This window comes from Xanthomonas sacchari, from assembly GCF_040529065.1.
Taxonomy (GTDB): Bacteria; Pseudomonadota; Gammaproteobacteria; order Xanthomonadales; family Xanthomonadaceae; genus Xanthomonas_A; species Xanthomonas_A sacchari.
The window spans coordinates 2,509,251-2,622,741 of the sequence record NZ_CP132343.1 but is presented as its reverse complement, the minus strand read 5'-3'; the positions used below and the strand labels follow the sequence as shown (position 1 = coordinate 2,622,741).

General features: G+C 69.6%; 109 protein-coding genes and 1 riboswitch (2 of these 110 only partly in view). Of the genes, 80 read left to right on the top strand and 29 right to left on the bottom strand.

Annotated elements, in window-relative coordinates:
* The 14 genes from RAB71_RS11140 to RAB71_RS11075 form a co-directional block, all read right to left on the bottom strand.
* Positions 1-888 carry the 5' portion of a glycosyltransferase family 4 protein gene (locus tag RAB71_RS11140; protein WP_010341679.1) on the bottom strand. 261 nt of this gene lie to the left of the window's left edge, so the window shows 888 of its 1,149 coding nt (coding positions 1-888); its start codon is at positions 886-888; its stop codon lies beyond the left edge, outside the window.
* A gap of 2 nt (positions 889-890) precedes the next feature.
* Complete coding sequence (locus tag RAB71_RS11135) at positions 891-2,402, bottom strand: B12-binding domain-containing radical SAM protein (RefSeq protein ID WP_029561917.1); 1,512 nt, start codon at positions 2,400-2,402, stop codon at positions 891-893.
* Between the two features lie 23 nt (positions 2,403-2,425).
* Positions 2,426-3,121, bottom strand: coding sequence for a class I SAM-dependent methyltransferase (locus tag RAB71_RS11130; protein WP_010341682.1), 696 nt, complete (start codon positions 3,119-3,121; stop codon positions 2,426-2,428).
* Positions 3,118-4,350 carry an amidohydrolase family protein gene (locus RAB71_RS11125; protein ID WP_010341683.1) on the bottom strand — a complete coding sequence of 411 codons (1,233 nt, stop codon included), beginning with the start codon at positions 4,348-4,350 and terminating at the stop codon, positions 3,118-3,120. The genes RAB71_RS11130 and RAB71_RS11125 overlap by 4 nt, the downstream gene beginning before the upstream one ends.
* Positions 4,351-4,352: 2 nt before the next feature.
* Positions 4,353-5,201, bottom strand: coding sequence for a class I SAM-dependent methyltransferase (locus RAB71_RS11120; RefSeq protein ID WP_041500185.1), 849 nt, complete (start codon positions 5,199-5,201; stop codon positions 4,353-4,355).
* A gap of 106 nt (positions 5,202-5,307) precedes the next feature.
* The gene (locus RAB71_RS11115) at positions 5,308-6,153 is read right to left on the bottom strand and encodes a Wzz/FepE/Etk N-terminal domain-containing protein (RefSeq protein WP_029561918.1); all 846 of its coding nucleotides are present in this window, start codon (positions 6,151-6,153) and stop codon (positions 5,308-5,310) included.
* An 11-nt stretch (positions 6,154-6,164) separates the two neighbouring features.
* A complete protein-coding gene (locus RAB71_RS11110) occupies positions 6,165-7,331 on the bottom strand; it encodes a hypothetical protein (protein WP_010341687.1) in 1,167 nt (388 codons plus the stop codon).
* Positions 7,328-8,269, bottom strand: a complete 942-nt coding sequence (locus RAB71_RS11105; RefSeq protein WP_010341688.1) for a glycosyltransferase — start codon at positions 8,267-8,269, stop codon at positions 7,328-7,330. The genes RAB71_RS11110 and RAB71_RS11105 overlap by 4 nt, the downstream gene beginning before the upstream one ends.
* Positions 8,269-9,522 carry an O-antigen translocase gene (locus tag RAB71_RS11100; protein ID WP_010341689.1) on the bottom strand — a complete coding sequence of 418 codons (1,254 nt, stop codon included), beginning with the start codon at positions 9,520-9,522 and terminating at the stop codon, positions 8,269-8,271. Before RAB71_RS11100 ends, RAB71_RS11105 begins: the two co-directional genes overlap by 1 nt.
* Complete coding sequence (locus tag RAB71_RS11095; protein ID WP_010341690.1) at positions 9,519-10,649, bottom strand: DegT/DnrJ/EryC1/StrS aminotransferase family protein; 1,131 nt, start codon at positions 10,647-10,649, stop codon at positions 9,519-9,521. The genes RAB71_RS11100 and RAB71_RS11095 overlap by 4 nt, the downstream gene beginning before the upstream one ends.
* Positions 10,646-11,581, bottom strand: a complete 936-nt coding sequence (locus RAB71_RS11090; RefSeq protein ID WP_029561919.1) for a GNAT family N-acetyltransferase — start codon at positions 11,579-11,581, stop codon at positions 10,646-10,648. The genes RAB71_RS11095 and RAB71_RS11090 overlap by 4 nt, the downstream gene beginning before the upstream one ends.
* On the bottom strand, positions 11,568-12,527 hold the full coding sequence (locus RAB71_RS11085) for a hypothetical protein (protein WP_010341692.1): 960 nt from the start codon (positions 12,525-12,527) through the stop codon (positions 11,568-11,570). Before RAB71_RS11085 ends, RAB71_RS11090 begins: the two co-directional genes overlap by 14 nt.
* A 5-nt stretch (positions 12,528-12,532) precedes the next feature.
* The gene (locus RAB71_RS11080) at positions 12,533-13,198 is read right to left on the bottom strand and encodes an acetyltransferase (protein WP_010341693.1); all 666 of its coding nucleotides are present in this window, start codon (positions 13,196-13,198) and stop codon (positions 12,533-12,535) included.
* A gap of 3 nt (positions 13,199-13,201) precedes the next feature.
* Entirely contained in the window at positions 13,202-13,618 is a 417-nt protein-coding gene (locus RAB71_RS11075) for an FdtA/QdtA family cupin domain-containing protein (RefSeq protein ID WP_010341694.1), read from the bottom strand.
* 199 nt (positions 13,619-13,817) lie between these two features.
* Here RAB71_RS11075 and RAB71_RS11070 point away from each other — a divergent pair, with 199 nt between their 5' ends.
* From RAB71_RS11070 to RAB71_RS11005, 14 genes are all read left to right on the top strand, one after another.
* Positions 13,818-14,405: a cytochrome b gene (locus tag RAB71_RS11070; protein WP_316685609.1), complete on the top strand. Its 588-nt coding sequence runs from the start codon at positions 13,818-13,820 to the stop codon at positions 14,403-14,405.
* A 65-nt stretch (positions 14,406-14,470) separates the two neighbouring features.
* Positions 14,471-15,835, top strand: coding sequence for a hypothetical protein (locus RAB71_RS11065; protein ID WP_010341696.1), 1,365 nt, complete (start codon positions 14,471-14,473; stop codon positions 15,833-15,835).
* 25 nt (positions 15,836-15,860) lie between these two features.
* Positions 15,861-16,256 (top strand): cytochrome c family protein, encoded by a 396-nt coding sequence (locus tag RAB71_RS11060; RefSeq protein WP_010341697.1) that lies wholly within the window; start codon positions 15,861-15,863, stop codon positions 16,254-16,256.
* A gap of 216 nt (positions 16,257-16,472) precedes the next feature.
* Positions 16,473-17,156, top strand: coding sequence for a hypothetical protein (locus RAB71_RS11055; protein WP_010341698.1), 684 nt, complete (start codon positions 16,473-16,475; stop codon positions 17,154-17,156).
* Between the two features lie 63 nt (positions 17,157-17,219).
* On the top strand, positions 17,220-17,801 hold the full coding sequence (locus tag RAB71_RS11050) for an RNA polymerase sigma factor (protein WP_010341699.1): 582 nt from the start codon (positions 17,220-17,222) through the stop codon (positions 17,799-17,801).
* A complete protein-coding gene (locus tag RAB71_RS11045; RefSeq protein WP_010341700.1) occupies positions 17,801-18,442 on the top strand; it encodes a hypothetical protein in 642 nt (213 codons plus the stop codon). The genes RAB71_RS11050 and RAB71_RS11045 overlap by 1 nt, the downstream gene beginning before the upstream one ends.
* Positions 18,439-19,761, top strand: coding sequence for a S8 family serine peptidase (locus RAB71_RS11040; RefSeq protein ID WP_010341701.1), 1,323 nt, complete (start codon positions 18,439-18,441; stop codon positions 19,759-19,761). The genes RAB71_RS11045 and RAB71_RS11040 overlap by 4 nt, the downstream gene beginning before the upstream one ends.
* A 10-nt stretch (positions 19,762-19,771) precedes the next feature.
* Positions 19,772-20,578, top strand: a complete 807-nt coding sequence (locus tag RAB71_RS11035; RefSeq protein WP_010341702.1) for a heme ABC transporter permease — start codon at positions 19,772-19,774, stop codon at positions 20,576-20,578.
* Complete coding sequence (gene ccmD, locus RAB71_RS11030) at positions 20,575-20,787, top strand: heme exporter protein CcmD (protein WP_010341703.1); 213 nt, start codon at positions 20,575-20,577, stop codon at positions 20,785-20,787. Before RAB71_RS11035 ends, ccmD begins: the two co-directional genes overlap by 4 nt.
* Positions 20,771-21,253 (top strand): cytochrome c maturation protein CcmE, encoded by a 483-nt coding sequence (gene ccmE / locus RAB71_RS11025; RefSeq protein ID WP_010341704.1) that lies wholly within the window; start codon positions 20,771-20,773, stop codon positions 21,251-21,253. Before ccmD ends, ccmE begins: the two co-directional genes overlap by 17 nt.
* A 37-nt stretch (positions 21,254-21,290) precedes the next feature.
* On the top strand, positions 21,291-23,258 hold the full coding sequence (locus RAB71_RS11020) for a heme lyase CcmF/NrfE family subunit (protein WP_104609515.1): 1,968 nt from the start codon (positions 21,291-21,293) through the stop codon (positions 23,256-23,258).
* The gene (locus RAB71_RS11015) at positions 23,255-23,797 is read left to right on the top strand and encodes a DsbE family thiol:disulfide interchange protein (RefSeq protein WP_010341708.1); all 543 of its coding nucleotides are present in this window, start codon (positions 23,255-23,257) and stop codon (positions 23,795-23,797) included. Before RAB71_RS11020 ends, RAB71_RS11015 begins: the two co-directional genes overlap by 4 nt.
* Before the next feature lie 29 nt (positions 23,798-23,826).
* A complete protein-coding gene (locus RAB71_RS11010; protein ID WP_234006654.1) occupies positions 23,827-24,270 on the top strand; it encodes a cytochrome c-type biogenesis protein in 444 nt (147 codons plus the stop codon).
* Complete coding sequence (locus RAB71_RS11005; RefSeq protein WP_010341710.1) at positions 24,270-24,914, top strand: tetratricopeptide repeat protein; 645 nt, start codon at positions 24,270-24,272, stop codon at positions 24,912-24,914. Before RAB71_RS11010 ends, RAB71_RS11005 begins: the two co-directional genes overlap by 1 nt.
* 214 nt (positions 24,915-25,128) lie before the next feature.
* Here RAB71_RS11005 and RAB71_RS11000 read toward each other — a convergent pair whose 3' ends face one another.
* A complete protein-coding gene (locus tag RAB71_RS11000; RefSeq protein WP_353940047.1) occupies positions 25,129-25,959 on the bottom strand; it encodes a hypothetical protein in 831 nt (276 codons plus the stop codon).
* Between the two features lie 466 nt (positions 25,960-26,425).
* Between RAB71_RS11000 and RAB71_RS10995 the strand changes: the two genes are divergently transcribed.
* The 3 genes from RAB71_RS10995 to RAB71_RS10985 are packed head-to-tail and all read left to right on the top strand — an operon-like array spanning position 26,426 to position 28,706.
* Positions 26,426-26,764, top strand: a complete 339-nt coding sequence (locus tag RAB71_RS10995; RefSeq protein ID WP_010341712.1) for a DUF3649 domain-containing protein — start codon at positions 26,426-26,428, stop codon at positions 26,762-26,764.
* Positions 26,761-28,377 carry a PepSY domain-containing protein gene (locus tag RAB71_RS10990; protein WP_041500180.1) on the top strand — a complete coding sequence of 539 codons (1,617 nt, stop codon included), beginning with the start codon at positions 26,761-26,763 and terminating at the stop codon, positions 28,375-28,377. The genes RAB71_RS10995 and RAB71_RS10990 overlap by 4 nt, the downstream gene beginning before the upstream one ends.
* The gene (locus RAB71_RS10985) at positions 28,374-28,706 is read left to right on the top strand and encodes a DUF3325 domain-containing protein (protein WP_010341714.1); all 333 of its coding nucleotides are present in this window, start codon (positions 28,374-28,376) and stop codon (positions 28,704-28,706) included. The genes RAB71_RS10990 and RAB71_RS10985 overlap by 4 nt, the downstream gene beginning before the upstream one ends.
* Positions 28,707-28,737: 31 nt before the next feature.
* Here the strand turns inward: RAB71_RS10985 and crcB are convergent, their stop codons facing one another.
* Both crcB and RAB71_RS10975 read right to left on the bottom strand, forming a co-directional pair.
* Positions 28,738-29,157 carry a fluoride efflux transporter CrcB gene (crcB, locus tag RAB71_RS10980; protein ID WP_010341715.1) on the bottom strand — a complete coding sequence of 140 codons (420 nt, stop codon included), beginning with the start codon at positions 29,155-29,157 and terminating at the stop codon, positions 28,738-28,740.
* Positions 29,158-29,267: 110 nt separating this feature from the next.
* Positions 29,268-29,337, bottom strand: a riboswitch (Fluoride riboswitch).
* Position 29,338: 1 nt separating this feature from the next.
* Positions 29,339-30,712, bottom strand: a complete 1,374-nt coding sequence (locus tag RAB71_RS10975) for a replication-associated recombination protein A (protein WP_010341716.1) — start codon at positions 30,710-30,712, stop codon at positions 29,339-29,341.
* Between the two features lie 104 nt (positions 30,713-30,816).
* Here RAB71_RS10975 and dmeF point away from each other — a divergent pair, with 104 nt between their 5' ends.
* A complete protein-coding gene (dmeF, locus tag RAB71_RS10970) occupies positions 30,817-31,926 on the top strand; it encodes a CDF family Co(II)/Ni(II) efflux transporter DmeF (RefSeq protein WP_010341717.1) in 1,110 nt (369 codons plus the stop codon).
* 46 nt (positions 31,927-31,972) lie between these two features.
* Here dmeF and lolA read toward each other — a convergent pair whose 3' ends face one another.
* From lolA to RAB71_RS10955, 3 genes are all read right to left on the bottom strand, one after another.
* The gene (lolA, locus tag RAB71_RS10965; protein ID WP_010341718.1) at positions 31,973-32,599 is read right to left on the bottom strand and encodes an outer membrane lipoprotein chaperone LolA; all 627 of its coding nucleotides are present in this window, start codon (positions 32,597-32,599) and stop codon (positions 31,973-31,975) included.
* An 84-nt stretch (positions 32,600-32,683) separates the two neighbouring features.
* Positions 32,684-34,636, bottom strand: coding sequence for a DUF3857 and transglutaminase domain-containing protein (locus RAB71_RS10960; protein ID WP_244170794.1), 1,953 nt, complete (start codon positions 34,634-34,636; stop codon positions 32,684-32,686).
* A gap of 47 nt (positions 34,637-34,683) precedes the next feature.
* Entirely contained in the window at positions 34,684-37,041 is a 2,358-nt protein-coding gene (locus tag RAB71_RS10955; protein ID WP_010341721.1) for a DNA translocase FtsK, read from the bottom strand.
* Between the two features lie 287 nt (positions 37,042-37,328).
* On the opposite strand from RAB71_RS10955, the gene trxB reads away from it, so the two are divergent.
* From trxB to infA, 4 genes are all read left to right on the top strand, one after another.
* On the top strand, positions 37,329-38,297 hold the full coding sequence (gene trxB, locus RAB71_RS10950; protein WP_010341722.1) for a thioredoxin-disulfide reductase: 969 nt from the start codon (positions 37,329-37,331) through the stop codon (positions 38,295-38,297).
* Between the two features lie 102 nt (positions 38,298-38,399).
* A complete protein-coding gene (locus tag RAB71_RS10945; protein WP_010341723.1) occupies positions 38,400-39,524 on the top strand; it encodes a GNAT family N-acetyltransferase in 1,125 nt (374 codons plus the stop codon).
* A 22-nt stretch (positions 39,525-39,546) separates the two neighbouring features.
* Positions 39,547-40,284: a leucyl/phenylalanyl-tRNA--protein transferase gene (aat, locus tag RAB71_RS10940; RefSeq protein WP_010341724.1), complete on the top strand. Its 738-nt coding sequence runs from the start codon at positions 39,547-39,549 to the stop codon at positions 40,282-40,284.
* A 92-nt stretch (positions 40,285-40,376) separates the two neighbouring features.
* A complete protein-coding gene (gene infA / locus RAB71_RS10935; protein ID WP_004425677.1) occupies positions 40,377-40,595 on the top strand; it encodes a translation initiation factor IF-1 in 219 nt (72 codons plus the stop codon).
* 130 nt (positions 40,596-40,725) lie between these two features.
* Here infA and clpA read toward each other — a convergent pair whose 3' ends face one another.
* Both clpA and clpS read right to left on the bottom strand, forming a co-directional pair.
* Positions 40,726-43,008, bottom strand: coding sequence for an ATP-dependent Clp protease ATP-binding subunit ClpA (gene clpA / locus RAB71_RS10930; protein ID WP_010341727.1), 2,283 nt, complete (start codon positions 43,006-43,008; stop codon positions 40,726-40,728).
* A gap of 123 nt (positions 43,009-43,131) precedes the next feature.
* Positions 43,132-43,452: an ATP-dependent Clp protease adapter ClpS gene (gene clpS / locus RAB71_RS10925; RefSeq protein ID WP_010341728.1), complete on the bottom strand. Its 321-nt coding sequence runs from the start codon at positions 43,450-43,452 to the stop codon at positions 43,132-43,134.
* 76 nt (positions 43,453-43,528) lie between these two features.
* On the opposite strand from clpS, the gene RAB71_RS10920 reads away from it, so the two are divergent.
* The 6 genes from RAB71_RS10920 (at position 43,529) to RAB71_RS10895 (ending at position 48,010) form a co-directional block, all read left to right on the top strand.
* Positions 43,529-44,032 (top strand): hypothetical protein, encoded by a 504-nt coding sequence (locus tag RAB71_RS10920; RefSeq protein WP_010341729.1) that lies wholly within the window; start codon positions 43,529-43,531, stop codon positions 44,030-44,032.
* A complete protein-coding gene (locus RAB71_RS10915; RefSeq protein WP_010341730.1) occupies positions 44,032-44,490 on the top strand; it encodes an NUDIX hydrolase in 459 nt (152 codons plus the stop codon). Before RAB71_RS10920 ends, RAB71_RS10915 begins: the two co-directional genes overlap by 1 nt.
* Positions 44,487-45,629: a tRNA 2-thiouridine(34) synthase MnmA gene (gene mnmA / locus RAB71_RS10910; protein WP_010341731.1), complete on the top strand. Its 1,143-nt coding sequence runs from the start codon at positions 44,487-44,489 to the stop codon at positions 45,627-45,629. The genes RAB71_RS10915 and mnmA overlap by 4 nt, the downstream gene beginning before the upstream one ends.
* The gene (gene hflD, locus RAB71_RS10905) at positions 45,626-46,240 is read left to right on the top strand and encodes a high frequency lysogenization protein HflD (protein ID WP_010341733.1); all 615 of its coding nucleotides are present in this window, start codon (positions 45,626-45,628) and stop codon (positions 46,238-46,240) included. The genes mnmA and hflD overlap by 4 nt, the downstream gene beginning before the upstream one ends.
* A 149-nt stretch (positions 46,241-46,389) precedes the next feature.
* Positions 46,390-47,580 carry a methyl-accepting chemotaxis protein gene (locus tag RAB71_RS10900; RefSeq protein ID WP_010341735.1) on the top strand — a complete coding sequence of 397 codons (1,191 nt, stop codon included), beginning with the start codon at positions 46,390-46,392 and terminating at the stop codon, positions 47,578-47,580.
* A 130-nt stretch (positions 47,581-47,710) separates the two neighbouring features.
* Complete coding sequence (locus tag RAB71_RS10895) at positions 47,711-48,010, top strand: hypothetical protein (RefSeq protein WP_010341737.1); 300 nt, start codon at positions 47,711-47,713, stop codon at positions 48,008-48,010.
* Positions 48,011-48,706: 696 nt separating this feature from the next.
* Here RAB71_RS10895 and RAB71_RS10890 read toward each other — a convergent pair.
* The 3 genes from RAB71_RS10890 to RAB71_RS10880 all read right to left on the bottom strand — a co-directional run bounded on the left by RAB71_RS10890 (position 48,707) and on the right by RAB71_RS10880 (position 55,115).
* On the bottom strand, positions 48,707-50,026 hold the full coding sequence (locus RAB71_RS10890) for an AAA-associated domain-containing protein (protein ID WP_010341738.1): 1,320 nt from the start codon (positions 50,024-50,026) through the stop codon (positions 48,707-48,709).
* 16 nt (positions 50,027-50,042) lie between these two features.
* The gene (locus tag RAB71_RS10885) at positions 50,043-51,800 is read right to left on the bottom strand and encodes an ABC transporter permease subunit (RefSeq protein ID WP_010341739.1); all 1,758 of its coding nucleotides are present in this window, start codon (positions 51,798-51,800) and stop codon (positions 50,043-50,045) included.
* 525 nt (positions 51,801-52,325) lie between these two features.
* A complete protein-coding gene (locus RAB71_RS10880) occupies positions 52,326-55,115 on the bottom strand; it encodes a bifunctional diguanylate cyclase/phosphodiesterase (protein ID WP_010341740.1) in 2,790 nt (929 codons plus the stop codon).
* Between the two features lie 163 nt (positions 55,116-55,278).
* Between RAB71_RS10880 and RAB71_RS10875 the strand changes: the two genes are divergently transcribed.
* Complete coding sequence (locus RAB71_RS10875; RefSeq protein ID WP_234006568.1) at positions 55,279-57,381, top strand: PAS domain S-box protein; 2,103 nt, start codon at positions 55,279-55,281, stop codon at positions 57,379-57,381.
* Between the two features lie 4 nt (positions 57,382-57,385).
* Entirely contained in the window at positions 57,386-59,110 is a 1,725-nt protein-coding gene (locus RAB71_RS10870) for an EAL domain-containing protein (protein ID WP_010341742.1), read from the top strand.
* Between the two features lie 136 nt (positions 59,111-59,246).
* Here RAB71_RS10870 and RAB71_RS10865 read toward each other — a convergent pair whose 3' ends face one another.
* From RAB71_RS10865 to flgA, 4 genes are all read right to left on the bottom strand, one after another.
* On the bottom strand, positions 59,247-60,467 hold the full coding sequence (locus RAB71_RS10865) for an ATP-binding protein (protein ID WP_010341744.1): 1,221 nt from the start codon (positions 60,465-60,467) through the stop codon (positions 59,247-59,249).
* 84 nt (positions 60,468-60,551) lie between these two features.
* A complete protein-coding gene (locus RAB71_RS10860; protein WP_010341745.1) occupies positions 60,552-60,896 on the bottom strand; it encodes a flagellar protein FlgN in 345 nt (114 codons plus the stop codon).
* The gene (gene flgM / locus RAB71_RS10855) at positions 60,893-61,210 is read right to left on the bottom strand and encodes a flagellar biosynthesis anti-sigma factor FlgM (RefSeq protein ID WP_010341747.1); all 318 of its coding nucleotides are present in this window, start codon (positions 61,208-61,210) and stop codon (positions 60,893-60,895) included. The genes RAB71_RS10860 and flgM overlap by 4 nt, the downstream gene beginning before the upstream one ends.
* 66 nt (positions 61,211-61,276) lie before the next feature.
* Positions 61,277-61,921 (bottom strand): flagellar basal body P-ring formation chaperone FlgA, encoded by a 645-nt coding sequence (gene flgA / locus RAB71_RS10850; RefSeq protein ID WP_010341748.1) that lies wholly within the window; start codon positions 61,919-61,921, stop codon positions 61,277-61,279.
* A gap of 113 nt (positions 61,922-62,034) precedes the next feature.
* Between flgA and RAB71_RS10845 the strand changes: the two genes are divergently transcribed.
* From RAB71_RS10845 to flhB, 50 genes are all read left to right on the top strand, one after another.
* A complete protein-coding gene (locus RAB71_RS10845; protein ID WP_010341750.1) occupies positions 62,035-62,982 on the top strand; it encodes a chemotaxis protein in 948 nt (315 codons plus the stop codon).
* 153 nt (positions 62,983-63,135) lie between these two features.
* On the top strand, positions 63,136-63,534 hold the full coding sequence (gene flgB / locus RAB71_RS10840) for a flagellar basal body rod protein FlgB (protein ID WP_019800421.1): 399 nt from the start codon (positions 63,136-63,138) through the stop codon (positions 63,532-63,534).
* Between the two features lie 2 nt (positions 63,535-63,536).
* Positions 63,537-63,944: a flagellar basal body rod protein FlgC gene (gene flgC / locus RAB71_RS10835; RefSeq protein ID WP_010341754.1), complete on the top strand. Its 408-nt coding sequence runs from the start codon at positions 63,537-63,539 to the stop codon at positions 63,942-63,944.
* A 41-nt stretch (positions 63,945-63,985) separates the two neighbouring features.
* Positions 63,986-64,663: a flagellar hook capping FlgD N-terminal domain-containing protein gene (locus RAB71_RS10830; RefSeq protein ID WP_010341755.1), complete on the top strand. Its 678-nt coding sequence runs from the start codon at positions 63,986-63,988 to the stop codon at positions 64,661-64,663.
* Between the two features lie 30 nt (positions 64,664-64,693).
* A complete protein-coding gene (flgE, locus tag RAB71_RS10825) occupies positions 64,694-65,917 on the top strand; it encodes a flagellar hook protein FlgE (protein ID WP_010341756.1) in 1,224 nt (407 codons plus the stop codon).
* 149 nt (positions 65,918-66,066) lie between these two features.
* Entirely contained in the window at positions 66,067-66,822 is a 756-nt protein-coding gene (locus RAB71_RS10820) for a flagellar basal body rod protein FlgF (protein WP_010341757.1), read from the top strand.
* A gap of 102 nt (positions 66,823-66,924) precedes the next feature.
* Positions 66,925-67,710 (top strand): flagellar basal-body rod protein FlgG, encoded by a 786-nt coding sequence (gene flgG, locus RAB71_RS10815; RefSeq protein ID WP_010341758.1) that lies wholly within the window; start codon positions 66,925-66,927, stop codon positions 67,708-67,710.
* Between the two features lie 23 nt (positions 67,711-67,733).
* Entirely contained in the window at positions 67,734-68,435 is a 702-nt protein-coding gene (gene flgH / locus RAB71_RS10810) for a flagellar basal body L-ring protein FlgH (RefSeq protein ID WP_010341760.1), read from the top strand.
* Positions 68,436-68,443: 8 nt separating this feature from the next.
* Positions 68,444-69,562 carry a flagellar basal body P-ring protein FlgI gene (locus tag RAB71_RS10805; protein ID WP_010341762.1) on the top strand — a complete coding sequence of 373 codons (1,119 nt, stop codon included), beginning with the start codon at positions 68,444-68,446 and terminating at the stop codon, positions 69,560-69,562.
* Position 69,563: 1 nt separating this feature from the next.
* Positions 69,564-70,772: a flagellar assembly peptidoglycan hydrolase FlgJ gene (gene flgJ / locus RAB71_RS10800; protein WP_010341763.1), complete on the top strand. Its 1,209-nt coding sequence runs from the start codon at positions 69,564-69,566 to the stop codon at positions 70,770-70,772.
* 11 nt (positions 70,773-70,783) lie between these two features.
* The gene (gene flgK, locus RAB71_RS10795; protein WP_010341764.1) at positions 70,784-72,658 is read left to right on the top strand and encodes a flagellar hook-associated protein FlgK; all 1,875 of its coding nucleotides are present in this window, start codon (positions 70,784-70,786) and stop codon (positions 72,656-72,658) included.
* The gene (gene flgL / locus RAB71_RS10790) at positions 72,655-73,860 is read left to right on the top strand and encodes a flagellar hook-associated protein FlgL (protein WP_010341765.1); all 1,206 of its coding nucleotides are present in this window, start codon (positions 72,655-72,657) and stop codon (positions 73,858-73,860) included. Before flgK ends, flgL begins: the two co-directional genes overlap by 4 nt.
* Before the next feature lie 334 nt (positions 73,861-74,194).
* Positions 74,195-75,382, top strand: coding sequence for a flagellin (locus RAB71_RS10785; RefSeq protein ID WP_209231536.1), 1,188 nt, complete (start codon positions 74,195-74,197; stop codon positions 75,380-75,382).
* An 821-nt stretch (positions 75,383-76,203) separates the two neighbouring features.
* Entirely contained in the window at positions 76,204-77,391 is a 1,188-nt protein-coding gene (locus RAB71_RS10780; protein ID WP_254458035.1) for a flagellin, read from the top strand.
* A gap of 95 nt (positions 77,392-77,486) precedes the next feature.
* Positions 77,487-78,674 (top strand): flagellin, encoded by a 1,188-nt coding sequence (locus tag RAB71_RS10775; protein WP_209231186.1) that lies wholly within the window; start codon positions 77,487-77,489, stop codon positions 78,672-78,674.
* 197 nt (positions 78,675-78,871) lie between these two features.
* Positions 78,872-80,194: a flagellar filament capping protein FliD gene (gene fliD, locus RAB71_RS10770; RefSeq protein WP_010341675.1), complete on the top strand. Its 1,323-nt coding sequence runs from the start codon at positions 78,872-78,874 to the stop codon at positions 80,192-80,194.
* 150 nt (positions 80,195-80,344) lie between these two features.
* Complete coding sequence (gene fliS, locus RAB71_RS10765) at positions 80,345-80,764, top strand: flagellar export chaperone FliS (protein ID WP_010341674.1); 420 nt, start codon at positions 80,345-80,347, stop codon at positions 80,762-80,764.
* A complete protein-coding gene (locus tag RAB71_RS10760) occupies positions 80,761-81,060 on the top strand; it encodes a hypothetical protein (RefSeq protein ID WP_010341673.1) in 300 nt (99 codons plus the stop codon). Before fliS ends, RAB71_RS10760 begins: the two co-directional genes overlap by 4 nt.
* On the top strand, positions 81,057-81,635 hold the full coding sequence (locus tag RAB71_RS10755) for a PilZ domain-containing protein (RefSeq protein WP_010341672.1): 579 nt from the start codon (positions 81,057-81,059) through the stop codon (positions 81,633-81,635). The genes RAB71_RS10760 and RAB71_RS10755 overlap by 4 nt, the downstream gene beginning before the upstream one ends.
* A 90-nt stretch (positions 81,636-81,725) precedes the next feature.
* Positions 81,726-82,358, top strand: a complete 633-nt coding sequence (locus RAB71_RS10750) for a response regulator transcription factor (protein WP_010341671.1) — start codon at positions 81,726-81,728, stop codon at positions 82,356-82,358.
* A 267-nt stretch (positions 82,359-82,625) separates the two neighbouring features.
* On the top strand, positions 82,626-84,029 hold the full coding sequence (rpoN, locus tag RAB71_RS10745; RefSeq protein WP_010341670.1) for an RNA polymerase factor sigma-54: 1,404 nt from the start codon (positions 82,626-82,628) through the stop codon (positions 84,027-84,029).
* A 15-nt stretch (positions 84,030-84,044) separates the two neighbouring features.
* On the top strand, positions 84,045-84,428 hold the full coding sequence (locus tag RAB71_RS10740) for a response regulator transcription factor (protein WP_010341669.1): 384 nt from the start codon (positions 84,045-84,047) through the stop codon (positions 84,426-84,428).
* The gene (locus tag RAB71_RS10735) at positions 84,425-85,912 is read left to right on the top strand and encodes a sigma-54 dependent transcriptional regulator (protein WP_010341668.1); all 1,488 of its coding nucleotides are present in this window, start codon (positions 84,425-84,427) and stop codon (positions 85,910-85,912) included. Before RAB71_RS10740 ends, RAB71_RS10735 begins: the two co-directional genes overlap by 4 nt.
* A 275-nt stretch (positions 85,913-86,187) precedes the next feature.
* Positions 86,188-87,366 (top strand): DegT/DnrJ/EryC1/StrS aminotransferase family protein, encoded by a 1,179-nt coding sequence (locus tag RAB71_RS10730; protein ID WP_010341667.1) that lies wholly within the window; start codon positions 86,188-86,190, stop codon positions 87,364-87,366.
* A complete protein-coding gene (locus RAB71_RS10725; protein WP_010341666.1) occupies positions 87,363-87,587 on the top strand; it encodes an acyl carrier protein in 225 nt (74 codons plus the stop codon). Before RAB71_RS10730 ends, RAB71_RS10725 begins: the two co-directional genes overlap by 4 nt.
* Position 87,588: 1 nt before the next feature.
* Positions 87,589-88,629, top strand: coding sequence for a ketoacyl-ACP synthase III (locus tag RAB71_RS10720; RefSeq protein ID WP_010341665.1), 1,041 nt, complete (start codon positions 87,589-87,591; stop codon positions 88,627-88,629).
* A gap of 2 nt (positions 88,630-88,631) precedes the next feature.
* On the top strand, positions 88,632-89,393 hold the full coding sequence (locus RAB71_RS10715) for an SDR family NAD(P)-dependent oxidoreductase (protein WP_010341664.1): 762 nt from the start codon (positions 88,632-88,634) through the stop codon (positions 89,391-89,393).
* Positions 89,394-89,407: 14 nt separating this feature from the next.
* Positions 89,408-90,169, top strand: a complete 762-nt coding sequence (locus RAB71_RS10710; RefSeq protein ID WP_040901300.1) for an SDR family NAD(P)-dependent oxidoreductase — start codon at positions 89,408-89,410, stop codon at positions 90,167-90,169.
* Positions 90,166-90,813, top strand: a complete 648-nt coding sequence (locus RAB71_RS10705) for an acetyltransferase (RefSeq protein ID WP_010341662.1) — start codon at positions 90,166-90,168, stop codon at positions 90,811-90,813. Before RAB71_RS10710 ends, RAB71_RS10705 begins: the two co-directional genes overlap by 4 nt.
* Positions 90,814-90,838: 25 nt before the next feature.
* Entirely contained in the window at positions 90,839-91,978 is a 1,140-nt protein-coding gene (locus RAB71_RS10700; protein WP_010341661.1) for an aromatic ring-hydroxylating dioxygenase subunit alpha, read from the top strand.
* Complete coding sequence (locus RAB71_RS10695; RefSeq protein ID WP_010341660.1) at positions 91,975-92,592, top strand: acetyltransferase; 618 nt, start codon at positions 91,975-91,977, stop codon at positions 92,590-92,592. Before RAB71_RS10700 ends, RAB71_RS10695 begins: the two co-directional genes overlap by 4 nt.
* 143 nt (positions 92,593-92,735) lie before the next feature.
* Positions 92,736-94,022 carry an FkbM family methyltransferase gene (locus RAB71_RS10690; protein ID WP_234006567.1) on the top strand — a complete coding sequence of 429 codons (1,287 nt, stop codon included), beginning with the start codon at positions 92,736-92,738 and terminating at the stop codon, positions 94,020-94,022.
* Positions 94,023-94,224: 202 nt separating this feature from the next.
* The gene (locus RAB71_RS10685; protein WP_244170797.1) at positions 94,225-97,719 is read left to right on the top strand and encodes a glycosyltransferase; all 3,495 of its coding nucleotides are present in this window, start codon (positions 94,225-94,227) and stop codon (positions 97,717-97,719) included.
* Positions 97,720-97,977: 258 nt separating this feature from the next.
* The gene (gene fliE, locus RAB71_RS10680; protein WP_010341655.1) at positions 97,978-98,340 is read left to right on the top strand and encodes a flagellar hook-basal body complex protein FliE; all 363 of its coding nucleotides are present in this window, start codon (positions 97,978-97,980) and stop codon (positions 98,338-98,340) included.
* Positions 98,341-98,352: 12 nt separating this feature from the next.
* Positions 98,353-100,074: a flagellar basal-body MS-ring/collar protein FliF gene (gene fliF, locus RAB71_RS10675; protein ID WP_104609518.1), complete on the top strand. Its 1,722-nt coding sequence runs from the start codon at positions 98,353-98,355 to the stop codon at positions 100,072-100,074.
* 10 nt (positions 100,075-100,084) lie between these two features.
* Positions 100,085-101,074 carry a flagellar motor switch protein FliG gene (fliG, locus tag RAB71_RS10670; protein ID WP_010341652.1) on the top strand — a complete coding sequence of 330 codons (990 nt, stop codon included), beginning with the start codon at positions 100,085-100,087 and terminating at the stop codon, positions 101,072-101,074.
* Positions 101,071-101,694, top strand: coding sequence for a FliH/SctL family protein (locus RAB71_RS10665; protein WP_010341651.1), 624 nt, complete (start codon positions 101,071-101,073; stop codon positions 101,692-101,694). Before fliG ends, RAB71_RS10665 begins: the two co-directional genes overlap by 4 nt.
* Positions 101,691-103,067, top strand: a complete 1,377-nt coding sequence (locus tag RAB71_RS10660; RefSeq protein ID WP_010341650.1) for a FliI/YscN family ATPase — start codon at positions 101,691-101,693, stop codon at positions 103,065-103,067. Before RAB71_RS10665 ends, RAB71_RS10660 begins: the two co-directional genes overlap by 4 nt.
* 3 nt (positions 103,068-103,070) lie before the next feature.
* Complete coding sequence (gene fliJ / locus RAB71_RS10655) at positions 103,071-103,532, top strand: flagellar export protein FliJ (RefSeq protein WP_010341649.1); 462 nt, start codon at positions 103,071-103,073, stop codon at positions 103,530-103,532.
* Positions 103,529-104,845, top strand: coding sequence for a flagellar hook-length control protein FliK (locus RAB71_RS10650; RefSeq protein ID WP_104609519.1), 1,317 nt, complete (start codon positions 103,529-103,531; stop codon positions 104,843-104,845). The genes fliJ and RAB71_RS10650 overlap by 4 nt, the downstream gene beginning before the upstream one ends.
* Positions 104,846-105,094: 249 nt before the next feature.
* The gene (locus RAB71_RS10645; RefSeq protein ID WP_010343863.1) at positions 105,095-105,613 is read left to right on the top strand and encodes a flagellar basal body-associated protein FliL; all 519 of its coding nucleotides are present in this window, start codon (positions 105,095-105,097) and stop codon (positions 105,611-105,613) included.
* A gap of 12 nt (positions 105,614-105,625) precedes the next feature.
* Positions 105,626-106,633, top strand: a complete 1,008-nt coding sequence (gene fliM, locus RAB71_RS10640) for a flagellar motor switch protein FliM (RefSeq protein ID WP_010343864.1) — start codon at positions 105,626-105,628, stop codon at positions 106,631-106,633.
* 59 nt (positions 106,634-106,692) lie between these two features.
* On the top strand, positions 106,693-106,968 hold the full coding sequence (gene fliN / locus RAB71_RS10635) for a flagellar motor switch protein FliN (protein WP_223875781.1): 276 nt from the start codon (positions 106,693-106,695) through the stop codon (positions 106,966-106,968).
* Positions 106,965-107,381: a flagellar biosynthetic protein FliO gene (gene fliO, locus RAB71_RS10630; protein WP_010343867.1), complete on the top strand. Its 417-nt coding sequence runs from the start codon at positions 106,965-106,967 to the stop codon at positions 107,379-107,381. Before fliN ends, fliO begins: the two co-directional genes overlap by 4 nt.
* 2 nt (positions 107,382-107,383) lie before the next feature.
* Positions 107,384-108,214, top strand: coding sequence for a flagellar type III secretion system pore protein FliP (gene fliP / locus RAB71_RS10625; RefSeq protein WP_029562219.1), 831 nt, complete (start codon positions 107,384-107,386; stop codon positions 108,212-108,214).
* Positions 108,215-108,217: 3 nt separating this feature from the next.
* Positions 108,218-108,487: a flagellar biosynthetic protein FliQ gene (locus tag RAB71_RS10620; protein WP_010343869.1), complete on the top strand. Its 270-nt coding sequence runs from the start codon at positions 108,218-108,220 to the stop codon at positions 108,485-108,487.
* A gap of 404 nt (positions 108,488-108,891) precedes the next feature.
* On the top strand, positions 108,892-109,074 hold the full coding sequence (locus RAB71_RS10615) for a hypothetical protein (RefSeq protein WP_138985767.1): 183 nt from the start codon (positions 108,892-108,894) through the stop codon (positions 109,072-109,074).
* Positions 109,075-109,110: 36 nt separating this feature from the next.
* On the top strand, positions 109,111-109,902 hold the full coding sequence (fliR, locus tag RAB71_RS10610; RefSeq protein WP_010343870.1) for a flagellar biosynthetic protein FliR: 792 nt from the start codon (positions 109,111-109,113) through the stop codon (positions 109,900-109,902).
* 310 nt (positions 109,903-110,212) lie between these two features.
* Positions 110,213-113,053 (top strand): ligand-binding sensor domain-containing diguanylate cyclase, encoded by a 2,841-nt coding sequence (locus RAB71_RS10605; protein WP_244170795.1) that lies wholly within the window; start codon positions 110,213-110,215, stop codon positions 113,051-113,053.
* A gap of 100 nt (positions 113,054-113,153) precedes the next feature.
* Positions 113,154-113,491: the 5' end (the start) of a flagellar biosynthesis protein FlhB gene (gene flhB / locus RAB71_RS10600; protein ID WP_010343872.1), read on the top strand. Its footprint extends 793 nt past the window's final position; the window shows 338 of its 1,131 coding nt (coding positions 1-338); the start codon lies at positions 113,154-113,156; the stop codon falls past the right edge of the window.

Here is a 113,491-nt window from a genome sequence, read left to right as displayed (position 1 = left end):
GGCCTCCAGCGCGGCGTAGCCGCAGCTCTCGGCCAGGCTGGCGGACACGAACAGGTCGGCTGCACGCATCAGGGTCTGGATCTGCGCGTGCTCCACCCGGCCCAGCAGGTGCACGCGGCCGGCCAGCCGCGGATCGGCCTGGATGCGCTGTTGCACCACCGGCAGCAGCGGTGCATCGCCGAACGCGCAGAACAACTGCAGCCCTGGCAACGTCGCGCTAGCGATGGCCACGCCATCGAGCACGGTGAGCGGATCCTTGCCCTCGCTCAGATGGCCGACCCACAGCACGCAGGGCGCGCCGTGCAGTCCGCTGTCGCGGCGCGCCTGAGTGCGCTCGCCGGGACTGAAGCGACAACTGGATTCGGGAATGGCGAACAGGCGCGTGGACCCGGCGAACAGCCCGGCGCCGACGAAGCCACGCGCCAGGTCCAGCGAGGTGAAGGCGATGCCGCTGGCGGCCGCGTACCAGCGCCGCCACTGCGGTCGCCGCCACCAGCGCGGCGGGCGGTTGGCGTGGTCCTGCAGCAGGATCGGCCGCGACGGTCGCCAGCGCGCCAGCATCGCCGCCTCGCGCGCGAACTGCAGGCCGTGCACGTGCACCACATCGACGTCGAGCTCGGCCAGCAAGGCGGCGATGCGGCGCAGATGGCGCCGGCGCCCGGCGTCGGCACGGCGCACGAAGTGATAGTCGACCCCGTTGCGCTGCAGCTGCGCATCGACCGCGGCGGCCTGGATCACCGACACGCGGGTGCCGGCGCTGGCTACCGCCTCGGCGATGTCGGCCAGCGATGGCCACAGCGCGAACGCCTGCTCCGGCGTCACCCCGTCCGGCAGTGGCACGAAGTTGAGCTGCACGGCATGCACGGCGCGGGCGACGTTGCCGGCCATGCTCAGATCCCGGACACCTGCGGCCGGTGCAGACGCACCAGCCGGTTGGCCAGGTTCAGCTCCCACGGCAGGTCGTAGCGCCGATAGCGGTAGCGCCAGGCGGCCAGCGCGCTGAGCCCGCGCTTGGCCCAGCCCGGCGAGCGCTGATCCTGCGCGGTGGGATAGCGGCAGCCGAGCACGGTAACGAAATCGCGGATGCGCTGGCGTAGCGCATCGCTGAGCCAGGGCGCATCGGCGTGGCAGGCGTAGTCCACCCACTGCGGCTGCGCCCACTCCTCCGGCGTGCGCGGGAACTGCACCGGCACGCCGTCGCGATCGAGCAAGGGCGTGCCGGCGCGGCGGCCGCGGTCCTTCTCGTGGCGGCTGCTCTCCGGCAGCGGGGTGTACACGTAGACGATGATTTCCGACTGCGGGTTGATCCGCTTCAGCTCGCGGATGAACTCGAAGGTCTGCTCGGTCTCGCGTTCGCTGTCCTGCGGCGGCGCGACCATGAACGACAGTTCCGGGATCACCCCGTTGCGCCGGCACAGCTCGGCCACTTCCAGCGTCTGGTCCGGCCGCGTGCCCTTGCGGATCTCCTTGAGCATCGCCCCGCTCGGCGACTCGGCGCCGATGTAGGCCATGCGCAGGCGGCTCTTGCGCACCAGCTTCCAGGTGCTCTCGGACAGGTTGAGCAGCGCGTCGGCGCGGGCGTAGCACCACCACGGCAGTTCCAGCTTCGCCATCACCTCCAGCAGCGGGATCATGTCGGCTTCGCGATCGAAAAAATTGTGGTCGAAGAACTGGATCGAATCGGCGCCCAGGCCGTATTTCAGATAGCCCAGCTCGCGCTCCAGGCGCGCCGCGGTGGGCAAGGCGGTGGCGCCGCCGAACATCGCCGCCACCCCGCAAAACGTGCAGCGGAAGCGGCAACCCAGCGCGGCTTGGTGCGAGGCGGTGCGCTGGCCGAGGAAGGTGCGGCCGAGGTAGCGGCGCGGCTCGCCGAGCTTCTCGTAGGGGAGCGACGGCAGCGCATCGCCGCGCTGGAAGGCGCGATTGCGGTTGTGCACCACCATCCCGTCCTGCTTCCAGGACAGCCCGTCGATCTGCGCCAGCGTCGGCCCTTCGCCGCGCAACGCGGCCAGCAGTTCCGGCAGGGTGTCCTCGCCCTGCGCGCGGATCGCATAGTCCACGTACGGTGCCGCCAGCGCGGTGTCCGGGTACAGCGTGGGGAAATAGCCGCCCCAGATGATCGGCAGTGCCGGGAAGCGCCCGCGGATGGCCTGCGACAGCGCGATCGACGGCGCCAGCTGCGGCCCGCCCATCACGCTGATGCCGACCGCATCGTAGCGTTGCTCCTGCAGCGCCTGCAGGCTGCGCTCGATGAAGTCGCGATCGACGTTGCCGTCGATGATGCGGCTGTCTCCGTGACGGTCCAGCGCCGCCGCCAGGTTCAGCAGCGACAGCGGGAAGCGGGCGCTGGACGGCTTGGTGATGGTGGGATTGACCAGCAGCGTGTTGGGTGTGGAGGACATGCCGGGCGAACGCAGGGCGGAGGTCACGGCAGGCGCCGCAGGCGCAGCACCAGGGCCACCGGCACCTGCAATGCGACGGGATCGAAATGGGCGCCGGCGGGAATGTCCGCCGGGTCGAGCAGCGGTTCGCTGACCGCATCGATGGCCAGCCCGAGCGCGGCGCAGGCGGCGTGCCAGTGGCTGTACAGGTGCTGGGTGTGGCGCACCGCGTAGCGCTGGCCACCGGCCTTGAAATCGCGGCGCCAGCCCAGCGCCGGGCCGATCGGATGCACGTCGCTGCACAGCACCCAGCCGCCGGGCCGGGTGACCCGGCGCAATTCTGCCAGGGCCGGCCCGAGCTGCGGCAGATGCCCCAGCGCCAGCGCGCACAGGCTCAGGTCGACGCTGGCGTCGGCCAGCGGCAAGGCCTCCAGGCTGCCCTCGCGTAGCGTGCAGCGGCCGGCCTCGACATCGGCCAGTTCCTGCGCGGCACGCGCCAGCATCTGCGGCGACAGGTCCACGCCGGTGACATGCTCGGCGCCGCGCTGCAGCGCATGCAGCAGGTAGCGGCCGCTTCCGCAGCCGGCATCGAGCACGTGCTGGCCGCGCAACGACGGCGGCAGCAAGGCCAGCATGGCGCGCTGTTCGGCCTGCATTACCGGGTTGTGCGCCTGCGCCGGGTAGCTTTCCGCCCACAGCGCGTAGGCGGCGAGCGGATCGAGAGTCGGAACGGCGCTCATGCGGGGCATTCCTGCGACAGGTGTGTCGTGTGTGAACGCGGTGGCGCAACGCGAAGTTCCAAGCCGGGCTCGAGCGCGAGCAGCGCTGGCTCGGCCAGCTCCGCGGCCAGTAGCTTAGGCGCGCCGTCCAGCGTCACCGGCACCGTGTCCACGCCGGCGGCAGCGAACCACGCGGCGAAATCGGGATCGGCGATCCGCGGCCGCCCGTCGCGCACGACCGCGCGCAATGCGCTGCGCGGCAGCCCGACCAGGCTGTTGGCAGGCGCGCCGCCACGGTCGGCGACGATCAGCAGATCGGCGTGTGCGCCCGGCGCCAGATGCCCGCGATCCGGCAAGCGCAGGATGTCGGCCGCGGCGGTGGTGGCCAGGGCCAGTGCCTGGCTCGCATCCAGGCCGTGGGTGGCGGCCAGGCGCAGGTCGTCCAGCAGGTCGCGGCCGCCGCTGACTCGCGCGTCGCTGCCCAGTGCCAGGCGTCCGGCCGCATTCAGGCGCTGCGGGTCCAGGGTGCGCCCGAGCAAAGTCAGGTTGCTGCTCGGGCACCAGACCACCGCTGCGCCGCGGGCGAGCACGCGGGCGACGTCGTTCGCACTGAGGCCCACACCGTGGATCAGCACCGTGTTGTCGGCCAGATAGCCGCGCCGCTCCAGTTCGGCGAGTTCGCCGGCGGCCACCGCGTCTGTGCCTTCGGCCAGATGGATCATCCACGGCCAGCCGGCGGCGGCTGCCGCGGTGAAGCTCTGGAGTAGCGGCGGCCCGTAGTCGGGGCCGTGCAAGGTGTAGCTCCAACCGAAGTCGCGCAGCAACGCCACCGGGAAGTCGGCCGCATCCAGCGCGGCATGCCAGGGATCGTGGTGCGCCACGCAGGTCACCCCGGCCAGCAGGTTCTTCAACCCGCCATGACGCAGCCGCAGCTGCTTGGGCAGGGCCAATGCGGCCGCCACCGCCGGCGTGCGGAAATGTGCGGCGAACGCGTCGATCCAGGCGTAGCTGTTGGCGAATGGTGCGGTCTGCGGCAACGGCGGCACCGCATTGACGTGCAGATGCTCGTGGGCGTTGATCAAGCCGGGCAGCACCAGGTGGCCCGGCAGATCGAGATGCAGCGCTGCCGACGTGACCGCCGCGGCGATACGGCCGGCACGCAGCGCCAGCGGGGCGCGCACGGCGCCGCTGGCGTGCGCGACACGCGCACCATCCAGGCAGACGTCGACGGGGGCGGCGGGCACGGCCATGCTCAGCGCTTGCGCAGCACGATCAGGAAGTGATCGCCCATGTCGCGCAGCAACGGCCAGCCGCCGATGCGGTCGTCGAGGCGGCCCAGCGCCTCACCCAGGCGCGGGTGGCGCTGGTAATGGTCGACCAGGTACGGCGGCGGCAGGCACAGGCTGAGCGCGCGATACGATTCAAGGTCGAAATGCGGCGCGAACGCGCGGTAGAACTCGCGTGGGAAGTAGTACCAGGTCCAGATCGTGTGCCCGTTCATGCCCACCGCGGTGGCGCCACGCGCGGCGCGGACCGCAGCACGGCGCAGGCGGCCGCGCAGCAGGTAGTGGCCCAACTCCCACGGGCACAGCCGGCCGATCACCGAGAACACCAGGCGGCCGTCGCGGCGCAGCAGTCGTGCGCACTGGCTGGCAACCTGCGGCAGGTCCGGCGCGCAGTTGAGCGGGCCGAAGTTGGAGTACATGCCGTCGAACTCGCCATCGAGCAGGTCCAGCTGCTGAATGCCGACGTGCGCCACGCTGAGGCGGCCGTGCAGACTGGGATCCTGGGCGCGGGCACGGGTACGCTCCACCATCTGCGGCGACCAGTCGGTGGCCAGCACGCGGTAACCACGCTGGGCGAAGGCATGTGCGTCCAGGCCGGTGCCACAGCCCAGGTCGACCAGGCGCGAGCCGGCCGGCAACTGCGTCGCCACCGTGTCCCACAGCGTGGTGCGCATGCGCTGGATCAGCGCGTTGTTGCCGCGCGGGCCATCGTAGTCGGCGGCCACGCTGTCGAAGGCGCGCTGCGTGTCCAGCAACCGCACCGGATCGAGAGTCGTCGTGTGCGCCGCGGCGCCCGCCTTGCCATTCGCTGTCACCTGTACCTCTCCGCTGCCCTGCCCGTCCGAATCCGCGCGAACCGATCGCGCGGGACTGCAGGTAGGTGCGGCGGCAGCGGCGTTTGGTTGAATCGGCGAGCTGCCTTCAGGCGATGGCGTGCGCCCGTACCGGACGCGCCTGGCGCCGACGCAGCGCGTTGCGTGCCACCGCCGCCAGCACGCCGCCACCGAGCCCGGCCAGCAGCGCCGCCGCCAGTACCAGCACCGGGTTGGGGAACGCCGCGCGTTGCGGCACGTAGGTGTCCCAGGGCGCCGAGGTGTCGTAGGTATAGCGCGTACCGAGCCGGCCGAGCAGGTCCTCGCGCTCGGCCTTGAGGCCGCGCAGCGTGCTGGTCTTCTCCGACAGCAGCATGTTGCCGAGCAATTGCTGCTCGACGCTGCCGCGGCCTTCGCGCTGCTGCTGCAGCAGGCGCTCGCGCTCGGCCTGGGTGGCGGCAATGTCCGCGGCCAACTCCTGCAGTCGCGTACTGGCCTGCTGCAATGGCCTGGCCTGGATGCGCCGGTGCAGCGCCTGCAGTTGCGCGATGGTGGCCGTGGCCAGTTGCCGCGCCTGCTGCGGCGATTGCGCGCGCAGGGTCAGCTGGATCAGGTTGGCGTACGGGTCCGGATCCAGCTTCAGGCTGTCGCGGTACAGCGCGGCCTGGCGGCTGTCCGAGGCCACGCCGACGCTGTGCAGCACCTGCTCCTGGAATTGCCGGGTCTTGATCCGGTCGATGACCCGCTGGAACGGCTCCAGCTTGGGGTCGCGCCCGGCCGGGGTCGGGCCGAACTCGCCGACCTGCACCCAGGCGGTGGCCTGCCACTGGCGGGTTGCGCCGTGCAGGAACAGCGCCGCCAGCGCCAATGCCAGCAGCAGCGGCAGCAGGCACCAGCGCCATTCGCGCCGCAGGATCCGCCACAGGTCGATCAGGTAGATTTCGTCTTGGGGCATGGCGGTATCGGTCATGGCAGCGGGGATCTCGGGGCAACGAAAGGCAGGGCCGTGGACGGCGCGGGATCGCGGCGGTTCGGCAGCAACGCGCTGCACGCGTGCAGCAGCAGGCACAGCGCGACGAAACCGGCATTGGTCCAGGTGAAGGCCTGCGGCGCGAACGGCGACATCACGCAGGCGTAGGCGATGCGCAGGAACACCAGCAGGTTGAACAGCGCCACGCCGCGGCCGAGCAGGCGCATGCTCCACAGCAGCGCCGCATACAGTGCCAGTATCGCTGCCAGCGCCGCGCCGGGGCCGCCGGCCAGCAGGAACGGCAGGAACTCGGTGCCGACATTGATGTTCGGCGCATCCAGCGGGATGCCGGTTCCGGCGGTGGCAATGGAACCGCTCAGCGGCACCAGCTGGTTGATCAGGAAACTGGTGTTGGCGTAGCCCTTGCTCAGCAGCGCGCCGAAGTTGTACGGGCCGGCGCCGATGTACAGCAACAGCCATTTGATGCCCTGCGGCGAGGCCCGGTACAGCGCGCCGAACGGCAGCGCCACCGAGTCCAGCGAGCCGGAGCGCAGCGTGCCCAGCAGCGAGAACGCGCCGGCGCCAGCGCCCAGCAGCGCCAGCACCCGCTTCCACGGCAGCGGCCGCGCCGGGTCGCGGCGCAGCAACAGCAACAGGCCGACGCTGAACACTGCCGCGAACAGGCGGTTGCGGTCGATCACCAGCACCGGGAACGCGAAGCCGGCCAGCAGCAGCGCGTTGCGCACGCTGCGCTCACGCACGCACAGCAGGCCGATCGGCGGCAGGATCCAGCACATGTTCGACACATGCCGCACATGCGATTGCAGTGGGCTCAGGTCGGCGTAGGCGGAGGGGTTGTGCAACAAGGGGATCGGGAACAGCAGCAGGTCCAGCAGGCAGAACAGCCCCACCGCGGCGGCCAGGCTGAGCGCGACGAAGGCCTCGCGGGTGCCGGCGTACTCGCGCGACCGGAATGCCGCCAGCGGTGGCAGGCGGATGCCGAGCAGTGCATCCAGGCCCAGCGTCGCCAGTGCCACGGCGGCCAGCAGTGCGATGCCGGCCAGATAGCCCGGCGGCAGGTCGAAGGTGAGCAAGGTCAGCGCGCAGCTCAGCAGCAGCGGCAGACCGAAATACGCCGACGGCAGGCGCAGCAGCCGGCTCATGCGCGCTCTGCCAGCGCAGGCTGGCTACCCTGGCGCAGCCGCGCCAACAGCGACAGCCACGCATGCGCCAGCAGGTGCCCGCCCAGCGCCAGCGGGCTGCGCCGCAGGAACGCGATCTTCGCGGCGATGTAGTGCGCCTGCGCGTGCAGCAAGGTGCGGCAGGCCGGATCGAACAAGCGCGCGCGGCGCAACGCCACCTGCCGCGACTCGGCCAGGTTGGCCAGGCGGCTGGGCAGATGCCGGGTGCGGCTGGCGTTGTGGTCGTGCACGCGGTAGGCGCAGACCGCCACATCCAGGAAACCCAGGGCGTCGCGCGCGACCAGGCGCAGGAAGAAATCCCAGTCCTCGATGCGCAGGCCCTCATCCCATTCGGCGCCCGGCTGCAGCGCGCTGCGCCTCACCAGCGCCACCGCCCCGCTCACCGCCCAGTGGCGGATCACCGCGCGGCGGATGCCGGCCTCGCTCAGGTACAGGCGTTTGTCCACGCCGTGCAGGTCGCGCATGCTGCTCTGGTGCACGGTGCGGCCCTGCGTGTCGACCACGATGGCGTCGCCGATCACCGCGGCCTTGTGCGGATGCGCGCCCAGGTACGCCACCTGCACACCCAGCCCGCCGGGCAACAGGTAATCGTCGCTCGCCCCCAGGCGCAGGAACTCGCCGCGGGCCATCGCCACCAGGTGGTTGAGCGTGGCGGCGATGCCGAGGTTTTCGCGTGGCCAGAAGCGCACGTGCAGTCTGTCGCCGTGCTGCGCGATCCACGCGGCGATGTACTCGGTGGTGCCGTCGCGGGAGCCGTCGTCGACGATCACCAGCTCCTTGTTCGGGTACGGATCCTCCAGCACGCTGTCCAGGCAGCGCTGCACGAAGCGCACGTGGTTGTAGGCCGGGATCAGGATCGAGACCAGCGGGAGCGTCGATGGCGTGTGCATTGCGTCCATCAGCCCAGTCCTCGCAGGTAGCGGCGCACGACCAGCACGTTGAACGCCAGGTACAGCGCGTAGTTGCAGGCGAACGCGTAGGCCGCGCCGATCAGCCCCATGCGCGCGGTGAACAGCACCACCAGGCCCAGGTAGCTGGCGGCGAACAGGCATTCGGAGAGCACGAACAGCCGCGTCATCGCCTTGGCCAGCATCAGGTAAGACAGCACAAAGGAGGCGATCTTGAGCACGTCGCCGAGCAACTGCGGCGCGTACAGCGGCAACGCGGCGGCGAAATCGGCGGAGAACAGCAGCCGGGTGATCCAGTCGCGGCACAGGTAGACCGAGGCCGCCGCCAGGATCACCGCCGGCAGCACATAGCGGTAGGCGCCGCGCAGTTCCTGCCACAGCGCGGCGCGCGTGTGCAGCGCCGCGAGCTTCGGCAGGTAGTAGACGTTGATGGCGGTGGTGAAGAACAGGAGGTAGGCATCGGACACGCGGCTCACCGCCTGCCAGTAGCCGACCTGTTGCCAGCCGAACTGGCCGGCCAGGTGGTCGCGCACGCCGATGTTGACCAGCAACGGCAGCAGCGCCGAGGCCAGGGTCATCGCCGAGAAGGCCGCCAGCCGCCGCACCATTGCCCGGTCGAAGCAAATGCGCAGCATCTCGCGGCGGAAGTACGGGCTGCGGTGCAGCGCCGGCACGCCCGCGCAGAGCCAGGCCACCTGCCCCAGCACCAGGCCCAGCAACGCGCCGTACAGGCCCATGCGATGTGCCAGCGCGGCCACCAGCAGCACGCTCAGCACCGCGCCGGCGACCTGTATCAAGGCCAGCCGGCGCACGTCCATGAAGCCGTTGACCACCGCCAGGATGTAGTTGGCCAGGGCGATGCCGAGCTGCGCCACCGCCAGCACGCAAATCAGTGGCTGGTACTGCGCGTCGCCGAGCAGACGCTCGGCGATCAGGTGGCTGCACAGCAGCGCGGCCACGCCCATCGCGCAGGCAGCGACGCAAGCGTAGCCCAGTGCACTGCCGAGCAATCGGTTCAGCGCAGCCGCATCGTCGCGGTACTCGGCCACGTACTTGACCACGCCGGCGCCGATGCCACCCCCGGCCAGGACCGCCAGCAGCGACATCAGGCTGGTGAACTGGCCGAGCCGGGCGACCCCGGCCGGGCCGGCGTACACCGCCACCAGCTTGAGCACCAGCAACGCGGCCAGCAGCTTGGCCGCCGTGGCCACGCCGCTGTACACGCCGCTGCGCAGCACGTTCATGCCGCCACACCGGCAAAACGCTGGCAGGCGTCGATCACCTGCGCCACCGCCGCGTCGTCCAGGGTCGGGCCGATCGGCAGGCTGAGTACCTCTTCTCCCAGCCGCTCGCACAACGGCAACTGCAGCGCCACCAATTCCGGATAGGCCGGTTGCCGATGCGGCGGCGTTGGATAGTGCACCAGGCACTGCACGCCGTGAGCCTGCAAATGCTGCTGCAGTGCATCGCGCTGGGCGCAGCGCACCACGAACAGGTGCCAGGCATGTGCGGCCGGGTCTTCCACCTGCGGCAAGGCGATCTGCGGATGCGTGATGCCGTGCAGGTAGCGCTCGGCGATCGCGCGGCGCGCGGCGATGTCGGCATCCAGGTAGCGCAGCTTGACCCGCAACAGTGCCGCCTGCAGTTCGTCCAGGCGCGAGTTCACGCCCTGCAGCAGATGCCGGTACTTGATGTCCGAGCCGTAGTTGCGCAGCACCCGGATCTGCGCCGCCAGCGCGGCGTCGTCGGTGGTCACCGCGCCGCCATCGCCCAGCGCGCCCAGGTTCTTGCCGGGGAAGAAGCTGAAGCCGGCGGCATCGCCGAAGCTGCCGGCGTGGCGGCCGCCGCGGCGCGCGCCATGCGCCTGCGCCGCATCCTCGAGCAGCAGCACCCCACGGCGCTCGGCGATGTCGCGCAACGCCGCCATGTCGGCGAGCTGGCCGTACAGGTGCACCGCCAGGATCGCCTTGGTGCGCGCGCCGATCGCCCGTTCCAGCTGTGCGGGGTCCAGGTTGAAGCTGGCCGCCTCCGGCTCCAGCGGCACCGGCCGCAACCGGTTCTCGCTGATTGCCAGGAAGCTGGCGATGAAGGTATTGCCCGGCACCAGCACCTCGTCGCCGTCGCGCAGCCGGCCCAGCGCACGGTAGCCGCGTAGGATCAGCGTCAGCGCATCCATGCCGTTGCCGACGCCGATGGCGTGGGCGGTACCGCAGTAGGCGGCGAACTCCCGCTCGAAGGCCTCCAGTTCCTCGCCGAGCACGTACCAACCGGAATCGATCACCCGCGCCGCCGCGGCCTTCAGCTCGTCGGCATAGCGCGCATTGCTGGCGCGCAGGTCGAGGAACGGCACGCTGGCCGTCGGCAGACTCATTGCAACTCCCAACCGTAGAAATCGTGGACGATGGCGCGCGCGCCGAAGCGCTCCTTCTGCTCGACCAGGCCGGCATTGAGCACCTCGCCGTGCTGCTCGGTGGAAATGCCCAGGCTGAGGAACTCGCGCTGCGCGTAGATCTGCTCGATCAGCTCGGTCAGCAGCAGGCTCAGCGCATCGGCACGGCGGCCCGGCTCGGAGCAAGCCAGGTACTGGGTATGGACGACGTGGCCGAAGTCGTACACCAGCGTGGCGGCCAGCAGCTCGGCGCCGTCGCGCACTTCGTAGGGCACGATCTGCGTGGGGAAACGCGCGCACAGCAGGCGCAGTTCCTCCAGGCTGTGGGTCGGACGCGCACCGTGGCGTTGCAGCACTTCGCCCAACAGCGCATGCAGCGGCGCCGGGTCGTCCACGCGCTGCACCTGCAGCCCGGCGCGGCGTGCCTTGGCCACCGAACGCTTGCGTGCGGCGGCGAAGCGCCGCGGCGCGCGTAGCGGCACTGCGGAAGACAGGTCGCGGCGGTAGAGACGCGCCCCCAGCCGATGCAGCGCGTACAGGTCCTCCTCTGCCGGACTACGGTGGAACAGATGCGGCACGGCCTTGTACAGCAGCGTGCGCACGCCGGCACCGCGGTAATGCGCCGCGATACGCTCGAACGCCTCCAACGTCGCCGTCGCGCGCAGCGCGTGGGTCGACAGCAGCCCGGCATAGCTGAGCCCGGCATGGCTGGTCACCGCGTCGCCGTCGCGGTTGGCCGGCAACACCGCCACCGGCGTGCCGGCGTCCTCGACCAGCAAGGAGGCATCGACGAAGCGCGCCGCGTGATAGTCCATATAGCCGCGCCGGTGCAACAGATTGCCGTTGCGCGAAGCGTCCACCACGGAGTCCCACAGCGGCGCGTCGGCGGCGGTGTAGGCCCTAACCGACAGCATCGGCATCCTCCCAGACGGTGCCGGCGGGCAGCACCGCCTCGGCCACGCCGAAGCCGTCGTGGCCCATGTCGTTGCCGTTGTAGAACAGCAGCAGCCGCTCGCCGTGGCGGATCAGCGCCGGGTAGCACAGCGTGCGTGCATCCCAGCCGTCGGCCGACAGCGGCAGGCCCAGCGCCGCGTCGCATCGCTGCCAGTGGCGGCCGTCGTCGCTGACCGCCATGCCGGGCAGATAGGCGCCGCCGCGGCTGCCGTGGGTGAACAGCATCAGGTAGCGGCCATCGCATCGATACACCCGCGGGCGGCCGATGCGGTACTCGTCGCCCTGCGGCTGCAGGCACACCGTATCCTGCCGCGGGACCGCCTGCAGGTCGTCGGCCTCGACGTAGCGGATGTGGTAGCGCGGATACGGCGTGTCGCCGATCCATTCCCAGTCGTCGCCCACCGCGTACCACAGCCGCCAGCGGCCATGCGCGTAGTGCGCCGAGTGCACCGCGGCGATGGTGCTGCGACCCGGCGCACGGTCCAGCAGCGGCGTGTCCTGGGGGCGCTGGAAGGTATCGCCGCCGTCGGTGGACACGGCCAGGCCGGTGAAGGCCAGGAACTTGGCCCGCGCCACCTGTTGGAAGCCGACATAGAACATGTAGAGACCGTCCGGCCCCTGCACCACGTCGCCGAGGATCATGCCGTTGTCGTCGAAACAGCCGGCGCGGCCGAGGTCCAGCACTGGCGCTGCACTGACGCCCAGTATCCGGGTCGGATCGTCGGCACACACGTCGACGTAACCGATGCGGCTGAGCCCGGCGTCGTCGCGGAAGCCGGCGTAGATACGCAGGCGCTCGGCATCCAGCCGCAACGGCGTGGGCGTCAGCGCCGAATGCAGCATCCAGCCGCCGACGCCGTCAAGCGCGGTGTCGAACACCAGTCCGCGTTTGTGCCAGGCGAACATGCGCCTCACAGCGCCACGTCGAAGCTGGACTTGCCAGCCACCGCCCGCGCCGGCGCACCGACGTAGATGCGTCCGGGCTCGGTGTCGCGGGTCAGCAGTGCGCCGGCGCCGATCACGTTGTCGGCGGCCACCTTGACCCGGTCGCTGAGCGTGGCATTGACCCCGACGAAGCTGCTGGCGCCGATCTCGCAGTAGCCGGAAATCACCGCATGCGAGGCCAGGAACACATGGTCGTGGAGGACCGTGCGGTGACCGATATGGTTGCCGCTCCACAGGATGCAGTTGGCGCCGATGCGGGTGAACGGCTGCAGCACGTTGTGCTCGAACACGAAGCAATGCTCGCCCAGCTCCACGTTGCGCCAGACGAAGGCCTGCGAGCTGACGTAGCTGGCCATGCGGTAGCCGCGGCGTTTGGCGTCCAGGTAGAAGCGCGTGCGCAACCGGTTGAGGCCGCTGGCCGGGATCGCCACGAACACCTCCACTTGCGAGGGCGGATAGTGCTGCTCGAGATCCTCATAGGCCACCACCGGCAGACCGGCCAGCGTCGGCGTGGACAGGTAGTCGCGCTCCACGCTGAAGGCCAGCACGGCATAGTCGCTGTCGTGGGTGAAGTACTCGCAGGCGATCTGCGCCAGCTCGCCGGCGCCGACGATGACCAGGGCACGTGCCATCGCCTAGGCCTCCTGCCGGCGCACGCCCGCGGCTTCGCGCAGGAATTCGTCGTAGTCGAAGATGTAGTCGGTGGGGTCGTAGGTCTGGTCGGCGAGCACCATCAGCACGCAGTCCTCGCTGAAGTCGTACAGATCGCGCCAGACCATGCTGCCCAGCAGCAGGCCCTGCCGCGGATCGTCCAGCACCACCTGCACCGGCCCGCTGCCGTCGTCGAGCAGGAACGACACCGACCCGTGTAGCGCCACCGCCAATTGGTTGAGATGGCGGTGCGCATGCTGGCCGCGATGCACGCCGTTGCGGGTGGCGAACAGGTAGTACACGCGGCGGATGTCGAAGGGCACATCGCGCTGCTGCTCCAGCGCCACGAGCTGGCCGCGCGCGTCGCCGTGCGTCCGCAACTGGATTCGTTCGATTGCCATCAGAGTGCCCGACCGGGCTCCGCATCGGAGCGTCCAGGCTGAGTGCCGCCGGTCCGCGGAAAGGTTGCGCGAGGCCGACACGCAGCGCGACGCAACCTTTCGCCACAGCGCCGGCACCCATCGACGCAACAGCTGCAGCGATGCCCCCGGCATGGCGCGGCGCCCCACCTCGTCGCCTCCAAGGACACCGCGTACCGCCATGACCTCGCCCACGCCGGCCGTTCCAACACCACCCACTTCCACATCCGCCGCATCGGCCGCGTTGCCACGGCCGATGGTGTGGCTGCACTGGCTGACCGTGCTGTGCCTGGTGCTGGCGGCGGGGTTGATCCTGCTGCGCGAAGAAGTCGAAGGCCGCATGTGGCGGCAGTGGCTGCTGGAAGGCCACCGCCACTTCGGCCTGTTCGTGCTGGGCTTGTTCTGCGTGCGCGTCGTGTTGCGCATGCGCCTGGGCAAGCGCGCCGACCCGGAGGCGGGCTCGGCGCTGATGCGCGTGCTGGCCGGTGCCACTCACGTGGTGATGTACACGCTGCTGCTGACCTTGCCGGTGCTCGGCTGGGCGCTGAGCCAGTCGATGGGCAAGCCGGTGCATCTGTTCGGCGCCACCCTGCCCGAGCTGGTCGCCGCCGATCCCGATCTCGCCGACCGCCTCGGTGCCTGGCACGTGGATGCCGCCTGGCTGCTGCTGGCCCTGATCCTGCTGCACATCGGCGCAGCGCTCTGGCATCACTTCGTCCGCCGCGATGGCGTGCTGCGCCGGATGCTGCCGTTCCTGCGCCAACGCTGAGCCGCCCTTCCCTTCCTCGTTCGCGTCCGTCGCCGCACCCACCCGCCTGCCAAAGGACTTCCCGCATGCACCAGTCCCCGTCGTCCCCCTCCACCTCCTCCCGCAGCGACAGGACGCGCGGCGCCGAGCAGGCGCTGCTGTGGTCGGCGCTGGGCTCGCTGCTGCTGGTGCTGAGCCCGCGCGCCGCCGCTGTGCCGGCGTTTGCGCGGCAGACCGGCTCGTCCTGCGCCGACTGTCACATCGGCGCCTACGGCCCGGCGCTGACCCCGTACGGCATGCGCTTCAAGCTCGGCGGCTATACCGACAGCGACGGCAACGGCACCAAGATCCCGGCCTCCGCCCAGCTCACCGCCACCCGCAGCGTGCCGGCGCGTGGCGAAAGCCGCACCCGCTTCAGCGAGGCCGACCTGTACCTGGCCGGGCGCATCACCGACAACGTCGGCGGCTACGTCAAGGTCGCCACCAGCAACAACGGCAAGAACGACTACACCACGCGCCTGGACAACGTCGACCTGCGCGCGGTGCTCAAGAGCTTCCAGCTCGGCGGCAAGGACACCCTGCTCGGCGTCAGCGTCAACAACAATCCCGGCAGCCAGGACCCGATCGGCATGCTGCCCAACGCCTCCGGCCTGGGCCCGGCCTCGGCCTATGCCAGCTCGACCACCCTGCTCAACCAGTCGTCGTTGTCCAACCGGGTGATCGGCACCAGCGTCTACGGCCTGTACGACCGCAACTGGTACGGCGAACTCGGCACCTATACCGCGCTCCCGGTGTCGACCCAGGACGACCTGGGCTACGCCATCGGCGGCGACCCCGGCAAGCTCAGCGACACCGGCTACCTGCGCCTGAGCTACATGAAGGACCTCAAGCGGCAGTTCTTCTCCGCCGGCGTGGTCGCGCTGACCACGCGGCGGCAGCTGCCGCGTAGCACCGGCCCGCGCGACGACTTCACCGATCTCGGCTACGACCTCAACTACCAGTTCCTGGGCACCCGCGAGCACATCCTCAAGCTCGGCTACCTCAACATCTACGAGCGCCGCCGCTACGGCAGCGCGCTGATCGATCCCATCGATCCAACCGTGGCCGGCCCGCGCCGGGCCAGCGTGCGCGACCAGTCGTTCAGCCTCAACTACACCTACAAGCAGAGTTACAGCCTGCTGCTGGCGCACTTCATCAACACAGGCTCGGACGATCCGTTCCGCTACCGCCCGTACGGCGCACCGGACACCACCAGCAACCTGATCAGCGCCTCGTGGGCGCCGTTCGGCAAGGACGACAGCTACTCGTCGATCTCCAACCTGCGCCTGTCCGCCACCTGGTTCCGTTTCAGCAAGTTCAACGGCACGACGGGGAACGTGTTCGGGGCCACCCCGGTCACCCGCCCGCGCGACCTCAACCAGTTCTCGCTGGGCCTGAGCCTGGCGTTCTGATTCCCCCGCACGGAGCTTTCCCCCCATGAAACGCATCACTGTCTTCCCCTTGTGCTCGCTGCTGGCCGGCCTGCTGCCGCTGGTGGTCGCGGTGGCGCCGCCCGCGCATGCCGCCGGCGGCATGCCCGGCGCCGGCGTGTTCGCCAGCGAATGCGCCGAATGCCATAGCGCCGCGCCGGCCAAGAACAAGAAGGGCCCGACCCTGTTCGGCGTGGTCGGGCGCCGCGCCGGCAGCGTGCCGGACTACGCCTACTCCGACGCGATGAAGCAGAGCCAGTGGACCTGGAGCGACGACAAACTGCGCAGCTACCTGTCGCAGCCGGCGTCCAAGGCGCTGCCCGGCGGCAAGATGAAGTACGACGGACTGGACGACGCCAAGCAGTTGCAGGACCTGATCGCCTACCTGCACAGCCTGCATTGAACTGGCTGGCCGATCCGGTCATATTCGGCGCCCGACGGGCCGGCCATCGCGCCGCGCCCGTGCCCGATTCCTGACCTGCGAGCATCGAGCCACCGTGCGTTTGCCCCCAGCCGTCCGCGGCGCCTTGTCGCCGCTTTCCGTCGCACCCCGGCGCCGCAGGGCGGACCGCGCATGCTGAGCGCACGCGCGTCCGTGCGTCCAGGCGCCGGCGCAGCATTGGCAGCAGGCCTGGCACTCGCCGCCCTGCACGCACCTGCCGCGACGGCCGGCGACATCGGCGGCGCCGCCGGGATCAGCTCGCAACTGGTCGACCGCGGCATCGCCGTGACCCGCAGCACCCCGACCTTGCAGGGCGCGCTGTTCTGGCTGCCCGCGCCGGGCTGGTCGCTGAGCGGTTCGGCCAGCGTGGCGCTGGACGCGCCGGGCACTGTGCTGATGAGCAGCTTCGGCCTGTCGCGCAGCTGGACCCTGTCCGACAGCTGGCAACTGCAGGCCGAAGCGCTGCTGTACCGCTACCCCGGCGGGCGTGCCAACCGCCTGTTCAACCGCGACGAAGTCAGCCTCGGCTGGAGCTACCGCGACCGCCTGAGCCTGTCGCTGGCCGCCTTCCGCATGCCCGACAGCGGCCTGCGGCAGCGCTGGTACGGGGCGCTGGACCTGACCGCGCACCAGCCGCTGACCGGCCCGCTGTCGCTGTCGGTGGGCGCCGGCGTCAGCCAGGCGCCCCCGGCGCTGTACGGACTGGAGTACACGGCGCACTATCGCTACGGCCACGCCGGGCTGATCTGGAACGCCGGGCGCTGGAGCCTGGAGGTGGACCGTGTGTTCAGCAACGCCCGCACCGGCTATGCCGACCGCGGCCTGTGGCCCTGGGTGGCCAGCGTCTCCCGCAGCTTCTGAGGCGAGCGCAACCTTTCCGTGCCGCCCCGGCACATACCGGTGCCCGTTGCCACACCTGCTCCCATGAACGACACCGACCTGCTCGGCGATGCCACCGACCGCATGCTGCTCCGGCGCATGGCGGCCAGCGACCGCGAGGCGCTCGCCCGCCTGTACCGCGCCTACCACGGCCGCCTGTGCCGGTTCCTGTCGCGGCTGACCCGGCGCCCGGACATCATCGAGGAAGCGATCAACGACTGCTTCTGGATCGTCTGGCAGAAGGCCGGCGACTTCCGCGGCGACTCGCAGGTCTCGACCTGGATCATGGGCATCGCCTACCGCTGCGGGCTCAAGGCGATCCGCCACCACAGCGACGACGCCATCGACGACGGCGCGATGGCCGAGGACCACGCCGCGGCGGCCGACCCGGACGAGGACCGCGAGCTGCGCGACTGGCTGGGCAAGGGTCTCGACCGCCTGTCGGCTGACCAGCGCCTGGTGGTGGAACTGGTCTACGGCCTCGGCCACAAGCTGGAAGAGGTCGCCACGATCATGCAGTGCCCGGTGGGCACCATCAAGGCCCGGCTGTTCCATGCCCGGGTCAAGCTTCGCAACGTGTTGCCGGGATTGGCCGGCGATGCGTCCACGCTGACGGAGAGCGCGTGATGAAAACGGGCTTCAACGAGCCGGGCAACGAGTGCGCGCATGCCTGGGAACTGATGCCGTGGGTGCTGCAGGACAGCGCCACGGAACAAGAGAACGCGTGGCTGGTGGCGCACCTGGCCAAGTGCCGGCACTGCAGCGCCGAGTTCGCCCAGCAGAGCCGCCTGCGCATGGCCATGACCCTGCCCAGCGACGTGCCGGTGGACGCCGAGGCCGGCCTGCAGCGCCTGCTGCAGCGCCTGGACGCGCCGGTCCCACAGCCGCGGCCGCAGCGCAGCCGCGCCAGTTGGACCACGCGGGCGCTGGTTGCCGCCGCCCTGCTGCAGGCAGTGGGCCTGGGCGTGCTGGGCCTGCGCCTGTCCGCCGAACACGAGCGCAGCACCGCCTACCGCACGCTCAGCGATGCCGCGCAGCCGCTGGCGGCCGATGCGATCCGGGTGGTCCCGGACGCGCGCATGACCCTGGCCGACTGGGACGCGCTGCTGCGCAAGCTGCAACTGCGGGTGATCGGCGGCCCCAATGCCGCCGGCGCCTACACTGTGGTGCCGACCCAGGCCGGGTCGCCGGCGCAGCCGCAGCGCAGCGTGCAGCAGTTGCGCGCCACCGCCGGCATCCGCCTGGCGGAGCCGATCGCCGCGCCATGAAGCTGCGTCTTGCCTGCCTGCTCGTCGCCTGCCTGGGCCTGGGCGCCTGCGCCCATGCCGCGCCGGCGGCGATCGCCGATCCTGCGCCAGCGGCCAAGGCGCCGAGCCTGGATCCGTCGCCGGCGCTGGACAGCCAGCGCCAGATCGTCCTCGCCGTGGCCAACCCGATGGCCGCGCCGAGCCGCCACGCCGGCTCCAACCTGCTCGGCTACGCCTCGGCCCGCTACTACGGCGCCGGCACCCAGGCGGTGGCCACCCTGGACGCGCTGAACAAGCGCTACGGCCTGCGCGAGGTCGCCGGCTGGCCAATCAAGGCGCTGGGGCTGTACTGCGTGGTGCTGGAGCCGGCACCGGGCAGCGACCGCGCCGCGCTGCTGGCGCAACTGGCCAAGGACGACCGCGTGGCGCTGTCGCAGCCGCTGCAGGACTTCGGCACGTACTCCGCGGACAGCCAGGCCGCAGCGACGCCGACGCAGCCGCTGCGCTACAACGATCCCTACGTGGACATGCAGCGCGGCTTCGCCGCCACCAACGCGGCCACCGCGCAGGCGCTGAGCCAGGGCCAGGGCGTGGACGTGGCGATCGTCGACACCGGCGTGGACACCGCGCACCCGGACCTGCGCGGGCGCCTGCGCAACACCCGCGACCTGGTCGCCGCCGACCCGGGCGCGTTCAACCGCGACCACCACGGCACCGAGGTCGCCGGCATCATCGCCGCCGGCAGCAACAACCACCTGGGCATCGTCGGCATCGCGCCGAAGGCGATGCTCGACGTGTACAAGGCCTGCTGGTATCCGCAGCGCCCCGGCGCCGGCGCCGGCTGCAACTCCTTCACCCTGGCCAAGGCGCTGGCGGCGATCGGCGACACCCGCACCCGCATCATCAACCTCAGCCTCGGCGGTCCGGCCGACCCGCTGCTGCGCAAGCTGCTGGAACAGTTGCTGCGCGAGGGCCGCATCGTGGTCGCAGCGATGCCGCCCAACGGCCGCCTGGACGGATTTCCCGACGGCATTCCCGGGGTGATCGTGGTGCGCAGCAGCACCGCCACACCGGCGCCGGCGGGCGTGCTCAGCGCGCCGGGCGAGGACATCCTCACCACCCAGCCCAACGGCGGTTACGACTTCACTTCCGGATCGTCGATGGCCACCGCCCACGTCAGCGGCGTGGTCGCGCTGTTGCTGGCGCTGGCGCCGCAACTGGATGCGCGCAGCGTGCACGACCTGCTGCTGCGCACCAGCCGCACACGCGACGGGCTGCTGCAGGTGGACGCCGCCGCCGCGGTGCAGGCGTTGCCGCGCAGCGCGCCCCTCGCCCGCTGAGGTCATCGCCATGCGTTCCTGGATCCCGCTCTGGTTGCACCGGCTCGGCGCGCCGCCGACGGCCTATCGCGTGGCCGGCGCGGTGCGTCCGTGGAGCCTGGCCGCGGCCATGCTGCTCGGCGCCGTGGCCGCCTACGGCGGGCTGGTGCTGGCGCCACCGGATTACCAGCAGCACGATGCCTACCGCATCATCTTCGTGCACGTGCCCTGCGCGTGGATGAGCCTATTCGTCTACGCGGCGATGGGCATGGCCGGCCTGGTCGCGCTGGTGTGGCGGATCAAACTGGCGGAAATCGTCTGCATGGCCTCGGCGCCGATCGGCGCGGCCTTCACCTTCGTCACCCTGTGCACCGGCTCGCTGTGGGGCCGGCCGATGTGGGGCACGTGGTGGACCTGGGATGCGCGGCTGACCTCGGAACTGGTGCTGCTGTTCCTGTACCTGGGCGTGATCGGCCTGCACCGCGCCATCGACGATCCGCGCCAGGGCGCGCGCGCCGCCGCGCTGCTGGCGCTGGTCGGGCTGATCAACCTGCCGATCGTGCATTACTCGGTGGTGTGGTGGAACACCCTGCACCAGGGCTCCACGGTGCGCGTGCTCGGCCCGTCGACGATGCCGCTGTCGATGCTGTGGCCGCTGCTGACCGGCGTGGTCGCCAGCAAGTGCTATTACGTCGCCAGCCTGTGCGGGCGCCTGCGCACCGACCTGTTGGCGCTGGAGCGCGGCAAGGCCTGGGTGCGGGCGATCGCCATGCAGTCCTCGCCGGTGCCGGCGTCGCCAGCGGACACCATGCCGCTGCCAGCGGAACACGCGGCATGAGCGGGTTCTGGGCGATGGGCGGCTACGCCGTCTACGTGTGGAGCGCGTACGCGCTGGCCCTGGTGGTGCTGCTCCTGGACAGCGTGCTGCCGCGCCGCCGCCAGCGTCGCCTGCTCGCCGACATCCGTGCGCAAGTGACGCGCGAACGGGCCCGGCGCGTCCGCGACAACGCCGCCGCTGTTGGAGTTCGCGATGCATCCCACCCGTAAGCGCCGCCTGCTGCTGGTGCTGCTGTTGCTCGGCGCCGCAGCGCTGGCCACCGGCCTGTTCGTGCTGGCCCTGCAGCACAACATCAGCTACCTGTTCACCCCCAGCCAGGTGCAGGCCGGCGCGGCCCGGGACTACCGGGTGTTCCGGCTCGGCGGCATGGTCAAGGCCGGCTCGATCGCACGCAGCGCCGATTCGCTGCAGGTGCAGTTCACCGTGATCGACAAGGCCGGTGCCACCGCCGTGGCCTACACCGGCATCCTGCCCGACTTGTTCCGCGACAACCAGGCGGTGATCGCCACCGGCTCAATGCAGGGTGCGCGCTTCGTCGCCACCGAGGTGCTGGCCAAGCACGACGAGACCTACATGCCGCAGGAACTGAAGGACGCGATGGCGCAGGCGCATGCCGATCGCGCCAAGACCGCTCGCACCGCCGCGGCGGCGGCTGCGATCACGGCGCGGCCATGAGTCCGGTTACGTCCCGCCGCATCGGGAGCGCCGCGCCATGAGCGCCGAACTCGGCCAGTGCGCGCTGATCCTGGCCTTGCTGCTGGCGCTGGTGCAGGGCGTACTGCCGCTGCTCGGCGCCTGGCGCGGCCAGCGCGCCTGGATGGCGGTGGCGCGGCCGGCCGCCTACGCCCAGGCCGGCTTCGCCTGGCTGGCTTTCGGCCTGCTCGGCTACGTGTTGCTGCAGCTGGATTTCTCGGTGCGCTACGTCGCCGCCAACGCCAACCTTGCGCAGCCCTGGTACTACCGGCTGGCCGCGGTGTGGGGCGCGCATGAAGGCTCGCTGCTGCTGTGGATCGCCATCCTCAACCTGTGGACGGTGGCGCTGGCGCGCAGCGGCCGGCACCTGCCGGAAGCGTTCGCCGCGCGCGTGCTCGGCGTGCTCGGGCTGATCTCCAGCGGCTTCCTGGCCTTCGTCCTGTTCACCTCCAACCCGTTCGTACGGCTGTCGCCGATGCCGCGCGACGGCAGCGAACTCAACCCGGTGCTGCAGGACCCGGGCATGGTGCTGCACCCGCCGGTGCTGTACACCGGCTACGTCGGTTTCTCGGTGGCCTTCGCCTTCGCCATCGCCGCCCTGCTCGGCGGCGAGCAGCAGCAGGCCTGGGTACGCTGGGCGCGGCCGTGGACCAACGTCGCCTGGGGCTTCCTCAGCGCCGGCATCGTCGCCGGCAGCTGGTGGGCCTATGCCGAGCTGGGCTGGGGCGGCTGGTGGTTCTGGGACCCGGTGGAGAACGCCAGCTTCATGCCGTGGCTGGTGGGCGCGGCGCTGATCCACACCCAGGCGGTCACCGAGAAGCGCGGCGCGCTCGGCGCATGGACCCTGCTGCTGTCGATCCTGGCGTTCTCGCTGTCGTTGCTGGGCACCTTCCTGGTGCGCTCGGGGGTGCTGACCTCGGTGCATGCCTTCGCCGCCGACCCGCGTCGCGGCCTGTACATTCTCGGCTTCCTGGTGCTGGTGGTCGGCGGCTCGTTGCTGCTGTACGCACTGCGCGCGCCACGCCTGGCCGCGGGCAAGCCGTTCGCCGCGCTGTCGCGGGAGACCGCGATCCTGGTCGGCAACCTGATGCTCAGCGTGGCCGCGGCGATGGTGCTGCTGGGCACGCTGTTCCCGCTGCTCGGCGATGCGCTGCGGCTGGGCAAGATTTCGGTCGGGCCGCCCTACTTCGGCCTGCTGTTCCCGTTGCTGATGTTGCCGGTGGTCTTGCTGTTGCCGTTCGGCCCCTACCTGCGCTGGGGCCGCACCGAACCCGGCGCACTGCGCGCGGTCGCCGCCCGCGCCGGGCTGGCCGCGCTCGGCTGCGCGCTGCTGGCATGGCTGTTGAGCGCGGGCACGCTGCGTGCGGTGGCCGGCGTCGCCGCCGCGGCCTGGGTCGGCGTCGGCACCGCCCTGTATGCGCTGACCCGCTGGCGCGCGCCGCGTGGCCGCCGCTTCCCCGCCGAACTGGCCGGCATGCTGCTCGCGCATGCCGGGGTCGCGGTGTTCGTGGCCGGCGTGCTGCTGTCGGAAAGCCTGTCGGTGGAACGCGACGTGCGCCTGGATCCCGGCCAGAGCGCGCAGATCGGCGCGCACAGCTTCCGCTTCGATGGCGTGCAGTTGATCGATGGCCCCAACTGGAAAGCCGAACAAGGCACGGTGAGCCTGCTGCGCGAAGGCGCCGTCGTGGCGGTGCTGCACCCGCAGAAGCGCCTGTACAGCAGCGAGCGGATCCAGACCGAGGCGGCGATCGACGCCGGCGTGCTGCGCGACCTGTATGTCGCGCTCGGCGAGCCGGTCGACGACCAGCACATCGAATACGGCTGGACCCTACGCCTGTACGACAAGCCCTTCATCCGCTGGATCTGGGCCGGTGGCCTGCTGATGATGCTCGGCGGTTTCGTCAGCGCCGGCGCGCGCCGCCTGCGTGCGCAGCCGGCTGCGACAAGCGCTACCGCGCCGGCCGCGCTCGCCGGAGCTGCGCCATGAGCCGGCTGCTGCCGCTGGCCGCGTTCGTGCTGCTGGCCGCGCTGTTCGGATTCGGCCTGTGGTGGAGCCGCAGCCACGATCCGCGCGAGGTGCCCTCGCCGCTGCTGGGCAAACCGGTGCCGGCGTTTGCGCTGCCGCGCCTGGATCGCCCGGACCTGCGCAGCGGCAGCGAGGCGCTGCGTGGCCATCCGTATCTGCTCAACGTGTTCGGCAGCTGGTGCATGGCCTGCAGCGAGGAGCATCCGCTGCTGATGGCGCAGGCGCGGCACCTGGGCGTGACCCTGGTCGGCTACGCCTATCGCGACGATCCGCAGGACACCGCCGCCTGGCTGGCGCAGCGCGGCAATCCGTATGCGCTGGTGCTGGTAGACGCCGACGGCCAGCGCGCCATCGACCTGGGCGTGTACGGCGCCCCGGAAACCTTCCTGATCGATGCCGAGGGCGTGGTCCGCTACAAGCACGTCGGCGTGCTGACGCCGCAGGTGCTGGCCGACGAAGTGCGCCCAGCGGTTGCCGCGCTCGGCGGAGCGCGGCGATGAGCGTCCTCGTCGCACGGACGCCCCGGCGCATGCGGTGGTGGCGGTTGCTGGTGCTGCTTTGGGTGATAGGCGGCGCAGTGCCGGCCTTCGCCCAGGCGGTCGACCCGTTACCCTTCAAGGACCATGCGCAGGAGCAGCGCTTCCAGCAATTGACCGCGCAATTGCGCTGCCTGGTCTGCCAGAACGAGAACCTGGCCGATTCCGACGCCACCCTTGCGCGCGACCTGCGCCACCAAGTGTTCGCGCAACTGCAGGCCGGGCGCAGCGATGCGCAGATCAAGCAGTACATGGTCGATCGCTACTCCGCCTTCGTGCTGTACGACCCGCCGCTGGCGCCGGGCACCTGGCTGCTGTGGTTCGGGCCGGCACTGTTGCTGCTGGGCGGCGCCGGCGTGATCGTGGCGACGCTGCGCCAGCGCCGTCGCGCCATCGGCACCGCGACGGCGGAACCGGACGCAGAGGACGCCTGGTGATGCCCGGCTTTGTCCTGGCCGCCGCCGCGATGCTGAGCATCGCCCTGTTCGCGGTGCTGCGCCCGTTGCTCATGCACCACACCGGCGCACGCGCGGAGCGTGGTGTGGCGCTGCTGCTGGCGCTGCTCCTGCCCTTGCTCGGCGCCGGCCTCTACTGGCACGTCGGCACCCCGACGGCCCTGGCCGGTGTGCCGCTGCAGCCGCCGCCGTCCGCAGTGGATCCGAACGACCGAGCGCTGCAGGACGTGTTGCAGCAGGCCTGGGACGCCCAGCAGGCGAGGCGACCGCAGGACGCGCAGCGCGCCTACGCGCAGGCCCTGCGCCTGGACCCGGACAACGTCGAGGCACTGCTCGGTTGGGCGGAGACCGACATGGCACAACACGCGGATCTGGCCGTCGGCCACGCCGCCCGCGCCATGCTCGACCGGGTCCTGGCGCAGCAACCCGACAACCAGCGGGCGCTGTGGATGCGCGGCATCGCCGCCTTCCAGCAGCAGCGCTACGCCGATGCGGCCGGCGACTGGCGCCACCTGTCGACCCTGCTGCCCGCCGCGTCGCCGCTGCGCGAGGCGGTGGCGCAGAAGATCGCCGCTGCCGAGACCATGCTGACCGCACCAACAGCAGCGACGACCACGCCGCGCTGAAGCCAACGCGCCGCAGTACCGCGTACGCCATGTCGCTCTGAACGTGTTCGCGGCGGATGTTCCCGGGCATTCGAAGAAAAACCACGCGGCTGCACGCAGCCACGTGGTTCCTTCGATAGGTGCAGTCCGTCGCGAAGCGGCGCCGGTGCCGATCGACGAGACCGACAATTCCGAAGCACCGGCCGCGGCGCACGTTCGGATGCGCCCCCTCCGGTTACGGACAGGTCATGACGACCGTATTGCTCCACAAGGTACCGGTCACGTCGCTGCTGGAACTGCGCCCGTCGTTGGCGGAAATCGCCACCGGACCTGGGTAGACGCAGATCGCGCCGGTGTTGAAATCGAAGCTGCCGGCGGCGTTGGCGCTGCCCTGACCGAAGACGTTCTTGAGGTTGTTGTCGACATAGCGGAAGTACACCGCATGGTTCGGCAGGAAGCAGCTGCCGTGCACGATGAAGCCCTTGTTCGCCGCCACGGCCGAGATGGTCGGCGTGCACGCTGGCGGCGCCGTCGAGCAGGAGAGCGTGCCGTCGTTGTTCACGGCCGAGAGGCATTGCGTCTGCAGGAACAGCGCATTGGTGCGGTAGCCGCCGCTCTTCTTGCGGCACATCGCGTACAGCACGCCCTTGTCGCGAAACACATCGTCGCAGGTCTTGTTGGCCGACGCGGGCAGGCTCGAGGTGTAGATGCCGCGATTGCACTTCAGCCGGCCATGGTCGTTGCTCAGATCGCCCGAACACAGATCGGTGCGCTGGATGATGGTGTATCGCCAGCCGTTACCGCCGCCGAACAGGCTGATGGTTCCGGTCTTGCAGTCGGCGCCGAGCTGGGTGCCGCTCATGCTCGCGTTCTTGCACGATTTCTGCCACGAACCGCCCGGCACAGGCGCGGCGTGGCCGTGGAACGACAACAACAGCAGCGAAAGGCACAGCAGCGCGGACGCGGTGCGGCGCGACAGACAGGACAGGCGGCCAAGCGCGTGAATCAACGAACTTTCCATGATGCGACTTCCTTGTGATCCGGATGCGATAGAGTGGGTGCGCAAACGAGACGCCGTGGAGCGCTTGCTTGCGCGTCGGCATCGAGTTCGCGGGGTGGTTGGACATGACCAGCGAAGCTCGATTTGTGAATTTCATCACACAATTTAAGGTTTGGCGCTCGCCAAACGCCGCGCCCGTTTGTCGGAAATTCCCTACCCATCCGCGACGCAAGTCCGCCTAGCCAGGTCTGCCCGCCGACGCGCCTTCCGCGCACCAGTGGTGAATCCCGCCCGGCATGGCTGTCGTCCTGAAGACGTCGCGGCTTCCGACCCATCGCCTCGGGGCACCGACATGAGACCCGCGCCGACCCGGATCGGGCAGGACGAGCGATGCGTCCGATGCCCATAAAAACGCCGGTTACGTTTGCACCGGAAAGATAGGAATGCGTATCATTAACTGATCCGGCATCTTTCGCCGCCCTCCGCTCCGCCTAGCCCTGTCGCCAAGCCGGTGCCTCTCCCGACGGGCCCCATGCACCCATTTCCGCCAGCGCCGCCGCGCCTCTCCACTCCGCCCACCGCCGCCTCGCGCGGGCTGCCGCCCTGGCTGGGCGTGCTGGCACGCACCGTGGCCGCCATCGTCGGCGGCTACGCGCTGGCCGCAGCCGCCGCAGTGCTGCTGCCGCTGCTGTGGCCGTCGCTGCGTGCGCAGGCGGTGCTGAGCGGCATGATGGTCGGCATCCTGGTCTGCGCCTGCACCGCACTGTGGGCGTTCGCCGCGCGCAGCGCCGGGCGCGCCTGGCTGGGCATCGCCGCGCTGCTGGCGCCGATGGCGCTGGCCATCGCCTGGCTGCAGCAGCACGCGCCATGAAGCAGGGATTCCGCCAATCGATGGCCTGGCTGCATACCTGGAGCGGGCTGCTGGTGTCGTGGGTGCTGCTGCTGATCTTCATGGCCGGCACCGCCAGCTATTTCCGCAACGAGATCAGCCAGTGGATGCGCCCGGAACTGCCGCGCACGCAGCCGAGCACCGACGTGGTCGCCGCACGCGCGGTGGCGCTGCTGCAGCGCGAGGCGCCGCAGTCGCCGCAGTGGTTCGTGTCGCTGGCCAACCCGCGCGCGCCGTTCACCGACCTGTTCTGGCGCAATCCGCCGCCGGCCGACGGCAGCCGCCCGAGCCGCAAGGAACTGTTCGGCAACGCCCTGCTCGACCCGGTCAGCGGCGAGGCCAGCCAGACCCGCGAGACCCGCGGCGGCGACTTCTTCTACCGCCTGCACTTCGACCTGCACTACATGCCGGCACTGTGGGCGCGCTACATCGTCGGCTTCTGCGCGATGTTCATGCTGGTGGCGATCATCAGCGGCGTGATCACCCACAAGAAGATCTTCAAGGACTTCTTCACCTTCCGCCCGGCCAAGGGCCAGCGTTCGTGGCTGGACTTCCACAACGCCAGCGCGGTGCTGGCCCTGCCCTACCACGCGATGATCACCTACACCGGGCTGGTCACGCTGATGCTGATGTATCTGCCGTGGGGCATCAAGACCGCCTACCCCGACGCCGAGCAGGCGTTCTACGCCGAAGCGTTCCAGGAGCCGCAGAACCTGCGCGAGGCCAGCGGCACGCCCGGACGCATGCTGCCGATCGCGCAACTGCTGGACGTGGCGCGCCGCGAATGGGGCGCGCAGGCGCCGATCGCCGGCTTCACCGTGTACAACGCCGGCGACGCCGCCGCGGCGATCCAGATCCGCCAGGGCGACGGCCAGCGCCTGAGCTACACCACGCCCTCGCTGCTGCTGGACGCGACCAGCGGGCAGATCCTGGGCCGCAGCGGCGAACTCGGCGCCGCCGCCGAGACCCGCAGCACCCTGTATGGCCTGCACCTGGCCCACTTCGCCGGCCCCTGGCTGCGCTGGCTGTTCTTCGGCTGCGGCCTGCTCGGCTGCCTGATGGTGGCCAGCGGCGCGATCCTGTGGGCAGTCAAGGAACGGCCCAAGCACGCCAAGGCCGGACGCATCGGCCTGGGCCTGCGCCTGGTCGACGCGCTCAACATCGGCACCGTGGCCGGGCTGCCGATCGCCTTCGCCGCGTATTTCTGGGGCAACCGGCTGCTGCCGCTGCACCTGGAATCGCGCCCGGAAAACGAAGCGGCGGTGTTCTTCCTGGCCTGGGCCGCGGCGCTGATCGCGGCCCAGGTGTGGCCGAAGCGTGCGATGTGGGCCTGGCAGCTGTATGCCGGCGCGGCGCTGTTCGGCCTGCTGCCGCTGCTCAACGCCCTCACCACCGAGGCCCACTTGGGCGTGAGCCTGCTGGCCGGCGACTGGGCACTGGCCGGGTTCGACCTGGTCTGCCTGTTCCTCGGCGTGGCCCTGGCGCTGGCCGCACGCCGCATGCAGCGCTGGCAACCGCCGCTGTCGGCGGCCGAACGCCGCGCCCGCGAACGCGGCGGATCGGCCAAGCCGGTGCTGGCCACGGAGGGCGCATGACCGTGCTCGGCCTGTGCCTGGCCTTCTCCGGGTTCGTCGCGCTGTGCCTGGGCATGGAGAAGCACCAGCTCGACCTGTACGGCGCGCGCCGCGCCGCCGCGCCGCGCCTGCGGCAACTGCAGGCCGCGGGCTGGCTGCTGCTGGGCGCGGCATTCGCCTGCTGCGTCGCCGCGCGCGGCTGGGGCATCGGCCCGGTGCTGTGGGTGGGCTCGCTCAGCGCCAGCGCGGCGCTGCTGACCCTGGGCCTGCTGCCGTACCGGCCGCGGCTGATCGTGCCGTTGGCGCTGCTGGCGCCGCCGCTGGGCGTGGGCGCCGCCCTGTTGGGCTAGGCGCCCCATTAGGCTAGGCGCCCCGCCTCGCTCAGCGATCGGCGGTCAGCGTCGGCGGCCGCAGTTCCGCGGCGGTGCGCGCGCCGGCGAACACCAGCACCAGCCCCGCTACCACGGTGATCGCCAGGTACAGCGGCACCATGCCGAGGCGGCCGTTGCGCACGAACACCATGCTTTCCATCATCAGCGAGGAGAACGTGGTCAACCCGCCGACCAGGCCGACGATCAGCAGCGCCCGCCAGTACGGCGCGCTGGCGCCGCGGCCTTCGATCCACACCAGCAGGAAGCCGCCGACGAAGGCGCCGGCCAGGTTCACCGCCAGCGTGCCCCACGGGAAGCCAGCGCCGTAGCGCTGCAGCAGCGCACTGCCGACGGCGAAGCGCAAACCGGAGCCGACCGCGCCGCCGGCCATCGCCAGCAGCAGTTGCTGCCACCACAGGGTCAGGTTCATGCGCGCCTCCGCGAAACGAACGCGGGAGCCGCAGCAGAAAAACGAGAAGGAACGGGCATCGGATTCTCCACAAGGACGATGCCGGGGCGCACGCCTGCCACCCCGGCGGGGGTTGGGCAGGCATCATCAGCGCGCAGTGCTGCGGGCGGTTCGAGGAGGAATGCCATCTCCTGTGCGCCGATTATGAAGCCGATCGCCCGGACTTGTCAGCCCGCGCCTGTTCGCGCGCGGCGCGCAGGCGGTCGAGCTTGTCCTTGAGCTTGATCTCCAGGCCGCGTTCCACCGGCCGGTAGTAGACCCGCTCGCCCATCGCATCGGGAAAGCCGGTCTGGTCCAGGGCGATGCCGCCCTCGGCATCGTGGTCGTACTGGTAGTCGGCGCCGTAGCCCAGGGTCTTCATCAACTTGGTCGGTGCGTTGCGCAGGTGCAGGGGCACTTCCTGGGTGCCGGTCTCGCGCACCTCGGCCTTGGCCTGGTTGAACGCGGCATAGCCGGCGTTGGACTTGGCGGTGCTGGCCAGGTACAGCACCAGTTGCGCGAAGGCCAGTTCGCCTTCGGGGCTGCCCAGGCGCTCGTAGATGTCCCAGGCTTCCAGCGCCATCGACTGCGCGCGCGGATCGGCCAGGCCGATGTCCTCGATCGCCATGCGGGTCAGCCGCCGCGCCAGGTAGGACGGATCGCAGCCGCCGTCGAGCATGCGCGTGAGCCAGTACAGCGCCGCGTCCGGATTGGAGCTGCGCACCGACTTGTGCAGCGCCGAGATCTGGTCGTAGAACTGCTCGCCGCCCTTGTCGAAGCGGCGGGTGCGGTCGGCCAGCACCTGCTGCAGGGTCTGCGCGGTGATCTCGCCGCCCTCGTCCTGGGCCAGTTCGGCGGCGATTTCCAGCAGGGTCAGCGCGCGCCGCACGTCGCCATCGGCGGCGCCGGCGATCTCCAGCAGCGCCGCATCGGATACCCGCAACGGCTCGGCGCCGAGCCCGCGTTCGGGATCGTGCAGCGCCCGCTGCAGTGCCTCGGCGATGTCCTGCGGCGACACCGCCTCCAGCACGTGCACGCGGCAGCGCGACAGCAGCGCCGAATTCAGCTCGAACGAGGGATTCTCGGTGGTGGCGCCGACGAACAGGATGGTGCCGCGCTCGATGTGCGGCAGGAACGCGTCCTGCTGCGCCTTGTTGAAGCGATGCACCTCGTCGACGAACAGCACCGTGCGGCGCCCGTCGGCGAAACGCTGCGCGGCCTCGGCCAGCACCCCCCGCACCTCCGGCAGGCCGGACAGCACCGCCGAGATCGCCTTGAACTCGGCCTCGGCGTACTGCGCCAGCAGCAGCGCCAGGGTGGTCTTGCCGCAGCCCGGCGGCCCCCACAGGATCATCGAGTGCACCCGGCCGGACGCCACCGCGCGGCGCAGCGCACTGGTCGGCGCCAGCAGGCGCTTCTGCCCGACCATCTCGTCCAGCGTGCGCGGACGCATGCGCTCGGCCAGCGGGCGCATGGCCTCGCGGTCCACGCTCAGCAGGTCGGGGGCATCGGAAGCGAAGGGTCTGCGTTTGGCCATGTGCCCATTCTATCGCCGCGGCCCGTGCACGCCGTGCCGCAGGCCTGCGCGACACCGACGCCAGCGCTAGAATCGCGGCGCCTCCCTGCCCGGCCGCCCCCGCCATGAGCCACCACGACACCCTGGACGCGTTCACCCATCAGCACGACTTCCTCGGCACGCGCCACGAGCGCAATGCGCGCCGCACCTGGTCGGTGGTGGCGCTGACCGCCGCGATGATGTTCGTGGAGATCGTCGCCGGCTGGTGGACCGGCTCGATGGCGCTGCTGGCCGATGGCCTGCATATGGCCACCCATGCCGGCGCGCTGTCGCTGGCCGGCTTTGCCTATTGGTTCGCGCGCCGGCACCGGCACAACCCGCGCTTCACCTTCGGCACCGGCAAGGTCGGCGACCTGGCGGGCTTTTCCAGTGCGCTGATCCTGGCGCTGATCGCCCTGGGCATCGGCGTGGAGTCGGCACTGCGCCTGGCGCAGCCGGTGCACATCGCTTACGACGAGGCCCTGTGGATCGCGGCGCTGGGCCTGCTGGTGAACCTGCTCAGCGCCTGGATGCTGGGCGCCGATCACCACCACGATCATGGGCATGGGCACGGCCATAGTCACGGCCATCACCACGAACACGGCCATGCCCATGCCAAGCATCGGCATGACGACCACGCGCACGCGCACCACGATGGACATGATCACGATCACGATCGCGCGCACAGTCACGGCCATCACCACCCGCACGATCACCATGGGCATGCGCACGCCCATGCCGCGCCCGCGCACAGCCACGATCGCCACGCGCACGCCGACCACAACCTGCGCTCGGCCTACATGCACGTGCTGGCCGACGCGCTGACCTCGGTGATGGCGATCGTCGCCCTGTTGCTGGCCAAGTACCTGGGCTGGACCTGGACCGATGCGTTGATGGGCATCGTCGGCGCCATCGTCATCGCACGCTGGTCGCTGGCGCTGCTGCGCGACACCGGCGCGGTGCTGCTCGACGCCTCGGCGCCGGCGGCGCTGCAGGCGCAGATCCGCGACCGTCTGGAGCAGGACGACGAGCGTATCGCCGACCTGCACGTGTGGCGGGTCGGCCCCGGCCAGCACGCGGCGATCGTATCGCTGGTGACGCACAAGCCGCGGCCGGCGGCGTTCTACCACGCGCGCCTGCAGGGCGTGGCCACGCTGGGCCACGTCAGCATCGAAGTGCAGACCTGCCCGGACTGACCGGGCAAACCGCCGCGCACCGACAACGTGCGCGGCGGCAACCGGCTCAGCGGTCGCCGACCACGTCCACGTCCTTGTCCGGGACGTAGCGGAAGGTGCCGGTGGCGAAGGCCGGATTGCGCTTCCAGTCGCTGAAGCTGATCTCGGTGCGCTGGCCGACCGGGTCGACCACTTCCATGCGCGCCAGGCCGTTGCGGTCGAAGCCGAGCTTGGCCATCTGGAAGCTGGCCTCGGTGTCCACCTTCGGGGTCATGGTCAGCCACTGCAGCCCGTCGCGGGCCACGGCCTCCTCGCTGACGTCGTACTGGCGGTCGAGCTTGCCCGGGTCGATCAGCGCGGTCAGCGGGCTGTTCTGCTCCTCGCTGCCCTGCGCGCGCACCGTGGCCTGCTTCAGGTCCGGGTCGTACACCCAGACCTTGCTGCCGTCGGCGACGATCAGCTGGGTATAGGGCTTGCGGTACTCCCAGCGGAACAGGCGCGGCGCCGACAGCGCGACGCGGCCGCTGGAGCTTTCCTTCAGCGTGCCCTTGCCGTCGTAGACCTTCTGCGCGAACTGGCCGTCCAGGCCCTTCAGCCCGCGGGTGAAGGCGGTGAGGTCCTCGCGGGCGCCGGCGAAGGCGGAGCCGGCCAGCAGCGCGGTGGCGAGGACGGTGTAGCGGAGTGTGCGAAGCATGCGGATGGATTTCCGGATGAAGTGTGGGAAGTGTGACGCGGCGCGCCTGAATAGGCGATCAGAAGGTGGCCGGCCGTGCCGCGGCTACGGCCCGGTCTGCATCCGGCGCAGGTCGCCGTACAGGATCTGCCCGCGGAAGCCGCGCCGCACCTGCTGGTACAGCTCGCGGAAGGCGGCGTAGTCCTGCGGTTGGCACAGCGCCGCCGGGCCGTGGATCGCGCGCCGGTGCAGCGTGTGCGTGGCGGTCACGGTCTGTCCGTCGCGCACCCAGGTGGCGGCGTACTCGCCGGCGGCGTTGCGGAAATGGGTGTCGGCCGGGATCGCGATGATCGGCACGCTGTCCGGGAAGGTCAGCCGGTAGGTCTCGCTGCGTGCGTTGTCGTTGCAGTAGAACGGGGTCAGATTGCGTTCGGCCGAGGCGGTGCTGTAGACACCGCGCACCGAGTCGGCGCCGGGCATCAGCGGCAGGCTCATGCCGCCGACCACGCCGAAGTCCACGTAGTCGTGCGCGCGGAAGCGGTAGGCGTAGCCGAACGGCCGGCTCAGGTCCTGCGGCGCCCCCTGCAGCAGCAGCTCGCCGCTGCCGTCGAAGCCGGAGGCGGCGACGATCGACTCCTCGATGCGGGTGCGGTTCTGCGCGTTGAGCTGCACGAACATCGTGCGCAGGCCGATCTCGCCGACGTCGCCGCTGTCCAGGCGGGTGATGCCGCTGACGCTGCCATCGGCGGCGAAACGGTAGTCGGTCTCGGCCAGGTAGCGGTTGACCTTGGCGTCGTCCGGCGGCGTGCGCGCCACGGTGCCGTCGGCGGTGTGCAGCACCGGCACGCCGAGGTCGCCGGCCGGCAACTGGCCGAAGCGCGCATAGGGGCTGGTCGAGTCCACGTACAGCTTGAACTCCGGCAGATAGGTGATGGCGTGGTTGAAGCGGCCCAGCACCGGCACCTCGGGCAGGGTCGGCCCGCCCTGCGCACCGAGCAGCACCGGCGTGCTGGCGATGCCCTTGGCCGCCAGCAGCGCTTCCAGCACCACGGTGTGGTCCTTGCAGTCGCCATAGTGGTTGTCGAGGATGCTGTCGGCGCTGTTCGGCTGCAGCCCGCCGTTGCCCAGGTACACCGCCACGTAGCGGATGTTGCGCGCCACCCACTCGTACAGCGCGGCGGCCTGCGCGCGGCGGTCGCCGATGCCGGCGGTGATCTGCTCGGCGCGGGCGCGCACCTTGGGCGTGACCTGCGCGGCGGCGGCGCTGCTGTGCTGGTAGGCCTGGGCCATCTGCGACCAGCGGCGGAAGCTGCTGGCCATGATGGTCGGGCTGAATTCCCAGGTGGCCGCCGACCAGTTCTGGCTCTTCATCGGTTCGCGGCGGCTGTAGCGCCATTCCCAGCGGGCCTGTTCGCCGTCGATCGTCGGCGTGTTGCTGCCCTGCACGCCGCGAGTGTACAGGTGCATCTGCAGGCGTCGCGGCGCCACCAGGGTCACCGTGGCGTCGTCGTACTGGGAGAACACGCTGAAGGTCTCCCACAGGCTGAAGTAACCGGGGAAGTACGGCACGTTCTGGGTGCGGCGCACCCGGTACACCAGGCGCGCGCCGGGCATCAGGTTGGGGAACACCACCACCTTGACCTTGCGGTCGGCGTACATCGCCGCCGTCGCGCTGGAATAGCTCTCCTGGGTGTAGATCTTGTCGGCGGGCACGTCGTGGCGCAGCCCGTCCGGGGTCAGCGTGTAGGCGGCCAGCACCTCCAGCGTCTCCAGCTTCTCGCTGTAGCCCAGCCGCACCTGGCTGAACTGGTCGACGCCGGCCTTGGTCTTGAGCAGCAGTTCGTACTCGTCGGTCTCCACGCTGGTGGCGTCCTCGCGCACCTCGTAGTCGGCGCGGTAGCGCACGTAGCTGTAGTTGTTGCTGACCACCGGTGCGGCCGCGGTGGCCGTGGCCTGGTCGTTGTCGCGGTGCGTGGCCGGTGCCGGCTGCGCGGCGGCGGCACCGGCCAGCGCCAGCAGCGCCGAGCCGAGCAGCCAGCGCGCGGCGCGCAGCGGCATAGGTCCTCGCAGGCGCCGGCCATGGCCGGCGAATGGCGCGGTGCGCCTCACTTCGGCGGCGGCGGCGCCAGCACGCTGCGGTCGCCGTTGTGTTCGGGCGGGCTGACCACGCCGGCGGCTTCCATCGCCTCGATCAGCCGCGCGGCGCGGTTGTAGCCGATCTTCAGCCGCCGCTGCACGCCGGAGATCGAGGCGCGGCGGGTCTCGGTGACGATGCGCAGGGCCTCGTCGTACAGCGGGTCGGATTCGTCGCCGCCACCGCCACCGGCTTCGGGCAGGCCGGTGGCGCCGATCACGGTGCCGTCGCCCATGGTCTGCACCTCGTCGAGCACGCCCTCGATGTAGTCGGCCGGGCCGCTGGCCTTGAGGTGCTCGACCACCCGGTGCACTTCCTCGTCGCTAACGAAGGCGCCGTGCACGCGGTCCGGCATCGCCGTGCCCGGCGGCAGGTACAGCATGTCGCCGTGGCCCAGCAGGGTCTCGGCGCCGGACTGGTCGAGGATGGTGCGCGAGTCGATCTTGGAGCTGACTTGGAACGCGATGCGGGTCGGGATATTGGCCTTGATCAGGCCGGTGATCACGTCCACCGACGGGCGCTGGGTGGCCAGGATCAGGTGGATGCCGGCGGCGCGGGCCTTCTGTGCCAGGCGCGCGATCAACTCTTCGACCTTCTTGCCGACGATCATCATCATGTCGGCGAATTCGTCGATGAAGATGACGATGAACGGCAGCGTGTCCAGCGGCCGCGGCGCCTCGGCCAGGTCCGGGTTGGGCTTGAACAGCGGGTCCATCAGCGGCTGCCCGGCGTCCTGCGCGTCCTTGACCTTCTTGTTGAAGCCGGCCAGGTTGCGCACGCCGACCGCGCTCATCAGCTTGTAGCGGCGCTCCATTTCCGCCACGCACCAGCGCAGGCCGTTGGCGGCCTCCTTCATGTCGGTCACCACCGGCGCCAGCAGATGCGGGATGCCCTGGTAGACGCTCAGTTCGAGCATCTTCGGGTCGATCATCAGCATCCGCAGGTCCTTGGCCGAGGCCTTGTACAGCAGGCTCAGCACCATCGCGTTGACCGCCACCGACTTGCCCGAGCCGGTGGTACCGGCGACCAGCAGGTGCGGCATGCGCGCCAGGTCGGCCACGGTCGGACGCCCGGCGATGTCCTTGCCCAGGGCCAGGGTCAGCGGACTGGCCGACTTGTCGTATTCCTTGGAGCGCAGCAGCTCGCTGAGATAGATCATCTCGCGGCTGACGTTGGGGATCTCCAGGCCGATCACCGACTTGCCCGGGATCACGTCGACCACGCGCACCGACTTCACCGACAGGCCGCGGGCGATGTCCTTGTCCAGCGAACTGATCTGGCTGACCTTGATGCCCGGCGCCGGCTCGATCTCGAAGCGGGTGATCACCGGGCCCGGATAGGCCCCGACCACCTGCGCCTCGATGCGGAAATCCTTGAGCTTGAACTCGATCTGCCGCGACAGGGTTTCCAGGGTCTCCTCGGAATAGCCCTTGGCCTGCGGCTTGGGGTCGTCCAGGAGCGCCAATGGCGGCACCCCGGACGGGTCGCTGCCGGTGCCGTGGAACAGCGGGATCTGCTGCTCGCGCTTGGCGCGCTCGCTCTTCTCCACCACCGGCGCTGGCGGCGGCTCGATCTTGACCGGCTCGCGCTTGGCGCGCTGCACCGCGTCGACCTTGCGTACTTCCTCGCGTTCCTCGCGCATGGCGCGGGTCTGCTGCCATTCGTTGGCCTGCTGGGTGCCGCGCCGGGCCAGCGCCGGCAGGGTCATCACCACCTTGCCGATGCGCTCCATCACCGCGAACCAGGACAGCCCGGTGGCCAGGGTCACCGACACCAGCAGCAGCACCAGCACGAACAGGTTGGCGCCGAGTGCGCCGAAGCCGGCGCCCAGCGAATTGCCGACCAGCTTGCCGAGGATGCCACCGGCCCCGGCCACGTCGCCGGCGAACAGGCGCAGGTGCAGCAGCCCGGTGGCGGCGATCAGGAAACCGACGATGCCGACCAGGCGCAGCGCCGGGCCGAGATCGGCCTCGCCATCGCCGTCCTGGTCCATGCCGAACAGCGCGATCCACGAGATCGCGCCGATCACCACCGGCAGCAGGAAGGCCACGTAGCCGAACAGTTGCAGCAGCACGTCGGCGATCCAGGCGCCGAACTTGCCGCCCATGTTGTGCACCGGCGCCACCACGCTGCCGGTATGCGACCAGCCCGGATCGGTCGCCGAATACGTGGCCAAGCTGGCCAGCAGGTACAGCAACAGCGGCGCGATCGCGATCAGCGCCAGATCGCGCCACAGCTTCTGCCGGCGTGGGTTGGGCGCGGCGCCCTGCTTGCGTGCCGCCGCATTGGCGCCCTGGGATTTGCCGCGTTCCGGAACCTGCTTCGCCACGCTATGACCAGACCTTAGAAATGCATCGTTAGTGATTGATAATAAACGAATCGCCCTTGCATTTCAGCAGGCGCCACCTGAATCGTCCGGTCTCGCGTCGCTGTGCCGCGGCGGCGCCTGCTGGCAGCATGCACTGGCGCGCCGCGGAGGCCGTCGGCCGCGACGGGCCGCAGCGTTTCCGCCACGCGGCTTGATTCGTTCCAGGCCGGCCGCCACTCTATGCGCCTTCGCCGGAACCCGCGCAATGCCGCGTTTCCGCCGCCATTTCACCCTGTTCGCGAGTATACATGAGCCCCTCTGCCGCCAATTCCGCCAAGCATTCCCGCCTGCTGATCCTGGGTTCCGGCCCGGCCGGCTGGACCGCCGCGGTCTACGCCGCGCGCGCCAACCTCAAGCCGGTGGTGATCACCGGCCTGCAGCAGGGCGGCCAGCTGATGACCACCACCGAGGTCGACAACTGGCCCGGCGACCCCCACGGCCTGATGGGCCCGGACCTGATGGCGCGCATGCAGGCGCATGCCGAGCGCTTCGAGACCGAGGTGATCTTCGACCACATCCACACCGCCGACCTGTCGCAGCGCCCGTTCCGGCTCAGCGGCGACAGCGGCGACTACACCTGCGACGCACTGATCATCGCCACCGGCGCCACCGCCAAGTACCTGGGCATTCCCTCGGAAGAGGCGTTCAAGGGCCGCGGCGTGTCCGCCTGCGCCACCTGCGACGGCTTCTTCTACAAGGACCAGGACGTGGTCGTGGTCGGCGGCGGCAACACCGCCGTGGAAGAGGCGCTGTACCTGTCCAACATCGCCCGCAAGGTCTACCTGGTGCACCGCCGCGACACCCTGCGCGCGGAAAAGATCATGCAGGACAAGCTGTTCGCCAAGGTCGCCGCCGGCAAGATCGAGACCGTCTGGCATCACCAGGTGGACGAGGTGCTGGGCAACGAGGCCGGCGTCACCGGCGTGCGGGTCAAGTCGGTGCAGGACGGCAGCACCCGCGACCTGGAGGCGCACGGCTTCTTCGTCGCCATCGGCCATCACCCGAACACCCAACTGTTCGACGGCCAGTTGGCCATGCACAACGGCTACCTGGAGATCCGCTCCGGCCTCGGCGGCGCCGCCACCGAGACCTCGGTGCCGGGCGTGTTCGCCGCCGGCGACGTCGCCGACCAGCACTACCGCCAGGCGATCACCTCGGCCGGCTTCGGCTGCATGGCCGCGCTGGACGCCGAGCGCTATCTGGACAAGGGTGCCTGAGTCCATTCTCGACCTGAGCTGCCGGCGCATGGCCGGCAGTCGGCGCGCGCCCGCCAACACAACCGGCCGTCGGGTCGCCTTTCTGCTGCGGCGGCCGGGGCGATGAGTCGGATCCGCTGGCTGCGCCAGCTCGACACGGTCGCCACCGCCGACTGGGACGCCCTGCACGACGGCCGCAATCCGTTCGTGGCCCACGCCTTTCTGGCCGGCCTGGAGCAGCACGGCTGTCTGCGCCCGGACTGGGGCTGGAGTCCGCTGCATCTCACCGTGTGGGACGGCGAGGCGCTGGTCGCGGCGGCGCCCGGCTACGTCAAAAGCAACTCGCACGGCGAATTCGTGTTCGACCACGCCTGGGCGCATGCCTACGCGCGCTATGGCCAGGACTATTTCCCCAAGTGGCTGTGTGCGGTGCCGTACTCGCCGGTGACCGGGCCGCGCCTGCTGGCGCGCGACCTGGCGGCGCAGCAGGAACTGCTCGCGGCCATGCAGGCGCTGACCGAGCGCACCGGCCTGTCCTCGGCCCACGTCAACTTCCACCGTGCCGACGAGGACGCCGCGTTCGGCGCCGAATGGCTGGAACGCAACGACGTGCAGTACCAGTGGCACAACGAGGCCGGCTGGACCGGGTTCGACGATTACCTGGGCGCGATGGACCACAAGCACCGCAAGAACATTCGCCAGGAGCGGGCCAAGGTGCAGCGCGCCGGGATCGGCTTTCGCGTGCTGCACGGCGACGAGGCCAGCGCCGCCGACCTGCAGGCGATGTACGGGTTCTACCTGCGCACCTTCGACGACTACGGTAATTCGCCAGCGTTGACCCTGGACTTCTTCTCGCACCTTGCACAAACAATGCCGCGCAACCTGTTGATCTTCCTCGCCATGCACGAGGGCGTGCCGGTGGCCGGGGCGTTCTGTCTGCGCGGCGGCGACACCCTGTACGGCCGCTACTGGGGCGGCGACGCCCTGCCCGGCCTGCACTTCGAGACCTGCTACTACCAGGGCATCGAGTACTGCCTGCGCGAGGGCCTGACCCGATTCGAGCCGGGCGCGCAGGGCCAGCACAAGATCGCCCGCGGCTTCCTGCCGCGGCTGGTGCGCAGCCGCCACTGGATCGCCGACCCCGGCTTCCGTGTGCCGCTGGCCGACTGGTGCGCGCAGGAGCGCGCCGAGGTGCGCCAGCACGCGGCGGCACTGCAGCGCCACTCGCCGTTCCGCCACGACGCCTGAGGCATCGGCTACGCTGCCGGCGATGCGTCGTCTCCCTGCCCTGCTCGCGGCCGATCCCGCCGCCCCGTTCCCACCGCCGTCCAGCGCCCTGCGCGAGCCGGACGGGCTGCTCGCGATCGGCGGCGACCTGTCGCCAACCCGCCTGCTCGCCGCCTATGCGCAGGGCATCTTCCCCTGGTACTCCGACGGCGAGCCGATCCTGTGGTGGAGCCCGGACCCGCGTACTGTGTTCCGCAGCGACGGCGTGCGCCTGTCCTCGCGCTTCCGCCGCAGCCTGCGGCGCTCGCCGTGGACGGTGCACGCCGACACCGCCTTCGCCGCCGTCATCGACGCCTGCGCGCAACTCCCGCGCCGCGGCCAGGACGGCACCTGGATCACCGCGCCGATGCGCGCCGCCTACCTGGCCCTGCACCAGGCCGGCCATGCGCATTCGGTGGAGGTGTTCAACGGCGACGAGTTGGTCGGCGGCATCTACGGGGTGGCGCGCGGGCGCATGTTCTTCGGCGAGAGCATGTTCAGCGCCCGCAGTGGCGGCTCCAAGGTGGCGCTGGCGGCGCTGGCGCGGCGCCTGCACGGCTGGGGCTGGCCGCTGATCGACGCGCAGGTGGAGAACGACCACCTGCTGAGCCTGGGCGCCGAGCGCTGGCCGCGCCCGCGCTTCCTGGAGGCCATCGGCCCGCTGGTGGCGGCACCGGCCGAGATCGGGCCGTGGACGTCGCAGTTCGGCACCCTGGCGGCCGCGGAACTGGCCCAGGGCTGAGCGGGATTAACGCAAACTTTGCATGGCGCGGCGCAGGCGGGTAAAATCCTCGCTCTTCAGGCCTTTGGCCGTTCCGAATCGCACAGGATTACATGTCGAAAGACGACTCCATCGAATTCGAAGGCACCGTCAGCGAGACGTTGCCCAATACCACGTTCCGGGTCAAGCTGGAAAACGGGCACGAAATCATCGCCCACATCTCCGGCCGCATGCGCAAGAACTACATCCGCATCCTGACCGGCGACCGGGTGAAGGTCGAAATGACCCCGTACGACCTGACCAAGGGTCGCATCACCTACCGCATGAAGTAATCCGCCACGGGCGGACATGAAGAAGGCGGCCACTGGCCGCCTTTCGCGTCTGCAACGGTGGAACGACGGTGACCTCGCCAGGCGGCTGCAGCCTCTGCAGCCGCCTTTCGTCGTGCCTGTCGGCCCGGCCTCAGTCCACCGTGGCCGGCAGCAGGCGCTCCGGCTCGGCCTGGGTCTCCACCACCAGTTCGCCGTCGCGCACGTCGATGGTGACGCGGCCGCCGTTGACCAGCTTGCCGAACAGCAGTTCGTCGGCCAACGGGCGCTTGACCTTGTCCTGGATCACCCGCGCCATCGGCCGCGCGCCCATCAGCGGGTCGAAGCCGTGCTGGGCCAGCCAGTCGCGCGCGGTCGGGGTCGCCGACAGCGACACGTGCTTCTCCTGCAGCAGCATCTCCAGCTCGATCACGAACTTGTCGACCACGCGCAGGATGTGGCTGAAGGCCAGCGGCTGGAACTGCACCACCGCGTCCAGGCGGTTGCGGAACTCCGGGGTGAAGCTGCGGCGGATGATCTCCATCGCATCGGTGGAGTGGTCCTGCTGGGTGAAACCGATCGAGCGCCGCGAGGCCTGGGTGGCACCGGCATTGGTGGTCATCACCAGGATCACGTTCTTGAAGTTCGCCTCGCGCCCGTTGGTGTCGGTGAGCACGCCGCGGTCCATGACCTGCAACAGGATGTTGAAGATGTCCGGATGCGCCTTCTCCACCTCGTCCAGCAGCAGCACGCAGTGCGGCGTCTTGACGATCTTCTCGGTCAACAGGCCGCCCTGGTCGAAGCCGACGTAGCCCGGGGGCGCACCGATCAGGCGACTGATCGAATGCGGCTCCATGTACTCGGACATGTCGAAGCGCACCAGTTCGATGCCCAGCTGCAGCGCCAGCTGCTTGGTGACCTCGGTCTTGCCCACGCCGGTGGGACCGGCGAACAGGAAGTTGCCGATCGGCTTCTCCGGATTGCCCAGGCCCGAGCGCGCCAGCTTGATCGACGAGGACAGCGTCTCGATCGCCGGATCCTGGCCGAAGATCACCATCTTCAGGTTGCGCTCCAGGTGCTGCAGCACGTCCTTGTCGGTGGCGCTGACCTGCTTGGCCGGGATCCGCGCCATCTTGGCGACGATGGTCTCGATCTCCTCGATGTCGATCAGTTCCTTGCGCTGGCCTTCCGGCAGCAGCCGCTGGCGCGCGCCGGCCTCGTCGATCACGTCGATCGCCTTGTCCGGCAGCAGCCGGTCGCCGATGTGCTTGACCGACAGGTCCACCGCCGCCTGCAGCGCGTCGTCGGCGTAGGTCACGCCGTGGTGCGCCTCGTACTTGGGCTTGAGGCCCTGCAGGATCTCGAAGGTCTCGCCCACGGTCGGCTCGACGATGTCGATCTTCTGGAAGCGCCGCGCCAGGGCGCGGTCCTTCTCGAAGATGCCGCGGTACTCCTGGAACGTGGTCGAGCCGATGCAGCGCAGCTCGCCCGAGGACAGCGCCGGCTTGATCAGGTTGGACGCGTCCATGGTGCCGCCGGAGGCGGAACCGGCGCCGATGATGGTGTGGATCTCGTCGATGAACAGCACCGCGTTGGGCACCTTCTTCAGCGAGGTCAGCACGCCCTTCAGGCGCTTCTCGAAGTCGCCGCGGTACTTGGTGCCGGCGACCAGTGCGCCCAGGTCGAGCGAGAAGATCACCGCGTCGGCCAGCACCTCGGGCACGCTGCCCTCGACGATGCGCTTGGCCAGGCCCTCGGCGATGGCGGTCTTGCCCACGCCGGCCTCGCCCACATACAGCGGGTTGTTCTTGCGGCGGCGGCACAGCACCTGGATGGTGCGCTCGATCTCGTCGGCGCGGCCCACCAGCGGGTCGATGCGGCCGTTGCGGGCCTGTTCGTTCAGGTTGGTGGCGTACTCGGCCAGGGCATCGCCCTTCGGTTCGCCCTCGCCCGCCTCGCCCTTGGGCTCGCCGTCGCTCGGCGCGGCCTGCTCGCCGTCCTCGCCCATCTTGGCGATGCCATGGGACAGGTAATTGACGATGTCCAGGCGGGTGATGTCCTGCTGATTCAGGAAATACACCGCATGCGAGTCCTTCTCGCCGAAGATCGCCACCAGCACGTTGGCGCCGCTGACCTCCTTCTTGCCGGAGGACTGCACGTGGTAGACCGCCCGCTGCAGCACCCGCTGGAAGCCCAGGGTGGGCTGGGTGTCGCGGCCGTCGTCCTCGGCCAACCGGGCCACCGAGGCTTCGATGGCCTGCTCCAGGTCGCTGCGCAGGCGGTCGACGTCGGCGCCGCAGGCCTTGAGCACGGCCTGGGCGGAGGGATTGTCGAGCAGCGCCAACAGCAGGTGCTCCACCGTCATGAACTCATGACGGGCTTCCCTGGCGCGCTTGTAGCACTGGCCGATGGTCTGCTCGAGATCTTTGCTGAACATGGTGTACTCCGACGTCTGTTGCCGACAATATGTGGCTTGAGTTGCGAATTTCCACAACCCTATCGGATCAGTGTGTTCACACCGCGTTAGTCCGGGCAAACCGGTGACCGACGCCTCCCACTATCAGGCTTTTTCCATCGTGCACAACAGGGGGTGCTGGTTCATCCGCGAGAACTCGTTCACCTGAGCCACCTTGGATTCAGCCACCTCGCGGGTATAGACCCCGCACACCCCGCGGCCGCGGGTATGCACGTGCAGCATCACCTGGGTGGCGCGCTCCAGGTCCAGGGAAAAGAACTGCTGCAACACGGTCACCACGAAGTCCATCGGGGTGTAGTCGTCGTTCAGCAGCAGCACCTGATACATGGGCGGGCGGGCGACCTCCGGCTTGCCGGTCTCCACCATGACGCCATGATCGTGCTCGGGGGAATTCTTGCGGGGCATCCGCCCATTATATACGGGGCCTGCCGGCCCGGATTGGACGATCGCTGGCCTTGCCCGCACAATTCCCCTCCTTTCGATGGCGCTGCGCATGCATTCGACGATGTTCCCCAAGGTTCCGCTGCTCGCCGTGCTGCTCGCCGCCGCCCTGCCGGCGGCCGCCGAGCCGCCGGATGCGGCGCTGGGCAAGCGGCTGCAGGCGCTGGGCTACGACGTGCAGGCCGACCAGGACGGCGACTACCAGGTGCTGTTCGGCCTGCGCGACCACGGCCAGGAGCGCAAGCAGCTCACCTACGTGCGCTCGCCGGTGGAGACCTTCGGCAGCTACCGCATCCGCGAGGTCTGGTCGCCGGCCTACCAGGCGCAGGGCGACAGCCTGCCCGCCAAGGTCGCCAACCGGCTGCTGGAAGACGCGCAGTCGGACATCCTCGGCGGCTGGGTGCGCCAGGGCGGTACCGCCGTCTTCGTGGTCAAGCTGCCCGCCGATGCCGACGATACGGCGCTGCGCGAGGCGCTGGAGGCCGCCGCGCGCGGCGCCGACGCGATGGACGCCGAACTCAACGGCGGCAAGGATCTGTTCTGATGACGGCGATCGCCGAGCCCTGGCAGCCGGATGTGACCGTGGCCACGGTGGTGGTGCGCGATGGGCGGCTGCTGCAGGTCGAGGAAGCGATCGCCGGTGCGCTGGTGCTGAACCAGCCGGCCGGTCACCTGGAACCGGACGAGAGCCTGATCGAGGCCGCGGTGCGCGAAACGCTGGAGGAAACCGGCTGGCAGGTGCAGCCGACCGCCTTCATCGGCGCCTACCAGTGGAAGGCCGACAACGGCCGCCACTACCTGCGCTTCGCCTTCGCCGCCGACCCGGTCGCGCACGATGCGCAGCGGCCGCTGGACACCGGCATCGTACGCGCGCTGTGGATGACCCCGGCCGAGCTGGAGGCCGCCGCGCCGCGCTGGCGCAGCCCGCTGGTGTGGCAGGTGGTGGCCGACTACCTGGCCGGGCGCCGCTACCCGCTGGACCTGTTGCGGCAGGTGGCATGAGCGGCGCAGCGGTCATGGTCGGGGTTTCCGGCGGCGTGGATTCGTCGGTGGCGGCCTGGCAACTGGTCCAGCAGGGCGCGGCGGTGTCCGGTCTGTTCATGCAGAACTGGGCCGACGACGGCAGCGGCGACTGCCGCGCCGACGACGACCGCCGCGATGCGGTGGCGGTGTGCGGGCGGCTCGGCATCCCGTTCCATTTCCGCGATTTCTCGCAGGAATACTGGCAAGGCGTGTTCGCGCACTTCCTGGCCGAGTACGCCGCCGGGCGCACGCCCAATCCGGACGTGCTGTGCAACCGCGAGGTCAAGTTCAAGCATTTCCTGGACGCGGCGCGGGAACTCGGCGCCGAGCGCATCGCCACCGGCCACTACGCGCGGGTGGACTGCGTCGGCGGCCGCTGGCGGCTGCTGCGCGGGCTGGACCGCAACAAGGACCAGAGCTATTTCCTGCACCAGCTGGGCCAGGCGCAACTGGCCGCGACCCTGTTCCCGGTCGGCGAACTGCCCAAGGAGCAGGTGCGCCGCATCGCCCGCGAGGCCGGCCTGCCGACCCACGCCAAGAAGGATTCCACCGGCATCTGCTTCATCGGCGAACGCGATTTCCGCGAGTTCCTGGGCCGCTACCTGCCGGCCCGGCGCGGCGAGATCCGCGACCCGCACGAGCAGATCGTGGCCGAGCACCCGGGGGTGTTCTACTTCACCCTCGGCCAGCGCGAGGGCCTGAACATCGGCGGGGTGCGCGGCCGCGCCGCGGCGCCGTGGTACGTGGTCGGCAAGGACGTCGCCCGCAATGTGCTGTACGTCGACCAGGACCGCGACAGCCCGTACCTGATGGCCAACTGGCTGCAGTCCGAAGCCGCCCACTGGATCGCCGGCGCACCACCGGCGCGACGGTTCGACTGCACCGCGCAGACCCGCTACCGCCAGGCCGACGAGCCCTGCACGGTCGAGGTCGGCGACGACGGCACCCTCTCGGTCCGCTTCGCGCGCCCGCAACGCGCCGTCACCCCCGGACAGTCGCTGGTGCTGTACCAGGGCGAGCAATGCCTGGGCGGCGCCGTGATCGCCACCACCGATGCCCCGCTGGAGCGCCGCCTGGCGCAGCAGGCCAACGCCGTACACGAGGACTCCATTCGATGACCGATTCCATGGACGCGCGCATGCTGGCGCTGGCGGGCCTGGCCCAGGCCCTGCAGCAGGTGCGGCGCATCGCCGAGACCGGCCAGTCGGAGGCGTCGCTGGTGCGCACCCTGCTCGACAGCGTGTTCCGCATCGACGCGCCCAGCCCCGAAGCGGTCTACGGCCGCCGTGCCGACCTGGCGCCGGGCCTGCGCCTGCTGCACAACTACTTCCGCAACCAGGGTCAGGACGAGGTGCTGCCGCGGCTGGCGATGGCGGTGATCCAGCTGGAGCGGCGCTTTGCCGGCGATGCGGAGACCGACGCCAAGGTCGATGCCGGCCTGGCCCGGATCGCACCGCTGCTGGAGCGCCATGGCGACAGCACCCATCCGGAGGTGATCACCGCACTGGGCCAGCTCTATGCCGACACCATCAGCCACCTGCGCCCACGGGTGATGGTGCAAGGCAATCCGCATTACCTGGGCCAGGCCGGGGTGGTGGCGGAGATTCGCGCCCTGCTGCTGGCGGCGGTCCGCGCGGCGGTGCTGTGGCGGCAGATGGGCGGCAGCCTGTGGGACTTCCTGCTGGCCAAGCGGCGCATGCGCGAGGCCGTGGACCGCGCGCTGCGCTGAGCCCGGAGGCGGGAGGGCGCGGGCCGCCGCGCCCGTTCTGCGACGCCGATCCTGCGAAAGGAGGCAGGTTTCGACGATCCGGCGATGACGCTGCTAAAGACCCGGGGGGGACGGCCGATACAGCAATCGTGAATCTGCCGAGAACTTCCATGTACTCACGCCTCCTGATCCGTCTGGCCGCCCCGCTCGCCCTGACGCTGCTGTTCCCCATCGCCGCCGGTTTCGACTGGCCGGCCCCGGTCCGTTGGGCCATCCTCACCACCATGACGCTGAGCTGGCTCGGCTTCGCCGGCTGGACCGCGTACAGCCAGAGCCGGCGCTCGCCCGAGCAGGCCAAGGTCATGCGCGAGCAGGACCACCTGCTGACCGAGCTGCGCAGCTTCGTCGGCAACGAGATCGAGGGCTCCCGCTCCGAGATCGAACGCGCCCGCGAACTGATCCGCCAGGCGGTCAGCGGCCTGGGTGGCAGCTTCGAGGCGATGAACCGCAAGTCGCGGCAGCAGAGCGTGGCGCTGGCCCGCATCGTCGACCGCGCCGGCGAAGACGGCGGCGCCGGGGTGGACGTGGCCCGCTTCGCCCAGCATGCCAGCCAGCGCATGGAGCAGCTGGTCGAGGCGCTGGAACAGGTCAGCGGCCAGAGCAGCACCACGGTGCACTACATCGACGACATGTCCCAGCACCTGGACGGCATCTTCGCCCTGCTGGAGGACGTCAAGTCGATCGCCGACCAGACCAACCTGCTGGCGCTGAACGCGGCGATCGAAGCGGCGCGCGCCGGTGAGGCGGGCCGCGGCTTCGCGGTGGTGGCCGACGAGGTGCGCAACCTGTCCGAGCGCTCGACCACCTTCAACGAGCAGATCCGCAAGCTGGCGCACAGCTCCAAGGACGCCATCGCCAAGGTTCGCGAGACGGTCTCGAACATGGCCTCGCGCGACATGGACCGCTCCCGCGAAGCGCGGGCCGAGGCCGCGGCGATGCTGGACAACGTGGCTGCGATCAACCACTCGCTGGGCGACGGCATGCGCGAGATCTCCGAGTGCGGCCGCGCCATCGACAGCAGCGTCGCCGAAGCCGTGCGCGCCCTGCAGTTCGAGGACATCGCGACCCAGGCCCTGGGCGGCGTGCACACCCACCTGGACCGCCTGACCGCGATCAACCGCGAGGCCGTGGCGCTGCAGGAACTGCTGCATCGCAATGGCGGCGTGTTCGACCACGAACTGCTCGACGCCCTGCAGCGGGTCGGCAACCGCCTGCGCGACATGCGCGTGGAGTGGGAGCGTCCGCCGCACAAGCCGGTGGCGCAGCAGAGCATGGGCGCCGGCACGGTCGAGTTGTTCTAAGTCCGTCTTGTCGCGCTCCACGCCATGAACCGACGAGTCCCCGGCCCCTGCCGGGGCTTGTCGTCTCTGCCCTTCCCGTCCGGCCCCGTCGATGTCGATGCATCTCCAGTCCCTGTCCCGAGTTGCGGCCATGTCCTGCGATGAAAGCAGCAGCGTGCACGTGCCTGCGTCCGAGCCGGTGGCCGATCCCGGCATCCGGCCGGCGGCCGCACCGCGCCAGCCCGGCCACGCCCTGCGACGGCTGGAGACGCTGGCCCAGGCCGAATTGCGGCAATTGCTGAGCGCGCGCGCGCCGGCACCGCAGGACGCGCGCATCGCCGACCCGGTCTGGGCCGGCCTGGCCTGGGACATGGGCCTGAACGGCAGCGCAGTCGCTGCCGCCGGGACGCCGGCGCCGCTGGTGCACTTCCCGCTCTACGACGGCGACTGAGTCGACGCGGCGGCGGCGCTGGCATCGCGCGGTGCCTGATGTGGCAGCGCGTTCGGGGCCCCGCGCTAGAGAGCGACCCGGGCCCATCTCTCGATTTCGCTTGGTGCAGGAGGCCGCGTGGGCCATGCACGTTGCACGTCTGTGGGAGCGGCTTCAGCCGCGACAGGCGGTATCGGGAATGCCCCCGTCGCGGCTGAAGCCGCTCCTACGCGAGCAAGAAGCGCCCAACAGGCCGCGGAAAAGCCGAGCCGTACGGCTTCTCAATCGCCACAAGCTAGCGACACGTTCCTGGCCGCCGCATGCAGTCGGGACTGAAGTCCCTCCCACAACGGCTCCGATCGGATCGCGACATCGTTGCTGGAAAGGCGCATTCGGCGGCGAGCTAAGACACATTGACCGATCGACGTCGCATCCAGGCGCGCGCCTGAACCCTTCTCCCGATCGCGAGCGCCCGGCCGTGGGAAAGCGTCACTGTGGGAGCGACTTCAGTCGCGACGCGCGATGCCGTCCGGCGCTTCGATGCGCCTGCAGTCGGGACTGAAGTCCCTCCCACAAACGACTCCGATCAGATCCCAACATCGTTGCTGCAAAGCGCATTGGGCGGCGAGCAAGCTCATGCCTGACGCCGTTCCTGCAATGTTGGCCGTCCGGTCGCGGCTGAAGCCGCTCCTACGCGAGGCTGTGCAGCTCGCTTGGTCAGCTCGGATTCTCCAGCGAGAACAGGTCCGCCTGCTTGTCGTAGGCGAAGTACTCGGCGTAGCGCGCCCAGCTGGTGACCGCCTGCACCGTCTCCGCCGCATAGGCCTCGGACATGTGGTCTTCCAGTTCGTCGCGGAAACGGCGCGCCGGTGCGTGATGCGCTGGGCGTTCGTCGAGCACGCGGCGGATGTGCGCGGCCAGCGGCACGTAGGTGGCCAGGTGCTGGGCGAACAGTTGCTTGCGCGCGTCGGTCCCAAGTTCGGCGAAGCGCTGCCCGGCTGGGGTCAGCTGCAGGTCGCCCTGTTCGAAGACGGCGAATCGCAGCAGTTGCAGGGTCTCGGCGATCGGGAACAGTTCGTCCACTTCCAGCTGCAGGCCGGCCGCCAGCGGCGGCAGGTCGGCGCGGCCGTGGTAGGGCTCGGCCGCCACCGCCTCGATCAGGCCGGCCAGCAGGTTGCTCGACACGCGCGGCAGGACCATGGCGATGCCGCTGCCCGGAAACACGCCCTCGCGGGTCTGCGGCCGCTGCGGGCTGGCGGTCATGCGCGCGTAGATGTCGTCGACCAGGGCGCGGAACGCCGGTGCCAGGCGGTTGCGCGGCTGCGGCAGGGTCACCTCGATCTCGCCGATCACCCGCCCCGGATTGGCGCCGAAGATGACGATGCGGTCGCACATCAGCACCGCCTCTTCGATGTTGTGGGTGACCATCAGGATCGATTCGATCGGCATGCGCCCTTCCGACCACAGGTCCAGCAGGTCGGTGCGCAGGGTCTCGGCGGTCAGCACATCCAGCGCCGAGAACGGCTCGTCCATCAGCAGCAGCTTCGGCCGCACCACCAGCGCCCGCGCCAGGCCCACGCGCTGGCGCATGCCGCCGGACAGTTCCTTCGGGTAGGCGCCCTCGTAACCGTCCAGGCCGATCAGGTCGATCGCCGCCAGCGCACGCCGGCGGCGTTCGTCGGCGGCTACGCCGCGCGCTTCCAGGCCCACTTCCACGTTCTGCAGCACGGTCAGCCACGGGAACAGGGCGAAGCTCTGGAACACCATGGCGATGTCGTCGGCGACCTGGCCGGGCGCGGCGTCGCGGAAGGCGATGCTGCCGGCGCTGGGCTGCAGCAACCCGGCGATGGCGCGCAGCAGGGTCGACTTGCCCGAGCCGGAACGGCCGAGCAGGCCGACGATCTGCCCCGAGTGCAGGGTCAGGTCGACATCCTCCAGCACCACCAGCGGCGTCGCCCCACCCTTGTCGTAGGTCTTGCGCACGCCCTGCACGCGGACCAGCGGGGCGCGTTCGGGCACGCTTGCGGAATAGCTCATGGTCGGTCTCCAGGAATCAGTCGAAACGCAGGCGGCGTTCGGCGAACACGTACAGGCGTCGCCAGACCGCGCGGTTGAAGAGGGTCACGAACAGCGACATCACCGCCACACCGAGCAGGACCCGCGGGCCGTCGCCGGCGGCGGTGGCGCGGGCGATGTAGGCGCCCAGGCCGTAGGCCTGCACCTGGGTGTGGCCCCAACTGGCCAGCTCGGCCACGATGCTGGCGTTCCAGGAGCCGCCCGACGCGGTCAGCGCGCCGGTGATGTAGTAGGGGAAGATGCCGGGCAGGATCACCCGCCGCCACCAGGTCCACGAACGCAGGTGGTAGATGGTCGCGGCCTCGCGCAGATCGGTGGGGAACGCGCTGGCGCCGGCGATCACGTTGAACAGGATGTACCACTGGGTGCCGAGGATCATCAGCGGCGACAGCCAGATGTTGGGATCGGCGCCGGTGCTGACGATGGCCAGCACCGCGAACGGGAACAGCACGTTGGCCGGGAACGCGGCCAGGAACTGCGCCAGCGGCTGCACCCGCTGCGCCACCTTCGGCCGCAGCCCGATCCACACGCCGATCGGCACCCACACCAGGCTGGCCAGGGCGATCAGCACCACCACCCGCAGCAGCGTGGCCAGGCCACCGCCGAAGGCCTCGGCCAGGTCGTGCAGGCCCAGGTGGCGGCGGCCGTAGTCGTAGGCAAACCAGGCCGCGGCCGCGCCGGCCAGCGCCAGCGCCGCGCTCCACAGCCGGTCGCCCCACACCCCGCTGCGGCCGGGTGCCTGCGGCGCGGCCTGCAGTTGCGGCTGGCGCCGCGGCGTCCAGCGCACCAGCATGGCGCGCTGCCAGACCCAGGCCAGCGGTGCGACCAGGCGCTTGGCCAGGCGCGTGCGCCGCAGCAGGTCGTACAGCCACGACTGCGGCTTGTCCTGCGAGGCGGTCAGCTCGGCGCGGAACTTGTCCGACCAGGCCACGATCGGGCGGAACAGCAACTGGTCGTACAGCGCGATCAGCACCGCCATCGCCACCACTGCCCAGCCGACCGCGGCGAAGTTGCGCTGGGCGATCGCCAGCGCCAGGTACGAGCCGATGCCGGGCAGTTCCAGGGTGTGGTCGCCGACGCTGATCGCCTCGGAGGCGACCACGAAGAACCAGCCGCCGGACATGGACATCATCATGTTCCAGATCAACGAGGGCGTGGCGTACGGCGCCTCCAGCCGCCAGAAGCGCTGCCAGGCGCTGAGCCCGAAACCGCGCGACACCTCGTCCAGGTCGCGCGGCACGTTGCGCAGCGACTGATAGAACGAGAACGCCATGTTCCAGGCCTGGCTGGTGAAGATGGCGAAGATCGAAGCCAGTTCGGCACCGATCTGCCGACCGGGGAACAGGCCCAGGAAGAAGGTGACGGTGAAGGTGAGAAAGCCCAGCACCGGCACCGACTGCAGGATGTCCAGCGCCGGCACGATCACCCGCTCGGCGCGGCGGCTCTTGGCGGCCAGGGTCGCCACCACGAAGGTGAACACCAGCGAGGCGGCCATCGCCGCGAACATGCGCAAGGTGGTGCGCAGGCCGTATTCGGGCAATTGCCACAGGTCCAGCGACACCGCATCGGTGCCGGCCGGCGGCAACGGCGCGCGCATGTCGGCAGCGCCGTGCAGCAGCAGCGCCCCCAGCCCCAGCAGCAGCGCGAACACCGCAAGGTCGTGCAGGTTGGGCAGCACGCCGGGGCGTGCGGCGAGCTGTCCGGGCGCGGTGCGGTCGCGAGCGAATGGCAGCATGGGAAGATCCGGCAGGAGCGGCAGCGGGCGCCGCAGGAAAAAGGACGCTGGCGCGGGTCGCGGAGCGGACCGCCCAGTGTGACCGGGGAAGATGTACGGCGTGCGTCAGCCGCTGCCGGCTGCGCGGGCGTCGCCAGGCGATGTGGCGCAGGCAGGACGTCGCCACCGTGCGCGGCTGGGCCGCGATGTCAGGTGGATCGGGAACGATGGCGATGGCAGGCGCATGGGCGGCTCCGACGACGGGCAACGCCAGGGGCTACGCTCGGAGTCCTCGCGGATCGGGCTTGCGCACTCTCGGAATCAAGGCCAGCGCCGCAAGGGGCTGGCGAACGATCCCGTCCTGAGCGGACGGGACCCATCTGGGACGACCCAGACCGTGGCGGTCCTGTCAGCTCTGTCGCTGCAGCGTCGGTCTAGGATGACTGTCCAAGGAAGGTGGCCTCTGGCCGGGAAACGATGGGCGCGCGCAGTATAGCCAGCTGCTGCGCCGCCGCAAGTCGGCACGGCGCACGCAGCGCCGCGCATTCACTGCGCAGCCAGCACCAGCCGTGGATGCGTGGCCGGCGCCACCTGCTGGCGCGCGCGCAACCAGGCGGCCAGCTCGCGCGGCGGCAGCGGCCGCGCGTGCAGGTAGCCCTGGATCTCGTCGCAGCCCTGCTCGCGCAGCAGCGCCTCTTCCTGCACCGTCTCCACGCCCTCGGCTACCACCTGCATGCCGAGCGCGTGGCCGAGCTGCACGATCGCCTGGGTGACCTTGGCGGTGCCGCTGTCGTGCAGCATGTCCTGCACGAAACTGCGGTCGATCTTCAGGCGCTGCACCGGGAAGCGGTTGAGGTAATGCAGGTTGGAGAAGCCGGTTCCGAAATCGTCGACCGCCAGCAGCACGCCTTCCTGTTCGAACAGTTCGAAGCAACGGCGCAGCGACTCGCTGTCGCGGATCAGCGCCGATTCGGTCAGTTCCAGTTCCAGCCGCTTCGGCGACCAGCCGTTGCGCTGGCACAGCTCGATCACCCGCTCGGCGAAGCCGCGGTCGCGCAACTGCATCGCCGAGACGTTCACCGAGACCCGGTCGAAGCTCAGCCCCGCCGCATCCCAGGCCGCGGCCTGGCGGCAGGCCTCGCCGATCACCCAGTCGCCCAGGCGCACGATCTCGCCGCATTCCTCGGCGATGGGAATGAACTCGGCCGGGTTGCAGTGGCCGTGGCCGGGGCGGTGCCAGCGCAGCAGCGCTTCAACCGCCGGCGCGCGCTCGCCCGCCGCATGCACCAGCGGCTGATACACCAGCGAGAACTCCTCGCGGTCCAGCGCGCCGTGCAGCGCATGCTCGATCTCCAGGCGCCGCTGCGCGCGCAGCAGCACGTCCTGGCTGTAGTAGTGGCAGGTGTTGCGCCCAGATTCCTTGGCCGCGTACATCGCCGCATCGGCCGCGCGCAGCAGGCCGTCGAAGTCCTGGCGCCCCTCCTCCATCAGCGCAATGCCGATGCTGGCGCCGATCTTGATCACGTTCTCGCCGCTGTGCAGCGGCTCGGCCAGCGCCGCGATCAGCTTGCGCGCCACGTGCCCGGCGTCGCCCGGCTCGGCCAGGTCGCGCAGCACCACCACGAACTCGTCGCCGCTGAAACGGCCGAACAGGTCGCTGGTGCGCAGTTGCTGATGCATGCGGGTGGCCGCCAGCTTCAGCAGCGCGTCGCCGGTGGCGTGGCCGAAGGAATCGTTGATGCTCTTGAAGCCGTCCAGGTCGACGAACAGCATCGCCAGCGTGGTGCCGCGCTCCACCGCCTCGTGCATCGCCTTCTCGGCCTGCTCGCGCAGCAGTTGCCGGTTCGGCAGGCCGGTCAGCAGGTCGTAGTGGGCCAGCAGCTCGATGCGCTCGCTGGCCTCGCGTTCGCGGGTGATGTCGCGGAACAGCACCACGAAGCGCGGCGGCAGGCCGTCGCGTTCGTCCAGCTCGACCAGCACCTGCACCCAGATGCGCTGCCCGGAGGGCCGGTGGAAGCACAGGTCCAGTTGCTCGGGCAGGCCGCCCTCGGCGATGCGCACCAGCGCCGACTCGAAGGCATCGCGCGAGTCCTGGGTGTACAGCGCCAGCGCGTGGTCCAGATCGATGGCCTCCTTGCGCAGGCCATGGATGCGGTAGCACTCCTCGGTCCACTGCATGCGCCGGGTGCCGACCTCGATCTCGCAGCCGCCGATCTTGCCCAGCGCCGAGACCCGGTTGAGCAGCTCGGTGCGCCAGCGGATCAGCGCGTCGGTCTGGCGCTGTTCGGTGATGTTCTGCACTTGGCCGAGCACGCGCTGGATGCGGCCGTCGGCCTCCACCTGCGGCTGCGCCCACACCCGCAGGTGCAACGGCGACTCACCGCCGCGCACCAGCTCGACCTCGAAGTTGGCCGGCTTGGCCTCGCGCGCCATGCGCCGCCATACCGAAATCAGCTGCGCCATCGAATCGCGGCTGAGCAGGCGCAGCCAGCCGCGGCTGCTCGGCGCCTGCTGTTCGTCCAGGCCGGTGACGCGCAGGAACTCGCGCGAGCACCACACCCGGTCGCGCAGCGGGTCCCAGGACCAGCTGCCCATGCGGGTCATGCGCTGCGCCTCGCGCAGCAGGGTCTGCTGGTCGCGCAGGCGCTGCTCGAGCAGCTTCTGCTCGTGGATGTCGGTGTGCGTGCCGATCATGCGCAGCGGGCTGCCGTCGGCGGTGCGCGCCACGATGCGGCCGCGGTCCAGGATCCAGTGCCATTGCCCGTCCTGCCGGCGCAGGCGGAACTCGCACATATAGGTTTCGGTGCGGCCCTCGAAATGCGCGCGGATCGCCTGGCGCAGGCGCTCCTGATCGTCGCCGTGGACCAGCGGCAGCAGCGCGTTCAGGCCATCGGCCGGGGCATCGCCCGCGTAGCCGAGCATCCGCTTCCAGCGCTCGGAGCGGAAGATGGTGTCGCTGGGGATGTCCCAGTCCCACAGGCCGTGCTCGGCGCTGTCCAGGGCGATCTCCCAGCGGGTGGCGCCGTCGCTGCCGACCGGTTCGGGCACGCTGAGGGTATAGGCCAGCAGGCCGCCGCTGTCGTCGCGGACTGCACGCAGCCAGCCGTCCAGGCGCCGCCCGGCGGTGCCGGGCAAGGCGCAGGCGAGCATGGTCTCGCCGCCGAGCAGGCGCTCGCGGGCCGCACGCAACAGCTCGGCATACGCCTCCACGGTGCGCGGCAACTCCAGTGCCTGCGCTGCCCGGTTCGCCGCCAGCGGCCTGCCATCGGCGTCCAACAGGACGAGCGCCGAGGTGAGCGGGTGCTGCAGCAAGCTTGCGATGACGCCTTGATCCACGCCGAGATACTCCGTTTCGCCGCCCTGAAGGCCAGCGGTCGAAGGTGATAACGGCACCCGGAGGCATTAATTGAGCGCCGGCAGCGCCCGGCGATGGGCCGCGGCGGCCTTCAACGGCTAAGATGTCCGCCGGACACGGACCACCGCAGCAGGCTGCCGGGGCATGCAACCACAACGCGACAGTTCCCTGCTCCCCCAGGCGACCTCCGGCATGCGCCTGGCGCAGCGCCTGGACCGCGGCATCTGGCGGGTGGTGCTGCTGTACGTCCTGCTGGGGCTGGCGCTGTCGATCGGCAGCGATCTGGTTTTGGCGCATTTCGTAGACGATCCCGGCACGTTGATCGTCCTGCAGCTGGCCAACGACGCCCTGTTCCTGGCCCTGACCGCGGTCGCCCTGTACTACCTGCTGCGCCCGCTGGTGCGCGCCGCGGTGCAGGCGCACACGCGGCTGGCGCTGTCGGAGGCCGGCTACCGGCAGATGTTCCACGCCAATCCCAGCCCGATGCTGGTCTACGACCTGGAAAGCCTGCGCATCCTCGACGTGAACCCCGCCGCGGTCGCCTTCTTCGGCTGGTCGCACGACGAGTTCGTCGGCCTGGAGCTGGCCCGGCTGTGGCCGCCCAGCGCCAGCGCCCGCCTAGCCGAGGTGATCGAGACGATCCGCCAGACCCCGTCCAAGACCTGCGTGGTGGCCGAGCCGCTGCGCCTGCGCGACGGCACCCAGTGCATGGCCGAGGCGCGCAGCACCAGCCTGGACTACCACGGCCGACAGGCGCGGCTGGTGGTCATCAGCGACCGCAGCGCCGAGTACGACGCGCAGCGCCGCCGCGACCAGGCCCTGCAGCATCTGCAGGAGGCGCAGTCGATCGCGCGGCTGGGCTCCTGGCAACTGGACCGGGCCAGCGGCCTGGGCAGCTATTCCGAGCAGGTCTACCGCATGCTCGGCCGGCGCGTGCCGGACCAGCCGCGCCAGCACCGCCTGGAAGAACTGCTGGTCCCGCCCGACGTGGCCTCGCAGGCGCGCATCCAGCGGGTGATCGAGGACCTGTGCGGCAGCGCGCCGCTGCAACTGGACATGCTGCTGCCGGTGCTGGCCGCCGACGGCCAGGCGCGCATGCTGCACCTGCGCGCCGAATCGTCCAGCGACGACGAAGGCGGCGCCTGCGTGCACGGCACCCTGCAGGACGTGACCGAGCACGAGCGCTCGCGGCGCCTGCTGCACGAGCGCGAGGAGCAGTTCCGCGAACTGGTGCGGGTGCTGCCGGATGGCGTGGCGATCCTGCACCAGGAGCACGTGCTGTACGCCAACGCCGCCTGCGCCGGGCAGTTCGGCTTCGAGGGCGAGAACCTGCTCGGCGAGCCGCTGCAGGGCCTGGTCGACAGCGCCGACCTGGCGCTGGTGCGGCAGCGGATGGGCGCGGCGGGCGCCAAGGGCGAACGCGGCGCCACCGCGCGCATGTGCCGCCGCGACGGCTCGCTGTTCCACGCCGGGCTGTCGTTCGGCAACGTCCGCTACAGCGGCCGCGACTGCAAGCTGATGATCGTGCGCGACCTCAGCGAACCGGAGCGCATGCGCGACGCGCTGGCGCAGAGCAACCGCGAACTGCAGGCGATGGCGCGGCGCCTGTTCTCGCTGCAGGAAGACGAGCGCCGGGCGATCTCGCGCGACCTGCACGACGACATCGGCCAGGCGATCACCGCGATGAAGCTGTCCGCGCACGCGGCGCTGGACGAGACCGACGCCGAGCGCCGCCGCGAGGACCTGAGCGAGATCGTGCAACTGGCCGACAGCAGCATCACCAAGCTGCGCAACCTCTCCACCCTGCTGCGTCCGCCGCAACTGGACGCGCTGGGCCTGGAGGCGGCGCTGCGCTGGCAGGCCGGCATGCTGTTCCGCGCCTCGCCGGTGCGCCTGCAGCTGGACATCGCCGCCCTGCCCGAGCGCCCCAGCGGCGAGGTCGAACAGGCCTGTTTCCGCATCGCCCAGGAGAGCCTGACCAACGTGCTGCGCCATGCCAGCGCCGGCGAGGTGCGGATGACCCTCGGCGACGAGGAACGCCAGCGCCTGCGCCTGGAAGTGGTCGACGACGGCGACGGCTTCGATCCAGCCGGGCCGCGCGGCCTGGGCCTGATCGTGATGCGCGAGCGCGCGCAGAGCGCCGGCGGTACCCTGCAGATCGACACCGCCCCCGGCGCCGGCACCCGGGTGACGCTGTGCCTGCCCTACACCACCGCGGCACCGCCGTCGCCCCCGCCTGGAACCTGAGCCGATGTGGAATCCCGCCAGCGCCGTACCCGTGGACGACGAACTGCCGTCGCGCCTGGGTGCGGGCCATCCCGCCCTGACCGGCATGATCGCCGAGGCGCTCGCCGGCGGGCCGGGGGTGATGTTGCTGCACATCGACATCGACCACTTCGCCTCGATCAACGAGAACATGAGCCCGGAGGTCGGCGACCAGGCGCTGGCGCTGCTGGCGCACCGGCTGCAGGCGCACCTGCGCGGGCGCGGCCTGCTGTGGCGCCACGGCAGCGACGAACTGGTGATGGCGGTACCGCGCACCGCCGACGTACCGCCGCCGGAAGCCTTCGCCGAGGAGATCCGGCAGCAGATCGAACTGCCGCTGTCGGTGCTGCCGTACACCCTGTTCATGACCGGCAAGATCGGCGTGAGCCTGTGCCCGGAACATTCCACGCGCCTGTCGACCCTGCTCGACTTCGCCGAGGACGCGGTCTACCAGGCCGCGCGCGAAGGCGGCAACCTGGTGCGCCTGTATGCCGCCGACGGCCCGCCCAGCGCGCACAGCGAGAGCATCATCTCGCGGCAGATCGTCGACGCCATCCCCAACGGCGAACTGCGCCTGCGCTACCAGCCGATGGTCAGCGCCCGCGACGGTCGTGTGGTGGGCATGGAATCGCTGCTGCGCTGGCAGTCGCCGACCCTGGGCATCCTGGTGCCGGAGCGCTTCATGCGCACCGCCGAGCGCCTGGGCGTGATCGTGCAGATCGGCACCTGGGTGATGGAAGGTGCGCTGCGCCAGGCACGGCTGTGGCGCGACCAGGGCTTCGACGACTTCACCATCGCGGTCAACGTCTCCACGCTGCAGCTGCTGCGCCCGACCTTCTTCAACGAGGTGATGTCGGCGCTGCAGGCGGCCGGGGTACCGCCGCAGATGGTGGTGCTGGAGATCAATGAGAGCGCGCTGACCAACAACGTCAACTTCGTCCACGAGACCCTGGCCAATCTGTGCCGCGAAGGCATCAGCCTGAGCCTGGACAACTTCGGCACCGGCGATTCCAGCCTCAGCGCGCTGGTGCGCTACCCGGTGGACAAGCTGAAGATCGACCGCAGCTTCATCAAGAGCGCGCCGGCCGGCAACCGCGAGGCGGCGATCGCCCGCGCGATCATCGCCATGGGCCACCAGCTGGGCATGGTGGTGATCGCCAACGGCGTCGAGTCGCAGGCGCAGCTCGGCTTCCTGCGCCGCAACGACTGCGACATCTTCCAGGGCTACCTGTTCGGCGAACCGATGTCCGCCGAAGCCGCCGGCATGGCCCTGCGCCGGCGCTACCTGCGCCCGGAATCGTTCACCGAGACCCGCCCGGACCGCACCCTGCTGCTGCTCGACGACGAAGAGAACGTGCTGCGTTCGCTGGTGCGCCTGTTCCGCCGCGACGGCTACCGCATCCTCGCCGCCGGCAACGTCCGCGACGCCTTCGACCTGCTCGCCACCAACGACGTGCAGGTGATCCTGTCCGACCAGCGCATGTCCGACATGAGCGGCACCGAGTTCCTGGGCCGGGTGAAGATGCTCTACCCCGACACCATCCGCCTGGTCCTGTCCGGCTACACCGACCTGGCCACCGTCACGGACGCGATCAACCGCGGCGCGATCTACCGCTTCCTGACCAAGCCCTGGAACGACGACGAACTGCGCGAACACATCCGCCAGGCCTTCCGCACCCACGACGAACAGCGGCGGGATGCGGGGCCCTGAAAAGCCGGGATTCGGCATTGGGGATTAGGGATTCGTAAAAGCGCGGTGTCGGCATTTCATTGACTCGCACGGACGGGAACAGTAAACGCAAAACCGCTTTTGCCAATCCCCAATCCCGAATCCCCAATCCCTGCCGTTATTTCGGCTGCCTAACAGGAATCACGATCCGGAACGTCGAGCCCTCGCCGACGACGCTGCTCACGTCGATGCGGCCGTGGTGCTTGTTGATGATGCCGTAGGAGATCGACAGGCCCAGGCCGGTGCCGCTGCCGACCGGCTTGGTGGTGAAGAACGGGTCGAAGATGCGCTGCAGCAGGTCCGCCGCGATGCCGGCGCCTGAGTCCTTGAACTCGATCCACACCTCTTCGCCGTCCTGGCCGGTGCTGACCACGATGGTGCCGCGCTCGCCGATCGCCTGGCCGGCGTTGAGCAGCAGGTTCATGTACACCTGGTTGAGCTCGGACGGCAGGCACTCCACCAGCGGCAGGTTGCCGTAGTGGCGCTCCAGGGTGACCTTGTACTTGAGCTCGTTCCAGATGATGTTGATCGTCGATTCCAGACCCGAGTGCAGGTCCACCAGCTTCCACGACTCCTCGCGGCCGGAATAGGAGAAGTCCTTCAGGTCGCGGACGATGCGGGTGACCCGCTCGATGCCTTCGCGCGACTCGGCCATCAGTTGCGGCAGGTCGCGGCTGATGAAGTCGATGTCGAAGCGGTTGCGGATATCGTCGATTTCCGGGATCAGCGCCTTCGGATCGGGCGCGCGCAGGGCGCGCTCGTAGGCCTCGATCAGGGTGAACAGGCTGCGCAGGTATTCCTGCAGGCTGCCCAGGTTGGAATGGACGTAGCCGATCGGGTTGTTGATCTCGTGGGCGACGCCGGCGGCGAGCTGGCCGATCGAGGCCATCTTCTCCGACTGCAGCAGTTTTTCCTGGGCGCCGTTGAGGCGCAGATAGGCCTGGCGCAGTTCGGCGTGGCGCTGCTGCAGTTCCTGTTCGTAGTCCTGCTGGCCTTCGATGCCCTGGATCAGCATCAGGTAATGGCCGCCGTCCGCGTCGGCATGAAAGTAAAGATGCGCCAGCACCACGTGCTGTTCGGTCGGCAGGCTGCCGCTCCAGCGGCCGCTGCTGCGCGCCTGCGACAGCGCGTCGCCCGGCAGCCATTGCGCCAGGTGCGCGGCCAGGCCGCCGGTGTCGGCGCCGGAAAGATGGCGGCGTGCGGCGCTGTTGGTCAGCAGCAACTGGCCGTCGGCGCGGAACAGCACCACGCCTTCGTACAAGAGTTCGCTGAGGGCGAGCAGGCTCTCACGCGCGGGCAGGACAAGTGCTGCGTTGGGATTGATTTCGGCGAAATTCACGACAGGCCGTGGGCGATCGATGGATGCCCAATATACGCCGTTGCCGCCGGCGGATGCGCGCCCCGCAGCGGGACGCGTGGCGGCTTACGCGATCGCCAGGGGACGCTGGGCGAGCGGCGTGCTGGACTGGCCGTTGGCGTCGTAGGACGAGGCGCTCTCACTGCGGCCGAGGTGGCGCAGCGCCCAGTTGACCTCGCGCCGGCGCCGCGACAGCAGCGCGCCGTTGGCGCGGTTGGCGTCGGCCAGTTCGCGCAGCCGCAGTTCGGCTTCGGCGCCGGCAGGCACGTCGGCCTCCAGAGCGCGCAGTGCCGCCAGCTTGGCGCTGGTCGCCTGCATGAGGCCTTCCACGTTGTGATCCAACAACGCCTGGCGCTCGCCGGCGAGCGCGTCGCTGAGCTGCTGCAGGGGGTTGGTCACCGGCGTGTTCATGCGCTGAGTTGCCGATCCATGTCGATCATGCGGCTGGCGATCGCGTCGGGGTTGATCTTGTAGCTGCCGTTCTGCAGCGACGAGCGCACGGCCTCGACGCGGCTGCTGTCCACCGCCGGCGCGGCCGAGAGCTGGCGTTGCAGGGTCTGCAGGCCGGAGGCCTCGCCGGTCAGGCGCAGGCTGTCGGTGGCTGCGGCCGCACCGACCGCACGGTCCTTGCCTTCCTCGGACGCGCCGGAGGCGGCCTTGGTCGAGACGGACGAGGTGCGAAGGGTGGCCGGGCTCGGCAAATTCCCTTCAATTTTCTGTGTCATGGCGGAAATCCTGTTACGGGTTCGGTGTAGGTAACGGCACAGCGTCGGAGAACTTTAGCCGGATTCTTAGCGCGTCACTAAAACGTCGCCATTTTGTGACACAGTTCCCTGAACGATGCGCTTGGACGACAGGTTTTCGACGGTCACCCGCTCGTTTTCGCCTGCATCGCCCAATGCACGGCCGGACATGCGCACTTCCAGGCCACCGCTGCGTGCCACCAGCGCCACATTGTCGCCGCGCCGGACCAGCCGCTGCGCGACCAGGTCGGTGGCGGACAACAAGGTGCCGGCCGGCAGGGTTCGCCGCACCACCTTGCCGATCGCCGCCTCCGGCTCGGTCATCGCGGCGCCGACGATGCGCGCCGCGTCGCGCTTCTCGGGGACGATATCGGCCGCGCCGATGCTTTCTCCAGCGGACAGGCCGCGCGCCAGCACCAGGACATGCTGCATGCGCCGCACCTTGACCGGCACGAACAGCCGCCAGCCGGTGTCGCGCGGACAGCTCACCTCCACGGTGGTGGTCCCGGTCGGCTGGGCCTGCAACGGCACCGGGCACAGCGGCACCCTGACCGACGGGTCCAGGGTCGCCTCGGCATCGGCGTCGGGCCCGGCCAGGGACAGCGCCGCGGCGCGGATCGAATCCACCGACTGGAAGTCCGCGGCCCAGGCCGGCGTCGCCGCCAGCAGGACCAGCAATAGGATCGGGCGCATCGCCGTCTCTCTGGGAAAGGTCGCCAGCACCATGCAAAGGCCGTGCCGCAAACCGAACGTCCAATGCGGGAGGCGCCCTCAAGTTCCGCCGCGAGGGCGCCGATATGAACGCCATGAGTCATGACCTTCTCAACCGAATCGACCAGCGCACCCGCTTGGCGGGCCACAACCGGCTTGCCCTGCTGCTGTTCCGGCTGGGCGGTCGTCAGCTTTTTGGCGTGAACGTCTTCAAGGTGCAGGAAGTGCTGCGCCGGCCGGAGCTGTTCCAGGTGCCCGGGCTGCCGCTGCAATTCTCCGGCGTCGCCGACGTGCGCGGGCGCTCGGTGCCGGTGCTCGACCTGGGCCTGGCCATCGGCCACCCGGAGCGCGAGCCGAACGCGGACACCGCGCCAGGCTATCTGGTGGTGACCGAGTTCAACCGCTCGGTGCAGGGCTTCCTGGTCAGCGGCGTGGAACGCATCGTCAACATCGCGGTGGAAGACATCCATCCGCCGCCGGAACTGGGCGCCGAATCCAGCTACCTGACCGCGGTGACCCGCTTCCAGGGCGAGCTGATCCAGGTGATCGACGTGGAAAGCGTGCTGGCCGACATCGCCCAGACCCGGGTCGAGGCCAACCTGGACCCGTCGCTGGCGCTGACCGGCCCGCAGCTGCAGGTGCTGGTGGTCGACGACTCGCGGGTGGCGCGGCAGCAGATCCGCAGCGTGCTGGACCAGCTCGGGGTCGCCGCGACCCTGCTCTCGGACGGCCGCCAGGCGCTGGACCATCTCTTGCAGATCCACGCCGCCGGGGAGAATCCGGCCGAGCGCTACGCCATGGTGATCTCCGACATCGAGATGCCGGCGATGGACGGCTATACGCTGACGACGGAAATCCGCCGCCATGCCGGCCTGTCCGGCCTGTACGTGCTGTTGCACACCTCGCTGTCGGGCGTGTTCAACAATGCGATGGTCGAGCGCGTGGGCGCCAACGCCTTCGTCGCCAAGTACAGCCCCAACGAGCTGGCCGAGTACGTCCTGGCCCGGCTGCGGGTGGTGGCGGCAGCGCAAGCGGCCGCCTGACCCGGGCGCCGCGCCTGGCTGCGCGGCCTGCCTGACTAATGGAGCGCGGGCGCTCCCCGCCTCCCTAGGCAACCCTCTGATCTCACGGGCCTTGCGCCCGGCTTTGGCACGCGCCTTGCCTGTGGTTTCGGCAACGAACCGCGGGATCGTGCCATGTCCAATCCGATCACAGGCTATTTCGGCGTCCACGGCGACGCCCTGCCGCTGCGCGAGCAGCGGATGAAGCTGATCGCCAGCAACCTCAGCAACGTCGACACGCCCGGGTACAAGGCCCAGGACCTGGACTTCGATGCTGCGATGCGCGCCGCGCAGGGACAGCGCGAGGGCACCCAGCTCGCGGTGGACGACAGCCGCCACATCGCCGTCGGTGGCGATGGGCTGAACCCGTTCCAGGTCACCCGGGCCGCCAGCCAGCCGAGCATGGACGGCAACACCGTCGATCCGGACGCCGAACGCGCCGCCTACGGTCGCGCCGCGCTGGAGTACCGCGCGTCGCTGAGCTTCATCGAGTCAAAGGTGCGCACCATGCTCACCGCGATCACGGGCCAATAAGCATGAGCAATCTGCCGATCTTCGACGTCGCCGGCTCTGCGCTGCAGGCACAGTCGGTGCGCATGAGCACCATCGCCAGCAACCTGTCCAATGCCGATTCGGTGGCCGGTTCGGCGGAGGCGGCCTACAAGCCGATCGAGCCGATCTTCCAGGCAGTGCGCAACCCGCACGACAGCAGCCTGACCTCGGTCAACGTCAAGGAAATCGCGACGACCAACGCGCCGCCGATCAAGCGCTACGAACCCGGCCATCCGCTTGCCGATTCCGAGGGCTACATCTATTCGCCCGATGTGGATCCGGTCTCGCAGATGGTCAACCTGATCTCCGCCTCGCGCAATTACCAGGCCGGCGTGGAGGTCCTCAACACCGCCAAGGAACTGGCGCTGGCCACTCTGACCATGGGCCGCTGATCCGCCCTCCCTCCGCCGCGTCACGTCCCAGGACCGCTTCCATGACCAGCGTCACCAGCTCCACCGACACCACCTATTCCAGTCTGGGCCTGAGCGCCTCGAGCAACACCAGCACCACCAGCGGCAAGGCGCTGCAGCAGGCCGACTTCCTCAAGCTGATGACCGAGCAGCTGCAGCACCAGGATCCGCTCAAGCCGATGGACAACAGCCAGATGGTCGCGCAGATGGCGCAGCTGTCCACCGTGCAGGGCATCGGCGACCTCAACAAGACCGTCACCGCGCTGTCCTCGTCGATGAGCACCGACCAGGTGCTGCGCGGCGCCAACTTGATCGGGCACAAGGTGCTGGTGCCATCGGCGACGCTGCCGCTGGCCGCCGAGGGCAGCACCGGCGGCCTGGTCGCGGCCAAGGCCGCCGGCGTGGTCGACGTCACCGTCAGCGATGCCAATGGCCAGCCGATCAAGAAGATCAGCCTGACCGCCGACAAGGCCGGCCAGCTCGATTTCGCCTGGGACGGCACCGACGCCAGCGGCAAGCGCATGCCGGCCGGCAGCTACAGCATCACCGCTGGGCAGACCGATGCCCAGGGCAACCAGTTGTCCCTGTCCACCTACGTCCAGGCGCCGGTCGAGAGCGCCATCATCGGATCGGACGGCATCTATCTCGACCTGACCGGGCTCGGCACCACGCCGCTGACCAACGTCCTCCGCGTCAGCTAATCCCGCGCCGACCATCCACAGGAGTCCACCATGGGTTTCAACACATCGCTGTCCGGCCTCAGGGCGGCCAATACCGACCTCAACGTCACCGCCAACAACATCGCCAACGCCAACACGACCGGCTTCAAGGGCTCGCGCGCCGAGTTCGCCGACCAGTTCACGCTCAACGGCTACGGCCTGGCACGCAACGCGGTGGGCTCGGGCGTGCGCGTCAGCAACGTCGCCCAGCAGTTCTCGCAGGGCACCATCGATCCGACCGGGCGCAGCCTGGACCTGGCCATCTCCGGCTCCGGCTTCTTCACCCTGTCCAACAACGGCGCCCGCGTGTATTCGCGCGCCGGCAACTTCCAGACCGACGCCAACGGCTATGTGGTCAATCCGCAGGGCGCGCGGCTGCAGGTGTTCCCGCCGGCGAGCAACGGCAACGGCTTCGCCGCCGGCACCCTGACCGACCTGCAGCTGCTGACCACCGACAGCCCGCCCAAGCAGACCAGCACGGTCAACCTGACCTTCACCCTCCCCGGCAACACCCAGCCGCCGACGGTGACCACGTTCGATCCGAACGACGCCAACAGCTACAACAACTCCAGCGGCGGCACCACGGTCTACGACTCGCTGGGCGTGGCCCACGTGCAGACCTCGTACTTCGTCAAGACCTCCACGCCGAACCAGTGGACCGTCTACAACTACGTCGACGGCGTCGCTGCGGGCGGTGCCAGCACGCTGCAGTTCTCCGACAGCGGCGCGCTGGTCAGCCCGGCCGACGGCAAGATCGCGCTGGGCACCTTCACCCCCTCCACCGGCGCCGGCACCCTGTCGCTGAACCTGAATGTATTCGGGTCCACCCAGTACGGCGAAACCTTCGCCCTGCGCGGCGCGACCCAGGACGGCTACGCCAGCGGCAAGCTCAACTCGATCAGCATCGACGAAAAGGGCATCGTCTACGCGCGCTACTCCAACAACGCCGACAAGGCGCTGGGCCAGATCGCGGTGACCAACTTCGTCAACCCGCAGGGCCTGAGCTCGCTCGGCGACAACGCCTGGGCGGAAAGCTCGGCCTCGGGCATCGCCCGCACCGGTTCGCCGGCGACTTCGGACTTCGGCAGCGTGCAGTCCGGCGCACTGGAATCGTCCACCGTCGACCTGACCGAGCAGCTGGTCAACATGATCGTGGCCCAGCGCAACTTCCAGGCGAACTCGCAGGTGATCTCGACCCAGGATCAGGTCACGCAGACGATCATCAATATGCGTTAAGGCTGGGATTGGTGATTCGGGATTGGTGATTCGCCGCCGCTGGCGCCCGTCAACCGGGCGCCAGCCCAAGCCGCCACTTCCCCGATAGTCTGCGGTATCCCCGCTTTTTCGAATCCCGAATCCCTTCTCCCGAATCACGGCCCACACCCATGGACAAAGCCCTCTACGTCGCCATGACCGGCGCCCGCGCGTCGCTGCAGGCGCAGGCCACCGTGTCGCACAACCTGGCCAACGTCGAGACCTCCGGGTTCAAGGCGGCGCTGGCCAATACCGAGGCGTATCGGATTCCCGGCGCCGGTTATCCGTCGCGGATCGATGCGCTGCACATCGACCAGGGCTTCAACCGCGACGTCGGCGCGCAGCACCAGACCGGCAATCCGCTGGATCTGTCGCTGGATGCCGACCGCTGGCTGGCGGTGCAGTCCGCCGACGGCAAGGAGGCGTACACGCGCGGCGGCGAATTGGCGCTGACCCCGAACGGCCAGCTGGTCACCGCCAGCGGCCATGCGGTGCTCGACGACCAGGGCAATCCGGTGTCGATCCCGCCGCACCAGTCGCTGGAGATCGGTAACGACGGCACGGTGTCGATCGTGCCGCTGGGCGAAGCGCCCACCGCGATGAGCACCGTCGCCACCTTGAAGGTGGTGCAGGCGCCGGCGGACCAGCTCACCCGCCGGCCCGACGGCCTGATGCGCAACGTCAGCGACGATCCGGCCAAGGCCTTTGCGCCCGCCACCGGCAATTCGCTGCGGACCGGCGTGCTCGAGGGCAGCAACGTCGATGCCGCCGGCGCGCTGGTGCAAATGATCCAGTTGCAGCGCCAGTTCGAAATGCAGGTCAAGGTCATCAAGAACGGCGACGAGAACGCGCAGTCGGCGAACACGCTGCTGCGTCTGAACGGCTAAGGCGGGCCTCGGCGCCAGCGGCGCCGGTTTGGCACGGCACATGCATCACTCCCTGCGCCCCCGGCGCGTCGTGCCGGGGCCACCATCAGAGGAACTCGGGTCATGAATCAGGCTTTGTGGGTCGCCAAGACCGGACTGGATGCGCAGCAGACGCGCATGTCGGTCGTCTCCAACAACCTGGCCAACACCAACACCACCGGTTTCAAGCGCGACCGCGCCAACTTCGAGGACCTGCTGTACCAACAGCTGCGGCAGCCCGGCGGCGCCAGTTCCTCGCAGACGCAGCTGCCCTCGGGCTTGCAGATCGGTACCGGCGTGCGCGTGGTCGCCACCGCCAAGGATTTCGAGCAGGGCAGCCAGCAGCAGACCGACCGCGCTCTGGACGTGATGGTCAACGGCCGCGGCTTCTTCGAAGTGCAGATGCCGGACGGCACCTCGGCCTACACCCGCGACGGCAGCTTCCAGATCGATGCGCAGGGCCAATTGGTCACCAACAGCGGCTACCCGATCCAGCCCGGCATCCAGATCCCGGAAGGCGCGCAGTCGGTGACCATCGGCTCCGACGGCACGGTGAGCGTGCAGGTCGCCGGCACCGCCGCGGCGCTGCAGGTCGGCTCGCTGACCCTGACCGACTTCATCAATCCCTCCGGCCTGCAGGCCCAGGGCCAGAACCTGTACGTGGAAACCGCCGCGTCCGGCCCGGCCACCAACGGCACGCCCGGCCTCAACGGCCTCGGCAAGATCGCCCAGGGCGCGCTGGAAGGCAGCAACGTCAATGTGGTGGAAGAGCTGGTGAGCATGATCGAGACCCAGCGCGCCTACGAGATGAACGCCAAGGCCATCTCCACCACCGACTCGATGCTCGGCTATCTGAACAACAACGTCTGATCCCCTCGCCTCCGGAATCCGCCATGTCGCGCCTGTCCTCTCTCTCCTTCTCCGCCGCGCTGCTGCTGCCGGTCCTGCTCGGCGGTTGCGCCGGCCTGGGCGTGGCCGCCGGCGACGTGCGCCCGTACGCGCCGATGGCGCCGATCACGCCGGTGATGGCGCCGCAGGCCCAGCCCACCGCCGGTGCGATCTACGCCGCCGGCCCCGGCCTGCAGCTGTATTCGGACCGTCGCGCCCGCGACGTCGGCGACCTGCTGACCATCACCCTGGTCGAAAGCACCAACGCCAGCAGCACCGCCAACACCAGCATCAGCAAGAAGGATGCGGTGACCATGGCCACGCCGACCCTGCTCGGCGCGCCGCTGACCGTCAACGGCACCAACATCCTCAACAACGCCACCAGCGGCGACCGCAGCTTCGCCGGCAAGGGCAACACCGCGCAGAGCAACACCATGCAGGGCAGCATCACCGTGACCGTGATGCAGCGCCTGCCCAACGGCAACCTGGTGATCCAGGGCCAGAAGAACCTGCGCCTGAATCAGGGCGACGAACTGGTGCAGGTGCAGGGCGTGGTCCGCGCCGCCGATATCGCCCCGGACAACACCATTCCCTCCAGCAAGGTGGCCGAGGCGCGCATCGCCTACGGCGGCCGCGGCGCGGTCGCGCAGTCCAACGCGATGGGCTGGCTGAGCCGCTTCTTCAACTCGCGCATCTCGCCGTACTGAGGCCCGCCATGAACGTCCTGTCCCTGCCCTGCCGCCTGCTCGCCGCCGTCGCCCTGTGCGCCGGCCTGGCCGCCCCGGCCGCAGCCGAACGCATCAAGGACCTGGCCCAGGTCGGCGGCGTGCGCAACAACGCGCTGGTCGGCTATGGCCTGGTGGTCGGCCTGGACGGCAGCGGCGACCGCACCAGCCAGGCGCCCTTCACCGTGCAGAGCCTGAAGAACATGCTCGGCGAGCTGGGCGTCAACGTGCCGTCCAACGTCAACCCGCAGCTGAAGAACGTGGCCGCGGTGGCGATCAGCGCACAACTGCCGGCGTTCGCCAAGCCGGGCCAGACCATCGACATCACCGTCTCCTCGATCGGCAACGCCATCTCGCTGCGCGGCGGTACCTTGCTGATGGCGCCGCTGAAGGGTGCCGACGGCCAGGTCTATGCGGTCGCCCAGGGCAACCTGGTGGTCGGCGGCTTCGGCGCGCAGGGCAAGGACGGTTCGCGGATCTCGGTGAACGTGCCCAGCGTCGGCCTGATTCCCAATGGCGCGACCGTGGAACGCGCGCTGCCGGACGTGTTCGGCAACACCGGCGAGATCACCCTGAACCTGCACCAGCCCGATTTCACCACGGTCTCGCGCATGGTCTCGGCGCTGGAGAGCACCTTCGGCCCCGGCAGCGCGCATGCGGTGGACGGCTCCACCGTGGCGGTGCGTTCGCCCACCGACCAGAGCGCGCGCATCGGCCTGCTGGCACGCATCGAGAACGTCGAGCTGTCGCCGGGCGCGGCGCCGGCCAAGGTGGTGGTCAACGCACGCACCGGCACGGTGGTGATCGGCTCGCAGGTGCGGGTCAGCCCGGCGGCGATCTCGCACGGCTCGCTGACGGTGACCATCAGCGAAGGCACCCAGGTCAGCCAGCCCAATGCACTGAGCGGCGGCCAGACCGTGGCCACGCCCAAGTCCACCATCACCGCCACCAACGAAGGCAGCCGCATGTTCAAGTTCGAGGGCGGCACCTCGCTGGATCAGATCGTGCGGGCGGTCAACGAGGTCGGCGCCGCGCCTGGCGACCTGATCGCGATTCTGGAAGCGCTCAAGCAGGCCGGTGCCCTGAGCGCGGAGCTGGAGGTGATCTGACATGCGTATCTCGGCCGCTCCCTTCGACCTGCACGCCTCTACCCAGAACGATCCGGCCAAGATCGACAAGGTCTCGCGCCAGCTCGAAGGGCAGTTCGCCAACATGCTGGTCAAGAGCATGCGCGAGGCCAGCTTCGGCAATTCGCTGTTCCCGAACGAGAACCAGACCTTCCGCGACATGTACGACCAGCAGCTGGCCAAGGGCCTGACCGACGGCAAGGGGCTGGGCCTGCGGGCGATGATCGCCAAGCAGCTCGGCGGCGGGCAGACGACCGAGACCGGCACGCCGAACACCGCGCTGGACGCCGCCAAGGCGGCCAAGGCCTACTCGCTGGTGTCCGGCCAGTCGAGCAATGGCCCGATGCCGCTGCAGGGCGAGGCCGCGCTCGCCAGCGGTGCCGCGGCCGGCGCCGGCGTCGGCCCGTGGAGCGGCACCGACGCGACCGCCTCCCCGCAGCAGCAGGTGCTGGACATGATCGCCGGCCGCGAGAGCAGCGCCATGCACCAGGCCATCGGCAGCAGCCCGGCCGACGGTAGCGCCGGCCTGTCCTGGGCCGGTGCCGACGACCGCTGGTCGAACGTGCAGGCGTCGGCCGACAGCAGCACCGCCATCGATCCCAGCGCCGCCGCGGCCGCCAACGCCGCCGCGGCCAGCCTCGGCGAGCGCACCCCGGAAGGCTTCGTCGCCAAGATCTGGAACCATGCGCAGAAGGCCGCGCAGGAACTGGGCGTGGACGCGCGCGCCTTGGTCGCGCAGGCCGCGCTGGAAACCGGCTGGGGCCGCCGCGGCATCTCGCGCGGCGACGGCGCCAGTTCCAACAACCTGTTCGGGATCAAGGCCACCGGCTGGGACGGCGATCGCGTGACCACCGGCACCCACGAGTACGTGGACGGGGTCAAGCAGTCGCAAACCGCCGATTTCCGCGCCTATTCCTCGCCGGCGGAGAGCTTCGCCGACTACGTGCGCCTGCTGAAGACCAATCCGCGTTACCAGCAGGCGTTGAGGGCCGGCACCGACATCCGCGGTTTCGCCCAGGGCCTGCAGCGCGCCGGCTACGCCACCGACCCGGCCTACGCGGCCAAGATCGCCGCCATCGCCGGCGGCCCGACCATCGGCCGCGCGGTCGCCGCGATCGGCAGCGCCGCCGCCGGCGGCATCGAACGCGTGCTGGCCAGCACCGTCGATTCGTCCGGCCTCGTGCGCCGTTGAGGTAGCCGCCCATGTCCATCCTCTCCACCGGTACCGGCGCCCTGCTCGCCTTCCAGCGGGCCCTGTCCACGGTCAGCCACAACGTCGCCAACATCAACACCGACGGCTACAGCCGGCAGCGGACGACGTTCGCGACCACGGTTCCCAGCCAGTACGGCAGCGAGTTCATCGGCAACGGCACCCAGATCACCGACGTCTCCCGCGTCGCCGACCAGCTGGCGATCTCGCGCCTGTTCGACAGCACCGGCGAAGTCGCGCGGCTGAAGCAGCTCTCCAGCATGTCCAGCCGGGTCGACGGCCTGTTCTCGGACAAGGCCACCAGCATCGCCGGGCAGTGGTCGAACTTCTTCGACGCCACCAGCGGCCTGTCCTCCGACGCCTCGGCCAGCGCCAACCGGCAGAACCTGCTGGACGCCGGCAGCTCGCTGGTGACCCGCTTCAAGCAACTCAACGGCCAGCTCGACTCGCTCGGCAGCGAGGTCAACAACGGCCTGCTGGCCGGCACCGCCGAAGCCAACCGCCTGGCCACCGAGATCGCCAAGCTCAACGGCCAGATCGGCTCGAATGCGAACGCCGCCGCACCGGACCTGCTCGACCGCCGCGACCAGATGATCAGCCAGCTGATCGGCTACACCGGCGGCAGCGTCATCCAGCAGGACGGCGGGATGATGAACGTCTACACCTCCGGCGGCCAGGCGATGGTGGTCGGCACCAACGCCTCGACCCTGGTCACCAGCCCCGATCCGTACCAGCCGGAAAAACTGCAGATCGCGCTGAAGACGCCCGGCGGCTCGACGCCGCTCGACAGCAAGGCGCTGGGCGGGCAGATCGGCGGCTTCCTGGAGTTCCGCAGCACCGTCCTGGATCCGACCAAGGCCGAACTCGGCCGCATCGCCACCGGCCTGGCCAGCAGCTACAACGCGCAGCACCACGCCGGCATGGACCTGTACGGGCAGATGGGCGGCGACTTCTTCAATCTGCCGCCGCCGACCGTGGTCGGCAACAGCGCCAACACCGGCACGGCCACCTTCACCGCCAGCGTCAGCGACCTGAGCAAGCTCGACGGGCAGAACCTGCTGCTGACCTACAACGGCACCAGTTGGAACGCCAGCCGCGCCGACACCGGCGCCAGCGTCGCCATGACCGGTTCCGGCACCAGCGCCGACCCGTTCGTGGTCAACGGTGTGACCCTGCAGGTGTCCGGCACCGCCGCCAGCGGCGACAAGTTCCTGCTGCAGCCCACCGCCAATGCCATCAACAAGCTGTCCGTGGCCATCACCGACCCCTCGCGCATCGCCGCGGCCACGCCGATCCAGGCCAGCGCCACGCTGAGCAACCTGGGCACCGGCAAGGTCAGCAACGTCGCCGCCACCGACGCCAGCAACGCCAACCTGCTGACGCCGGCGAACATCAGCTTCATCGATTCCACCCATTACTCGATCAACGGCGGCGCGGCGCAGACCTACACCGCCGGGCAGACCATCAGCGCCAACGGCTGGAGCCTGACCATGGACGGCGTCCCGTCCGCCGGCGACAGCTTCGCGGTGGGCCCGACCGGAGTCGGCTCGAGCAACAACGGCAACGCCCTGCTGATGTCCAACCTGGACGATGCCAAGGCGTTCAACGGCGGCACCATCACCCTCAACGGCGCGGTGGCCGGCCTGACCACCACGGTCGGCTCGGCGGCGCGCCAGGCCAAGTACGCGGCCGACGCGCAGGACGTGATCCAGAGCAGCGCCCAGGACGCGCGCGACTCGCTGTCCGGCGTCAACCTCGACGAGGAAGCGGCGGACATGCTGCGGCTGCAGCAGGCCTACCAGGCGGCCTCGCGCCTGATCTCCACCGCCGACACCCTGTTCCAGTCCATCCTGAGCGCGGTCCGATGAGCAATCGCATCTCCAGCGGCATGATCTTCAATCAGTCGCTCAACACCATGCTCGGCAAGCAGGCGACGATCTCGCACCTGCAGCAGCAACTCTCTACCGGCCAGCGCATCGTCAGCGCGGCCGACGACCCGGTCGCCGCCGGCACCGCGGTCAGCCTGGATCGCACGGTGGCGGCGCTGGCGCGCTTCGGCGACAACGCCACCAACGTGCAGAACCGGCTCAACCTGCAGGAGAACTCGCTGTCGCAGGCCGGCGACCTGATGGCCCGGGTCAAGGATCTGACGGTGGAAGCCAATAGTTCGGCGCTGACCACCCCCGACCGCAAGGCCATCGCCGCGGAACTGAAGACCCTGCACGACAGCCTGCTGAGCCTGTCCAACAGCACCGACGGCTCGGGCCGCTACCTGTTCGGCGGCACCGCCGACGACTCCGCCCCGTTCGCCGTGGTCTCCGGCAACGTGGTCTACAGTGGCAACCAGACCCAGCGCAGCGTGGAGATCGCGCCGGATACCAAGGTCTCCGATACCCTGCCCGGCAGCGAGATCTTCATGCGCGTGCCCACCGGCGACGGCACCGTCGACGCGCATGCGGCCGCCGGCAACACCGGCACCGGCCTGCTGCTGGACTTCAGCCGCGACAGCTCCGGCAGCGCCTGGAACGGCGGCAGCTACAGCGTGGTGTTCACTGCCGCCACCACCTACGAGGTGCGCGACAGCAGCGGCACGGTGGTCAACACCGGTACCTACGCCGCCGGAGAGAGCATCGGCCTGCCCGGCCTGAAGATGCGCGTGGACGGCGCCCCCGCGGCCGGCGACAGCTTCCAGATCGGTCCATCGACCACCAAGGACGTGTTCTCCACCATCAGCAACCTGGTCAACCTGCTCAATACCGATCCGATCACCCCGACGGCCAAGGCGGCGCTGCAGAACGGACTGCAATCGTCGATGCGCGACATCACCCAGGCCTCGTCGAAGATGATCGACGCGCGCGCCGCCGGCGGCGCCCAGCTCGCGGCGATCGACAACGCCACCGACCTGCGCGCCTCCAACGACGTCACCCTGAAGACCACCCTGTCCTCGCTGCGCGACCTCGACTACGCCCAGGCGATTTCCCAGTACCAACTGGAACAGTCGGCGCTGAAAGCGGCACAGACCATCTTCACCCAGATGCAGAAGATGTCGCTGTTCGACCGGCTCGGCTAAACAGGCGATATACCGGATATACCAAAAGGCCCGGAGCGCGGCGACGCCTCCGGGCCTTTTCCGTTATACAAAAGACCGCCATCGCCGCTGGATAAGTAGACAACGCGCAGGCAGCCCTAAAGTTTGCCGAAGTGCGGCCGAGAAAGGCTCTCCGCGGTGTTCCAGGTGTTTTGCGCATCGCCGGAACGGCAAATTTTCTGCAGTAAATCGCTAAAGGTTGCGCGCCTGTCGCCGTTACTTATATCACCAGCCGCACTGGCCAAATTGATGGCCCCCTGCGGAGACTCCAGGCACCAACCGGTTGCCGGACAAATCGCTTAGAGGAGATATCAAAATGGCACAGGTCATCAATACCAACGTAATGTCGCTGAACGCTCAGCGCAACCTCAACACCACCAGCACCAGCCTGGCGACGACGATCCAGCGCCTGTCCTCGGGCCTGCGCATCAACAGCGCCAAGGACGACGCCGCCGGTCTGGCGATCTCCGAGCGCTTCACCACCCAGATCCGTGGTCTGGACGTGGCCTCGCGCAACGCCAACGACGGCATCTCGCTGGCGCAGACCGCCGAAGGCGCGATGGTCGAAATCGGCAACAACCTGCAGCGTATCCGCGAACTGGCGGTGCAGTCGGCCAACGCCACCAACTCCAGCACCGACCGCGGCGCGCTGAACTCGGAAGTCAAGCAGTTGGCCTCGGAAATCGACCGCGTCTCCAGCCAGACCAACTTCAACGGCACCAAGCTGCTGGACGGCTCCTTCTCCGGCGCCCTGTTCCAGGTCGGCGCCGACGCCGGCCAGACCATCGGCATCAACACCATCGTCAACGCCAGTGCTGCCTCGCTGGGCAAGGCCGGCTTCGCCGCCACCCAGACCGGCTCGGCTGCTCTGGCCTCCGGTACCGCCACCGCCAGCGGCAGCTTCTCCGGCATGGTCGTCAACGGCGTCACCATCGCCTCGGTCTCGGTGGCCGTCGGCGATGTCGGCAGCGACATCTCCAAGAAGATCGCCTCGGCGATCAACGACAAGCTGGCCCAGACCGGCGTGTACGCCTCGGTCGACAGCACCAGCGGTGCGCTGAAGCTGGAATCGGTCAAGGGCGGCCAGGACTTCTCCTTCACCGCGGGCAGCGCCACCGGTGCTACCGGCGTCACCTTCAGCAACGCCGGCATCGCCGCCAGCGCCGCTGCCACCGCCGGCACCACCAACTACCTGGCCGACGTGGACATCTCCACCTTCCAGGGCGCGCAGAAGGCGCTGAGCATCATCGACAACGCGCTGACTTCGGTGAACTCCTCGCGCGCCGACATGGGTGCGATCCAGAACCGCTTCACCTCCACCATCGCCAACCTGAGCTCCACCTCGGAGAACCTGTCGGCCTCGCGCAGCCGCATCCGCGATACCGACTACGCCAAGGAAACCGCCGAGCTGACCCGTACGCAGATCCTGCAGCAGGCCGGCACCGCGATGCTGGCCCAGGCCAAGCAGGCCCCGCAGAGCGTGCTGAGCCTGCTCCAGGGCTAAGCGCCAACGCACCGCAAGCACCACCGAGGCCCCTCCGCAAGGCGGGGCTTTTTTGTTCCCTCTTTCCGCCACGGGCCATCGCATCTCGGAGGAAGCGCCATCTCCGCGCGTTGCCGGTCCTCGACGCCGAAGGCCAGAGCTGCGCCGCCTTGTAGAGCGGCGGCCAGCAGAAGGCGTGGTCATGCTACCCGCGATGATCCCTGTGCATGCGACCCATTGTGCGGGATCGACGGGAAACGGCCACGGCCACCGACCGCTGGGGCTGTCGCGCGCCCCTTGAGCAATGGATTGGATGGCGGTCAGCGTCGGCGATGACCGTGGCGGCGCTCCAAGACCGCCTGTCATGTGTCGTCAGCGCAGCACACGACCTGACAGCGAGCCGACATTGCCCACATCGCCGGACGACCGACACTCCTTCTACTTCATCGCCGAGGAAAGGCGATCAGACAGGGAGAGGAAGAGATGGCCAAGCCGTTGCGCAGCAATGCGCTGCGTACCGGCAGGTCAAGCGTTCGCGTCGTCGACGCGACACACCATCGAGAGCATCGAGCACATCGCTCCCTGCACGATTCGGGCCGCCCTTTCTCCGACTTGGGCAAGACGCCTAAAGTTTGACGAAGCGCGGCCGAAACAAGCCTTTCGCCGCGTTTCTGGTGTCAGGCAAATCGCCGAAACGCCAAATTTTCGGCAGCAAATCCCTAAAGGTTGCGCACCGACTGCCGTTACTTATACCAGCAGCGGCACTGGCCAATTGATGGCCCCCTGCGGAGGCTCCAGGCACCAACGGGTTGCCGGACAAATCGCTTAGAGGAGATATCAAAATGGCACAGGTAATCAATACCAACGTAATGTCGCTGAACGCTCAGCGCAACCTCAACACCACCAGCGCCAGCCTGGCGACGACGATCCAGCGTCTGTCTTCGGGCCTGCGCATCAACAGCGCCAAGGACGACGCCGCCGGTCTGGCGATCTCCGAGCGCTTCACCACCCAGATCCGTGGTCTGGACGTGGCCTCGCGCAACGCCAACGACGGCATCTCGCTGGCGCAGACCGCCGAAGGCGCGATGGTCGAAATCGGCAACAACCTGCAGCGTATCCGCGAACTGGCGGTGCAGTCGGCCAACGCCACCAACTCCAGCACCGACCGCGGCGCGCTGAACTCGGAAGTCAAGCAGCTGGCCTCGGAAATCGACCGCGTCTCCAGCCAGACCAACTTCAACGGCACCAAGCTGCTGGACGGCTCGTTCTCCGGCGCCCTGTTCCAGGTCGGCGCCGACGCTGGCCAGACCATCGGCATCAACAGCATCGTCAACGCCAGCGCCGCCTCGCTGGGCAAGGCTGGCTTCGCCGCCACCCAGACCGGCTCGGCCGCCCTGGCCTCCGGTACCGCCACCGCCAGCGGCAGCTTCTCCGGCATGGTCGTCAACGGCGTCACCATCGCCTCGGTCTCGGTGGCCGTCGGCGACGTCGGCAGCGACATCTCCAAGAAGATCGCCTCGGCGATCAACGACAAGCTGGCCCAGACCGGCGTGTACGCCTCGGTCGACAGCACCAGCGGCGCGCTGAAGCTGGAATCGGTCAAGGGCGGTCAGGACTTCTCGTTCACCGCGGGCAGCGCCACCGGCGCCACCGGCGTCACCTTCAGCAACGCCGGCATCGCCGCCAGCGCCGCTGCCACCGCCGGCACCACCAACTACCTGGCCGACGTGGACATCTCCACCTTCCAGGGCGCGCAGAAGGCGCTGAGCATCATCGACAACGCGCTGACCTCGGTGAACTCCTCGCGCGCCGACATGGGTGCGATCCAGAACCGCTTCACCTCCACCATCGCCAACCTGAGCTCCACCTCGGAGAACCTGTCGGCCTCGCGCAGCCGCATCCGCGATACCGACTACGCCAAGGAAACCGCCGAGCTGACCCGCACGCAGATCCTGCAGCAGGCCGGCACCGCGATGCTCGCCCAGGCCAAGCAGGCCCCGCAGAGCGTGCTGAGCCTGCTCCAGGGCTAAGCGCGGCAGGCCGCGATGACCGCCGAGGGCTCCTACGCCATTAGGAGCCCTCGTAGCGGAAGCGATATCAAATAGCTGAAAACCAAGGTATCTAAATGGCACAGGTAATCAATACCAACGTAATGTCGCTGAACGCTCAGCGCAACCTCAACACCACCAGCGCCAGCCTGGCGACGACGATCCAGCGTCTGTCCTCGGGCCTGCGCATCAACAGCGCCAAGGACGACGCCGCCGGCCTGGCGATCTCCGAGCGCTTCACCACCCAGATCCGTGGTCTGGACGTGGCCTCGCGCAACGCCAACGACGGCATCTCGCTGGCGCAGACCGCCGAAGGCGCGATGGTCGAAATCGGCAACAACCTGCAGCGTATCCGCGAACTGGCCGTGCAGTCGGCCAACGCCACCAACTCCACCACCGATCGCGGCGCGCTGAACTCGGAAGTCAAGCAGCTGGCCTCGGAAATCGACCGCGTCTCCAGCCAGACCAACTTCAACGGCACCAAGCTGCTGGACGGTTCCTTCTCCGGCGCCCTGTTCCAGGTCGGCGCCGACACTGGCCAGACCATCGGCATCAACAGCATCGTCAACGCCAGCGCCGCCTCGCTGGGCAAGGCTGGCTTCGCCGCCACCCAGACCGGCTCGGCCGCCCTGGCCTCCGGTACCGCCACCGCCAGCGGCAGCTTCTCCGGCATGGTCGTCAACGGTGTCACCATCGCCTCGGTCTCGGTGGCCAACGGCGACGCCGGCAGCGACGTGGCCAAGAAGATCGCCTCGGCGATCAACGACAAGCTGGCGCAGACCGGCGTGTACGCCTCGATCGATCCGACCACCAGCGCGTTGAAGCTGGAATCGGTCAAGGGCGGCCAGGACTTCTCCTTTACGGCGGGCTCGGCCACCGGCGCCACCGGCATCACCTTCAGCAACGCCGGCATCGCCGCCAGCGCCACCGCGGTCGCCGGTACCACCAACTACCTGAAGGACGTGGACATCTCCACCTTCCAGGGTGCGCAGAAGGCGCTGAGCATCATCGACAACGCGCTGACCTCGGTGAACTCCTCGCGCGCCGACATGGGTGCGATCCAGAACCGCTTCACCTCCACCATCGCCAACCTGAGCTCCACCTCGGAGAACCTGTCGGCCTCGCGCAGCCGCATCCGCGATACCGACTACGCCAAGGAAACCGCCGAGCTGACCCGCACGCAGATCCTGCAGCAGGCCGGCACCGCGATGCTCGCCCAGGCCAAGCAGGCCCCGCAGAGCGTGCTGAGCCTGCTCCAGGGCTAAGCGCCAACGCAACGCAAGCACCACCGGACCCCTCCGCGAGGAGGGGTCTTTTTTTGAGGCGCCCGGAGCGGCACAGGATTTGCATCGCATTGCGGGCCGCAGCGACGCGCGGGCGGCGCTCAAGAAGCGGCCCCGCGCGCCGATACTCCCCTCAGCCGCTGGCGCGTCGCGCGCCCGCCACCTCAAGGAACGCGATCATGTCCACCACGTCGATCGGCTCAGGCCTGGACATCCCCACCTTCGTCGCCAAGCTGGTGGCGAAGGAACGCCAGCCGCAGGAAGACCGGATCAACCGCGACGGCACCGCGTCCAGCGCGCAGTTGTCGGCCCTGAGCACGATCAAGAGCGCCCTGTCCAACCTGCAGACGGCCATGAGCACGGTCTCCGACAGCGCCGACAGCGGTGCCTACAAGTCGAGCGTGGACGATGGCGCCGGCTACACCGCCACCGTGACCTCCAGCGCCAGCGCCGGCAAGTACGGGATCGAGGTGGTGAAGCTGGCGCAGTCGCAGAAGCTGACCTCGTCGGGCTACGCCAGCGGGGCCGCGGTCGGCAGCGGCACCCTGACCATCGCCTACGGCAGCACCACGCTCAACGTCAACATCGATACGGGCAGCAAGCTCAGCGACGTGGCCGCCCTCATCAACAAGGCCGCCAACGGCGCCGGCGTCACCGCCAGCGTGGTCAGCGCCGACGATGGCGACCATCTCGTGCTCAACGCGGTGGACTCGGGCACCAAGGGCGCCCTGACCATCACCGCCTCCGGCGGCGACGGCGGCCTGGCCAACCTCACCTACCCTGCCGGCAGCAGCGGCGGCCTGACCCAGACCATCGCCGCCGACGACGCGGTGGTGAAGGTGGACGGCTTCACGCGCACCTCCAGCAGCAACACCATCGCCGACCTGGTACCCGGCGTGGCGCTGAACCTGACCAAGGCCATCCCCGGCAGCACCTTCAACCTGAGCATCACCAACGACAACACCCCGCTGAAGGCCAATCTGACCGCCCTGGTCAGTGCCTACAACTCCGCCAACAGCGTGCTCAAGTCCTCCAGCGCCTACGACGCCACCAACAAGAAGGCGTCGGCGATGACCGGCGATGCGATGGTGCGCGGCCTGCAGCAGTCGCTGCGCCGTCTGGTCAGCGACAACGTCAGCGGGCTGATGGCGCTGGGCGTGACCATCGACAAGGACGGGGTGATGAGTTTCGACAGCGCCAAGTTCGATACCGCTGCGGCCAGCGATCCGTCCGCGGCCAAGACCCTGCTGGGCAACAACGGCAGCTTCGGCACCGGCATGAGCACGTTGTTGAAGAGCAACCTGGACAGCACCGACGGCACCCTGACCCAGCGCACCAACTCGCTCAACAAGCACATCTCCGACCTGACCGACCAGCTCAGCGATCTGGACGCGCGCATGCAGACGCTGAGCGACCAGTACACCGCCCGCTTCACCGCGATGGAAACGCTGGTGACGCAGATGCAGACCGTCAGCGATGGCTTGACCAAGCAGTTCAGCTGACGCGCGCGCGGCCGCGGCTCAAGTCGAAGCGCGTCGCGGCCGATATGAAGAGTATCGACAGTCATTACGGATTGGCCGCAGCAACCGCCCACAGCGTCGCCGCTCATCGGCACGGTGCGGAGGCCAGCCGATCCACCCGAGGAGTTTTCCATGTACGGTTCCAGCCGCCAGTACGCTGAGCAATATCGCAAGATGGGCATTTCCACCAGCGTCACCGATGCCGATCCGCACAAGCTGGTCGCCATGCTGTTCGCGGGTGCCTGCCAGCGCATCCGCCAGGCCCAGGCCTGCCTCGCGCAGGGCGACCAGGCGCGCAAGGGCAAGGCGATCGGCGAGGCCTGCGCCATCGTCGGCCATCTCAACGGCTCGCTCGACCACGAGGCCGGCGGCGAGATCGCCGGCAACCTGTCGGCGCTGTACGACTACGTGATGCACCGGCTGACCGAAGCCAACCTGCACAACGATGACGCGGCGCTGACCGAGGCACTGGAACTGCTCAGCGAGATCGACGCGGCCTGGGCCGCCATTCCCGCGCAGCAGCGCGAACTGGCCACGGCGAACGCGTCGTGAGCATCGCGCTCGCCGACCTGCACAACGACCTGCACGAACTGCGCGAGATCCTGCGCGGCGAGGATTACGCGCTGGCCCAGGCCATGGTCACCGACCACGCACGGCGCCTGCAGGCGTATCTGCAGCAGGACGGCGCCGACCGCTCGCGCGAGGCGCTGAAGCCACTGCTCGCCCTGCAGCAGGCGGTGACCGCGCAGATGCGCATGGAGCGCGACCACGCCGCGGCCTGGCTGCGCGCCAGCCGCCAGTCCAGCCATGCCGCGCGGAGCTATTCGCAGGCCGGACTGCTGGGATGAACGCCGGCCCGGACGGCGCGGCGCAGCACCCGGCCGACGCCGAACTGTTCCACGACACCCTCAGTTGCGCGCTGGCGCTGCCGGCGGACTTCCGCCTGGGCAACGGCGCCGGCCGGCTGGCGGCCGGCGAGGCGCTGTTGCGCAGCCTGGCGCAGATCGAGGATCTGCGCGGCGAAGACGGCAGCGACGACCGCAGCGACGCCACCGCGCAGACGCAGCGGATGGAGGCCAAGCTCGACCTGATGCTGGTGCTGCTGGGCCGGTTGGCCCGCCAGCACGAGGATGCCCTGCCGTTGCGGCCGCTGTGCTGGTCGCGCCGGGGCGTGCGGTTGGACCTGGGCGCGCGCTCGGGCGCCGCGCCCGGCGCCGCCGGCCTGCTGCGCCTGCAGCCCTCGGACTGGCTGCCGGACCACCTGGAACTGCCGGTGCGGGTGCTGGCCGAGGCCACCACCGCCGGGGTCGTGCAACTTTGGCTACGGTTCGAGACACAGCCGCCGGGCCTGGAAGAGGCCCTGGAACGCCACCTGTTCCGGCTGCACCGCCGGCAGATCGCCGACAGCCGGCGGGCGCGCTGAGCCCGCCCCGCGGGCACCGGCCGCCGCGACGAGGTTGGCGGCGGCGAGCGGCTCGGCTAAGGTGCGGATCTGAATAGAAGGACCTGCACCGTGCGAGTCATCATCGTCGACGATCACACCCTGGTACGCGCCGGCCTGAGCCGGCTGCTGCAGACGTTTGCGGACGTGGACGTGGTCGCCGAGGCCAGCAACGCCCAGCAGGCGGTGGACCTGACCACCCTGCACCGCCCCGACCTGGTGCTGATGGACCTGTCCCTGCCGGGGCGCAGCGGCCTGGACGCACTCACCGACGTGCTGCACAGCTCGCCCAAGACCCGGGTGGTGATGATGTCGATGCACGACGACCCGGTGCATGTGCGCGATGCGCTGGACCGCGGCGCTACCGGCTTCGTGGTCAAGGACGCCGCGCCGCTGGAACTGGAACTGGCGCTGCGCGCGGCCAGCGCCAACCAGGTGTTCCTGAGTCCGCAGATCTCCTCCAAGATGATCGCGCCGATGCTCGGCCGCGAGCGCCCGGTGGGCATCGCCGCGCTGTCGCCGCGGCAGCGCGAGATCCTGCGCCAGATCGGCCGGGGCCAGAGTAACAAGGAAATCGCCTCGGACCTGGGCATCAGCGTCAAGACCGTCGAGACCCACCGCGCGCGCATGATGGAGTCGCTGGGCTGCCGCCGCGCCAACGATCTGGTCCTGCTGGCCGCACGCCACCAAGGCGAGCTGAGCTGAACTGGGGACGGCATCCCGACACGAAAGATTGGCATAGCGCTTGCCTTAACCGGTCAGCAGGCGTGACGATCCCGCCGAACCCCGCCGCATCAGGCAATCCGCCGTCGACTGTCCGGCGCCCACCACGCAGATGTCGGGAAATTCCTGACACTCTGTCGGGAATTTGACTACTCTACTCAGGAACCCCCCGATTCTGTTACCGTCGGGCGACAAGCACTATGCGTTCCACGGGCGCCAGAGGGTTGGCGCCGAACCGAGGAAGTCCGCATGAAGCCGACCGTTTCCGCCCAACTGGGCCAGCAACTGCATCTGACCCCGCAACTGCTGCAGTCGATCCGACTGCTGCAGCTCGACGGCATGCAACTGGAACTGGAAATCCGCCGCGCACTGGAGACCAATCCATTGCTCGAGCTGGAAGAGCCCGAGGGCGCGATCGAGCCGGTGGTGAAGCACGAGGATGCGGCGCTGGAAACCGCGGCATTCGACGAACTTCCCGAATCCTCGATGTGGGACATCCCGGCCGCCGGCTGGAACGACGGCGAAGACGATCGCATGCAGCGCATCGCCGCCGGCGAGTCCACCGATCCGCACCTGCGCGTGCTGCAGCGGCTGGCGCTGGAACTGCCGGCAGCAGAATTGGAGGCGGCCGCGTTCTGGCTGGAGCACTGCGACGATGCCGGCTATCTGGACGGCTCGCTCGACACCCTGCAACAACTGGCCAGCGCCCGGCTGGGCCTGTCGGTGGCGCAGGCCGAAGCGGTGCGCCAGCGGCTGCTGCATGGCGACCCGGGCGGCCTGGGCGCCTGCGACCTGCGCGAGTGCCTGCAGGCGCAGCTGAGCGACCTGCCCGGCCGCGTACCCGGCCGCCATCTGGCCGCGCGCATCCTCGCCGGCGACCTTGACCTGCTCGCCAGCCATGACTACGCCCTGCTGGGCCGTCAGCTCGACGCCGAGACCGACGACGTGCGCGAGGCGGTGCGGCTGATCCTGTCGCTGCAGCCGCGGCCCGGCGACAGTCTGCAGCCGCAGGACCTAGGCCACGTGCTGCCGGACGTGGTTGCCTGGCATGCCGACGGCACCTGGCGGGTGGCGCTGAACCCCGCCACCACCCACCGCGTCACCGTCAACCCGATGCACGAGCGCGCCCTGGCCGAAGCCGGCGACGCCGCGCAGCCGTTGCGCGAAATGCTGCAGGAAGCGCGCTGGCTGACCCGCGGCCTGTCGATGCGCTACGAGACCCTGCTGCGCACCACCCGCGCCATCGTCGAGCGCCAGGCCGCGTTCCTGGTCAAGGGCGAGGAAGCGATGGCGCCGCTGACCCTGAAGGAAGTGGCCGATGCGATCGGCATGCACGAGTCCACGGTGTCGCGCATCACCACCGGCAAGTACCTGCAGACCCCGCGCGGCACCTTCGAGCTCAAGCACTTCTTCGCCGTGCGCCTGGAAGGCGCGGCGGTCTCCGGGCAGGCCGTGCGCGCGATGGTGCGGCGCCTGATCGAATCCGAGCCGGCCGGGCGGCCGCTGGCCGACGAGGCCATCGCCGGGCTGCTGTCGCGACAGGGCGTAAACGTGGCAAGGCGCACAGTCGCCAAGTATCGTGAACAATTGGACATCGCTCCCGCACGCGAACGCCGCCGCGGCAGCAAAACGCTGCTGGCCCGTGCGGGCTAAGGAAAAACGACGCATATGAACAAACTGTCCGTGCTTCTGGTCGACGACCACGAAGGTTTCATCAACGCCGCCATGCGCCACTTCCGCAAGCTGGACTGGATGGAAGTGATCGGCAGCGCCGCCAATGGCCTGGAAGCCATCGAGCGCTCAGAGTCGCTGCGCCCGCAGGTGGTGCTGATGGACCTGGCCATGCCCGAGATGGGCGGCCTGCAGGCCACCCGCCTGATCAAGACCCAGGACCAGGCGCCCTACATCGTGATCGCCAGCCATTTCGACGACGCCGAGCACCGCGAGCATGCCATGCGCGCCGGTGCCGACAACTTCGTCAGCAAGCTGTCCTACATCCAGGAAGTGATGCCGATCCTGGAGGGACTTCGCACGGAAGGAGTGCCGGCATGAGCGAATCGCGGATCCTTGTGATCGATGATGACGCGGTGCGCGCCGAGCGGACCGTGAGCCTGCTCGAATTCATGGACCTCAACCCGCGTTGGGTGACCGACGTGGCCGATGTCCAGCCCGGCCGGCATCGGCAGACCGAGTGGATGGCGATCCTGGTCGGCGGACTCGACGACCAGGACCAGGCCGACGCCTTCTTCGGCTGGGTGGCGCGCAGCTCGCTGCCGCCGCCGGTGCTGCTGCTCAACGGCGACGCGCAGGTCTTCGCGCAGCGCCACGGCCTGCACGAAGTCAACGTGTGGCAGCTGGAAGCGCCGCTGCGCCACGCGCAACTGGAAACCCTGCTGCGTCGCGCCAGCCTCAAGCGGCTGGACGCCGAGCACCAGGCCGGCGCCGCGCAGGACAACGGCCCAACCGGCACCAGCGCGGCGGTGACCCGCCTGCGCCGGCTGATCGACCAGGTTGCGGCCTTCGACACCACCGTGCTGGTGCTGGGCGAGTCCGGCACCGGCAAGGAAGTGGTGGCGCGCGCGATCCATCAGCAGTCGCCGCGCCGCGATGGCCCGTTCGTGGCGATCAACTGCGGCGCGATCCCGCCGGATCTGCTGGAAAGCGAACTGTTCGGCCATGAGAAGGGCTCGTTCACCGGTGCGCTGAGCGCGCGCAAGGGCCGTTTCGAAATGGCCGAGGGCGGCACCCTGCTGCTCGACGAAATCGGCGACATGAGCCTGCCGATGCAGGTCAAGCTGTTGCGGGTGCTGCAGGAGCGCAGCTTCGAGCGGGTCGGCGGCAACGTCACCATCCGCTGCAACGTGCGGGTGATCGCCGCCACGCACCGCAATTTGGAAGAACGCATCGCCGGCAACCAGTTCCGCGAGGACCTGTTCTACCGGCTCAACGTGTTCCCGATCGAGATGCCGGCGCTGCGCGAACGCAGCGACGACCTGCCGGCGCTGGTCCACACCATCGCTGCGCAGCTGGCGCGGACCGGGCGCGGCGAAGTGCGCTTCTCCGAAGAGGCCTTGCAGGCGCTGCGCAGCTACGAGTGGCCGGGCAACGTGCGCGAACTGACCAACCTGGTCGAACGCCTGGCGGTGCTGCATCCCGGCGGCCTGGTGCGGGTGCAGGACCTGCCTGCCCGCTATCGCGGCGACTTCGCCTCGTCCATCGACGTGTCGGCGCCGCCGGCGCCGATCGCGGCCGATCCGCGGCGGGTGCCCAACGTGGTGGACCTGCACGCCGGCGGCAAGCCCGGCGGCGCGGACGCCGACTCGGCGGCCCCGGCTGCGGCGACGCTGCCGGAAAGCGGCCTGGACCTGCGCGGGCACATGGCCAACATCGAGCTGGCGCTGATCAACGAGGCGCTGGAGCGCACCCAGGGCGTGGTCGCGCATGCGGCACAGTTGCTGGGCCTGCGGCGTACCACCCTGGTCGAGAAGCTGCGCAAGTACGGCATCGACCGCGACCAGACCGAACTGGCGAGCTGAGCCGGCGCACGGCGCCGGGTGCGACGGCACCCGGCGCGCCCGTGGTGCCGCCGGATGCCGTCTCCATCCCCCCTGCCCACCCTTGAGACCAGACTCGCGCTGGGGCTGCCGCGCTGCGCGCCCGCGGCGATCGCGCCAACCTTCGCCTGCATTGCATCCCGGTCGAACGCGCCGACAGTGGACAGGCACCTTTGGCATGTGGCTTGCTTCACGTTTCCACAGCACCGGGCGGGCGTTCCGCACCGGGGACTTCCACCCGTCGCCAGGCAGGTCCCATGTCCATCCCCGTCACCAGTCCGCTGCTGCCGCCCCTGGAGGCGTTCGTCCCCTACCTGGAGCAGATCTGGCGCAGCCGCATCCTGACCAACGGCGGCGACATGCACCGCGCGCTGGAGAAGGCGCTGGCCGAGTACCTGGGCGTGAACCACCTGGCGCTGCTGACCAACGGCACCCTGGCGTTGTTGACGGCGCTGCAGGCGCTGCGCATCACCGGCGAGGTCATCACGACGCCGTATTCGTTCGTGGCTACCGCGCATTCGCTGCTGTGGCGCGGCATCAAGCCGGTGTTCGTGGACATCGATCCGCAGACCATGAACCTGGATCCGCTGAAGATCGAGGCGGCGATCACCCCGCACACCACCGCGATCATGCCGGTGCACTGCTACGGCACGCCCTGCGACACCGCCGCGATCGAGCGCATCGCCGACACCTATAACCTCAAGGTCATCTACGACGCCGCGCACGCGTTCGGGGTCAAGGACGAAGGCGGCTCGATCCTGCGCCATGGCGACCTCAGCGTGCTCAGCTTCCACGCCACCAAGGTGTTCAACACCTTCGAGGGCGGCGCCATCGTCTGCCCCGACGCCAAGACCTACCAGCGCATCAGCCGGCTGAAGAACTTCGGCTTCGTCGACGAGACCACCGTGGTGGCGACCGGCATCAACGGCAAGATGAGCGAGATCAACGCCGCCTTCGGGCTGCTGCAACTGCAGCACATCGATGCCGCACTGGCGCAGCGCGGGGCGATCGATGCGCAGTACCGGCAGCGCCTGGCGCAGGTGCCGGGGATCCGCTGCCTGGCCCCGCGGGAACCGGCACTGTCCAACTACGCCTCGTTCCCGATCCTGGTCGAGGACGCCTTCCCGCTGGCGCGCGACGAGCTGCACCGGCTGCTGCGCAGCCACGACATCCTGGTGCGCCGCTATTTCTACCCGCTGATCAGCGATTTCCCGATGTACCGCGGCCTGCCCTCGTCCGCTCCGGCCGGCCTGCCGGTGGCGCGGCAGATGGCCGACCGCGTACTGTGCCTGCCGATCTTTCCCGGACTGGCGGCCGCGCAGGTGGACGCCATCGTCGACCTGATCGCCGCGGCGGGCGGCGTCATGCCCGTGTCCGATTCCCTTCGCACCCTCGCCTCTCCCTCCTTCGCCCAACCCGTGGAACCCGCAGCATGAGCAAAGAGACGTTTATCGAGAATTTCCTGTCCGCGACCGATTTTCAGAATCCGGTTGAGGTGACCATGGATACGGTGCTGCGCGAACTGCCGGAATGGGATTCGCTGGCCGCGCTGGGCGTGATCGTGATGTTCGACATGGAGTACGGCAAGACCATCACCGGCGAGCACCTGGCCGCCGTGGTGACCCTCGACGATCTGTACAAACTGACCGGGGCGTAACATGCCGACCTCCACGCTGCGCAACGTCCGCTTTGCCGGCATGGCGACCTGCGTGCCCAAGCGCGTCGTCTCCAATCTCACCGATTGCCGGCCGCAGATCCGCTCCGAGCGCGAGCGGCTGGTACGCAACATCGGCATCCATACCCGGCGCATGGCTGCGGACTGGCAGTGCTTCTCCGACTTGGCCTTCGACGCGGCGCAGGTGCTGCTGGAGCGCCTGCAGTGGCAGCGCGAGGAGGTCGATGCGCTGATCGTGGTTACCCAGTCGCCGGATTATCCGATCCCGGCCACGGCGATCATCCTGCAGGACCGCCTTGGCCTGTCGCACGCCACCGTCGCGTTCGACGTCAACCTGGGCTGCTCGGCCTACCCGTTCGGCATCAACCTGCTCGGCTCGATGATCGCCGCCGGCGGGGTCAAGAAAGGCCTGCTGCTGGTGGGCGACCGCAGCGCCAACCTAGAGGACCCGATCTTCTCCGACTCCGGCACCGCCACCGCACTGGAGTTCAGCGCCGATGCGCCGCCGATGCATTTCGACCTCAACAGCGACGGCAGCGGCTACCGCGCGATCATCCTGCCGGTCGGCGGCCACCGCGAACCGGTCGGGGTGCAGCACCTGATCCCGTACCGCGCCGACGAGAATGACCACTGGCATCGCGGCGTGGACCTGCAACTGGACGGCGTGGCGGTGCTGAGCTTCTCCACCCAGCGGGTGCCGCCGGCAGTGCAGAAGCTGCTCGACTACAGCGGCATGTCCAAGGACGAGGTCGATTACTTCGTGTTCCACCAGGCCAACAGGATGATCAACGAGACCATCCGCAAGAAGCTCGGCCTGCCGTCGGAAAAGGTGCCCTCCACCCTGCACGATTTCGGCAACACCAGCGGCGCCTCGCTGCCGGTGACCATGACCGCGCGGATCAACAAGGAGCTGGAAGCCGGCCGCAAGCGCGTGCTGCTGTGCGGCTTCGGTATCGGCCTGTCCTGGGGCACCTGCCTGGTCGACATCGACGGCGCGGTGTTCCCCGACCTGATCGAGTCCTGACGATGGCGCCTGCTGCAACAACCGATGCCTTCGGGCTGCAGGGCAAGACCATCCTGGTGACCGGTGCCTCCTCGGGCATCGGTGCCGCCGTCGCCTCGCTGTGCGCGCGCCTGGGCGCGACGCTGGTGCTCAACGGGCGCGATGCCGAACGTCTGCAGGCGGTCGCCGCGTCGCTCCCTGGCGAGGGCCACCGCAGCGTCGTCGGCGACCTCACCGAGGACGCGACCCGCTCGGCCCTGCTGGAGGCGGCCGAGCGCTACCACGGCCTGGCCTCGTGCGCCGGCATCGCCGCGCTGGTGCCGTTCAGGATGGCCGCCGAGAAGCACCTGCAGCAGATGCTGTCGGTGAACTATCTTGCGCCCGTCGTCCTGACCCAACAGTTGCTGGCCAAACGCCGGCTGCAGGAAGGCGCCTCGCTGGTCTACGTCTCGGCGCTGACCGCGCGCGCCGCGCCGCAGGCCAGCGCCGGCTACGCCGGCTCCAAGGCAGCGCTGGAGGCCGCGGTGCGATCCTTCGCGCTGGAACAGGCCCGGCACCGCATCCGCGCCAACTGCATCGCCCCTGGCTATGTCGACACGCCGATGCTGAACAGGTTGGGCAGCACCGCGGACATGGGCGACAAGATCGCGCTGACCCCGCTCGGCCGCATCGACCCGGCCGATGTCGCCAACGGCGCCGCCTACCTGCTGTCCGACGCCAGCCGCTGGATCACCCGCAGCACCCTGACCATCGACGGTGGGCTGTCCCTGCCGATCCGCCTATGAGCCCGGAGGCCTCCATGTCCGTTGCGGAAACGCCCGCCACGCTGCTGCAGACGCTGTACGGCGTGCACGGCAAGCGCATCCTGGTGACCGGCGCCTCCAAGGGCATCGGCGAGGCGGTGGCCAAGGCCTGCGCCAGCGCCGGAGCGCAACTGCTCGTCGCCGGCCGCGACCTGCCCCGGCTGCAGGCCCTGCTCGACGGCCTGCCTGGCGACGGTCACCGCCTGTTCGCCGGCGACCTGTGCGACGCTGCCGCCGTGCAACGCCTGGCCGCCGAGAGCGGGCCGCTGGACGGCGTGGTGCACAGCGCCGGCATCCGCGGCCTGTCGCCGATGAAACTGGTCAGCGAGCGCTTCCTCACCGAGGTGATGACCATCAATTACGTCGCGCCGACGATGTTGACCCGCCACCTGCTCGCACGCCAGGCGCTGCGCCCCGGCGGCTCCATCGTCTTCCTCGCCTCGATCGCCGCGCTGACCGGCACCGTCGGCGTCGGCCCCTACGCCGGCTCCAAGGCGGCGCTGATCGGCATGCTGCGGCCGCTGGCGCTGGAACTGGCGCGGCGCCAGATCCGCGCCAACGCACTGTGCCCGGGCCTGGTCGAGACCACGCTGATCAACGAGGACAAGGCCTGGTTCGAGGAGAGCCGCAAGCGCTATCCGCTGGGCATCGGCGATCCCGAGGACGTGGCCCTGGCCTGCCTGTATTTCCTCTCCGACGCCAGCAGCAAGGTCACCGGCCAGGCCTTCAGCATGGACGGTGGCGTGGAGTTCGCATGAGCGCTGCGCCACCGAAGCACGTGCTGATCGTCGGCGCCGGCGGCTTCGGCCGCGGCATCGCGGCGATGGCGTACAACGACGACCCGGGCCATGGTCAGGCCTGGGACATCAAGGGTTTCCTCGACAGCCGCAGCGAGCTGGCCCCCGGTCTGCGCTGGCCGCTGCTCGGCGATCCGGACACCTATCAGCCGGTGCCCGGCGACCTGTTCGTCTGCGCGCTCGGCGATCCGGCCGCGCGCCGGCGCTACAGCCAGCCGCTGCTGGCGCGCGGTGCCGACTTCATGGTGTTGCGCCCGCGCCTGCGCGAAGCCTCGGACACCCCGATCGGGCGCGGCAGCCTGTTCGAGGTCGGCGTGTCGATCGGCGCCGACAGCCGCATCGGCGAGTTCGTCACCATCCTCGCCACCACCATCGTCGGCCACGACGTGGTGATTGGCGACTACGTGCAGATCGGCAACTTCGTGTTCATAGGCGGCGGCGCCCGCATTGGCGACGACGTAGTGATCCACCCACACTCGACCGTGCTGCCCGGCATCGCCATCGGCGCGGGGGCCGTGATCGGCGCCGGCAGCGTGGTGGTCAAGGACGTGCCGCCCAATGTGACCGTCGCCGGAAATCCGGCGCGTACCATCTTCAGCCGTTGACCCTATGCGCAGGACGCCCTTCCGCATGACCCGCCACGCCCTCGACGCCGAACACTACGTCAGCCCGCACAGCCTGCGCCTGGAACAGCAAAGGCTGTTCGGCAAGCTGTGGATCTTTGTCGGCTTCGCCTCCATGGTGCGCGAGCGCAACCAGTTCTTCGCGCGCCAGGTGGCCGGGGTACCGGTGCTGGTGCAACGCACCGAGGCCGGCATCCGCGCGTTCCTCAACCAGTGTCCGCACCGGCAGTCGGCGATCCAGATCGAGTCGCACGGCAAGCGCCCGTTGGTGTGCCCGTACCATGCCTGGTCGTTCGGGGCCGAGGGCGAGTTGCGCGGGCTGCCCAATTCCGGGCTGTACCAGTTCACCGCCGAAGAGAAGGCCGGCATCTGCCTGACCAAGCTGCATCTACAGCAGGTCGGCGAACTGCTGTTCGTGAACATGGCCGAGCAGCCGCTTCCGCTAGAGGAGCAGTTCGCACCGGCGTTCCTGGAGACCCTACGCGAGGCGGCATCGCACGTGGATTCGCAGCTGATCTACAGCTGCCACCGCGTGCGCTACAACTGGAAGCTCAACATGGAGAACGTGAAGGATTACAACCATATTCCGTTCATCCATCCCAAGACCTTCAACCCCCTGATGACGGCCGCATCCAAGCCCTCGGCGCATGTGGAACGGCCGGCAGACGTACCCTCTGTGGTGCAACAACTGCTGCGGGGCGGCGAGCCGGTCCCGCTGCACGCACTGAGCTTCCCGGCCAAGGCCGAGATCGCGGTGCAGGATCACTGGTACCGGCCTCTGTGCGAGCGCTATGGCGAGGACTCGGCGTTCTACAACTGGTTCCTGTATCCGAATGTGAACTTCTACAGCGTGCGTGGCGATTCCTTTGTGCTGCAGCAGTATGACCCGGTCGCGCCCGATGAGACCGACTACCACCTGTGGGTCGCCACCGCCCGGCGTAAAAGCGAGCGGACCGATTTCACCGCCCTGCTCAGCACGCTGATGCGCATCGAACATCAGGTCATCGCCGAGGACACCGCCGTGCTGGAACGCCTGCAGGCCGGCCTGGGTTCGCATCCTCGCTCCTTCATGCACGGCGACTATGAGACAGAGCTGGTGCGCCAGCACCTTTGGTACCGCGCCAACGTGCTGGAGCAAGCGGCATGAAGACCCTGGTGCTGATCGGCCAGGGCCATGCGCTGGAGCAGGCGCAGCGCACAGCGCAGGCCTGCGGCCTGGACCATGTCGTCATCGAATTGGAATCACCGGACCGCTATAACTTCGACCTGGGCCCCTTGCATGCTAGCCATGCGCCTAGTACGACCAACGTGTTCGTTGCCATGGACGAACGCGCGGTCAATCAGTCGCGGCACAAGCTGCTGGCCGACGTGCGCCTGGCCGGCTACGGCAGCGTCGATCTGGTGTGGCCGCAGTCGCATGTCGATGACGGCGTCCGCCTGCTCGGCAACGTACACGTCGGACCCGGCTGCAACCTCGCGGCCGGCAGCAGCATCGGCGCCGGCAGCTGGCTGGAACGGCAGGTGATCGTCGAACAGGACGTACGTGTCGGCGCCTGCGTCACCCTGCATGCCGGCGTCCACCTCGGTCGCGGCACCCAGATCGGCCAGGGCAGCACCCTGGGCGGCGGCAGCATGACCCGCAGCGACGCGAAGATCGGCCGGCACTGCGAATGGCTGCTGCCCGGCACCGTGCCGGACCTGTTGGCGGACCGCTGCTTCTACGACGCGCTGATGCCTGGCGGCGCCCGCATTCTGCGTTGATGCAGGCGCGCGCCAACGCGCGAGTCGCGGTACCGTTTAACTATACGTTCCGCCAGTGACGGGAGTGGCGTCGCTGTGCCGACGTCTCCGCTTCACTTTGCCAAAAACGGCGCCACGTGCGACATCTCGCCGGGCTGGGATGCATGCACGCTTCCGGCGCAACAGGCTTCGCTAGGATCGCTCGCGAGCGGCGATCGCCGCGCGGCCTGATCGCGCTATCACGCGACATGCCCCTCGTATCCGTCTTTCCAGCGTTCGCACGCCTCCTCCTATGGCGTGCCCTTTCGAGTGGCCCCATGACTGACCACCTGGCCGCGCATAAGCGCGAAGCCGACCTGATCGATACCTGCAAGCGCGCCGGCGGCGCGATCTTCCTGGCCCCCAGTTCCAGTCTCGGCGGTCTGTATGCGGCCCGCGCCGCCGCGCTGTTGGCCGAGCGCGTCCCTGGCATCCGCATCGTCGCCCTGGATGATGTGTTTCACGAACGCCGCATCACCGATGCCGGCTTCGACGACGTGCGTCCGACGGCGACCCTCCTGCGCGACCCGGACCTGGCCGGGTTGCCCACGATCAACTGCGCCTACATGCCGACCGCATGGCTGCACTTCGACCAACTGCAGCGCCTGGGCGGCGGTCGCCGCGTCGATCTGCCGCAGTTGATGTACGCCCTGGACATTCCGCTGGTGTATCAGAGCGGACGGGTGACGCGGGAACAGACGCTTGCGCACGCCGCGCAGTTCGACGCCATGCGCGGCCGCTTCGCCGATGCACTGAGCGTGCGTACGCTGGACGCGATCCTGCAGATGCGCATGGACGGCGACCGGCGGCCGCTGCTGGACGTCCTCTGTCCGATGGAGCAGGAATACTATTCGGTGTATTCGGCGCTGGAGCATCCGCTGCGGATCGGCGCAGACGAGCACTATGTGGACATCGGCGCCTATCGCGGCGACACGGTCAAGAAGTTCCGCGCGGCATCGCGCCACCGCTACGCCGCCATCCATGCCTTCGAGCCCGATCCGGAGAACTTCGCCGCCCTGCAGCAAGGGCTTGCAGACGACGGCGGCCGCACGACCCTGTACAACGCCGCCGTCAGCGATGTCGCCGGGCCGGTAGCGTTCGACGCGCGGGGCACCATGGGAAGCCGGCTCGACGGCAGCGGCGCCGCGCGCGTGGACGGCGTGCGCCTGGACGATCTGATCGAACAGGTCAACGTCCTGAAGATGGATGTGGAAGGCGACGAGGCCAGGGTACTGCGTGGCGGCGCGGCCCTGATCGGGCGCTGCCGGCCCCGCATGGCCATCACCTGCTACCACCATGCGCTCGACCTGCTGGACATCGTCGCCGAACTCGACCGCATCGTGCCGGGGGCAACGCTACGGCTGCGGCACTACGCCATGTACTACTTCGACAGCGTGCTCTACGTGGAGTGAGGCGCGGCGGCGCCTGCTGGCCATCGTCTTCTTCGCCTTCCGGCGCGGTTGCGGCCTTTGAAGGCGATGCCTGCGTCCAGGCGATCCGGCACGGACCGGCATGCATGTTGCATCTGCGATGGATCGGGCGCAGCGTGCGCTCCGCTCCCATTCCCGCAACGGTCCATCGTTCATGCCCCACCCGCCCCTGGTCAGCGTGGTCATGCCGGCCTACAAGCTGCGCTACTTCGAGCAGGCGCTCGACAGCGTGCTGGCCCAGACCTATCCGGCGCTAGAACTGGTCATCTGTGACGACAACCCCACTGAGGCGATCGCCGAGGTGGTGGATCGCCGCGCCGCCACTGCCCCGTTCCCGATCCGCTACCACCGCAATCCGGAGCGCTACGGCGAACTCGGCAGCACCGCGCGCGCCATCGCCCTGGCCCAGGGCGAGTACGTGAAGTTCCTGCACGACGACGACGTGCTGGCGCCGGATTGCGTGGCCGCGCTGGTCGCGGCGATGCAGTCGGCGCCGGACGTGCTGCTGGCGTCCTCGCGGCGGCAGCGCATCGACAGCCACGGCGCGCCGCTGGAGGACATCCACGCCACCGCCTTCCCGTTCGCCGGCGACGTGCTGCTGGACGGGCCGGAACTGCTGTCGTTCCTGGCCGACCACACCATCAATTTCGTCGGCGAGCCCAGCTGCGTGCTGTGCCGGCGCAGCGACCTGCTGGAGATCGGCGACGAGCTGATGACGCTGGCCGGCAAGGTCATCAACTGGGTCGGCGACCTGGCGCTGTACGCCAAGCTGCTGCACCGCGGTCATCTGGCGCTGCTGGCAAAGCCCTTGACCCGGTTCCGGGTGTCGGAAGAGCAATACAGCCAGGCCGGCCGCGACCAGCCCGGCATCGGCGACCAAGGCCACGCCAACTTCCGCCAGGGCGTGCGCGCCATGGGCTGGTACCGCGGCGATGGCGACGTCCGCCAGGTCACGGTGACGCCGCTGGGCGGCGGCCCCGGCACGCCGGTGGACCTGCTGCAGGCGATTCAGGACGCCTACGCGCGGGTCTGCGTGCAGGCCGCGCTGCGCGACTGGCAGGCGCGGCGGACGGTGACGCCGGCGCAACGCGCCCTCCTCGACGCGCGTCTGGACGCCCTCGGCGGCGCGCCGCGGCTGGCCGTGCTGGTCGACGCACGCGGCGCCGACCGTGCCGCGCTGGACGCCACGCTGGACAGCCTGCTGCTTGAGGGCTCGCCGTTCGCGCAGGTGCAGGCGCTGGTGCTGGGCGACGCCCCCCTCGCCGCGTGGCCGGACCCGCGGGTCCGGGTCCTGCCCCCGCTGCCGGCCGAGGCCGATGCCGCGGCGCTGTCCGCCGCGCTGGACGCCTCGCCGGCCAGCGACTGGTGCCTGCGCGTGGTCGCAGGCAGCCGTTTCTACGCCGGCGGCCTGCTGCGGCTGCTGCTGGAACTGGCGCAGCAACCGCAGTGCAACGCACTGTATGCGGACGAATGGCTGGCCGTGGACGCGGACACCCTTGCGCCGCTGCTACGCCCGGACCCGGACCTGGACCTGCTGCTGGGCAACCCGCTGGTCACCGCCGGGCGATGGGTCTTCCGCCGCGCCGCGGTGCAGGCGCTGGGCGGCTTCGATCCGGCTTACGACGGCGCCAGCGAGCTGGACCTGATCCTGCGTTTGTTCCTGCGCGACGGCGGCGACGGCATCGCCCACCTGTCCGAGCCGCTGCTGGTCGCCGCGCCGGCCAGCGCCGAGGCCGGCGCCCAGGCGCGCCAGCGCGCGATCGCCGCGCACCTGCAGGCCCGCGGCTATCCGCAGGCCACGGTCGAACCGCTGCCGGGCGGCCTGTTCCGCATCGACTACGGCCATGCCGCGCAGCCTCCGGTCTCGATCGTGCTGTTGGCGCAGGACAACCTGCCGGCGCTGCAGCGCGCGGTGGTCAGCCTGCTCGAACAGACCGCCTACCCGGCCTACGAACTGCTGCTGGTGGACAACGCCAGCCAGGCGCCGGAGGTCACCGCGTGGATGCAGGCGGTCGCCGAACTGGGCAACGGCCGCATCCGCGTGTTCGCGCTGGAACAGCGGGTCTCCCAGGCCGAGGCGCACAACCTCGCCGCGACCCAGGCGCAAGGCGATTACCTCTTGTTCCTCGACGCCGACAGCGCCGCGGTGCAGGACGGCTGGCTGCACGCGCTGATGAACCACGCGCAGCGGCCCGAAGTCGGCATCGTCGGCGCCAAGGGCGTGTCCGCCGACGGCCGCATCACCCATGCCGGCCTGCTGCCGGGCCTGCTGGCCGGCGCCGGCCATGCCTTCACCGGTGAGGCGATGGCCCAGCCCGGCTACATGGGCCGCTTGCAGGTGGCGCACCGCTACAGCGCGGTGTCGGCGCACTGCCTGCTGGTGCGGCGGGCGTTGTTCGAGCATTTGTCCGGCTTCGATGCGGCCGGCTTCGCCGCCGGCGGCGCCGACGTGGATCTGTGCCTGCGCGCTGCCGCGGCCGGCGCCTGGACCGTGTGGACGCCGCAGGCGCTGCTGCTGCAGCCGGCCCCGGCCACGCGCAGCGAGGCCGCCGACGACGCCCTGCTGCAGCGCTGGCTGCCGGTGCTGGCGCAGGATCCGGGGTATTCGCCCAGCCTGGGCCTGGATCAGCCCGGCGGTTTCCAGCTGACCGAGTCCGAATTCTCCTGGCAGCCGCTGACGTGGAAGCCGCTGCCGCGGGTGCTCGCCCATCCGGGCGATACCTTCGGCAGCGGCCAGTACCGGGTGATCCAGCCGTTCCAGGCGCTGGCCGAGGCGGGGCAGATCGACGGCCTGTACTACGCGCGCCTGCTCGATCCGGTGGAGCTGCAGCGCATCGGTGCCGACGCGGTGGTGCTGCAGCGCCGCGTCGGCGACGCGGAACTGGCGCGAATGGAGCGCATGCGCCGGTTCGGCAATGCCTTCATGGTCTACGAACTGGACGACTACCTGCCCAATCTGCCGTTGAAGAGCGCGCATCGCGAGCAGATGCCCAAGGACGTACTGCGTTCGCTGCGGCGTGCCGCCACGCTGGTGGACCGAGTCACCGTCTCCACGCCGGACCTGGCCGAGGCGCTGGCCGGCCTGCACGGCGACATCCGCGTGGTACGCAACCGGCTGGAGCCGCAGCTGTGGGGCGCGTTGCCTGCGCCGGCAGCGTCCGCCGCGGCCAAGCCGCGGGTCGGTTGGGCCGGCGGGCTCAGCCACACCGGCGATCTGGAACTGATCGCCGACGTGGTGCAGGCGCTGGCCGGCGAGGTGCACTGGGTGTTCATGGGGCTGTGCCCGGAGCGGCTGCGCCGACACGTGCACGAGGTGCACGACGGCGTGGACTTCGCCCGCTATCCGCAGGCGCTGGCCGCGCTGGGCCTGGACCTGGCGCTGGCGCCGCTGGAAGACAACCTGTTCAACCGCTGCAAGAGCAATCTGCGCCTGCTCGAGTACGGCGCTTGCGGCTATCCGGTGGTGGCCAGCGATCTGGCGCCCTACCGCGACGGCGGGTTGCCGGTGACCCTGGTCAAGAATCGCTTCCGCGACTGGGTCAATGCGATCCGCGCGCACCTGGCCGATGCCGACGCACGGACGGCGGCCGGCACCACCCTGCGCGCGGCGGTGCAGCGCGACTGGATGTTGCAGGGCGCCAACCTGCAGGAGTGGCGGGCAGCCTGGCTGCCGGACTGAGGCCGCCCTTCCCGCCCAAGCCGAGGTCGCCGCGCTGGCGCCAGCGCGCGACCGTGACGACGCGCACAGCGTCAACCCGCCGACACGTCGCTCGCGCCTGCCCCGCGTCGTCGTCGCGGCCGGCGCCGGGAACCCGTCACCGGCCATCCGATGCCCCCGCCCGCGCCCGCCTGGGTGCCGGGCGGCGTGTGCCGGCCGTTTCGGCACACCGCTTGCATTGCATACGGGCAAGCCGTTTCCCGGCAGGGACTTCACCGTATGAGCGACTCCATCAGCTCCATCCTTTCGCAGATCCGCAGCTACCAGGGCCAGGTCGGCCAGGCGGCGCAGACGCGGGTGGGCGATGTCGGCCGCAGCAATGCGATCGAAGGCCTGGGCGGCAGCCAGGGTGTGCAGGGCCCGAGCTTCACCGAGACCCTGCGCAATGCCATCGGCGGCGTGAACGAGGCCCAGCAGAAGTCCGGCGACCTCGCCAAGGCCTTCGAACTGGGCGACCCCAGCGCCGATCTGGCCAAGGTGATGCTGGCCGCACAACAGTCCCAGGTGGCGTTTCGCGCTACCGTGGAAGTCCGCAACCGACTCGTCCAGGCGTACCAGGACGTGATGAACATGCCGCTGTAAGGGTAGAAGACGATGGCGCTTGCGATCAGCAAAGAGACGTTCAGCAGCGAAAAGGCCGGCGCGTGGTTCGACCGCCTGCAGAGCCTGCAGCTCACCCGCCGCATCGGCCTGATGGCGATGATCGCGGTGGCGGTGGCGGCCGGCCTGTTCGTGTTCTTCTGGTCGCAGAAGCCGGCCTACACCCCGCTGTACACCGGCCTGGACGAGAAAGGCACGGCCGAAGCCACCGACCTGCTGCGCACCGCGCAGATCCCGTTCAAGCTCGACCAGGCCACCGGCGCGATCACCGTGCCGGAGGACAAGCTGTACGACGCGCGGCTGAAGCTGGCCGGCTCCGGCCTGACCGACAACGGCAACATGGGCTTCGAGGTGATGGAGAAGGATCCCGGCTTCGGGGTCAGCCAGTTCGTGGAGAACGCGCGCTACCAGCACGCCCTGGAAACCGAACTGGCACGCACCATCGCCAGCCTGCGCCCGGTGCGCGAGGCGCGGGTGCACCTGGCCATTCCCAAGCCGAGCGCGTTCACCCGCCAGCGCGAGGCCGCCAGCGCCTCGGTGGTGCTGGAACTGCGCGGCGGCACCACCCTGGAACGCAACCAGGTCGATGCGATCGTCAACATGGTCGCCTCCAGCATCCCGGACCTGGCGCCGGACCGCGTCACTGTGGTCGACCAGAGCGGGCGCATGCTGACCATCGCCGACCCCAACAGCGACGCCGCGCTCAACGCCGCCCAGTTCGACCAGGTGCGGCGCCAGGAAAGCGCCTACAACCAGCGCATCCGCGAACTGCTGGAGCCGATGACCGGCCCGGGCCGGGTCAACCCGGAAGTGAACGTGGACATGGACTTCTCGGTGGTCGAGGAAGCGCGCGAGCTGTACAACGGCGACCCGCCGAAGCTGCGCAGCGAGCAGGTCAGCGACAGCAGCACCAGCACCAGCGGTCCGCAGGGCGCGCCCGGCGCGACCAGCAACTCGCCGGGCAGCGCGCCGGGCCAGCCGGGCGCTACCGGCGCCCCGCCCGCCGCCGGCACCGCCGGCACTCAGCAGGCCGCCGCCGCGACCCCGACCGAAAGCTCCAAGAGCGCCACCCGCAACTACGAGCTGGACCGCACCCTGCAGCACACCCGGCAGCCGGCCGGGCGGATCAAGCGCGTGTCGGTGGCGGTGCTGGTGGACCACGTGATGCGGCCGGGCGCCAAGGGCAAGATGACCGAACAGGCGCTCAGCGCCGCCGAGCTGACCCGCATCGAAGGCCTGGTCAAGCAAGCGGTAGGCTTCAATGCCGAACGCGGCGACACCGTCTCGGTGATGAACGCCCCGTTCGTCCGCCAGGCCCCGGAAGCGGCCGACAAGCCCGGTTGGTGGGAAGATCCGCGGGTGATGAACGTCGCGCGCCTGGTGCTGGGTGCGGCGGTGGTGCTGGCGCTGCTGTTCGGCGTGCTGCGCCCGGCGCTGCGCCAGATCGCCGGTCCCGCACCGGCTGCGGCCGTAGGCCACGACCGCGAGGGCGGCGAGCCGCGCGACGCCAAGCTGTCGATGCTCGACGACGACAACCCGCTGCTGCCGTCGCTGGGCGAGGACACCGCCAGCCTCAGCGGCGGCGCTGGCGGCAACCCCGCCATTGCCCTGCCCGACGCCTACGAAGAACGGTTGCGTCAGGCCCGCGAAGCGGTCAAACAGGATTCCAAGCGCGTGGCGCAGGTCGTGAAGGGATGGGTCGCCAGTGAAGCCTGATGCGAATGCAATGAATGGCACCCAGCGCGCCGCCGTGCTGCTGCTGTCGCTCGGCGAGGCCGACGCGGCCGAGGTGCTCAAGCACATGGACCCCAAGGAGGTGCAGAAGATCGGCATCGCCATGGCGACGCTGAGCGGCATCTCGCGCGACCAGGTCGAGAAGGTCATGGAGGAGTTCAACGCCGAGCTGGGCAGCAAGACCTCGCTGGGCGTGGGCGCCGACGACTACATCCGCAACGTGCTGGTGCAGGCGCTGGGCGCCGACAAGGCCGGCAGCCTGATCGACCGCATCCTGCTGGGCCGCAACACCACCGGCCTGGACACCCTGAAGTGGATGGACCCGCGCTCCATCGCCGACCTGGTGCGCAACGAGCATCCGCAGATCATCGCCATCGTGATGGCGCACCTGGACAGCGACCAGGCCGCCGAGGCGCTGAAGCTGCTGCCCGAGCGCACCCGCGCCGACGTGCTGATGCGCATCGCCACCCTCGACGGCATCCCGCCGCACGCGCTCAACGAGCTCAACGAGATCATGGAGCGGCAGTTCTCCGGCAACCAGAACCTGAAGTCGTCCAACGTGGGCGGGGTCAAGGTGGCCGCGAACATCCTCAACTTCCTGGACAGCGGCTCGGACCAGGGCGTGCTGTCGGCGATCAGCAAGATCGACGCCGACCTGGGCAGCCGCATCCAGGACCTGATGTTCGTGTTCGACAACCTGGTGGAGCTGGACGACCGCGGGCTGCAGACCATGCTGCGCGAAGTCAGCGGCGACCGCCTCGGCCTGGCCCTGCGCGGCGCCGACATCAAGGTGCGCGACAAGATCACCAAGAACATGTCCCAGCGCGCCGCCGAGATCCTGCTGGAAGACATGGAGGCGCGCGGCCCGGTGCGCCTGTCCGACGTGGAGGCCGCGCAGAAGGAGATCCTGGCGATCGTGCGGCGCCTGGCCGATGAGGGCGCGATCAGCCTCGGCGGCAGCGGTGCGGAGGCCATGGTATGAACGGCAACGTGGTGCGCTGGCTGGCGCCGGAACTCGATGCCCCGCCCCCGCTGGCGGCGCAGCCGTACGAGGATGTGCTGCCGGACGAGCCGGTGCTGCGCCCGCCGAGCCTGGAGGAGATCCAGGCGATCGAGGCCGCGGCGCAGCACGAAGGCTTCGAACGCGGCCACGCCGAGGGCCTGGCGCAGGGCCAGGCCGAGATCCGCCGCCTGACCGCGCAGATCGAAGGCATCCTGGACAACTTCTCGCGGCCGCTGGCGCGGCTGGAGAACGAAGTGGTCGGCGCGCTCGGCGAACTGGCCGTGCGCATCGCCGGCAGCCTGGTCGGCCGCGCCTACCAGGCCGACCCGGTGCTGCTGTCGGAGCTGGTCGCCGAGGCGCTGGACGCGGTCGGCGGCGCGCGCCGCGACGTCGAGGTGCGCCTGCACCCGGACGACATCGCCGCGCTGACCCCGCTGCTGACGCTGATGGACCAGGGCATCCGGCTGGTGCCGGACCTGAGCCTGAGCCGCGGCGACCTGCGCGTGCACGCCGAATCGGTGCGCATCGACGGCACCCTCGAGGCGCGCCTGCGCGCGGCGCTGGAGACGGTGATGCGCAAGTCCGGAGCGGGCCTGTGAGCGCGCTGTCCGGCACCCACCCCGGCGACTGGCTGGATGCGCGCAACCTGCGCCTGGCCGGCCGCCTGGGCAAGCTCGACCTGGACGCGGCCGCCGGCCGCGGCCTGATCCGCGAGGGCATCCTGCGCCGTGCGGTCGGCCTGACCCTGGAAGCGGTCGGCTGCGAGGCGCCGATGGGCGCCACCTGCAAGGTCGAGGTCGACGGCGGCTGGGTCGATGCCGAAGTGGTCGGCTTCTCCGGCGACCGCACCTCGCTGATGCCCAGCGCCGAAACCCACGGCCTGCTGCCCAACGCGCGGGTGGTGCCGCTGCACCGCCGCGGCGGCGTGGAAGTGGGCGAAGGCCTGCTCGGCCGGGTCATCGATTCGGACGGCGTGCCGCTGGACGGCAAGGGCCCGATCCGCGCCGAAGGTTCGGTGGGCATGGCCGGCGTGTCGATCAACCCGCTGGCGCGCGAACCCATCACCACCCCGCTGGACGTGGGCGTGCGCGCGATCAACGCGCTGCTGCCGATCGGCCGCGGCCAGCGCGTGGGCCTGTTCGCCGGCTCCGGCGTCGGCAAGTCCACCCTGCTGGGCATGATGACCCGCTACACCGCCGCCGACGTGATCGTGGTCGGGCTGATCGGCGAACGCGGCCGCGAAGTGCGCGATTTCGTCGAGACCACCCTGGGCGAGGAAGGCCTGCGCCGCGCCGTGGTGGTCGCCGCCCCGGCCGACCGCCCGCCGCTGGCGCGCCTGCACGGCGCCTACCGCGCCACCGCGATCGCCGAATGGTTCCGCGACCAGGGCCTGAACGTGCTGCTGCTGATGGACTCGCTGACCCGCTTCGCCCAGGCCCAGCGCGAGATCGGCCTGTCGGTGGGCGAGCCGCCGACCACCCGCGGCTACCCGCCGTCGGTGTTCGCCAAGCTGCCGGCGCTGGTCGAGCGCGCCGGCAACGGCGCCAAGGGCCGCGGCTCGATCACCGCCTTCTACACCGTGCTCACCGAAGGCGACGATCCGCAGGACCCGATCGCCGACGCCGCGCGCGCCATCCTCGACGGCCACATCCTGCTGTCGCGGCGCGTGGCCGACAGCGGCCTGTACCCGGCCATCGACGTCGAGTCCTCGGTCAGCCGCGTGGTCCAGGACATCGCCGACGAGCCGTGGCGCCTGCGCATCCGCTCGCTGAAGCGGCTGGTGGCCGCGTACTCGGCCAACCGCGACCTGATCACCATCGGCGCCTACCAGCGCGGCAACGATCCGGCCGTGGACGAAGCGCTGGAGCGCTGGCCGGAGATCATGGAATTCCTCGGACAGGACGTCGCCAAAGCCGCAGATCTGCCCCACAGCCAGGCCGCCCTCAAGCGCCTGGTCGACCGCGAGAACTAAGCCATGATGCAATCGCAACGTCTCGATCCCCTGCTCCGCCGCGCCCAGCAGCACGAAGACGAGGTCGCCCGCGATCTCGCCGAGCGCCAGCGCGCCCTGGCCACCCACGAGTCGCGGCTGGAGGAACTGCGCCGCTACGCCGAGGAGTACGCCAACAGCCAGATGGCCGCGACCAGCCTGGCGCAACTGGCCAACCGCCGCGCCTTCCTGGACCGGCTGGAGAGCGCGGTGCAGCAGCAATGCCAGACCGTGGACCGCAACCGCGAGAAGGTGGAGATGGAACGCAGCCGGCTGCTGCTGGCCAGCCGCGACAAGCAGGTGCTGGAACAGCTCGCGGCCAGCTACCGCGCGCAGGAACGCAAGGTCGACGACCGCCGCAGCCAGCGCGAGATGGACGACCTCGGAGCGCGCCGCGCGCGCCTGGCGGCCACCGCCGACGAACACGATGACGGAGACGGACGATGAACAACGCGCTTTCCGCGCTGGGCGGCAGCGGCCGCGCCAGCCAGATCGGCGGCGGCAGCGACACCCAGGGTGCAGACCGCAGCGGCGGTCGCGACAAGGACTTCGCCAAGCTGCTCGGTGGCGGCGGCTCGGCGCGCACCACCGCGCCCAAGCCCGCCGCCCGCGAGACGGCCAAGGCGGCGCAGGGTGCCGACAAGGACCAGGCCGACAAGCGCCCGGCCGCCGCGGACGACACCGCCAGCGATCCGGCGCGCAGCGCGCAGGCCGGCGACAAGGTCGCCCAGGACAATGAAAAGAGCAGCACCGAGACCAAGGCCACGGCCAAGGACAAGGCCAAGACCGAGGACAAGCGCGACGACGCCAAGCCGGACGACAGCGCCTGGCCGCCGGCCGGGCTGGCCGGCATCGGCCTGGGCCTGCTGCCGGCGATCGGCGCGGCGGTCCTGCCGGCCGCCACCGCGACCCCGCTGGGTGCGGCGGCCGGGCTGGCGGTCGGCGTCGCCGGCGCCGTGGCCAACGGCGTGGGCGCGCTGCTCGGCGGCGACGCCGCGGCGCAGACCGCGGCCGGCGCCACCGATCCCAATGCCGCCACCGCCGGCAGCGCTGCCGCGACGGCCGGCACAGCCCCGGCCTCCGCTGCCGGCGGCTTCGGCGCGATGCTGCTGGCGCAGGCCGGGTCGGCCGACAAGGCCGGTGGCGGCGACACCGCGGCCCCGCTGGCGGCACTGGCCGCCATCGCCGCCGCGGCCGGCGGCAAGACGGGCGAGAGCGGCGACGCCGCGCCCGCCGCCGACCCCAGCGCCATCGTGCCGACCGCGGCGACGGCGCCGCTGCACGCCACCACGCGGCTGACCGATCCGCAGCCGTTCACCGGCTCGCCGACGCCGACCCCGAACCTGCACGGCAACCAGTTCGACGAGGAACTGGGCGCGCGCATCAGCTGGCTCGCCGACCAGAAGATCGGCCACGCCCACATCAAGCTGAATCCGGCCGAGCTGGGCCCGGTCGAGGTGCGCCTGCACATGACCGGCGACCAGGTCAACGCCAGTTTCAGCAGCGCCCAGGCCGACGTGCGCCAGGCCCTGGAGAACAGCCTGCCGCGCCTGCGCGACATGCTCGGCCAGCACGGCTTCCAGCTTGGCCAGGCCGATGTCGGCCAGCAGCAGCCGCAGCAACAGCAGGCCAATACGCAGGGCACGCCGCAGGGCGGCAGCAGCCTCGGTGGCAGCGAGCTGGGCGACGACCTGTCCGGCAGCGTCGGGATTCCGTCGGTGGTCCTGCGCCAGCGCGGCCTGCTCGACGCCTACGCCTGATCCTGGCGGCGTAGCCGCCGCCCCGGCTGGGGCGATGTGTGTGGTGCAGGGGGCGACCGCCCCGACGTATCTCGGGGGAGTGCGTCGGGGCCGTAACGCTTCCCCTGCCGGAACCCGTTGCCCCGCAAGGGTCTCGCCCGCGCCTGCATGGGCGCGCGGCGCCACCGTCAAACACCCGGCGCGCCAGGCGCGCGGTTTCGGCACGGCGATTGCATCCTTAGGGGCAGACCCCCTTCAGGAGCCCGCTCTGTGTCAGCCGCCGACAAATCCAAGAAAGACGCCAAGGACGCCCCGGAAGGCGGCAAGTCGAAGAAGAAGCTGCTGATCATCGTCGTTGCGGCGGTGCTGGTGCTGGGCGGCGGCGGTGCCGGTGCGTTCTTCTTCCTGAAGAGGCCCGAGGGCGGCCACGCCAAGGCCGAGGCGAAGACCGCCGAGATTCCCAAGCCGGCGCAGTACTTCCCGATGGAACCGGCGTTCGTGGTCAACCTCAACGGCGGCGCGGAAGACGGCCCGCACTATCTGCAGCTCGAAGTGCAGCTGATGACCCGCGATCCGGAAGAGCTGAAGCTGATCACCGAGAACGCCCCGGCGATCCGCGCCAACCTGCTGATGCTGTTCTCGCAGGTGCAGGCGACCGACATCGCCAACATCGACGGCCGCAAGAAGCTGCAGGCCGAGGCGCTGGCCACCGCGCAGAAGCTGATGACCGCCGAGACCGGCAAGAAGTGCGTGGAAGAACTGCTGTTCACCAGCTTCGTCACACAGTAAGGCGCCGCCGCGATGACCGACCTGCTCTCCCAAGACGAGATCGATGCCCTGCTGCATGGCGTCGACGCCGGCGTGGTGGATACCGAGCCGGCGCCGGCCGAGCCTGGCGAAGCGCGTAGCTACGACTTCTCCAGCCAGGACCGGATCATCCGTGGGCGCATGCCGACCCTGGAGATGGTCAACGAGCGCTTCGCCCGCCTGTGGCGGATCGGCCTGTTCAACCTGATCCGGCGCTCGGCCGACCTGTCGGTGCGCGGCATCGACCTGATCAAGTTCAACGACTACATGCACTCGCTGTACGTGCCGAGCAACCTGAACCTGATCAAGTTCAAGCCGCTGCGCGGCACCGGCCTGATCGTGTTCGAGCCGACCCTGGTGTTCACCGTGGTCGACAACTTCTTCGGCGGCGACGGCCGTTACCCCACCCGCATCGAGGGCCGCGAGTTCACCCCGACCGAGATGCGGGTCATCCAGCTGATGCTCAAGCAGACCTTCGCCGACCTGGCCGAGGCCTGGGCGCCGGTGATGGAGGTGGAGTTCGAGTACCTCAATTCCGAGGTCAACCCGCACTTTGCCAACATCGTCACCCCGCGCGAGTACGTGGTGGTCAGCCGCTTCCACGTGGAGCTGGAAGGCGGCGGCGGCGAGATCCACGTGACCCTGCCGTACTCGATGCTGGAGCCGATCCGCGAACTGCTCGACGCCGGCATCCAGAGCGACCGCGTGGACCGCGACGAGAGCTGGAACATCATGCTGCGCGAGCAGCTGTTCGGCTCGGAGGTCACCATTTCCAGCGTGCTGGCGCAGAAGCAGATGAGCCTGCGCGAGTTGACCCGGCTGAAGATCGGCGACGTGCTGCCGATCGACCTGCCCAAGCAGGTGCCGCTGTGCGTGGAGAACATCCCGGTGTTCACCGGTGAGTTCGGCATCTCGCACGGCCAGAACGCGGTGAAGATCACCGCCACCCATCCCCCCGGCGCGCTGCGCCGCCGCCCCGCTCTCCAGGAAGACCTGCCATGACCCAGACCGATCCCACCCAGCCGGCGCCGGCCCAGTTCGACAGCCTGCAGCCGGATGCCATGGCCGAGTCCAACGACCTGAACCTGGACGTGATCCTGGACGTGCCGGTGACCCTGTCGCTGGAAGTGGGCCGCAGCCGCATCCCGATCCGCAACCTGCTGCAGCTCAACCAGGGCTCGGTGGTGGAGCTGGAGCGCGGCGCCGGCGAACCGCTGGACGTGTACGTCAACGGCACCCTGATCGCACACGGCGAGGTGGTGACCATCAACGACCGCTTCGGCGTGCGCCTGACCGACGTGGTCAGCCCCAGCGAGCGCATCCGGAGACTGCGGTGAGCCTGCTGCTCGCCGTCGCCGCGCAGACCGCCAGGCACGGCGCGGGCGTCGGTAGCGCGGCGCCGTCGGCGCCCAGCCTGGTCGGTGCGGTGTTCGCGCTGCTGCTGGTGCTGGGCCTGATCCTGGCCATGGCCTGGGTGCTCAAGCGCCTGCCCGGCAGCGGCTTCCGCCCGGCACAAGGCTTGCGCGTGGTCGCCAGCCTGGCGGTCGGCGCCAAGGAGCGGGTGGTGGTGGTCGAGGTCAACGGCGAACAGCTGCTGCTCGGCGTCTCGCCCGGCGGGGTACGCACCTTGCATCACCTGCCCGAGCCGCTGCCGCAGGCGCCCGCGCCGACCCTGCCCTCGATCAAGCAGTTCAAGCAGCTTCCCGATTTCGCCCAGCTTCTGGCGCAGAAGCTGCGCAAGGACAAATGACCATGCCGTTTTTCTGGAACCGCAACGCCCGCCGCCTGCGCCTGCTGCTGATCCTGTTGACGCTGAGCCTGCTGCCCGCGTTCGCCTGGGCGCAGGCCAAGCCGGCGCCGGCCACCACGCCGACCGCGCAGGCCCCGCAGAACGCCGCGCCCACCCTGCCCTCGCTGCCGGAGGTCAACGTCGGCAAGATCGGCGCGCAGCCGGTGAGCCTGCCGCTGCAGACCCTGCTGCTGATGACGGCCATCACCCTGCTGCCGTCGCTGCTGCTGGTGCTGACCGCCTTCACCCGCATCACCATCGTGCTCGGCCTGCTGCGTCAGGCGCTGGGCACCGGGCAGACGCCCTCCAACCAGGTGCTGATGGGCCTGGCGTTGTTCCTGACCGCGCTGGTGATGATGCCGGTGTGGGAAAAGGCCTGGGGCCAGGGCATGAGCCCGTATCTCAACGGCCAGATCGATTTCCAGACCGCGTGGACGCTGACCACGCAGCCGCTGCGCGCGTTCATGCTGGCGCAGGTGCGCGAGACCGACCTGATGACCTTCGCCGGCATGGCCGGCAACGGCACCTACAGCGGCCCGGACGCGGTGCCGTTCCAGGTGCTGGTGGCCTCGTTCGTCACCAGCGAGCTGAAGACGGCGTTCGAGATCGGCTTCCTGATCTTCATTCCGTTCGTGATCATCGATCTGGTGGTGGCCAGCGTGCTGATGTCGATGGGCATGATGATGATGTCGCCGATGCTGATCTCGGCGCCGTTCAAGATCCTGCTGTTCGTGCTGGTCGACGGCTGGGTGCTGACGGTCGGCACGCTGGCCGCCAGTTTCAACGGGGTCTGAGCCATGAGTCCGGAGCTGGCGTTGACGGAGTTGCGTGGCGGGTTGATCACGGTGTTGTGGGTGGCGGGGCCGTTGTTGCTGGCGATGTTGGCGGTGGGTGTGGTGATCGGTGTGTTCCAGGCGGCGACGCAGCTCAATGAGCCGACCATTGCGTTCATCGCGAAGGTGGTGGCGTTGACGGCGATGTTGTTCGCGACGGGGAGCATGTTGCTGGCGCATCTGGTGGAGTACACGACGATGCTGTTTCAGCGTATTCCGCATTTGATTGGGTAGCGGGGATGGCTGTTTTTGCCTCCCCGACCGCTTCTTCTTCCGCTGTGGCAGATACTTCTTCTGCCCCCTTTCCTGGGTGTGAAGAGCAACAGCAAAGGCTTTCGCCTGGCGGCGAGTTACTTTTCTTTGCTTGTGCAAAGAAAAGTAACCAAAAGAAAGCACACCCCGCCTTCGCGCCCGCTACGCGGGTTCGCTCCGCTGACGGGATTTTGGGACGGGGCTTGTCTGCTTCGCAGCCAAGTCCGGGGCAGTCGCCTCGCGGCGCCAGCCCGCCCGCCGGGGCGAAGCAGTGCTTCGCCTTTTCCCGGCGAGCCCTGCCCCGGCAGAAAACGGCGCACATCCCTGTGCGCCGCCCCCCTGCGGGGGGTTTTGCCCGCCAGCTCCGCCGCTGCGGAGGGGACCCGGTGGATCAAGAGCAAAACAACAGCAAAAACAACGGCAACAACAACAGCAACAACAATGGCAAAAGCGATAGCTGCGGCCATTGGGGCGTTGTGTTGGGAGCCGATCGTGCGCTGTCTGTAATTGTCCACAGGCTCGCCTGCATGTCTATCGCTGAAAGCCGCTCGCTTCGCGCGATTGGCTGACGGTTCCTTCGTGATGTCTGCCGGGGTCTCGGGTTGATGGATGCCGCCACGCAAATGGTCGTCGATGGGTCGCGGGCGTTCGCGATGATCGGGGCGGTGCTGTGGACGATGCTGCGGATCGGGGCGATGTTGACGGTGATGCCGATGGTCGGGAGCAAGGCGGTGCCAGGGCGGGTGCGGGTGATCCTGGCCGGGACGCTGGCCATCGCGCTGGCGCCGATCCTGCCGCCGGTGCCGGATTGGGATGGGTTCAATGCCGCGGTGGTGCTCAGCGTGGCGCGGGAGCTGGCGGTGGGGGCCAGCATGGGCTTCATGCTGCGGATGATCTTCGAGGCCGGGGCGATGGCCGGGGAACTGGTCTCGCAGAGCACCGGCCTGGGCTTCGCGCAGATGGCCGATCCGCTGCGCGGGGTCAATTCGCCGGTGATCGGCCAGTGGTTCTACCTGGCCTTCGGCATGATGTTCTTCACCGCCAACGGGCATCTGGCGGTGGTGTCGCTGCTGGTGGACAGCTACAAGGCGCTGCCGATCGGCACCGCCCTGCCCGATGCGCAGGCCATGGCCTCGGTCGCGCCGAACTTCTTCATGAGCATCATGCGCGGGGCGGTGACCCTGGCGCTGCCGGTGATGGTGGCGATGATGGCGGTGAACCTGGCCTTCGGCGCGCTGGCCAAGGCGGCGCCGTCGCTGAACCCGATCCAGCTCGGCCTGCCGGTGGCGGTGGTGCTGGGCCTGGCGCTGCTGGCGGTGCTGGTCGGCGAGATGGGGCCGCCGGTGCAGCGCCTGTTCGATGCCGCCTTCGACGCCGCGCGCGCGCTGACCGCATAGCCGGGACTCAAGCTGCACCACAACGCGGCCGATACCGGCAGAAGGCTATCGTTGGCGCGCCAGGATGGGCGGCGGCACCGCCGACCGTCCCGGATACCGCCGATCGCCGCGGTCCGTCCCTTCGTCCATCGCTCGCCGCACGCCATGCCCTATCGCTCGCCAGCGTCCGCTCGTGCCTGCCCTCGCCGTGTCCCACGGCGGCGCGGCGGCGGCTGAGCGTCGTATGCGCACAGTCATGGGGCGATCCCTGTGGTGGCCGCTCTGGCTGCTGCTGTCCGCCCTGACCTGGACGGGGTCCACGCAGGCCTAGGTGATCCCGTTGCGGCACTACGCACAGGACCAGGGGCTGCTCGGCCTGGCCGGGACCTGCCTGCTGCAGCGGCGCGACGGCAGCCTGCTGGTCTGCAGCGAAAGCGGGCTGTACACCTTCGACGGCGACCAGTTCCAGCAAGTGACGCTGCAGGGCCGCGGTGGCCATTACATCTCCGATGCCGCCGAGGATGCCGAGCGGCGGCTGTGGGTGGCTACCTTCGATGCGATCTACGTGGACGACGGCGCGCCGGCGCGGTGGATCCCACTGGAACACGACCGCCTGGCGTCGCATCGAAAGTTGAATCGCCCGCGACTGGCCGCCCCGGCCTGGGGCACGGTGGTGCTGGACGACCATCGCCTCCTGCGCGCGGTGCGCAAGGCCGATGCCAGCGGATGGGAGCTGCGGCCCCTGTTCGATGCGGCGACGCTGGCGCGGCAACCGGAGCTGGCCGACATCCACGACCAGTTCGTCGTCGACGACACGCTGTGGCTGGGCTGCGCCAAGGCCTTGTGCCGGATCGATGCCGACGGCCGCGCCACCCGCTACGACCAGGCCCACGGCCTGCCGCCCGACTTCTGGCGCAACGCGGTGCGGGACCGCGCCGGCAGCCTGTGGGTCGTCGGCAGCAACAAGGTGATGCGGCTGCCGGCCGGCGCGACGCGCTTCCAGGAGCAGACACCTCCCGGGCTGGAGGGGCCGACCCTGGTGACCTGGCGCACGCCGATCCTGCTGGACCCGCAAGGCCGCGTGCTGGTGCGCACCAACCATGGCCTGGCGCGCTGGGAAGATGGGCACTGGCGCACCTTCGACCGTCGCAACGGCCTGCCCGAGGGCAACCTCGTCGCCATGCGCTTCGACCAGGCCGGCGACCTGTGGCTGAGCATGGACGGCGAAGGCGTGCTGCGCTGGAACGGCTATGGCTGGATCGAGAACTGGGATGTGTCGCAGGGCATCAGCCGGGCACCGACCTGGAGCATCCAGCGTACCCAGCGCGGCGAGCTGCTGAGCGGCAACGAGGGCGGTGTCGACCGGCTGCGCGAGGACGGCCGCTTCCAGCGCTGGCCCAGCGACCACGGCACGCAGATGATCGGCCTGCGCCGCGCCGCGGACGGCACGCTGTGGAGCATCGGTTCGATCGGCGTGCTGCGCCACTACGACGCGCAGGGTCGGCTGCTGCGCGCATATCCGCAGTTGCGCAGCGGCGGCGGCGGCCGCCAGCGAATGGTGATCGCCAAGCAACTGTTCGTGGACGCTGCCGACCGCGTCTGGATCCTCACCGACGACGGCGTCTACCTGCTGGCGCAGGCGACTGCAGACGCGGTCCCGCGCCGACTGTCGACGCTGCCCGGCGGCGAGTACTCGGATGTCCAGCAACGCCACGACGGCAGCCTGCTGATGACCGGCGTCGCCGGGCTGTTCCGCCTGCGCGGCGACACCTGGACCCCGATTCGGCTGGTTGCCGACAGTGCGCCGGCGCAGCCGGTGCTCAGCAAGCTGCTGGTCCTGGACGACGGCCAGGCCTGGGCCAGCCTGTACGGACCGGGCGCCTGGCAAGGCCGGCTGGACGGCGACACGCTGCACCTGCACCCGGCCGACGTGCAGTTGAGCGGCCTGCAGATCTACAGCCTGCGCCACACCCGCAACGGCTGGATCTGGATCAGCCACAACCAGGGCGTGGACGTCTATAACGGCCGCGCCTGGTCGCGGCTGACCCAGGCGCAGGGCCTGCTCTGGAACGACATGTCCGAGTCGGCCTTCCTGGAGGATCACGACGGGTCGGTGTGGCTGGGCAGCAGCCGTGGCGTCACCCATCTGCTGGATCCGACGCGGCTGTTCCCGGCGCGGGCGCCGCGGCTGGTGCTCAAGGAATTCAGCCGCGGCGGCGTGCCCGTCGGCGCGGGCACGCGCCTGCGCTGGAGCGAGGATCCCCTGCATATCGCGGTCGGCTCGCCGGACCTGTACGACGAACGCAACCGCATCAGCTTCCGTTATCGCTTCGAGGGCGCGCATACCCGCTGGCTGCACACGCCCAACTTCGAATTCGAGCAGCCGCCGCTGGCACCGGGCGACTACGTGCTGGAGGTGCAGTTGCTGGACGCGTACCGTCGCAGTGCCTCGGCGCCGCTGCGGGTGGCCTTCTCGGTGGCGCCGGTGTGGTGGCGCAGCCAGCCGATGCTGGTGCTGTACCTGCTGTTGGGCGGCGGCCTGGTGGTGGCACTGCTGCTGTGGCGCGAACGCCGCCTGCACCAACGCCAGCGCGAACTGGCCGACCTGGTGGCGCGGCGCACCGAGGAACTGGAGCACGACAAGCGCGAACTGGAGATCGCCCGCGCCGCGCTGGCGGTGAAGGCCTCGCACGACGCCCTCACCGGCCTGCTCAACCGCGCCGGCATCCTAGAGGCGCTGGCCGCGCAGATGCGCCGCAGCGACGCCGAACAGACGCCGCTGGCCGTGGCGATGATCGACCTGGACCACTTCAAGCGGATCAACGACGAGCATGGCCATCTGGTCGGCGACGCGGTGCTGATCGAGGTGGCGCGGCGCCTGGGCGCCAATCTGCGCGACGCCGACTTGGTGGGCCGCTACGGCGGCGAGGAACTGCTGGCGGTGCTGCCGGGGTTGCCGACGAGTTGCGGCGACCGGCTGCAGGCCCTGCGCGCCATCATCGCCGGGCAGCCGCTGCGCATCGGCGAGCGGCAGTTGGCGATCACCGCCTCGATCGGCGTGGCTTGGTACCGGCCCGGCGAACCGCTGCAGCAGTTGCTGGCGCGCGCCGACGCCGCCCTCTACCAGGCCAAGCGCCTGGGCCGCGACCGGGTGGAGCTGCAGCCGGCCTAGCTGACGCCGAACGACGGGCCGCGGCGGCGCCCGGCCTCGCTTCCGGAACCGGCACGGTCCTTGCAGTGCGCAGGGTCGATCCTGGCCGAGCGCACCCCCGATGTCCGAGAGCGAAGAAGGCGCAGAGCGCACAGAACAGCCAACAGACAAACGCCTGCGCGAAGCCCGCGAACAGGGCAACATCCCGCATTCGCGCGAGTTGGCGACGGCCGCGGTGTTCAGCGCCGGCGTCTTCGCCCTGATGGGCCTGTCCACCTCCATGACCGCCGGGGCGGTGGCCTGGCTGAAACAGGCGCTGCGCCCGGACCTGTCGATGCGCGACCATCCGGAGGCGATGTTCGGCCATTTCGGCGACCTGCTGCTGAACCTGCTCTGGGTGGTGCTGCCGCTGGTAGGCATCTGCCTGGCAGCCAGCTTCGCCGCGCCGGTGCTGATGGG

Bases quoted from the DNA above. Each gene is read 5' to 3' on its own strand.
- clpA (WP_010341727.1), bottom strand. From the start codon at position 43,008: ATGTTCAGCAAAGATCTCGAGCAGACCATCGGCCAGTGCTACAAGCGC.
- flgL (WP_010341765.1), top strand. From the start codon at position 72,655: ATGAGCAATCGCATCTCCAGCGGCATGATCTTCAATCAGTCGCTCAAC.
- clpS (WP_010341728.1), bottom strand. From the start codon at position 43,452: ATGCCCCGCAAGAATTCCCCCGAGCACGATCATGGCGTCATGGTGGAG.
- fliP (WP_029562219.1), top strand. From the start codon at position 107,384: ATGCCGTTTTTCTGGAACCGCAACGCCCGCCGCCTGCGCCTGCTGCTG.
- RAB71_RS10975 (WP_010341716.1), bottom strand. From the start codon at position 30,712: ATGGCCAAACGCAGACCCTTCGCTTCCGATGCCCCCGACCTGCTGAGC.
- flgA (WP_010341748.1), bottom strand. From the start codon at position 61,921: ATGCGCCCGATCCTATTGCTGGTCCTGCTGGCGGCGACGCCGGCCTGG.
- flgJ (WP_010341763.1), top strand. From the start codon at position 69,564: ATGCGTATCTCGGCCGCTCCCTTCGACCTGCACGCCTCTACCCAGAAC.
- RAB71_RS10665 (WP_010341651.1), top strand. From the start codon at position 101,071: ATGAACGGCAACGTGGTGCGCTGGCTGGCGCCGGAACTCGATGCCCCG.
- RAB71_RS10690 (WP_234006567.1), top strand. From the start codon at position 92,736: ATGCACGCTTCCGGCGCAACAGGCTTCGCTAGGATCGCTCGCGAGCGG.
- RAB71_RS10715 (WP_010341664.1), top strand. From the start codon at position 88,632: ATGGCGCCTGCTGCAACAACCGATGCCTTCGGGCTGCAGGGCAAGACC.
- RAB71_RS10785 (WP_209231536.1), top strand. From the start codon at position 74,195: ATGGCACAGGTCATCAATACCAACGTAATGTCGCTGAACGCTCAGCGC.
- RAB71_RS11085 (WP_010341692.1), bottom strand. From the start codon at position 12,527: ATGTTCGCCTGGCACAAACGCGGACTGGTGTTCGACACCGCGCTTGAC.
- RAB71_RS10710 (WP_040901300.1), top strand. From the start codon at position 89,408: ATGTCCGTTGCGGAAACGCCCGCCACGCTGCTGCAGACGCTGTACGGC.
- RAB71_RS10915 (WP_010341730.1), top strand. From the start codon at position 44,032: ATGACGGCGATCGCCGAGCCCTGGCAGCCGGATGTGACCGTGGCCACG.
- RAB71_RS10730 (WP_010341667.1), top strand. From the start codon at position 86,188: ATGTCCATCCCCGTCACCAGTCCGCTGCTGCCGCCCCTGGAGGCGTTC.
- hflD (WP_010341733.1), top strand. From the start codon at position 45,626: ATGACCGATTCCATGGACGCGCGCATGCTGGCGCTGGCGGGCCTGGCC.
- RAB71_RS10890 (WP_010341738.1), bottom strand. From the start codon at position 50,026: ATGAGCTATTCCGCAAGCGTGCCCGAACGCGCCCCGCTGGTCCGCGTG.
- RAB71_RS10885 (WP_010341739.1), bottom strand. From the start codon at position 51,800: ATGCTGCCATTCGCTCGCGACCGCACCGCGCCCGGACAGCTCGCCGCA.
- RAB71_RS11100 (WP_010341689.1), bottom strand. From the start codon at position 9,522: ATGAACGTGCTGCGCAGCGGCGTGTACAGCGGCGTGGCCACGGCGGCC.
- RAB71_RS10755 (WP_010341672.1), top strand. From the start codon at position 81,057: ATGAACGCCGGCCCGGACGGCGCGGCGCAGCACCCGGCCGACGCCGAA.
- fliN (WP_223875781.1), top strand. From the start codon at position 106,693: ATGGCCGAGTCCAACGACCTGAACCTGGACGTGATCCTGGACGTGCCG.
- RAB71_RS11045 (WP_010341700.1), top strand. From the start codon at position 17,801: ATGAAAACGGGCTTCAACGAGCCGGGCAACGAGTGCGCGCATGCCTGG.
- RAB71_RS10945 (WP_010341723.1), top strand. From the start codon at position 38,400: ATGAGTCGGATCCGCTGGCTGCGCCAGCTCGACACGGTCGCCACCGCC.
- RAB71_RS11075 (WP_010341694.1), bottom strand. From the start codon at position 13,618: ATGGCAATCGAACGAATCCAGTTGCGGACGCACGGCGACGCGCGCGGC.
- RAB71_RS10685 (WP_244170797.1), top strand. From the start codon at position 94,225: ATGCCGGCCTACAAGCTGCGCTACTTCGAGCAGGCGCTCGACAGCGTG.
- fliM (WP_010343864.1), top strand. From the start codon at position 105,626: ATGACCGACCTGCTCTCCCAAGACGAGATCGATGCCCTGCTGCATGGC.
- infA (WP_004425677.1), top strand. From the start codon at position 40,377: ATGTCGAAAGACGACTCCATCGAATTCGAAGGCACCGTCAGCGAGACG.
- RAB71_RS10820 (WP_010341757.1), top strand. From the start codon at position 66,067: ATGGACAAAGCCCTCTACGTCGCCATGACCGGCGCCCGCGCGTCGCTG.
- RAB71_RS11065 (WP_010341696.1), top strand. From the start codon at position 14,471: ATGCACCAGTCCCCGTCGTCCCCCTCCACCTCCTCCCGCAGCGACAGG.
- RAB71_RS10895 (WP_010341737.1), top strand. From the start codon at position 47,711: ATGTCCTGCGATGAAAGCAGCAGCGTGCACGTGCCTGCGTCCGAGCCG.
- RAB71_RS11020 (WP_104609515.1), top strand. From the start codon at position 21,291: ATGAGCGCCGAACTCGGCCAGTGCGCGCTGATCCTGGCCTTGCTGCTG.
- RAB71_RS10720 (WP_010341665.1), top strand. From the start codon at position 87,589: ATGCCGACCTCCACGCTGCGCAACGTCCGCTTTGCCGGCATGGCGACC.
- RAB71_RS11015 (WP_010341708.1), top strand. From the start codon at position 23,255: ATGAGCCGGCTGCTGCCGCTGGCCGCGTTCGTGCTGCTGGCCGCGCTG.
- RAB71_RS11035 (WP_010341702.1), top strand. From the start codon at position 19,772: ATGCGTTCCTGGATCCCGCTCTGGTTGCACCGGCTCGGCGCGCCGCCG.
- RAB71_RS10735 (WP_010341668.1), top strand. From the start codon at position 84,425: ATGAGCGAATCGCGGATCCTTGTGATCGATGATGACGCGGTGCGCGCC.
- flgG (WP_010341758.1), top strand. From the start codon at position 66,925: ATGAATCAGGCTTTGTGGGTCGCCAAGACCGGACTGGATGCGCAGCAG.
- RAB71_RS11050 (WP_010341699.1), top strand. From the start codon at position 17,220: ATGAACGACACCGACCTGCTCGGCGATGCCACCGACCGCATGCTGCTC.
- flgK (WP_010341764.1), top strand. From the start codon at position 70,784: ATGTCCATCCTCTCCACCGGTACCGGCGCCCTGCTCGCCTTCCAGCGG.
- aat (WP_010341724.1), top strand. From the start codon at position 39,547: ATGCGTCGTCTCCCTGCCCTGCTCGCGGCCGATCCCGCCGCCCCGTTC.
- RAB71_RS11105 (WP_010341688.1), bottom strand. From the start codon at position 8,269: ATGGACGCAATGCACACGCCATCGACGCTCCCGCTGGTCTCGATCCTG.
- RAB71_RS11005 (WP_010341710.1), top strand. From the start codon at position 24,270: ATGCCCGGCTTTGTCCTGGCCGCCGCCGCGATGCTGAGCATCGCCCTG.
- crcB (WP_010341715.1), bottom strand. From the start codon at position 29,157: ATGAACCTGACCCTGTGGTGGCAGCAACTGCTGCTGGCGATGGCCGGC.
- RAB71_RS10860 (WP_010341745.1), bottom strand. From the start codon at position 60,896: ATGAACACGCCGGTGACCAACCCCCTGCAGCAGCTCAGCGACGCGCTC.
- RAB71_RS11090 (WP_029561919.1), bottom strand. From the start codon at position 11,581: ATGCTGTCGGTTAGGGCCTACACCGCCGCCGACGCGCCGCTGTGGGAC.
- RAB71_RS10740 (WP_010341669.1), top strand. From the start codon at position 84,045: ATGAACAAACTGTCCGTGCTTCTGGTCGACGACCACGAAGGTTTCATC.
- RAB71_RS11095 (WP_010341690.1), bottom strand. From the start codon at position 10,649: ATGAGTCTGCCGACGGCCAGCGTGCCGTTCCTCGACCTGCGCGCCAGC.
- RAB71_RS10985 (WP_010341714.1), top strand. From the start codon at position 28,374: ATGACCGTGCTCGGCCTGTGCCTGGCCTTCTCCGGGTTCGTCGCGCTG.
- fliD (WP_010341675.1), top strand. From the start codon at position 78,872: ATGTCCACCACGTCGATCGGCTCAGGCCTGGACATCCCCACCTTCGTC.
- fliS (WP_010341674.1), top strand. From the start codon at position 80,345: ATGTACGGTTCCAGCCGCCAGTACGCTGAGCAATATCGCAAGATGGGC.
- RAB71_RS10990 (WP_041500180.1), top strand. From the start codon at position 26,761: ATGAAGCAGGGATTCCGCCAATCGATGGCCTGGCTGCATACCTGGAGC.
- fliG (WP_010341652.1), top strand. From the start codon at position 100,085: ATGAATGGCACCCAGCGCGCCGCCGTGCTGCTGCTGTCGCTCGGCGAG.
- RAB71_RS10725 (WP_010341666.1), top strand. From the start codon at position 87,363: ATGAGCAAAGAGACGTTTATCGAGAATTTCCTGTCCGCGACCGATTTT.
- RAB71_RS11010 (WP_234006654.1), top strand. From the start codon at position 23,827: ATGCGGTGGTGGCGGTTGCTGGTGCTGCTTTGGGTGATAGGCGGCGCA.
- RAB71_RS10620 (WP_010343869.1), top strand. From the start codon at position 108,218: ATGAGTCCGGAGCTGGCGTTGACGGAGTTGCGTGGCGGGTTGATCACG.
- RAB71_RS11135 (WP_029561917.1), bottom strand. From the start codon at position 2,402: ATGTCCTCCACACCCAACACGCTGCTGGTCAATCCCACCATCACCAAG.
- fliR (WP_010343870.1), top strand. From the start codon at position 109,111: ATGGATGCCGCCACGCAAATGGTCGTCGATGGGTCGCGGGCGTTCGCG.
- RAB71_RS11080 (WP_010341693.1), bottom strand. From the start codon at position 13,198: ATGGCACGTGCCCTGGTCATCGTCGGCGCCGGCGAGCTGGCGCAGATC.
- flgC (WP_010341754.1), top strand. From the start codon at position 63,537: ATGAGCAATCTGCCGATCTTCGACGTCGCCGGCTCTGCGCTGCAGGCA.
- RAB71_RS11130 (WP_010341682.1), bottom strand. From the start codon at position 3,121: ATGAGCGCCGTTCCGACTCTCGATCCGCTCGCCGCCTACGCGCTGTGG.
- RAB71_RS11070 (WP_316685609.1), top strand. From the start codon at position 13,818: ATGACCTCGCCCACGCCGGCCGTTCCAACACCACCCACTTCCACATCC.
- ccmD (WP_010341703.1), top strand. From the start codon at position 20,575: ATGAGCGGGTTCTGGGCGATGGGCGGCTACGCCGTCTACGTGTGGAGC.
- lolA (WP_010341718.1), bottom strand. From the start codon at position 32,599: ATGCTTCGCACACTCCGCTACACCGTCCTCGCCACCGCGCTGCTGGCC.
- fliE (WP_010341655.1), top strand. From the start codon at position 97,978: ATGAGCGACTCCATCAGCTCCATCCTTTCGCAGATCCGCAGCTACCAG.
- RAB71_RS10875 (WP_234006568.1), top strand. From the start codon at position 55,279: ATGCAACCACAACGCGACAGTTCCCTGCTCCCCCAGGCGACCTCCGGC.
- RAB71_RS11115 (WP_029561918.1), bottom strand. From the start codon at position 6,153: ATGCCCCAAGACGAAATCTACCTGATCGACCTGTGGCGGATCCTGCGG.
- RAB71_RS10845 (WP_010341750.1), top strand. From the start codon at position 62,035: ATGAGTCATGACCTTCTCAACCGAATCGACCAGCGCACCCGCTTGGCG.
- RAB71_RS10805 (WP_010341762.1), top strand. From the start codon at position 68,444: ATGAACGTCCTGTCCCTGCCCTGCCGCCTGCTCGCCGCCGTCGCCCTG.
- RAB71_RS10960 (WP_244170794.1), bottom strand. From the start codon at position 34,636: ATGCCGCTGCGCGCCGCGCGCTGGCTGCTCGGCTCGGCGCTGCTGGCG.
- RAB71_RS10920 (WP_010341729.1), top strand. From the start codon at position 43,529: ATGGCGCTGCGCATGCATTCGACGATGTTCCCCAAGGTTCCGCTGCTC.
- RAB71_RS11125 (WP_010341683.1), bottom strand. From the start codon at position 4,350: ATGGCCGTGCCCGCCGCCCCCGTCGACGTCTGCCTGGATGGTGCGCGT.
- RAB71_RS10900 (WP_010341735.1), top strand. From the start codon at position 46,390: ATGTACTCACGCCTCCTGATCCGTCTGGCCGCCCCGCTCGCCCTGACG.
- fliF (WP_104609518.1), top strand. From the start codon at position 98,353: ATGGCGCTTGCGATCAGCAAAGAGACGTTCAGCAGCGAAAAGGCCGGC.
- RAB71_RS10650 (WP_104609519.1), top strand. From the start codon at position 103,529: ATGAACAACGCGCTTTCCGCGCTGGGCGGCAGCGGCCGCGCCAGCCAG.
- RAB71_RS10695 (WP_010341660.1), top strand. From the start codon at position 91,975: ATGAAGACCCTGGTGCTGATCGGCCAGGGCCATGCGCTGGAGCAGGCG.
- RAB71_RS10700 (WP_010341661.1), top strand. From the start codon at position 90,839: ATGACCCGCCACGCCCTCGACGCCGAACACTACGTCAGCCCGCACAGC.
- RAB71_RS11040 (WP_010341701.1), top strand. From the start codon at position 18,439: ATGAAGCTGCGTCTTGCCTGCCTGCTCGTCGCCTGCCTGGGCCTGGGC.
- fliJ (WP_010341649.1), top strand. From the start codon at position 103,071: ATGATGCAATCGCAACGTCTCGATCCCCTGCTCCGCCGCGCCCAGCAG.
- RAB71_RS10870 (WP_010341742.1), top strand. From the start codon at position 57,386: ATGTGGAATCCCGCCAGCGCCGTACCCGTGGACGACGAACTGCCGTCG.
- trxB (WP_010341722.1), top strand. From the start codon at position 37,329: ATGAGCCCCTCTGCCGCCAATTCCGCCAAGCATTCCCGCCTGCTGATC.
- RAB71_RS10705 (WP_010341662.1), top strand. From the start codon at position 90,166: ATGAGCGCTGCGCCACCGAAGCACGTGCTGATCGTCGGCGCCGGCGGC.
- rpoN (WP_010341670.1), top strand. From the start codon at position 82,626: ATGAAGCCGACCGTTTCCGCCCAACTGGGCCAGCAACTGCATCTGACC.
- RAB71_RS11110 (WP_010341687.1), bottom strand. From the start codon at position 7,331: ATGAGCCGGCTGCTGCGCCTGCCGTCGGCGTATTTCGGTCTGCCGCTG.
- flgM (WP_010341747.1), bottom strand. From the start codon at position 61,210: ATGACACAGAAAATTGAAGGGAATTTGCCGAGCCCGGCCACCCTTCGC.
- RAB71_RS11060 (WP_010341697.1), top strand. From the start codon at position 15,861: ATGAAACGCATCACTGTCTTCCCCTTGTGCTCGCTGCTGGCCGGCCTG.
- RAB71_RS10780 (WP_254458035.1), top strand. From the start codon at position 76,204: ATGGCACAGGTAATCAATACCAACGTAATGTCGCTGAACGCTCAGCGC.
- ccmE (WP_010341704.1), top strand. From the start codon at position 20,771: ATGCATCCCACCCGTAAGCGCCGCCTGCTGCTGGTGCTGCTGTTGCTC.
- RAB71_RS10830 (WP_010341755.1), top strand. From the start codon at position 63,986: ATGACCAGCGTCACCAGCTCCACCGACACCACCTATTCCAGTCTGGGC.
- mnmA (WP_010341731.1), top strand. From the start codon at position 44,487: ATGAGCGGCGCAGCGGTCATGGTCGGGGTTTCCGGCGGCGTGGATTCG.
- dmeF (WP_010341717.1), top strand. From the start codon at position 30,817: ATGAGCCACCACGACACCCTGGACGCGTTCACCCATCAGCACGACTTC.
- RAB71_RS10775 (WP_209231186.1), top strand. From the start codon at position 77,487: ATGGCACAGGTAATCAATACCAACGTAATGTCGCTGAACGCTCAGCGC.
- RAB71_RS10995 (WP_010341712.1), top strand. From the start codon at position 26,426: ATGCACCCATTTCCGCCAGCGCCGCCGCGCCTCTCCACTCCGCCCACC.
- flgH (WP_010341760.1), top strand. From the start codon at position 67,734: ATGTCGCGCCTGTCCTCTCTCTCCTTCTCCGCCGCGCTGCTGCTGCCG.
- flgB (WP_019800421.1), top strand. From the start codon at position 63,136: ATGTCCAATCCGATCACAGGCTATTTCGGCGTCCACGGCGACGCCCTG.
- flgE (WP_010341756.1), top strand. From the start codon at position 64,694: ATGGGTTTCAACACATCGCTGTCCGGCCTCAGGGCGGCCAATACCGAC.